Raw genomic sequence first — 115,343 nt, 5'->3', positions numbered from 1 at the left:
AAGAAGATTTAAGTGTTTTTTAACAACTTTTAAGTACTCTTAACTACTCTTATCTATTTTTTCTTACTTGACAGCCATTAACGCTTCAGCAGCATTGAGCATCTGCACTGAATAACCCCATTCGTTGTCATACCAAGCTAGTACTTTGACCAACTTGCCATCTGCAGAGACGCGAGTTTGGGAGGCATCATAAATACTTGGGCGTGGATCGTGGTTAAAGTCAATGGATACCAAGGGCAATGTATTGAAGCCCAAAATACCTTTGAGCTCCCCTTCGCTAGCAGTCTTGAGAATGGCATTCACTTCGTCAACGCTGGTGGCGCGACTAGCAGCAAAAGTGAGGTCGACAACAGAAACATTAATGACTGGTACACGCATTGCGAAGCCATCAAAGCGACCTGCCAATGCCGGCAAAACTAAACCAACTGCCTTAGCAGCACCTGTCTTCGTTGGGATCATGCTGGTAACAGCAGAACGCGCACGACGCATATCCTTGTGATACACATCTGTTAACACTTGGTCATTAGTAAATGCATGAATAGTAGTCATCAAACCAGATTCAATGCCGATCTTTTCTAAGAGCGGTTTAACTAATGGAGCCAAACAGTTTGTTGTGCAACTGGCATTAGATACAACCACATCGTTTGGCTTCAGCACATTTTGATTTACGCCGTACACAATAGTTGCGTCTACATCTTTTTCACCAGGAGCAGAAATCAATACTTTCTTTGCGCCCTGCTCAATATGAATCATGGCCTTTTCTTTTGAAGTGAACTTACCAGTACATTCCAAAACCAAATCAACGCCTAATTCACCCCATGGAGTTTCCGCAGGATTACGAGTGCAGAACATTTTGATGCGATCGCCATTAACCACCATGTAATCACCATCAACAGACACATCTGCTGGGAAGCGGCCATGCGCAGAGTCATATTTTGTAAGGTGCGCGTTAATAGCAATATCACCCATCGCATTAATTGCGACGATCTGGATATCACGACGTGGCTTGCCGTTTACTTGATCTTCATAAAGAGCACGTAATACCATGCGGCCAATACGCCCATAACCATTAATTGCGACACGAATTGTCATTTATTTCCCCTTACTAATATTGAATTTATTTCGTATTTTTATTATTTCTTTGCAATGCATTGTTTAACTGTCTTTGCAATCCGGTCAGCCGTTAATCCAAAATATTCATACAACACTGGTGCTGGCGCTGATTCGCCAAAGGTATCTACGCCATGAACTGCTGCGCAGCCATACTTCCACCAGAAATCACTCACGCCCGCTTCAACTGCAATGCGCGGAATATTCGCAGGCAATACTTTTGCTTTGTAGGCAGCATCCTGTTGATCAAAAACAGTGGTTGAAGGTACCGAAACCACGCGAATACCTAAACCTTCTTTTTCCAACTGCTGCACAGTTTGTAATGCAAGCGCAATTTCAGAACCAGTCGCAATAATGACTGCATCAATCTTGCCAGAAGGGTCACGCAAAACGTAACCGCCACGAGCAATTTCTTTAATTTGTGCAGAAGTACGAGATACAAATGGACAATTCTGACGACTAAAGATCAGGGCGCTAGGTCCATTTTTACGTTCAATGGCTGAGCCCCAGGCTACAGCACTCTCTGTGGTGTCACAAGGACGCCAAACCATGAGGTTTGGAATAAGGCGCAAGCTAGCAACATGCTCTACAGACTGATGGGTTGGACCATCTTCACCCAGGCCAATTGAGTCGTGGGTGAAGACAAAAATACTGCGCAACTTCATCAATGCAGCCATACGCAAAGCGTTACGACTGTAATCGGAGAAAGTTAAGAATGTGCCGCCAAATGGGATATATCCACCATGCAAGGCAATACCGTTCATGATGGCGCTCATGCCAAATTCACGCACGCCATAGTTGATGTGATTACCCCATTGATCAGCGCGCACAGGTTTGCATGAAGGCCAATTAGTTAGGTTGGATCCTGTTAAGTCGGCAGAGCCTCCCATGAATTCTGGTAAAGCAGGCGCCAAAGCTTCGATCGCGTTCTGACTTGCTTTACGAGTCGCAATGGTTTCAGCTTTAGTTTGGCAAGTTTTTAAGTACGCATTTAATGTAGATGAAAAATCTTTAGATAAATCACCCGCCATACGACGTTGCAATTCAGCAGCAAGTTCTGGAAATTTGTTTTTGTATTTCTGAAATTCTTTATTCCACTCGTGTTCGGCAGCCTGACCACGCTTTTTAAAATCCCATGCCGCATAAATATCTTTCGGAATTTCAAATGGAGCGTATGGCCAATTCAATGCGACACGTGTTTCAGCAATTTCAGCCGCGCCCAATGGTGAGCCGTGCACTTTATCGCTACCTGCCATATTAGGTGAGCCTTGACCAATTGCGGTCTTGCAGCAAATCAGGGTTGGCTTATCGCTCTTTTTAGCCTTTGCAATCGCAGCTGATACAGCCTCTGCATCATGCCCATCAACAGCGCGAATGACGTTCCAGCCATAAGCCTCAAATCGCTTTGGCGTATCTTCGTTAAACCAAGAAACGACTTTGCCATCAATCGAGATGCCATTGTCATCCCACAATGCAATTAACTTATTGAGTTTGAGTGTGCCAGCCAAAGAACATACTTCATGGCTAATGCCCTCCATCAAACAACCATCACCTAAAAAAACATAGGTGAAGTGATCAACAATATTAAAGCCAGGACGATTAAATTCTTCTGCCAATAATTTTTCAGCAAGCGCCATTCCTACTGCATTCGAAATTCCTTGACCCAATGGACCCGTAGTTGTTTCTACGCCGGGAGTAATTCCATACTCAGGATGTCCCGGAGTTTTGCTATGCAATTGACGGAAATTTTTCAACTCCTCAATCGGCAAGTCGTAACCAGAAAGATGCAAGAGTGAGTACAACAACATTGATCCATGGCCATTGGATAAAACGAAACGATCACGATCAATCCAATGTGGATCTGTTGGATTATGTTTTAAATGTTCATTCCAAAGACCAACAGCAATATCTGCCATACCCATTGGCATGCCAGGGTGACCTGAATTTGCCTGCTGTACTGCATCCATGGATAAGGCGCGAATGGCATTTGCCATACGAATTTGAAGATTTGACATCGTAAAAGTGGTCTCTGGAAAATTAATTGGCTATATTTCAGTAATGCCTCAATTTTATCTTCCCGGACCATGGGAATCCCAAAAGCCAACCGCCCTCCCCCCAGAGGTTGCCCACCATTTGCGCGTGAGACGTGTCCAAACCGGGGAATTTTTCCCTGTATTTGATGGAAAAGGCCAGGTAGCCAAGGGGGAACTACTCTCTTTGAACGGAAAAACAGGCCAAGTTCAGTTGACGGATATCCGTACCGACACCCATCGCGAGACACCTTATGCCATTACTTTGGCTCAAGGATTGGCTGGTGGCGACAAAATGGATTGGATTGTTGAAAAAGCAGTAGAGACTGGCGCCCAAAATATTGCCCCAATGCAATGTGAGCGCTCAATCCTCAAGCTTACCCGCTCTAGCGACCAGGAACGCGCCCAAAAGCGTCTAGCCCACTGGGAAGGGATCATTCAAGCTGCATGCGAACAATGCGACCGCACCGTCTTTGCAAGCCTGGAACCCATTCAAACGTTTGAAGCGTATTTGAAGGCGAGCCCCAAACCCGCACTTAAGTTATTACTCAGTCCAGATGCCACCAAAAGCCTGTATTCAGTGCTAATACAAAATGATCCTCAAGATATCGTCTTAATGATCGGCCCCGAAGGAGGTCATACCCCTGAAGAGGAGGCGCAAGCGCAAGCAGCAGGCTATCAATTGGTTTCACTGGGGGAGCGGGTACTCAGAACAGAAACAGCGGGTGTAGTGGCTATTACAGCCGTACACAGCATATGGAATCCTGAAATGCAAAATCGCCTCAAATAGAGGCGATTTATAGGGCTTACAAGACTTTAGCGATTAAGCAAAAGAATAGAAGACGCGGTATGGAGTGCGGCGCTCGGCCCAGAAATCAACGGCATCGCGGAAAACATCCAACAATGTTTCACGAGCTTCTTTGTCAAACTTCTGAGTGCAAGGCAGTCCTTCGAGCACCACTACAAATCCAGGCTGTGGGCCAGACTTGTCTACGGTAGTCGTCAAGGCATCTAACAAAGGATCGTAATTTTTTGCCTGCTGCTTAGTAAATTTGTAGGCAATCGCAATTGACTCCAATACTTCACCTTTAGTCATAGCATTGGCGCAATTGGCATAAATAAAGTGTTGACCCAATTCAGTTGCCGCTTCCTGCAAATCAGGAGTGCGGAAAGCGCGAATGGATTGAACGATATTAGGGCGCACACTGCGCAACATTGCCGGCGGTCCGGCATCGCGAACGGCCAAAGCGGCACGCCAAGAAGCTGTCACTTTTTTCCCCGAAACTTGATTTGCTGCATAGGTTTGTAAACGAGATAAACCGCCTTCAGCATAAATGTTGGCAGCGGATGATTCGGTTTCCAGTCGATCATTGCTATCCCAACTTTCAGCACGGCTATGTTCATCGAAGCTGGCTGTATTGCTGTTTTCAGAGCGATTATTCATGATGGGTGCTAGGTTACCCGTAACACGCCATCAAATCAAGCCCAAATACAGTGCATTTTATGTAAAGCACTGATTTATATAAAAATAACATATGTAAGTTATTGCTAACTTACATATGTTACCGATTCTTACGTAATGCCTCTGGCGTTGCTCGCTGCCTCTACAACCGCCAAAGTTGTCACATTCACAATACGGCGCACAGTTGCGGCTGGAGTGAGAATGTGAATTGGCTTAGCAACGCCTAGCAACAAGGGGCCGATTGCAATGCCATTGCCTGCTGCTGTTTTTAGCAAGTTATAAGAAATATTGGCAGCATCGATATTTGGCAGAACCAATAGGTTGGCATCGCCCTTCAGTGAAGATGAAGATACTGCACCTTCACGAATGCTTGCATCTAAAGCGCTATCGCCATGCATTTCTCCGTCAACCTCTAAAGTTGGATCTGCCTTTTGGAGCAATGCCAACACTTCACGCATCTTGACTGCAGAAGGGGCGTTGCTAGAACCAAAATTGGAATGGGAAAGTAATGCAACTTTAGGAGCTAGTCCTAGCTTTCTCATTTCACTTGCAGCCATGAGAGTGAGGTCTGCTAACTGTTCAGCAGTAGGATCAAGATTGATATGAGTATCCACTAAAAATACTTGGCGACCGGGAAGAATCAAACCTGACATCGCACCATATACATTTGCACCAGGCTCATGCCCAATCACTTCATCAATATATTTCAAGTGCGTAGCGATATTGCCGACTGTGCCAGAAATCATGCCATCGGCAAAGCCTTTTTGAATCAACAGACTTCCAATCAAGCTGTTGCGGCGACGCACTTCCAACTTAGCAAACGACTGAGTTACACCCTTACGCTCTGTGAGTGCAAGGTAGGTTTGCCAGAAATCACGGAAGCGTGAATCATTCTCTGGATTCACAATCTCAAAGTCATCTCCCGCCTTCATACGCAGGCCAAACTTCTCGATACGATGCTCGATCACTGCAGGGCGACCAATCAGAATTGGGGTAGCAAGATGCTCATCAATGATGATCTGCACTGCACGCAATACACGCTCATCTTCACCCTCAGCGAACACAATACGTTTTTGATTTGCTGGTACACGTTTAGCAATGCTAAAGAGTGGCTTCATCAAAGTACCTGAGTGGTACACGAATTGCTGCAACTGATTGCGATAGGCATCGAAATCTTTAATCGGACGTGAAGCCACGCCATCATCCATTGCCGCCTTAGCAACCGCAGGAGCAATGACTGTAATGAGACGTGGATCAAATGGTTTTGGAATTAAATACTCCGGGCCAAAGGATAAGTTATCGAGACCGTAAACAGAAGCAACCACTTCGCTCTGTTCTGCTTGAGCCAATTCCGCTACTGCCTTTACAGCTGCGACTTCCATGCCACGGGTAATCGTTGTTGCACCCACATCCAATGCGCCGCGGAAGATGAACGGGAAACACAAAACGTTATTCACTTGGTTCGGATAATCAGTACGGCCCGTTGCCATCACTGCATCTGGACGAACCGCTTTTACTTCTTCAGGCAAGATTTCTGGGGTTGGATTTGCCAAGGCATAAACCAATGGCTTCGGCGCCATCTTCTTCACCATGTCTTGCTTAAGCACACCGCCAGCAGAAAGACCTAAGAAAATATCTGCACCTTCAATCGCTTGATCAAGCGTGCGCAAATCCGTATCTTGGCAGAACGGCTCCTTTTCAGGGTCCATCAACTCTTTACGGCCTTTGTATGCAACACCAGCCAAGTCAGTAACCCAAATATTTTTACGCTGAATACCTAAATCAACCAATAGGTCTAAGCAAGCTAGCGCAGCAGCACCCGCCCCTGAGGTAACCAACTTAACTTCTTCTACTTTTTTACCAACCACCTTCAAACCATTGATGATGGCGGCTGCAACCACAATCGCTGTACCGTGTTGGTCATCATGAAAGACTGGGATCTTCATGCGTGCTTGCAACTTACGCTCAACGACAAAACAATCAGGCGCTTTAATATCTTCTAAATTAATGCCGCCAAACGTTGGCTCTAGTGCCGCAATAATTTCTACTAACTTATCGGGATCGCTTTCATTAACTTCGATATCGAAAACGTCAATGCCGGCAAACTTCTTAAAAAGAACCGCTTTACCTTCCATCACCGGCTTACTTGCCAGCGGTCCAATATTTCCCAAGCCTAAAACAGCTGTACCGTTCGTAATAACGCCAACTAAATTTCCACGGGCGGTGTACTTGAATGCATTGGCCGGATCTTTAACAATTTCTTCGCAAGGAGCTGCAACGCCAGGCGTGTATGCAAGGGCTAAGTCTCGTTGATTGGTTAATTGCTTTGTTGGTGCAATTTCAATTTTTCCCGGAGTCGGAAACTCGTGGTACTGAAGCGCTGCCTCTCTTAAGGCTGCAATTTGTTGCTCTTTATTATTTTCTTTGCTCATCCACTAACTCGCTAAGTTCTGTCTTATCTTCATTTAGTTAAGACTTATAAGACTTCAATTCTATTCCTCTCGGACATTCACCTCATAACCGCCATAAAATGGGGCATGTCTTCTCGCTCCACCCCCCTCGGTGAATTTGACCTGATTGAACGTTTTTTCAAAACGGGCGCGGATTCAACGCGCTCTAAAGCAGATCAAAGTGTTACCTTGGGTATTGGTGATGACTGCGCCCTGATCAAACCACCAGAAAATGAAGAAATAGCCATTACCAGCGATATGTTGGTGGAGGGCAGGCACTTTTTTGCTGGCGCCGATGCCGCCCTATTGGCCCGCAAAGCCCTAGCAGTTAACCTTTCAGACCTCGCAGCCATGGGGGCAAGTCCGCTGGGGTTTACTTTGGCAATCGCCCTACCAAAAGTAGATGAAGTCTGGCTAGAAGCTTTCTCTAAAGGGCTTTTTGCCATTGCTAAGGAGTATTCCTGCCCCCTTATCGGCGGCGATACCACTGCAGGCCCCCTAACCATCTCGATCACCGCCTTTGGCAGCATCCCTGCCGGCAATGCTATTCGCAGATCTGGAGCAAAGACGGGTGATGACGTTTGGGTCTCGGGTTCGGTTGGAGATGCCAGACTTACTCTTGCTGCACTGCGTCATGAAATAAATCTATCTAGCGAAGATTTACAACGAATCGAAAACCATATGCATCAACCAAAGCCGCGCATTGAATTAGGCATTCAATTAAGAAATGTGGCGAGCGCAGCTTTAGATATCTCTGATGGCTTGTTAGGTGATTTACGCCATATCTTGAAGCAATCGCAAGTGGATGCGCAAATTCATCTGGGCCAACTACCAAAATCGAACATCTTGAAAAAACAAGAATCTTCTATTCAAAATTTATTTGCTGCATGTGGTGGTGATGATTATGAGCTTTGCTTTACTGCACCATCAAGCCAGCAGAAAAAAATACAGGAGATTGGTAAGTCACTTCACTTGCCACTAACACTGATTGGAAAAATACTTCCGAAAAAAGATGATCAGGCAAGAGTATATTTACTAGATGCATCAGGAGCTCTCCTGAGTGATTCACAAGCAGCTCCTTTCCTCAACTCATTTGACCACTTCGCACGATGACCAATGTTGAGCATTCCGCAGAAGTGATACCAAACTTCAAATGGGTTTTTCAAACTGCCAGTCGCACTATTGCCTTTGGCTTTGGTAGCGGATTAAGCCCTGTAGCTCCAGGCACTGCCGGCACGCTCTGGGCCTGGGCTGCATTTCTAATAGGTGAATACTTTTTCAGTACGGCAGACTTTCTCTGGATCATTGGTGGCGGCATTTTGCTCGGCTGCTGGATCTGCGGCCATGTCAGCGAAGAGCTTGGTAAAAAAGATTTTGGCGGTATTGTTTGGGATGAGATCGTCGCGTTCTGGCTGGTGCTTATCTTCATCATGCCAGCTAATGCTTGGATGCAGTTTATTACTTTTGCGCTATTCCGATTTTTTGATGCCATCAAACCAGGACCTATTGGCATGATTGATCGTCACTTTAAAAATACAGCAAGTAATAGCACTCAGCGATCAAGCTTCTTGCAAATCATTTGGCGAGGGTTTGGAATTGTGGTGGATGATCTTGCTGCTGCATTTTGTACACTGCTCGCAGTAGCCTTGATACAGTTTCTCACTAGATAATGAACTCAATTGATCTCACCAAAACATTAGCCGAGATTTTGCTTTCTAGAAATTGGATGGTGTCGCTCGCAGAATCTTGTACTGGTGGTCTTGTATCTGCCACCCTGACTGAACTTGCAGGCTCAAGCGAGTGGTTTGAACGTGGCTATATCACTTACAGCAATGAAGCAAAAACGGAGTGCCTGGCGGTCCCAGCTCAGCTAATTGAGTCCTATGGGGCTGTCAGCGAGCCAGTGGCTAAGGCCATGGCCGAAGGTGCGCGGATCAATTCAGGAAGTGATGTAGCTATTTCTGTCACTGGGATTGCCGGCCCGTCAGGCGGGACCGCTGAGAAGCCCGTAGGCACAGTCTGTTTTGGCTGGGCGACTGAAAATCAAACCCTCACTAAAACCATGCATTTTGACGGTGATCGTCAAGCAGTAAGGCAGCAAGCAACCGAATTTGCACTGACTGAGTTAATCGCACTACTCAGAAGTTAAGCGCAAATACAGACTGCTAATTACTTCATCCAGCCTTTGCTGTGGAAATACCAGAGTGGAATGATTGCTGAAATTACCATTGCAACAATCGCCATTGGATAACCCCAAGTCGCATCTAACTCAGGCATGTGCTTGTAGTTCATACCCCAAATACTGGCAAGCAAGGTTGGTGGCATTAAGGCTACCGATACCACCGAGAAGATCTTGATGATCTTGGATTGGTTCAAGTTAATAAAACCTACGGTAGCATCCATCAAGAAGTTAATCTTATCGAATAAGAAAGCAGTATGGTTTTCCAGAGAGTCGATATCGCGCAAAATTTGACGCGCTTCCTCCTGCTGCTCATCAGAAAGTAACTTGCTGCGCATAAGGAAGGACAAGGCTCTGCGGGTATCCATCACGTTACGACGAATGCGTCCGTTGGTATCTTCCTCTTTGGCAATGGTTTCGAGGACTTGCTCGGCATCCGCATCATTAATATCATCTTGCAAGACTCGTTTACCAGCTTGCTCCAGGTTTTCATAAACCTCTTCCAAGGCATCAGCAGAATACTCAGCATCGGTTGAATACAAATCTAGCAACACATCTTTTGCATTGCTCACTGAACCAGGACGCAAACGGGCACGCAAGCGAACTAAACGGAACACTGGCAAATCTTCGTCATGAATTGAGAACAGCACTTGCTTGGTCAGAACAAACGCTACTCTAACGTTGCGAGAGGTTTCTTCTTCATCCAATAAGAAATCAGTACGGATGTGGAGGTGGCCATCATCTGCTTCAAAATAACGCGCAGACGCTTCTAAGTCACCCAAGTCATCCAACTCAGGCAAAAGTACGCCAAATGCCTCTTTAATCCAAATTAATTCCTCTTCTTCTGGATCAACCACGTCAATCCAGATAGGATTGGCATATTGCAATAATTCATTGCGATCTTCGACTTGCTCTTGGGAGAGGCGGCCATTTTGCAGGACGAACAAGTTGATCATGGTGAACTCCTAAGGAATGTGCGCTAGTTTATCCTATCGAACATAACAGTTTCACTAAAATAAGCCAAATCCAATGAACTCTCGCTTAAATACCTTTAACCAGCAACTCCAATCCGCATGGGCTTCCCAAGGCAGCATGCTGTGTGTTGGTTTTGACCCGGATCCAAAGCGCTTGCCCCTCCCCATACAAGGGAATGCCGAGGGCATCTATGAGTTCTGCCGAGAAATCGCAGATGCGACCGCGGATTTGGTCTGCGCCTTCAAACCTCAATTTGCTTACTTTGCCTCCCAAAGAGCAGAGGCTCAACTAGAAAAACTAATCAAGCACCTCAAAGATAAATACCCCCACATCCCAGTCATCCTGGATTCCAAACGTGGAGATATCGGCAGCACTGCTGACCATTACGCTCTGGAGGCCTTTGATCGATACGGCGCTGATGCTGTAACCGTGAACCCATACATGGGCTTTGACACGATCGAGCCCTACCTAAAGCACGCAGGCAAAGGAGTTATTGTCCTCTGCCGCACATCCAACCCTGGCGGGTCAGATTTGCAGTTCCTGAATGTGGCACCCAATGGCGAGCCTCTTTATCTGCATGTGGCTAAGCTGGCTGCACAACAGTGGAATAGTTCTGATCAGATCAGCCTGGTAGTCGGCGCTACTTTCCCAGAAGAAATTGCCAAGGTACGCGCCATTGTTGGTGATATGCCCTTATTGATTCCAGGGATAGGTGCTCAAGGTGGTGATATTGATGCCACTGTCAGCGCGGGAAAAATAACCGGCAAACCAGGAGCAGGGATGATCATCAATTCTTCCCGAGCGATTCTGTATGCCAGCTCAGGCGCTGATTTTGCTGAAGCGGCTAGAGTCGTTGCCATGAGTACTCGGGATGCACTTCGAGCAGCTGCAAACAAATAGTTAAATAAAACAAGAAATTATTTACCCGCACCGCTCTTTGGATAAGGCGCCAAGGCAACTCTATCCATATTTTCTAAGACAAATTCTTGGCGAGCGGAATAATTAATACTTCCTCGACGGCAATACTGCTGCTTGTCAAAACACTTTGGCGCTGGCAGCGCTGAAGCTAGAGCAGCAGCTTGGTCCCGATCTAGGGCTGCTGGACTTGTAGCAAAATAATGCTGAGAGGCGGCACCAACTCCAAAAATGCCTTCACCCCACTCTACCGAATTGAGATAAATCTCAAACAATCTCTGCTTAGAAAGTATTAATTCCAAAAGCCCGGTAATGATGAGCTCCTGGCCCTTGCGCAAATAATGTTGCTCTGAAGAAAGAAATAAATTTTTTGCTAATTGCTGGGTAATAGTAGATCCACCCCGTAACGCTATTTTGGATTTATTGCCTGTTTGGGTTTTTTGCTGATTCTGCTGTTGATTTTTCTGCCAGGCTTTTTGCATATCCTCAACTCGCACACCCTTGTGTTGAAAGAAGATATCGTCTTCACTGACTAAAACAGCGCGCTTGAGATTGTTCGAGATCTTGTCATAAGGCACCCAATGAGATTGCACTGGACAGGTCCAATGCCAAGTACATAAGCGCCAACGCTCAGCCCTCTGAAACGCAGTGCTACTGGGATCTAAGCTCATCCATAAAGCAATTTGCAGAGCAAAAAAGATTTGCATGGCAATAAACCCTGCGAGCAAACACTTCACTGGATATAGAAGCCAGCGCATCAGGGCAAATTAACTGCGTAACTCTGCTAAGACTGCGCGGGGGTAAATTGCACTCGCTAATTGCGCACCCCGCCATAGCAAGAATGCATCAGCCGCTTGCTCAACCAACATTCCAAGGCCATCACTTACGCGAGCACCTCGTTGTAAGGCCTGCTGCATGAAGGCAGTAGTTTTACCGTAGACCATGTCATAAGCGAAAGAGCTGGGCACAAAAATATTAGCTACCGCTTCGGGCGTCAATGGAGACTCGTCGGTTAAACCAGCAGCAGTAGCGTTAATGACCAAATCAAATGGATGCTGAGTTTTTGCAACATCCTCCAAATCAGCCAAAGTACGCGACTCCAGCGCTACCTCCTTAGAGCCGGCTAAATCTGCAAATAGCTTAACCAACTCATCCGCTTTTGCGCTGGAACGATTGGCAATGATGAGGGACTTAGGAGATTGCTCAAGCAAAGGACCTATTACACCCCGTGCAGCCCCACCAGCACCGATCAATAAAATACGAGCACTATGCAGTGCAATACCTTGAGCCAGTAAATCGCGCACTAGACCAGCACCGTCGGTATTGTCACCAAAAATTTTGCCTTCCGTCTTCCACAAAGTGTTAACGGCACCCGCCAATTGAGCACGCGGTGTTAATACATCAGCCAAATTTTGAGCATCTAACTTGAAAGGCACCGTTACATTCATGCCTTTGCCGCCTGCAGTAAAAAATGCTTTAGCTGCTTGAGCAAATGAACCTATTTCAGGCTGAAGACGGCCATAGTGCATCCGTTGCTTTGCTTGCTCTGCAAACCGTTGATGAATTGAGGGAGACTTGCTGTGAGAAATCGGATTACCCGCAACCGCATAGACATCCACGCCAGCAAAAAGGCTTGGATCGGTGTGTAGGGAGGCGGTATCAGTAGAGCTCATGATGACTACAGAATAAGCGAATTTGCAAATTGAGTTAGTAAACTTTTTAAATAATATTAATGGCGTAGCTCTAGGCGATCCACGCCATCGCGCGTGAACTCAAAAGTAGAGATCCAATCTAAGACATCGATTTGATTACGCATTTCTGAAGGAAAAGGACCAAATGGCGCAGAGGCTCTCACAATTGCCAGCGCTTGGCGGTCTAGCTCGGGATTGCCAGAACTACGGCCAATCGAGAGCCCATCCTTGCCTTGAGCATTTGTAGTGATTCTGCCTTGGTTATCAACGCTGACAACAATCACTAGACTACCGTACAAAGGGCGTCCATTCGCCCTTGGGAAAAAAGCACTACCGTAAGCCTCAATCTTCTGACGCATCGCATCGTAATAATGCGCAAACGTGACTGCCTTGGTATTAGCTCCAGTCAATACCTTACGTCTAGGCTCTTTACCATCAGCTTGTAAGCGTTTAGCTAACTCAGCCTCTAAAGAATTTAATTGGGGAGTAATTTTTTGCTCGTCGCCACTCTTGCGACCACCTGAACGACTGCGCTGCTCATCTAGCTTAGCGAGCATTTGTTTTTGCTGTTTTTCTAAAACCTCAAGCCTAGCCTCAGCACCCAATCTGGCACGGTGCATTGCTGTGGCATCTTGAGTTTCTGTTTTACCGCCACCCTGCAAATCAGCCTGCGCCAACTTATTTGCTTTTTGAGGTGGCGTTTTATTGCTGGCGTTTACTAAAACCACGCTCAATGGCGTATTGAGTCTGCGGTTCTGAATCTCTCCAACACCCCAACGGAAAGATAAGAAAACAATGTGGATCAGTATTGAAGCGCACAAGGCAAATCGAAAAGGGTGACGATTCCAAGCGCCTCGCAGATAATGCAAAGCCTTACCAAGCCTCTCAGGACATGGAAACTCTAACGATTTAATCTGGGCCAGCATCTTCTTCAGGGTTATCCGAAACTACTTGCTCTGGAGTCTGCTCGGCAACCTGATCGGCCGAAGGCTTTTCGGGGGATTCAATTTTTGCCTCGATCTCCAACACACGAACGCCAGCACTTAGCTGCAGAAAATCTACATCTGCGATCACCACTTCCGCACGGGTCATGCGCGGATGGGTTGCCAATTCAGGGATAGGTAGATGTAGAGGTACTAACTCCACTCTGGACATACCCTCTTTTAAATGGCGCACATGCACTGTTTTCGAATCACCGTCTTGAGTGATCCAACGTAAACACCAATACTTTTCCAAGCGATCTTGGAACTCGCCATAAGCTTGATAGCAAGATTCAAAGTCAGCAGCAATACCCATCAAGGTAGCGTCTCTCGGCGGGAATGGGGCAACCATCTTGGCAGTAACACCATGCTTTGCTAGCGCAATTAATTGCCACTGATTCACCAAATCAGAATATCGACGTAAAGGAGATGTACACCAGGCGTAATAGTCCAAGCCAAGACCCTCATGAGGTCCAGGGGTTGTTTGCATCCGAGTACGCAATGGACCCCAACCCTTTTGAGTTCTGAATAATCCAGGAAGACCATGATCTGCTAGAAGCTGTCCTGAGGCGCTATTACAGAAAATCATCCACTCCGCAACAATCGTATCCAAAATAGAACCGCGTTGACGTGGCACGATTTCTACGCGCTGAACCCCATCAACATCTTGAATCTGAAAATGAAAGTCTCTTGCCAGGGCATTTGGATCTATGACACCTAACTGCTCAGCACGCAAACCATTTGCTAGACGCTTCTCTTGACGCCCTGCATGCAGATGTTTAGCAGCTTGCCATAGAGTCGCCAGCTCTTTGCGATAGGGGTAGTTAGAACCCTCATCCAGCAGACTCTCTTCACTCACGAGATGCTCAATATTTTCCAGGCGCAAATTGGCAGCCATCGGCACCATCTCAGCACGCATCTGCAAGCTCGCTCGATTGGCAATGCCCTCAGGATCAATATCCACATAGATTGATAAGGCTGGTCTAGGCATACCCTCATCTAATGAAAATTGCTCAATTACTGAATCGGGCAGCATTGTAATTTTGTCACCCGGAAAGTACACCGTGGACATGCGATTGCGAGCGACTAGATCTAGTGGATCATCTTTTGTAATGGCCAATCCAGGAGCAGCGATGTGAATACCTACTCGATGCCCGCCCTCGATTACCGTAACGGATAGAGCATCATCAATCTCTGTAGTGCCCGAATCATCAATGGAGAATGCTTGTACCTGAGCAAGCGGCAGCTCAGCAATAGCAGCTGCATATGCTGCTTGATCAACTCCGATAGCAAGGTTGTGATCCGCTCCATTCGGAAAATGCGCCTTCAGGAACAAGCCCTGGTGATAAGCCAAAGGAGAGTCGATTGCACCACAACGAATCATCAGCTGCGCCGGAGACTCCCCGGTTTCAGTGCAGGCTGCGATCAATGCCTTATAGGCAGAGGTATTTTTATCGGGCGAGAAAAGTAATTGCTTGGCTGAAGACTTCAGTGACTCAGGGAAAGTACCAGCAACCAACTCTTGCTGCCAAATGGATTGCTGTTCGAGCTCTTTTTGTTTGCGATCTAATGCAGCCAAACCAGCCTGTAACTGCTCTAGTGGAGCCCTCTGAAACCGTCCGCGCCCCTTGCGACGGAAAAATACTGGCGCCCCTTGCAAGGCAATAGCCAGCGCAACTTGTTGTGGAATGCTCGCTTGTGAGCCAAAGTACTCATGCGCTACATCAACCAAGCCAAACTCTTCATCAGGCGCACAGTCCCAAAGGAACTGCAAATCAATATCGGCAGTGAGTGTGCTGGCTTCATCCATAGCCATTTGAGCTTCAGGCTTTTCAAAACGCAGCCACACTTCCTTGGCTTTGAGTTTGATCTTTTTTCCAGAAAGACTAGTTGCTTGCCAAGACTCTGCATCGCCAGCGCCTGAAGCAGACTGGACTGTGGCGATCTTAATATCGCCACCTTCTTCGTATAAAAGATTCATGCTTAGAGCGAGATCCCGCCGCTGGCCTCTAATGCCACTCCATTAACATAGCTTGCCTCATCGCTTGCTAAGAATAAATACACATTTGCCATTTCAGCGGGGGTACCCAGACGACCAAGCCAACTGCGTTTTTCAATGTCTTGCACAATATTTGCTGGCATAGCCATAACCATTTCAGTGGCGATAAAACCAGGGCACACCGCATTGACTCGAATGCCTTTAGGCCCTAATTCACGCGCCCATGTTTTTGTAAAACCAATCACACCAAATTTAGTAGCTGAGTAATTGGTTTGGCCAAAATTACCGTAGAGACCCACAACGCTTGATGCATTGACCACTGCGCCAGAGCCAGCTTCCAGCATGTGCGGCACGATTAACTGAGTGCAATTAAATACACCCTTCAGATTGACATCAATCACGGTATCGAACTGTGCTTCGGTCATCTTAATTAAGCGTGCATCTTGAGTAATGCCTGCGTTATTGATCAAGATATCAATCCGCCCATGCTTTTGCATTACCTGGTCTACAACTGACTGAATGCTAGCGCGATCGGTGACATTCATGACATAGCCTTCGGCATTAGGCGTTTTTTCAGCCGCGCTATTAACGGCCTCCAGGCCAATATCCGTAATGATAACTTTTGCGCCTTCTTCTGCAAAACGCTGAGCAGTAGCAAAACCAATACCCTTTGCCGCGCCGGTAATGATGGCTACTTTGTCTTTTAGTCTATTGCCCATGATTTGCTTTCTATTTTTGCTTTTGTTATCAATTCTTTTTTTACTGCGCCGAAATGGCTTTTAATATTTTCTGGTGTACGCCACCAAACCCGCCGTTGCTCATTACCAAAATGTGATCGCCAGGCTGAGCCTCATGGGCAACCGCCTTCACTAATGCCTCAAGATCATCAAAGGCATGCGCTTTACCCTGTTCTTGCATATTGAGTGGAGATAAGACATCTGCCAAATCCCAGCCCAATGATTCCTTGCCGGCATTAGCGCCATAGGCAAACACTTTGTCAGCAGCCTCTAGACTTCCAGGCAGTTGAGCTTTCATCACACCGAGCTTCATCGTATTTGAACGTGGCTCAAGTACCGCCAAGATACGTGCTTTACCAACACGGCGACGAAGACCATCAACTGTAGTCGTGATCGCGGTTGGATGGTGGGCAAAATCATCATAGATCGTGATGTCATTTGCAACACCAATCGTTTCCAAGCGACGCTTTACATTCTTAAATTCCGCCAATGCGCGTGCACCATCTGCTGGAGGGATACCAATATGATTTGCGCAAGCAATCGCTGCAAGTGCATTGAGTTGATTGTGTCTACCCATCACACCAGAATCAGGCGCCCACTTCACAGTGGCTACCTCTTTACCTGCCTTGCGCACGATGAAACCATCAGCCTCTTGAGCAATTAAAGACCATTCATTTGTGAGTTCTTGCCCGAACCGCTCTACAGGCGCCCAAGCGCCATGCGTGATCACGCTCGCCAATGCAGGCTCCTCACCATTTACAACCAGTAAACCATCGCCAGGAACAGTGCGCACTAAATGATGAAATTGTGTTTCGATTGCCGCAAGATCAGCAAAAATATCGGCGTGATCAAACTCTAAGTTATTCAATAGGGCCGTACGTGGTCGATAGTGAACAAACTTACTACGCTTATCAAAGAAAGCAGTGTCATATTCATCAGCTTCAATAACAAAATATTTACTTTCGCCTAAACGTGCAGACACTGTGAAATTCAGAGGCACACCACCAATGAGATAACCCGGTTTGTAACCGTTGAATTCCAAAATCCAAGTCAACATAGCTGAAGTAGTTGTCTTGCCATGCGTACCCGCTACAGCTAAAACATGTCGCCCATACAAAACTTGTTCGCCCAACCATTGCGGGCCTGAGATATAGGGTAGCCCTTGATTGAGAATTGCTTCCATCAATGGATTACCACGAGAAACCACATTGCCAATCACGAATAAATCAGGCATGGTCTCAAACTGAGATAATTGCTCGGGTGAGAATCCTTCAATTAGTTCGATGCCTTGAGCTTCAAGCTGCGTACTCATTGGGGGATAGACGTTGGCATCGCAACCAGTAACGCGATGCCCAGCCTGCCTCGCGATTGCGGCAATGCCGCCCATGAAAGTACCGCAAATGCCCAAGATATGTATATGCATTAGCGAATTTTAGCGAAGGAGTTGCAATGAACCGTAGACAATTGATCATCATCGTCGCAATTAGTCTTTTGGCACTCCTTGGGGGTGTACTCACCTCCCAGTGGATTTATAAAACTGGCTTGGCCAGCGATCCCGCTGTGAAAGCATTTTTTGCCAATTCTTGGCAAACGCCAGATGGAAAAACAGTTAATCCCCAAGATTGGCAAGGAAAAGTGTTGGTGGTGAACTTTTGGGCCTCCTGGTGCCCACCATGTGTCGAAGAAATGCCTGCTTTAGATAAGCTCCAGCAAGAGTTCTTGCAGCAAAATGTCTTATTTGTCGGTATTGGTATCGATTCGCCCTCTAATATTCGTGAATTTCTCTCAAAAACCCCAGTGAGCTATCCGATTGTGATTGGGGGTCTTGAAGGAAGCAATCTTTCTAAGCAGCTGGGAAATTCCCAAGGCGCCCTTCCTTTCACCATCATCATCAATGCCAAGGGTAAAGCAAGCTATAGCAAATTAGGAAAAATAAGCGAAGATGACATCAGAAGTGAAATTAAATCCGCTTTATAGGTAGTTTTAAGCTATAAATGGATTTATCGAACCATTAATTTCTGCCTAAAAATTAAGCATTTATTTTGATATCCGCTCCTTAAAGCGATGAAAATTCCTATTTTTGCAGCGAGTTTTTGGTCTTTTCCTAGCTTTAAAAAGGTATACTCCCCTTCATAAGCAATCGAGCATGAAGTTATTTAGCAATTTAAGCTTAACTGCCTCTAAAAACAGGGATCTATGTCGAAAAAAGCTTCAATTCTCGTAATTCAAGGCCCAAACCTAAATCTATTAGGCACCCGTGAACCCGATGTTTACGGAAAAACTACCCTAGAAGATATCCACCAAAGGCTCGGCGAGCTGGCAAAAGCGCAGTCCGTTGATCTCGATACCTTTCAAAGCAACCATGAAGGTGAGTTAATTGACCGCATTCAAAAGGCTAAACAAGATGGGGTTGATTTCATCATCATCAACCCAGGCGCCTTTACCCACACAAGCGTTGCATTACGCGACGTCTTGGCTGGGGTAGCTATCCCTTTTACCGAAGTCCATTTATCCAATATTCATCAGCGCGAAGAATTCCGTAAACATTCCTATTTGTCCGATATTGCGACTGGGGTGATTTGTGGTCTTGGCGCGATTGGCTATGAATTAGCCCTGCAAGCAGCTATTGCTCGCTTGCAGAAATAAAACTATTTAAAGAATGACAAGAGAGGAAGCACTCGTATGGATCTGAGAAAACTAAAAACCTTGATCGACCTAGTTTCTGAATCAGGAATTTCAGAATTAGAGGTAAATGAAGGCGAAGATCGCGTTCGCATTGTTAACGCAGGTTCTCCTGCACCAGCCGCCCAAATGGTTTACGCTAATCCAGCACCTGCGATGCAAGCCGCACCAGCAGCTAGCGCGCCTGTTGCAACAGCTCCTATCGCTGAAGCATCCGCGGCTGAAACTGGCTCTATTGCACGCTCACCAATGGTTGGCACTTTCTACCGCGCCCCAAATCCAGAGTCTCCGAACTTCGTCAACATTGGCGACACGGTAAAAGTAGGTCAAACACTTTGCATTATTGAGGCAATGAAGTTGCTCAATGAAATCGAATCCGAGCACGCTGGTGTGATCAAAGAAATTCTTTGTGAAAACGGTCAAGGTGTTGAATTTGACCAGCCGCTTTTCATCATTGCTTAATTGACTACCTTTAGTTCAATTCCAATTCACTGTTACTTAACTCAGAGCCGACATGTTCGATAAGATTCTGATTGCCAATCGGGGAGAAATTGCTCTCCGCATCCAACGCGCATGCCGCGAGTTGGGAATTAAAACTGTGGTGGTGTACTCCACAGCAGATAAAGAAGCGAAGTATGTAAAGCTTGCCGATGAAGCGGTTTGTATTGGGCCGGCGCCATCTCCGCTTAGCTATCTGAATATGCCAGCGATTATTTCTGCAGCGGAAGTTACCGACGCAGAAGCAATTCATCCTGGTTATGGCTTCCTTTCTGAAAACGCAGACTTTGCAGAGCGGGTTGAGAAATCTGGCTTTGCCTTTATTGGCCCTACAGCTGCATCTATTCGCTTGATGGGTGACAAAGTTTCTGCAAAACGCGCCATGATTAAAGCTGGTGTGCCTTGCGTACCTGGATCAGAGGGCGCACTTCCTGATAATCCAAAAGAAATTATTGCAACCGCAAAAAAAGTGGGCTATCCAGTAATCATTAAAGCTGCTGGCGGTGGTGGTGGTCGTGGCATGCGAGTAGTTCACACTGAAGCTGCGCTGATCAACGCTGTCAATATGACCCGAGAAGAAGCAGGTCGTGCCTTTGGCAACCCAGAAGTCTATATGGAGAAGTTTTTAGAAAAACCTCGCCACGTTGAGATTCAGATTCTTGCCGACACTCATGGCAATGCGATTTGGTTGGGTGAGCGCGATTGCTCTATGCAGCGTCGCCACCAAAAAGTGATTGAAGAAGCGCCGGCACCAGGCATTGATCGTCGCTTGATCGCCAAAATTGGTGAACGTTGCGCAGAAGCCTGTCGCAAGATTGGCTACCGTGGCGCAGGTACCTTTGAGTTTCTCTACGAAGATGGTGAATTCTTCTTCATTGAGATGAATACTCGTGTTCAGGTGGAGCATCCAGTGACTGAAATGATTACTGGTGTAGATATCGTTCAGGAACAAATTCGTATTGCGGCTGGCCTGAAACTCAGCTATCGCCAAAAAGACATTGTTTTCCGTGGTCATGCCATTGAGTGCCGCCTGAATGCTGAAGATCCATTCAAGTTCACCCCGAGCCCAGGCAAAATTGGTTCATTCCACATGCCTGGAGGCCCTGGCATTCGGGTTGATTCGCATGCTTACAGCGGCTATGTAGTGCCATCAAACTATGACTCCATGATTGGTAAATTGATTTCTTACGGTAATACTCGTGAGCAAGCCATTCGCCGCATGCAGATTGCGCTCTCTGAGATGGTAATTGACGGCATTACAACCAACATTCCACTCCACCGTGAGCTCATGCTAGATCCGAACTTCATTGAAGGCGGCACCAGCATTCACTACTTAGAGCATCGCTTAGAAGAGCAAGCTGCGAGTCGCGGCAAATCCTAATGATGAAAGCGCTTCATGTCTTATCGTGAACTGGTATTCACGGTAGCCGCTGAAACCGCCGAGCCTTTGGGTGACGCGCTTTTGGATTTGGGCGCCCTGTCCGTCACTGTTGAAGATGATGCTGCTGGTGGCTATGACGAAAACCCACTTTACGGTGAGCCAGGCCTCTCTCCAGAAGTGCAAGCGTGGGATAGATCAGCAGTAACCGCTCTCTTTAATCCAGAGATTGATGCTTCAGGCAGTGCAGAATTTATTCCCGAACTACTTGCATCCCTTAAAGAGACGGGCTTTCATCTAGCACCTCCTCAAGAAAAAACAGTCGAAGAACAAGACTGGGTTCGTTTAACCCAAAGTCAATTTGCACCCATTCAGATTGGTGAACGGATTTGGGTAGTGCCATCTTGGCACGATGCACCAACTGATCCCAATGCGATCTGCCTTGCGGTTGATCCAGGTCTCGCATTTGGTACTGGCAGCCACCCAACCACGCATTTATGCCTTCTTTGGCTTGAACAACAAAGTCATTTGCAAAATCAAAGTCTCTTGGATTACGGTTGTGGCTCAGGCATATTGGCAATTGCCGCCGCAAAGCTGGGCTGTAAACCAGTGATCGGTACCGATATTGATCCGCAAGCGATGGTTGCTGCTCGTAGTAATGCAGAAATCAATAACACCATCATTCGCTTTGTCTTGCCAAACGAAGGCGCACTCGAACTGGCCGCCGAAACCAAATACGACATTGTGATGGCCAATATTTTGGCAAATCCACTACAAGTTCTTGCGCCAGCCTTAGTCAACAAGATGAAGGTAGGCGGACGCATTGTTTTATCTGGTGTACTTGCCCGCCAAGCAGAAGAAGTGATTACTACTTATAGCCAATGGCTCAAGCTCTCTGTTTGGAAAGAGAGTGAGGGCTGGGTTTGCTTGCACGGCACCTTAAACAAGGACAAGCAAAGCAATTCTGAATCTACTTTTGCTGCACCTGCTCAAAAAAAAAGTCTTAAGTTAGTCCTTTTAGCTGCTTTATTTTTGCTACTCCTTATTTTTGGAGAGCATCTCTCCAGAAATTCATTGCTTCCCGCATTAGCACCACGCATTGATGGGACATCAAATTCCATTTCCGTTAGTGCGTTTCATGTTTTACAACATATCGATGCAAAACTTTGTCGTGCACTAGGATGTCTAGATCGCACTGTGAGCGATTTTTCTGCATGGAAAATAACTTTAGCCGCACTTGCGCCAGAAAACGCGCGAGAAGGCCTTAAAAACCCTGCAAATCAATCTCTGCTGCAAGTGGAGATACAGAATCGTCTAGCTATTGCCGTTTTAGCGCCGAATTTAGAAATTTCTTTAACTGATGCAGAAGAATCTGAAATCAAATCACTGCAATTCACTCCACAAGAGTGGCTACCTAAAGTTTGGCAAGAATCTCATCCTGATTTTTTAAAAAAAGGAATTCCTTCCGGCGAAATGCTGCAGCTTGAGCTGCTTATTTCTCTTCCACTGAATGCTGCGGGCTATCGTGTGCGAGTACTCTACCCCTAAATTAATTCATAAACACTACATTTACACCCAATTTTTATAAAGAAAGTAATTTATGGCTAGCTTGATCTGTGGCTCTATCGCCTACGACACCATCATGAACTTTGAAGGTAAATTTGCCGATCAAATCCTGCCTGAGCAGATTCATATTCTGAATGTAGCCTTCTTGGTACCCACTATGCGCCGTGAATTTGGCGGTTGCGCTGGCAATATTGCCTACAACCTCAATCTTTTGGGCGGCGATCCAATCATCATGGCTACAGTGGGTGGTGATGCCACGCCCTACATGAGTCGCCTTGAGCAACTCAAAATTGATGCAAGCCATATTCGCCAGATCGATCAAGCGTTTACCGCACAAGCCATGATCACTACCGATCAAGCAAACAACCAAATCACCGCCTTTCATCCAGGCGCCATGGGTGAATCCCATCTGAACCAAGTCTCGGCAGTTGTGGCTGAGCGTAGCAAGAACGCTAAGGGTCCAGCGAAATTAGGAATCGTTGCACCCGATGGTCGCCAAGGAATGTGGGAGCACTGCCATCAACTAGCCGATGCCAATATTCCCTTTATCTTTGATCCAGGCCAAGGTTTACCAATGTTTAATGGCCCCGAGCTTCTGGAATTGGTCGATATCGCCAGCTACTTGGCAGTAAATGACTACGAGGGAGAAATGCTTTCTCAAAGAACGGGCTTGAGCTTGGCCAAAGTGGCTGAGCGAGTTAAGGCGCTGATCGTTACTAAAGGCGCTGAGGGGGCTGATATTTATGTTGATGGCAAGGTGATCGCTATTCCATCGGTGCCGGCTGGAAAAGTAGTCGACCCAACAGGTTGCGGGGATGCCTTCCGAGGTGGATTGCTGTTTGGTCTAGAAAATGGCATGGACTGGGACACCACTGGCCGCCTCGCTAGTCTCATGGGCTCAATCAAGATTACCCATCAAGGGCCACAAAATCACCAACTCAGCAAAGATCAGATCGCAGAGCAATTTAAAGCAGCATTCGGCTTTAGTTTCTAAGTAAAAACAGCCTAGGGCGCCTAGGTTTACTAATTTCTCAATCTGGAAATAAAAGAAGGGGTCTCGTGAGAGACCCCTTCTAGTAACACCCGTCCGATTAAGGACGTGTGCCAGTTGGGAAGGGCCAAGCGGCGGCAGGATTCAACGCACTAGTCGCTGGTGCAGCTTTCTTAGCCGCGGGCTTTTTTACAGCGGAGCCCGCTTTCTTCGCAGCAGGCTTACTTACTTTTTTTTTGCTACGCGCTTCTTTGCAACTTTTTTAGCTACTTTTTTAGCAGCTGGCTTTTTAGCAGCAGCTTTTTTAGCAGCAGGGCGCTTCTTAGCTACTTTTTTAGCAGCTGGCTTTTTAGCAGCAGCTTTTTTAGCAGCAGGACGCTTCTTAGCTACTTTTTTAGCAGCTGGCTTTTTAGCAGCAGCTTTTTTAGCAGCAGGCTTCTTTTTAGCTACTTTTTTAGCAGCAGGCTTCTTAGCAGCTACTTTTTTCTTAGCAGCTGGTTTCTTTGCAGCAGGTTTTTTCTTGGCGATTGCCATATTAATACTCCTTCACGTGAGGATTAGTACAAACTACATTAAGAAGACCCGACCATCTAATTCCGCCTGGTTTTGCAACCTTTTGGAGCTGACGAGCGAGCCATTCATCGGCGCGCGGCTTGATGCTAGGTGCTGCACGCTAATGAATCCTGGAAAAAAAGCCGTGGTCCCAAAGGACAACGGCTTCTTAAATGTGCTGGAAAAAATGGAGAGAATAACCCAGGCACCCTTGAGCAAGGGTTTTCGGATTTGAGTCTGTTTTTGCTGACTTCTTAAACTATCCAACCGTCTAATCTCCAATTTAGCCGGCTATGCGCTTACTTACTGCTTACTACTCCCAACTTAGCGCACCGCCAGTTTGATACTCAATAACGCGTGTCTCAAAAAAGTTTCTTTCTTTCTTAAGATCAATCATTTCTGACATCCATGGAAATGGATTCTCTTCATTTGGGAACATCGCGTCAAGTCCTATTTGCAAACATCTGCGATTACAGATGTATCTTAGGTACCCTTTGAACATCGGAGCGTTCAATCCAAGTACTCCGCGAGGCATCGTATCTTCGGCATAACGGTACTCTAATTCGACCGCTTTTTCGAAGATGGATTTGATCTCGTCTTTGAACGCGGAAGTCCATAACTGCGGGTTCTCCAGCTTGATTTGGTTAATCAAATCGATACCAAAATTGCAGTGCATAGACTCATCACGAAGGATGTATTGATACTGCTCAGCAGCACCCGTCATTTTGTTTTGACGACCCATTGCAAGTATTTGCGTAAAACCAACATAAAAGAACAAGCCTTCCATCACGCAAGCAAAAACGATGAGCGAACGAAGCAACTTTTGATCGTTTTCTAATGTGCCAGTCTGAAAATTTGGGTCAGTTAATACGTCAATAAACGGAATTAAGAACTGATCTTTGGCGCGAATCGATTCAATTTCGTTATACGCATTGAAGATTTCAGCCTGATCTAAGCCCAAAGATTCCACAATATATTGGTAAGCGTGGGTATGAATTGCCTCCTCGAAAGCCTGGCGCAATAGGTATTGGCGGCATTCTGGGGCAGTAATGTGGCGATAAGTACCCAAAACAATGTTGTTTGCCGCCAAAGAATCGGCTGTTGTGAAGAAACCGAGGTTGCGCTTAATAATGCGACGCTCATCTTCTGTCAGGCCATTTGGATCTTTCCAAAGCGCGATATCGCGGTTCATATTGATCTCTTGTGGCATCCAGTGGTTTGCACAGCCAGCTAAATACTTTTCCCAAGCCCATTTATATTTAAATGGAACCAACTGATTAACGTCAGTCTTGGCATTAATGACGCGCTTATCAGCGGCATTGACACGCAAGGCAGCGCCACCAGCCGCAGCAGCTTGCACTGGGGCAGCAGAAACAACTTGAGGGGCTACCTGAGCAATCTGATCTACCTGTAGGCGTTGTGGCTCCGCTGCAACCGGCTGCGGTGCAAGACTAGCTTTCGCTAGTGCTGGAGCGACTTCTTCTTCCCAATTCAACATAACTTTCTCCTAATTCTTCTATTCCGACCAATAAGCAAATCGCTTATTGACATGCTTCACATTCTTCGAAACCAGCATCGCCTGGGCGCATTGTGCAAACTGGGCCATCAGCTTCTTGTGCAGCTGCTGCATCCGTACCATTTACGCCACCACCGCTAGAAACAGAGTTCAACTGACCACTAGCAACGGTTGATTTTTCAACGTGAGTTGCAGCCATTGTGCGGAGGTAATAAGTGGTTTTCAAGCCACGCAACCAAGCCAACTTATAGGTGTCATCCAATTTCTTACCGGAAGCGCCACCCATGTAGATGTTGAGTGATTGAGCTTGGTCGATCCATTTCTGACGACGTGAAGCAGCTTCAACCAACCAACTTGGCTCCACTTCGAAAGCAGTTGCATACAAATCACGCAAATCTTGTGGAATGCGGTCGATTTTGGATAAGGTGCCGTCAAAGTACTTCAAGTCAGCAATCATCACTTCATCCCAAAGACCACGATCTTTCAAATCGCGCACCAAGTACTCGTTTACCACTGTGAATTCGCCTGAAAGGTTGGATTTCACAAACAAGTTCTGGAATGTAGGCTCGATGCAAGCTGAAACACCAATAATATTTGAAATCGTAGCTGTTGGCGCAATTGCCACGCAATTGGAGTTGCGCATACCGTGTTGCTTGATACGTGCACGTAAACCACTCCAATCCATAGTAGAGGAGTTATCCACCTCTACATAACCACCGCGCTCGGCCGCCAACATGGCTACTGAATCCTGCGGGAGAATGCCGCGATCCCATAAGGAACCTTTGTAGGTGCTGTAAACGCCGCGCTCTTCAGCCAATTCATTGGATGCTTGGTATGCGTAGTAGCAAACTGCTTCCATTGAAGAGTCAGCAAACTTCACAGCCTCATCGCTAGCATAAGGAATACGCTGCATATGCAAGCAATCCTGGAAGCCCATGATGCCCATACCCACTGGACGGTGCTTCAAGTTGGAGTTACGCGCTTTAGCTACTGCATAGTAGTTGATATCAATCACGTTATCCAACATACGCATTGCAGTACGAACAGTTCTTTGGAGCTTCTCGTGATCCAAAATCATCTTGCCATTGGCATCTGTAGTCATGTGAGCAGTTAAGTTCACAGAGCCCAAGTTACAAACCGCAATCTCAGTCTCGTTTGTATTGAGGGTGATCTCAGTACAGAGGTTAGATGAGTGAACTACACCGACATGCTGCTGTGGGCTACGAATATTGCAAGGATCTTTGAAAGTAATCCATGGGTGACCAGTTTCAAACAACATACCGAGCATCTTGCGCCATAACTGTTGCGCTGGAATACGGCGGAATGGCTTCAATTCACCACGATCCGCTTTTTGCTCATAGGCAACATAAGCCTCTTCAAATGCTCTACCGAATTTGTCATGCAAATCTGGAGTGTTGGATGGCGAGAACAAAGTCCAATCGCCACCTTCCATTACACGCTTCATGAACAAATCAGGAATCCAGTTTGAGGTATTCATATCGTGGGTGCGACGACGGTCGTCACCAGTGTTCTTACGCAACTCCAAGAACTCTTCGATATCTAAGTGCCATGTTTCCAGGTAGGCACAAACTGCGCCCTTACGCTTACCACCTTGGTTCACAGCAACAGCAGTGTCGTTCACTACCTTCAAGAATGGCACAACACCCTGTGATTTACCGTTAGTTCCCTTGATATGGCTTCCCAACGCACGAACGTTAGTCCAGTCATTGCCCAAACCACCAGCAAACTTAGACAACAAAGCATTTTCTTTCAATGCTTCGTAAATTCCATCCAAATCATCATCTACAGTCGTCAAGTAGCAGCTAGAAAGCTGTGGACGAGTAGTTGCTGAGTTGAACAACGTTGGTGTGCTGGACATGAAATCAAATGTAGAGAGGATTTCATAGAACTCGATTGCACGACGTTCGCGATCCATCTCATTCAAAGACAAACCCATTGCGACGCGCATAAAGAAAGCCTGTGGCATTTCAATACGACGCTCTTCAATATGCAAGAAATAGCGGTCATACAAAGTTTGCAAGCCGAGATAGTTAAATTGCAAGTCACGGCTGGCATTCAAGGCTGCAGCCAAGCGTGGCAAGTCAAACTCACGCATGCGTGGGTCCAGCAACTCAGCAGAGATACCTTCATTGATGTACTTCGCAAAGTAAGTGCTGTATTCAGCTTGTGTATCGCCTTGCAATACTTCCTTGCCAAAGATTTCTTTACGAATCACGTGCATCAAGATGCGTGCTGTTACTTGGCTGTATGCCGGATCTTTTTCAATCAAAGTACGGGAAGCCAAAATAGCGGAGTCATACACCTGCGCCATTGGTACGCCGTCGTACAAGTTCTTGATAGTCTCAGTAATGATTGGAGTAGCGTCAATATGAGTACCCAAACCTTCGCAGGCCGCCTCAATCACAGTACGCAAAGCGGCCATATCAAGCCACTTCTCAACACCGTTGTCAGTTACCTTGATGCCAGACTCGCCAGCTTGATTCGCAGTTTGCGCTTCCTGGGAAACTTCTTGCTGAGCAGCACGCTCTTGATTGCGCTTTTCACGATAGAGAACGTAAGCACGAGCAACGTTGTGCTCACCACTACGCATCAAAGCCAATTCAACTTGGTCTTGAATATCTTCGATATGGAAAGTTCCGCCATTTGGGCGACTACGCAACAACGCGCGCACAACAGAGTGGGTCAACTGCTCTACTTGTTCGCGAACACGTGCTGATGCAGCACCTTGTCCACCATTGACCGCTAAAAATGCCTTCGTTACTGCAATCGCAATTTTGGATGGCTCAAATGCTACAACTGAGCCATTACGGCGAATAATTTTGTAATCAGACAATTGGGTTGCCTGCGTGCCACCAACACCACCAGCCACAAAGCTGGCAGAAGGAGCTTGGTTTACCGCCCCTGCAGGACTCATTCCTGGGTTATTCGCTCCAGCTGGTTGGCCTGCTGTCTGTGGATTAGCGTATGTCATGTTGCTCCTGCGTATATATATAGTTATTTGGACAAAATATCGTTAAAAAACAATGGGGTATTGCTGGATTCAAACACTACATCTAGTGTCTTGAAGTGCATTAGGCACTAAGTATAGGGAAATATTTGATAATTGGTAAGCCATTTATGACAAATATTTATTAGTACTTTTACTAAGTTTTCCACTTATTTTGGGGTCATTTTGGTGCGAATTTTTTGGCCCGTTTTAGACAAAGGCTAAAAAAGTAAGCGTACGCTCACATACAAAAGGAAGACTATCGAGGGCTTAGACCAAAAGGCAGTCGTTCAAGAGGAATGCTTGTCTCTTTTTGGAACTTTTTCCAGTCAAAATAAATTCCAGGATCGGTTTTGCGATCAGGCGCAATGTCGCTGTGTCCCGCAAATTGCAAATGAGGATATGTGACTGCCAATTTCGCAATGAGATTTACCAAGACTTGATACTGAGCAACTTCAAATGGCGAATCGCCATCCCCCTCCATCTCAATACCAATCGAAAAGTCATTGCACCTTTCCCTGCCAAAAAATGATGAAACACCAGCGTGCCAAGCCTTGTACTGCGTAGAGACAAACTGAATTAAATCTCCAGAGCGGGCAATCAAAAAATGGCTGGATACCTTTTGATCGGCAATCTCAGCAAAATAAGGATGCTTGTTAGGGTCCAGCTTATTTTGGAAAAAATCAACAATATGCTGACTAGACGATTGATTTCTGAATTCACCTGGCGGAAGACTAATGTGATGAATCACAACTAGATCAAGAATAACATTTTCTGGTCTAAGGTCTTGGTTAGGTGAAATTCTCCATTGCGCATCGCCAACCCAACCATCCGAATCTAGGGCATGAAGATGTGCTTTTGAGCAATAAAAACGGTCTTCACAAGTGAATGCTTCTGACTTAGGTAAGTGCACCTTACAGCACTGACACTGCACCATCACCTCCGGTACAGTCACCTTCTCAGGCTTATTTCTATTGGGTTTAGGGGAGTTTTCTGCGTTGAACTGTGCTTGCTTCTTACCCTTAATCCAAAGATAAAAAAGGCCAGCCCCTGCAAATAATAAAAGCCACTTAAACAATGGTTAAGCTCTCTGCAGAATGACTTCAACTACAAAACGACTGCCGACATATGCAAGCAACAAAGCGGTATAAGCACTTAATACCCATCGAATAGCAGCTCTGCCACGCAGCCCCACTCGCCAACGCGCTATCAAAAGACCGGCAAACAAAAACCAGGAGACCAAAGCAAAAATGGTTTTGTGATCAAACATTAAAGGTTTGCCAAACAGCGTTTGCGAAAAGAGTAGGCCTGAGAAGACCGTCAAACTCAAAAGTGCAAAACCAACATAAAGCAAATTGAACAAAAGACTCTCCATCGTCATGAGCGGAGGTAGATCCTCCAACCAATGAGCAAGGCGGCCATTCGGAATGATTGCCAACTGACGATGCAACGCGCGATCCTGAACGCTCATGAGCATGGCATGCATCGCCGCCAGACTCAGTAAGCCCACTGAAACAGTAGCCACCACGAAGTGCCCCTTAAACCAAGGATCTGAAACCGCTTTAGGTGAAAGTAAGGTTCCTGGAAAAACAGTCGGCAGAAATGCACAAATGAGCGCAAACATTAAGGACATCCAACGTAAGCTTGAGATAGGTAAAAACCAAGATTGAAACCAATAAAAGGCTAGGCCAACCCAAGCAATCAAGGATAAATCTTGCGCAAAACCAAATACAAAGCCTTGGGGAGTGAAAACTGAGTCATGCAATTGCACCCCATGAATCACCAAAATCACAAAAATAGCAGCCTGTACCAGAGCGCTAGAGAGTCCAGACTCCACGCCGCTCTTGGCTTTGAAGCTCAAAACCAGCAAAAGCACTAAATAAAGTGCAGAAGGGAGCCATCCGTAACTTGAGTAACCTAAAATATCCATCTGGAAAGTCTAATCGATAAATGCTAGAAAACCTCACCGACCGCCTATCACGCGTTGTTAAAACAATGCGGGGCCAAGCCCGCCTCACTGAAAACAATACTGCAGAAATGCTGCGGGAAATCCGTTTAGCCCTGCTAGAGGCCGACGTAGCGCTGCCAGTAGTGAAGTCACTACTTGAGCAAATCAAATTTAAAGCCCTTGGCGAGGAAGTGGTTGGAAGCCTCAGCCCTGGACAAGCTTTGGTTGGCGTAGTTCAACGTGAGCTCGCCCAAGTCATGATGGGCGACACCAATCAAAGTGGCGAACTCAATCTCGCTACCCAACCTCCCGCAGTCATCTTGATGGCCGGCTTACAAGGTGCGGGTAAAACGACATCGGTTGGCAAACTCGCCAAGTGGTTGCAAGAAAAAAAGAAAAAGAAGGTTCTGACTGTTTCTTGTGACGTCTATCGTCCAGCTGCGATTGAGCAACTAGAAACTGTTACCAAGCAGGTTGGCGCCGAGTTTTTTCCGAGCGACATTAGTCAAAAACCAAATGACATTGCTGTAGCTGCCCTAGATTGGGCACGCCGCCATTACTTTGATGTAGTGATTGTGGATACTGCAGGACGTCTTGGTATTGATGAAGCGCTCATGCAAGAAATCAAAACTTTGCATGCCAGCCTCAATCCAATCGAAACCTTGTTCGTAGTTGACGCCATGCTTGGTCAAGATGCCGTCAATACCGCTAAAGCCTTCCATGAAGCGCTCCCACTCACCGGCGTGATCCTAACTAAGCTAGATGGTGACTCTCGCGGTGGTGCGGCGCTTTCAGTACGCCAAGTAACCGGTGTTCCACTCAAATTTATCGGTGTCGCCGAGAAGATGGATGGTCTAGAGGCATTTGATGCTGAACGCATGGCCAATCGCATTCTGGGCATGGGCGATATTCTGGCTCTAGTTGAGCAAGCCCAGCAACACGTTGACGTTGCCAAAGCAGAAAAATTAGCTAGCAAGATTTCTAAAGGTGGTTTTGATCTAGAAGATTTTCGAGATCAACTGATGCAAATGCAAAAGATGGGTGGCATGGCGAGCTTGATGGACAAATTACCCAGCCAAATGGCGCAAGCTGCCTCCAAAGCAAATCTCAGCAATGCAGATAAACAAACTACGCGTATGCGCGGCATTATTGATAGCATGACTCCTCGCGAGCGCAGAAAGCCTGAATTACTTAAAGCCAGTCGTAAGCGTCGCATTGCTGCCGGCTCCGGCGTAGAAGTGCAAGAGGTCAATCGCCTGCTAGCTCAGTTCGAGCAAATGCAAACCATGATGAAGCAATTCAAGGGTGGAAAAATGGCGCGCACCATGGCCACCATGGCTGCAAAAGGAGCCGCCAAGGGTATTGGCGGGCTCTTCAAGAAATAATTAATTAACTAAGCTCTTTGCTGCTTGAACTGCAGCAATCACTTTTGCTTTGATGTCATTTAGTGGGATGTTCTGGGACTCTGCATCAGTCCTGCCCTTAAATTCTACTTGAGAGTCTGTCAAGCCACGATCGCCGATCACCACGCGGAATGGTGCTCCGATCAGTTCCCAATCAGCAAACATCGCGCCTGGGCGCTCATTCCGGTCATCCAGAATCACATCAATTCCAGCCGCTAATAGCTCGTCATGCAACTGATCGCATGCGGCTTTAACTGCTTCTGATTTCTCGTAACCCATTGGGCAAATGACCACCTCGAACGGCGCCATTGAGATTGGCCAGATAATGCCTTTCTCGTCATGACCCTGCTCAATGGCAGCACCAAGCAAACGAGTAACGCCAATCCCGTAACAACCCATCACCATTGGCTGAGCTTTGCCCTGTTGATCTAAGTAAGTGCAACCCATTGCTTCCGAATAACGAGTGCCCAATTGAAATACATGCCCGACTTCAATACCGCGGCAAATATCCACAACCCCTTTGCCATCCGGTGATGGATCGCCCATCACTGCGTTACGAATATCCAGCACCAAAGGCTCAGGCAAATCACGACCCCAGTTCACGCCAGTCAAGTGATGACCAGCATCGTTAGCGCCACAGACAAAGTCAGCCATATTGGCAACGGTGCGATCAGCAACAACAGTCACTTCAGCACTCACCCCAACAGGACCTAAATAACCTGCTGGTGCATTGCAAGCTTGTTTAATTTCTGCTTCAGTAGCAAAGCGTGATTCTGTCATGCCAGGAATCTTGCTCGCCTTCACTTCATTAAGCTCGTGGTCGCCACGCACCAGCAACATAAATAGTTTGGCCGGACCTTTTTCTTGATCAGCAGCAAACAATAATGACTTTACTGTGCTCTCAAGAGGAATATTTAAGAGCTTCGCTACATCTGCGCAATTTGTCTTGTCAGGCGTTGGCACTTTGGCCATCGCAGCAGTTGCAGCGGCACGTGTAGCAATTAAAGCTAAAGACTCAGCCGCCTCTAAATTAGCTGCGTAGTCAGAGCTAGGGCAATACACAATCGCATCTTCACCAGTATCAGCAATCACGTGAAACTCTTGACTACCAGAGCCCCCAATGGCGCCATTGTCTGCGGTTACTGCACGGAACTGCAGACCCATACGCTTAAAGATACGGGTATAAGCATCAAACATGATTTGATAGGATTTCTTGAGACCCTCAACATCACGATCAAATGAGTAAGCATCTTTCATGCTGAATTCGCGACCACGCATGATGCCAAAGCGCGGACGACGCTCATCACGGAACTTAGTCTGTATCTGATAAAAGTTCACTGGCAATTGCTTGTAACTCTTAATCTCATTGCGAGCCAAATCGGTAATCACCTCTTCAGAGGTTGGCTGAATCAAAAAATCACGATCATGGCGATCCTTGATGCGCAGCAACTCCGGACCCATCTTTTCCCAACGACCAGTTTCTTGCCACAATTCAGCAGGCTGAATCATTGGCATGAGTAATTCAATTGCGCCAGCACGATTCATTTCCTCGCGAATGATGTTTTCTACTTTACGGATAACCTTCAAACCTAGCGGCAAATAGTTGTAAATGCCTGCGCTGAGCTTACGAATTAAACCTGCACGCACCATAAGTTTGTGCGAAACCACCTCAGCGTCGGAGGGGGCTTCTTTTAGCGTGGCGAGAAATGATTGTGATGCTTTCATGTATGGATATAATCAAATCGTTGATTTTAAAGGATTTGAGGCACGATCATGCTTGACCGTGAAGGGTATCGCCCGAATGTCGGCATTGTCCTCCTCAACAGCCGTAACGAGGTTTTCTGGGGAAAACGCGTTGGGCAGCATTCGTGGCAGTTCCCGCAGGGCGGGATTCAGCATGGTGAAAGCCCTGAACAGGCTATGTACCGCGAATTGCAAGAGGAGGTTGGCTTACTGCCGGAGCATGTCCAAATTATTGGACGCACCAGGGATTGGCTTCGCTACGACGTCCCTGAGGAATACTTGCGCCGTCAACACGCCACTCGGGTCCATAGGGCAGCATACCGTGGTCAAAAACAAATTTGGTTTCTCTTGCGTCTAGTAGGTTTAGATAGCGATATCCAACTTCGCGCTTCAGAACACCCCGAATTCGATGCTTGGCGCTGGGTCCCCTTCTGGATTCAATTAGATGCCGTCATTGGCTTTAAGCGTGAAGTTTATCAACTCGCGCTTTCAGAATTAGCGCGTTACCTCTCTCGAGGCATGCGCATGCACCAGCTTGCCTGGGGATCTCCTCTTGATTTAATTCAGTCTTTTTACGATAGCTCTCACGAACATCCGAAAGACGACAACCCAAACGATCAATCCACATGACTATTTCTTTGAAGCGCTTTTACCTCTCCTGCTGTACCGCAATCCTCGGCCTTGCATTATCTTCATGCGGAGGGGATGCTCTAATTAGTGGGGAAGATCCTTTTGCACCTATGGTGTTCAAAGAGGGCACTACCGCCATGCCCCTGAATCCGCCAAACCAATCTGCCTTAGTGCCCTTTTACGCTTCTCAGCGCACTATCTTTAAATTTGCAGTGGATACTGACTCGATACTAATTGGCGCAGATGGTGTCACACGATATATTGTTGTTATTAGCAGCCCCAGCGGAAGCCAACAAACGCAATATGAGGGTATTCGCTGCGATTCTTTTCAGTGGCGTCTCTATGGCACTCTAGAGAACGGTGTTTGGAAAGAAAATCCTTTGGGTAGCTGGAAAAATATTCAAAGCGATATACCCAATCGCTATCAGGCTTCGTTAGCGCAAGGGGCTTTTTGCAACTTTAGCAATCAAGAAAAGAACATCAAAACCATTTTGCATTCTCTTAATCCGAATGGCTTTATTGGCGGGCAAAAGCCAACCAATTCAAACGGTATTCAATAAAAAGTTGAGATCTACGTACGTGGCGCTTACTTAGTACTCAAGTAGGTGCCTATTTTCTCGCCCGCCATTAAGCGAGTAAGCACATGAGGTTCGCGCCCAGAGGCAATCACGGTAGCTGCGCCGGTTTGTACGGCAATCTTTGCAGCCAACACCTTAGTCAACATACCGCCCTTACTGAGCTCACTAGCGGCACCGCCCGCCATTTTTTCTAAAGCAGGATCTCCCGCAATAGCATCCGCAAGCAAGGTGGCATTTGGATTTTGACGTGGATCTGCAGTAAACAGACCGCCTTGATCAGTCAAAATCACCAAAAGATCTGCATGAATTAAATTGGTTACTAAAGCGGCAAGGCTGTCGTTGTCACCAAACTTAATTTCATCGGTTACTACTGTGTCATTCTCGTTAATGATGGGAACTACGCCCAACTTCAACAAAGTATCGAGGGTGGCTCTAGCATTTGCATTACGTTCAGAGTCGGCCAAGTCTGCGTTGGTTAGCAAGACCTGAGCACTGCGGAGATTGAAACGCGCAAAACAGCTTTCATAAACCTGAACCAAGCCCATTTGACCAACTGCAGCAGCGGCTTGCAGTTGATGAATTTCTTGTGGACGCTTAGTCCAACCCAGACGCTGCATGCCTTCAGCAATAGCACCTGAGCTCACCATCAATACCTCATGACCAGCCTTTAATAGCCCAGCCATTTGCTCAGCCCACATTGCAATCGCAGCATGATCCAAGCCTTCACCATTATTGGTGACTAGGCTAGATCCTACTTTGACAACAATCCGTTGAGTTTTTTTAGCGTTCATGGCAAAAGGCGAATGAAATATTTAATCTGGTTTTTTATCTTCTAGCTGGCCTTGATAACGCGGATCTTGAGCGCGCTCATCCGCATCATCTCGGTCACGACGTACAGAATCCAAATAATCCTGCAAGGAATAGCAAAGCTTATCGCAACCCAAGCCTGTTAAGGCTGAGATCTCGAAGACAGGGCCTTTCCATTTAAAGCGCTTTATAAAGTCAGCAACTACCGTCTTGCGATCTTCTTCTGGAATCATGTCCACTTTATTTAAGACTAGCCAACGTGGCTTCTCAACCAAAGCTTCGTCGTACTTACGCAATTCATTCACAATCGCTACAGCATCTGCTACTGGATCAATATTCGCATCAAATGGAGCAATATCAACCAAATGCAGCAAAACCCCTGTGCGTTGCAAATGGCGCAAGAAGCGATGACCCAGACCAGCGCCTTCAGCCGCACCTTCAATCAAACCAGGAATATCAGCAATTACAAAACTGCGCTCAGCTCCCACACGCACTACACCCAAATTTGGATGCAAAGTGGTAAATGGATAATCCGCAATCTTTGGACGCGCATTCGAAACTGCAGTAATCAAAGTAGATTTACCCGCATTCGGCATACCCAATAAACCAACGTCGGCCAATACTTTTAATTCGAGCTTCAGCTTACGACGTTCACCTTCTTTGCCATTCGTCTTTTGACGTGGCGCTCTATTCGTACTGCTCTTAAAGTGAATATTGCCCCAACCACCAACACCGCCCTGCGCCAAACACAGGCGCTCACCATGAGTAGTTAAGTCAGCAATGGGTTCACCAGTTTCATAGTCGGCAATGATTGTGCCAACTGGCATCCGCAACTCGATATCGTCACCGGCTCGACCATAGCAATCGGCGCCACGACCAGGCTCACCATTTTTTGCAGTGTGTGTTTTTGCGTAGCGGTAATCAATCAGAGTGTTGATATTGCGATCGGCTATTGCCCAGACGCTGCCGCCTTTGCCGCCGTCACCACCATCAGGTCCGCCAAATTCAATGAACTTTTCGCGGCGCATAGAGGCACTCCCGGCACCACCTTGCCCAGCTATCACTTCAATACGTGCTTCGTCTATAAATTTCATGAATAAAAAAGGCCTCGCTTAGCGAGGCCTGTTCCTAAGAGTTAAATTCGGAATAAATCTGAATCAAACGTGTCTCAGTCAGGCTACCTTATGAACGAGGCAAGACTGAAACTTGGGCCTTCTTCAAAGCACCCTTAACGCCGAATTCCACTTGTCCGTCAATCAAGGCAAACAAAGTGTGATCCTTACCAATACCAACGTTAGCACCTGGATGAACACGTGTGCCACGTTGACGAATGATGATGCTGCCAGCATTAATATGCTCGCCGCCAAATACCTTAACGCCTAAGCGTTTCGATTCTGAGTCGCGGCCATTTCGTGTTGAGCCGCCGCCTTTTTTCTGTGCCATATCTTTCTCCTACCCTGAATTAGGCTTTAATCGTGTTGATCAAAATTTCAGTGAAATTCTGACGATGGCCTTGGTGCTTTTGATAATGCTTGCGACGGCGCATCTTAAAGATTGTCACTTTATCGTGACGTCCCTGGGAGACGACAGTGGCCATCACAGCTGCACCATTAACCAATGGATCACCTAATTTCAGTGAAGCGCCTTCGCCAACGGCGAGGACTTGGTCAAGAGTGATTTCGCTGCCGATTTCCGCTGGTATCTGTTCTATTTTCAATTTTTCGCCTGCAGCAACTTTATATTGTTTGCCACCGGTTTTTATGACCGCGTACATGGTTTGAAACCTCAATTAATATCTACATTCAAGCTAATCCACCCTGGACCAGCTAAGCCGATTATTATATCTTGCATGACGAGCACTGTCAAAACCAATGACTTAAGCCAAATTCTGGCCCCAATTGCCTTAGATTTCAAGGCCTTAGACGAGGTTATCCGTCAGCGTTTAGCCTCAAAAGTCGCCTTAATTGACCAAATCTCGAGCTATATCATCCAGGCTGGCGGCAAGCGGGTCAGGCCTGCCCTACTGATGTTGGTAGCCAAAGCCTTAGCCAATGGTAAAGAAACACCCCACACCCTAGAAATGTCGGCTGTAGTCGAATTCATCCATACAGCCACCCTGCTTCATGACGATGTGGTGGATGAGTCCACTCTCAGAAGAGGTCGTGAGACTGCCAATGCCGCTTTTGGCAATGCGGCCAGCGTTCTAGTGGGCGACTTCTTATATTCCCGAGCCTTCCAAATGATGGTTGGCCCAAATGACCTTCGAGTCATGCAAATTTTGTCAGACGCAACCAACACGATTGCCGAAGGCGAAGTTTTGCAACTTCTCAATATGAATGACCCAGAAGTGGATGAAGCAAGTTATTTGCAGGTCATTCGCTACAAAACAGCCAAGCTTTTTGAGGCCTCTACTGAGCTAGGCGCCATCTTAGCTAATGCCACCGATACACAACGGGAACAAGCCGCTGCATTTGGACGTCACATCGGTACGGCTTTTCAGTTAATGGATGACTTACTGGACTACACCGCTAATGCTGCACAGATGGGAAAAAATGCTGGGGATGATTTACGCGAAGGTAAGCCTACGCTGCCACTGATTTACTTACTAGAGAATGGTAGTAACGAAGAACGTCTTTTGGTACGCGCAGCAATTGAGCAAAACCAAGATTTACCAGATGATGTGTTTGCGCAAATCCTTGCCGCCGTCCAAAATTCTGGCGCTCTAGATTACACCCAAGCTGCAGCAAAACGTGAAGCAGATCTCGCTTTGGCCTGCCTAAAAGACTTCCCGTCAAACGAAGCCAGTGCTGCATTAGAAGCTCTGTGTGCCTACTCTCTTACGAGACAAACTTAAGTTCCCAAAGTATTCAATCTGAGTTCACGCGCAGTCATTCGCACCTGTTCCGCCTCTTCACGCAAACGTGCAATTTCTTGCGGTGATAACTGCTCTAGATTGGAATAATCCAATTTCCACGATGGATCTTCCGACCATACCAATGGTGATTGAACCGTTGTGCGGGCTGCAGGAGCTGACTCTAAAAGCCGCAAGGCCAACTCAAAATTTAAATCTTGTGAAGAAACGTCATTTGGTTTTGCGGCGGCATTACCCAAGGGAAAATCACTAAATAAGAACCGCGGCACTCCGCAATACTCAACGATATCTTTAGCGGCGCCCATCACGACTGTTGAAATTCCTGCAGTCTCTAAATAACGCGCTAATAAACTTTGGCTCTGATGACATATTGGACAATTCGGAATTAATACCGCCACATCCACACCATCAGCTTTCAGCATTTCTAAAATGCGAGGAGCATCAACCTCTAGTGTGTGGCGCTGACTCCGATTGGTCGGCAAACCATAGAAGTTTTCTGAAACCGCACCTATCCTTCCAGCTGTAAGCGCTCGTTTAGCAGCGTCCAGTGGGAACCAGCAATTACCGTCTTCCATATTGGCATTCTTGCGATCAACCCCCACATGGGCAATTCGTAAATCGATACTTCCTTCGCTCGACTGTTGATAGGGCTGATAAAACTTGGCTGCAGCATTGTAAGGAGCGCCCTGGCCTTGAGGTCCTTTACTGGGGTCATGAGGAACGGCGGTAGTAATGAGACCCAAGACAGATTGTGCAAGTGGCTTTTTCAGCGGAGTAAATGGCACATCAACGTAGTGAGCCCATACATAAGGATGCTCATAACCCAAACCCAAGTAGTAACTGCGGGTTCGATCTATATAGCGAATCGGCTGATCCTGTTCTGGTGCAAATATGAGCTCAGAAGCCTTAGACATCAATTCATCCCTGTAAGATATTGCATATCAAATATTTAACATCATAGGAACTCATTATGGCTCAGTGGCTTAGATTTCAGCATCAAGGAAAAGGTGGTTTAGGGCAAGTAGAGGGCGACCAAATTGCAGTGTATGAAGGTGATTTATTTAAAGCTCCTAAGCCCACTGGTGAATCGCTCAATCTTGCTGATGTAACGATTGACATCCCATGCACCCCTTCTAAGATGGTTGCCATGGTCGATAACTTCCATGCACTAGTAACGAAGCTTGAGCATGCCGTACCTACAGAGCCTTTGTACTTTCTCAAAGGTAACAACTCCTTCTTGGCAGCCAACCAAGTGATTCGAACTCCCAAGTCCTATTCCGGAAAAGTCGTTTATGAAGGGGAGCTTGGTATTGTGATCGGCAAACGCTGTCATGAAGTAGATGAGGCGGAAGCAGCTAAAGCCATCTTTGGCTACACCTGCATCAACGATGTCACCGCCATTGAAATCCTGAACCGCGACCCTGGTTATGCACAGTGGACTCGCTCTAAGAGCTTTAATACCTTTGGCGTATTCGGCCCTTACATCACTACCGATGTAGATCCGAGTAAGCTAACGATCAAAACCATTCTCAATGATCAAGAGCGTCAAAACTATCCGATTGCGGATATGATTTTCGCGCCCGAAAAATTAGTGAGTCTGATTTCCCATGATGTACCGCTTGAAGCTGGAGACATCATTGCCTGTGGCACTTCCGTTGGCGTTGGTTCCATGAAGCCTGGCAGCAATGTCAGCATCATTATTGATGGCGTTGGCCAACTAGATAATCGCTTCGAGTAATACTTCGAATAACTTCTAGCGCTAAAACAAAAACCCTTGCTATGTTCAGTAGCAAGGGTTTTTTATATGGAGAAACTTTACTTTTTTAGTAGCCCGATACCGATGGCAATGCCAAACTTCCCTTAGAAGCCTGAACGTTTTCATCCAAGTACTTAGTCAAAGCAAATACAGTATTTAAGCAAGGTGTTGGGGTTTGGGTGATCTTGCCTAACTCAATCACCGACCCTAACAAAGCATCAATCTCCAAGCTACGGCCCGCTTCCAAGTCTTGCAACATCGAGGTTTTGTGCTTACCCACTTTTTCAGCGCCAGCGATACGACGCTCGATATCTACACGGAAAGTCACGCCCAACTTCTCGGCAATCGTCTGCGCTTCGGCCATCATGTTGCGAGCCAACTCTTTGGTCAATGGGTATTGGCAGATGCCTTCCAAGGTTCCATGCGTCAGAGAGCTAATTGGATTGAAAGTCATATTGCCCCAAAGCTTGAGCCAGATCTCCGAACGAATGTCATCCAAAATTAGAGACTTAAATCCAGCTGAGCCCATCATCTCCGATATCTTCTGAATGCGCTCAGTAGTCTTGCCGTCCAACTCACCCAGTGGGAAGCGATTACCTTCAACGTGACGAATGACACCGGGAGCCTGCGTAAAGGTTGCTGGATAAACGACGCAACCAATAATGTTGTCTGGGTTTATGGCATTCTTAGCAACACCACCAGCATCTACCGTTTCTACTGCATGATCTTGATACTCGCCGCTTAACTTCTGGAAATACCACCAAGGAATTCCGTTCTGCATTGGGATCAAAATAGTTTTGGGACCCATGATGGCCGCCAAATCATCAATGATCGGCTCCACTTGATGAGCCTTCACCGCAAGAATCACAACATCAGGAGTTTCGGCATCACCAATTTTTTCCACCGCTTTAACTTGGGCAACCAAAGGCTCTGGTTGGTCATCCATAATTAAAGCCAGACCACGCTCTTTAATTGCGGCCAAAGTAGCACCGCGCGCAACAACCGTTACCTCATTGCCCGCTCGCGCCAACATGACAGCTAAGTAGCCGCCAATAGCGCCACCCCCGCCGATCACACAGATTTTCATAGGAACTCCATAAGAATAAAAAATTTTGTATTACTGTCATATTAGAGGAGAATATTTTGCGGTGCAACATTTTCTTATTTGCATTATTTTTAAGCAAATGATGCTCTAAACGGCTTTTAATGAGTCTTTTGGTACCAGGCTTCCCAAAATCATGCCGACAATGCTGGCAAATAGACCGGCTAATTGGGGCGGTAAAATGGCATTCGGAGCCAACATCTCACAACTAATCCAGATGGTTAAACCTCCAACTACAGCCAATAATCCCCCCAAGGAGTTAGCTCTAGGCCAGTACACCCCAAACGCCAATGGCACAAAGGCGGCAACCAGCGTCACTTTATAGGCGCTCTCTACCATCTTAAAAATAGAAAGCTCCGAGTTCACCGCAAAGAAAGTGACCACCACAGCAAAACACAAAACCGTAATCCGCATGACCTTTAACAAATCATGATCAGATAAATGCTTGAAAAAACCTCGCACAATATTTTCAGCAAAGGTTACCGATGGCGCCAATAAGGTAGCGCTGGCACAGCTCTTAATAGCCGAGAGGAGTGCGCCAAAGAACATCACTTGGGCAATGAGTGGGGCATGGTTGAGAATTAGCTTAGGCAAGATCATCTGTGGATCGGTGGAGAGATATTCCTTGACCAAATCCGGGCTAATTAAGGTTGCCGAGTAAGCCAAATACATCGGCACAAAAGCAAAAATAAAATAGAGCACGCCGCCCAGCAGAGCTGCTTGGACAGCAATGTTCACATTCTTAGATGAGGTAATTCGCTGAAAGACATCTTGCTGCGGAATAGATCCCAGCATCATGGTGCACAAGGCGGCAACGAAGCCCAAGATTGAGGCTAAATTCATATCCGGCCAGAAGTTACTAAATTGGCCAGCAGCGGCTGCATGCTCAATCACCACGCCTATACCGCCAGTCTGCGAAGTCATCTCACCACCGATATAGAGCATGCCGACCACAATAATGATCATCTGAATGAAGTCCGTAATAGCAACCGACCACATTCCGCCAAATAAGGTGTAGATCAATACACTAGCGGCACCAATCATCATGCCGCCCGTCTGAGAAATGCTTCCTTCAGACACAACATTAAATACCAGGCCCAGAGCTTTAATTTGCGCAGCAACCCAACCCAAGTAAGAAACAACAATACAAAGGGTTACTAAAACCTCAACTGTGCGGCCATACTTCTCGCGAAAAAAATCACCGATAGTGAGCATGCGACGGTTATAAAGATGGCGAGCAAAAAAGAGTCCCACCAAAATTAAACAAAGAGAGGAGCCAAAGGGATCTGCAACCACTCCCCCCAATCCTTCTTTTAAAAAAGTGGCCGGAATTCCTAAAACAGTTTCAGAGCCAAACCAGGTCGCAAATACGGTAGCGGTAACAATAGGCAAAGGCAGGCTATGACCAGCCGCAGCAAAGTCAGCAGTATTTTTGACTCTTAGGGCTGCCCATAAGCCAATGCCGACTGAGATAACCCAGTAAATAATGACAAACCAAATTAGCACGCCCAAATACTCCTTGTGAAATTTGATGAAATTATATGGCTATGTCACTTTTGGCAGTTAGCAAAAAGTACCAATTTGGATCACTCCAAGTTGAGCATCGGTCTGACATAATTCAAGAGTGAAAACACCCGAACAAATCCCGACATTCAGTCCATCAGCCGATCTGGCCTACCAAAAGGCTATTCTGGGTTCCGTCTCACGTACTTTTGCCCTTACCATCCCCCTTCTACCCCTAAGCATCGAAAAGGTAGTCGGCAACACCTATTTGCTGTGCCGCATTATTGACACTATTGAGGATGCCGCAGATTTAAGCCCACAGAGCAAGCAAGCTCTTTCGGCGCTATTTGTAGATGCAGTGCTTGAGAAGGCTCCAGTTGAGACATTTGTTGCGCCTTGCCTCAATGCATTAAAAAATTACAGCAATCAAGATGAGTTGGATTTAATTTCTCATACACCTACTGTTCTGCGAATTTTGCATACCTGCTCTACCCAGGATCAAGCAGCAGTCAGTCGTTGCGTTTCCATCATGTCTGAAGGAATGTCTTTTTTCCATGGAAGACAAAACCAAGCCGGCCTTCAAGATCTTGCTGAGTTTGAACAATATTGCTATGTCGTGGCAGGTGTAGTCGGCGAACTGCTAACAACTATCTTTAGCAATCATTCTCAAGCCTTCAAAGAAAAAATGGCGGGGCATGAAAATTTGGCAATCGCATTTGGTCAAGCGCTACAAATGACCAATATTCTTAAAGACTCACCAGAGGATAAGGCTCGTGGGGTCTCCTGGAAGCCAATCAATGTTAGTCATGAAGCACTTCTAAGGCTGGCCTATAAAAAGCTCCAGGAATCTCTGCATTACATTCTGTTGATTCCTAAACAGGAACAGGGCATGAGACGTTTTTGCTTCTTGGCTTTTGGCTTAGCGGTAATGACTCTGTCAAAGGTTGCAGATCGCAAAGAATTCGATAGCAAAGATGAAGTAAAACTTTCCAGAAACACCGTCATGAGTTTCTATGGCTTTACAAAGTGGGCCGTTAAAAGCGATGTGGTGATGAAGATTTTTTTCAGTCTTAGCAGCAAATCACTCGCTAGATAAGCAAACCTACAAAGCACCTTCATGCCTTAAAAGCCAAAGCTTGATTTGGCGATACAGGCCTGGGGAGTTTTCTTTCATAAAGCCACCAATACCTTGAGCAGACACCACTCGATGGCAAGGCGCTATTAGAGGGTAGGGATTAGCACCGCACGCTGTACCTACTGCACGCGCCCCACTCTTGATCTTTTTAGCTACATCACCATAGGTTCTTGTTTTACCAGCAGGTATATCTTGAATGCTAGCCCACACTTTTCTTTGATGCTCAGTACCCGCAGGTTTTGTGGGTAAGTCAAATTGCCAATGAGGGTCCTGAAAGTAAGCCTTACACTGCCGCGCAACCTCTTTAGCCAGTTGATTCTGTGGAGCGATTAAAACCGTGTTGGCTGGCAAATAATCCATTCTAGAAAGCATCAGGCTACCCTCCGCCATTTCCGTCGAAATGCCCAGACACCCGAAAGGTGCTGCAATAACACAGTAGTTAGCGCCATTTGAGCTCAAAGGGGTTGGTATGGAAGCCATATCAAGTGATTCTCACATAAATAAACAAGAGGGATGACAGACCTTTATTCCATGGCTATAGCTTGAGAAATGCCACTTTGCTATATTGACTCATCCTTACTTTTTTCAGGCAGACCTCATGGACACCTTTTTTGACGATTGGCCGCTTTACAGCCAAGTTACTCTAGTCCTATTTTTACTTGCACTCTCTGGTTTTTTCTCGATGGCAGAAACCAGCATGCTGTCCTCCAATCGTCACCGTCTACGTGCAATGGCCAATGGTGGCAATGCCGGTGCAGCGCTAGCTGAGAGACTCCTAAAGCGCATTGACTCCTTGTTGTCAGTGCTACTGATTTCGAACAACCTGATCAATACCGTTCTTCCCATCCTGGTTACGGGGATTGCTCTGCATATTTTTGGTGATAGCGGTCTCGTACTCTCAATTGCTACTTTAGTTGTCGCCCTACTCATCATTATTTTTAGCGAGATTACCCCGAAGGTCATTGGTGCCGCTTTTCCAGAAAAGATTGCCTCCAATGTTGGCTGGTTTATTTTGCCCCTCACATTTGTATTGAAACCGCTGCTTTGGTTTATCAATAACTTTGTTTCTGGTCTTATGAAGGTATCTGGCCTGCAATCCTCTTCTGATAGCAGGGCTATGAGTAAAGAAGAGTTACGCAGCCTTGTTTTGGAGTCAAATCGTTTTGTCTCCAATCATCATCGCAACATCCTGCTCAACCTGTTCAACTTGGAAAACATTACCGTTGATGATGTGATGACACCCAGGTCCAAGATTGAGATTTTGGACCTCTCAAGACCTATTGATGAAGTGGTCCAACAATTGGAGACTTGCTATCACAATAAATTACCCGTTTGCGATGGTGACTCTGAGCGTATTGTCGGAATCCTTTCTGTCAAAAAGGCCTTGTCTTTGCTGGGTGATACCGACCTTAAGCATGAAGACTTTAAGGTGCTATTGAATGAGCCCTATTTCATTCCAAGCAGTACCCCCGTATTGCAGCAAATGCAATTTTTCCAAGATAACCAACAACGCTTAAGTTTGGTTGTAAATGAATATGGTGAAGTTCTAGGGCTAGTGACTTTTGAAGATATCGTGGAAGAGCTCATTGGTGAATTTACAACCTCTTTCTCCAACCTCTCAACTGATCCTCATTGGCTCCCGAACGGAACCTATCTAGCAACAGGTGGAGCCTCACTACGAGATCTGAATCGCTTACTCAACCTTAGTCTCCCTTTAAATGGTCCACGCACCTTAAATGGACTCATTCTCGAAAAACTCGAGGCCATCCCCGATCATGATGTCAGCATTCGCATTGCTGGCATCGTTATGGAAATTGTTCAATTTGACGAGCATGGTGTTAAAACAGTGAAGCTTTATCGTCCCGCCATTCGGACTCCAGAACAAGATTGAGCATTACCACTGATGACTCACTGATCATTCGCACTTGGTATGAAATCGCTACATATGCCCTAGATGCTAGAGCGAGTGATATTCATATAGAGGCTGGGGCCCAATCCACACTCATTCGTATTCGGGTAGATGGCCTGCTACAAATACAGTCGCATTACCCGATTGAATTTCACGATCGCCTCATCACACGCATCAAAGTTCTGGCGCGCTTAGATATTGCAGAAAAACGCCTGCCGCAAGATGGACGGCTTGGCATTGGCCATAACTTTTCCAAGCCCAATATTGATTGCCGGGTTTCAATCTTGCCAACTCTTCATGGGGAAAAGGCGGTTGTTCGCATACTGCCCAGTTGTATAGAAGAGCTTGATCTTCAAGATATTGGGCTGCTCTCGGAACAACTCGAGATATTCCATCAAGCCCTTGCTCAATCCAACGGGCTGATTTTAGTGACTGGGCCGACTGGGAGCGGCAAGACTCGAACGCTCTATAGCTGCCTGCGTCAGCTCAATCAAAATCATCGCAATCTTTGCTCAATAGAAGATCCCATTGAAATTCGTCTTGCTGGAGTCAACCAAGTGGCCTATCACCCGCGGGCAGGGTTGGATTTTCCAACGATCATTCGCGCCCTTCTTCGACAAGATCCGGATGTCATCATGATTGGAGAAATCCGAGATGCCGCTACAGCTCAGCTTGCTATTCAGGCGGCACAAACTGGACATCTCGTTCTCAGCACCTTGCATACCCGCAATGCTTGTGGGGCAGTTCCTAGACTTGGCCATCTAGGAGTAGATCAACAATCTCTGGAGTCCTGTCTCTTAAGCGTCAGCTCACAGCGTCTCGTGCGCAAAACTTGCGCACAATGTCTTGGATTTAAGATCAAAAATAACGTGCCATGTTCATTCTGCAAAGGCAGTGGCTACCTTGGGCGTATTGGGGTTCATGAAGTACTAAGCAAAACCCATTTGTTTAACTCGTCTACTTCATACCTCAGCATGCGAGATGCCGGATTAATTCATATGCAATCAGGCCTTATTAATCAAGCAGTCCTAGATGCAGAAGTGGGCACATGGCATTAAGTAAGCAGAATCAACTTCATTTTGCCGAGCAACTTGTAACATTGCTAGAGGCAGGCCTAGCACTCCTCAATGCGATTGAACTTATTTATTCAACCGCCCCAAAGGCCTGGATTCCTTGGGTGACTAGCATTCACACCCAGCTCAAAAAGGGTGAAAGTTTTTCTCAATGCTTGCGCGCTCAAGAAAATCTATTTTCTATGGAATTTATTAATCTCATACGCGTCAGTGAGCGTACTGGTGACTTTCATCTGGCGCTAAAAACCATCTGCCAGCAACTTGAAGCTCAAATTGAATTGCGTCGAAAAATTCAACAGGCAATGAGTTATCCAGCCATCACTCTTACTAGCTCTTGCCTTCTAGTGATAGTGATGATGATTTGGGTCGTGCCAGTCTTTAAGGATGTTTTTGCTCATTTTCAAGCCGAGTTGCCAGCCCCGACTAAAGTGTTAATTCAGGCATCCTCATGGTTTGAAGCGTTCTACCTTGAAATAGTGATAGCCCTCATTGGCTTTGCTGCGCTCTTTAGCCTTGCTTGGTCTAGGATCCCCAAAATTCAAAAATATTGCGATCGACTGAGCTTCTCTATACCCATGATTGGCCAGCTTCTCAGATTGGCAACGCTTACTTACTGGTGTCGGACATTAGGTCATCTCCTAAAGTCTGGATTACCCCTTCCAGATGCATTGAGGGTTACCGCACAATCATCCAACCACTGGCTCAGCCATGATTTCAGCGCTGATATATTCAAACACCTCACTCGCGGCTGGTCACTCGGAGATGCCATAACAAAAGCAGATCCCAAGCACCTACTATTTGATCAGGAAACATTGCAGCTCTTACGAATAGGATCTGAAAGTGGTGCGCTCGCTGAAATGCTGCAAAAGCGCGCATCGATATTGGGCTCTCAATTAAGCAATCGCTTAAATACCCTAAGCCAAAGCTTGGAGCCCCTGTTAATCATTATCGTTGGACTCATTATTGGAAGTCTGGTCATAATCTTATATCTCCCCATCTTTAACCTAGGACAGATTGTTTAATGGGTAATTTTGTTTTGCTCGACTGGATCCGAATATCCCTGATAGCGATCTTGGTGTACTTAGCGTATTACGATTTGCGCACCTTTCGTTTGCCTGATGTCATCACCTTACCGCTCATCTTGCTGGGCCTCTTATTTAATAGCCTTTCAAATCAACGCTTTATTTCTTCTCAAGACGCAATTATTGGAGCGATCCTAGGCTACTCCTGTCTTTGGCTCCTCAACCTTCTTTATCGGACGGTCAAAAAGCAAGATGGGATTGGAATGGGTGATGCCAAACTATTGGCAGCCTTGGGTGCTTGGCTTGGCTGGTTTGCATTACCCAGTATTTTGCTAATGGCATCCCTGACTGGACTGATTGGCGGCATTATCTGGCTGCAGTGGAACAAACAAAGTCATCGCTCAGCTTTTCCGTTTGGCCCTTTTCTAGCTATTGCTGGCATTATTGAGTTGTTATGGCCACAAACCCTACAAACCCTCCTTCTGAGCAAGCTGGTCTAGGCATCCTCAAAGGGCATGTACCCTTTGTAGGTCTTACTGGTGGCATTGGCTCAGGAAAGACCGCTGTGAGCGATCAGCTCGCTCAACTGGGCGCAGGCATTGTCGACACCGATCTCATCGCCCATCAGATCACCGCCCCAAATGGAGTGGCTATCCCCTGCATTCAAAAGCAATTTGGTTCTGAGTTTGTTGATTCAAGCGGAGCGCTAGATAGAGTCAAGATGCGTACATTGGTCTTTGCCAATCCCGAAGCTAGAAAGTCTCTGGAAGCAATCACCCACCCCCTTATACGGGAAGAAACCATTCGGCAAGCCAAACAGCTCATAGAAGATAAGGCGCCTTACCTTGTTTTTGTAGTGCCCCTGTTGATTGAATCTGGCAATTGGGCATCCCTTTTGGATTACCTCGTAGTAGTGGACTGTCTAGAAGAAACTCAAATTGAACGTGTGATGCAGCGCAGCAAATTACCCCAAAACGAGGTAGAGAGAATTCTGAAGGCTCAAGCCAGCAGAGAAGAGCGTATTACCAGGGCGGATATGGTCATTGAGAATCAGGGCCCTCTTGAGAACTTAAAAACTGAAGTTTTAAAGTTGAACGAAAAAATCTTACAGATTCAGAAAGATCGAACCAGTTCGTCATAGAATATGGGCTTGTGATTGTCTACGAATACCCCTTTAACGAATTAGTTCGAAGCATGCTTCGACTGGAGTATTTGTTCGCCCGCTTCAACCACTTTGTCCGCTCTGATGACCCAGAATTGCACCACAATGCCATCTCTGTTTTATTTGATCTTGGTGACATCGGTGCACGCGGTGACATCAAGTCTTTACTACTCAAAGAATTTGAGCGTCAAAAATATGCGCTTAATGGATTGAAGTCGTCACAAAAGGTTGATCAAGAGGCGCTGACACAAACTCTTTCAGAAATTGATTCCGTGGCTAGCAGTATTAATCAATCAACCGGCAGACCCAACTCTGTGATTACTGAAAGTGAATGGTTAAATGCGATTCGCACCAGATTAAATATTCCAGGCGGTACCAGTCCAATTGATTTGCCTAGCTATCATGCCTGGAAAAATAGTCCATCATCTGAGCGACGTGAGTTGCTTGAAAAATATGTTGGGCCGCTCTTGCCATGGCATGAGGCATGCCAATTATTTTTACGACTGTTACGTCAATCAGGCGAGGCTAAAGATGTGGTTGCGCACAATGGATCTTTTCAGCAAGCTCCATCTGGCAAGGTGTATCAGTTAATGCGTATTGCCGTAGAAGATGATGCTTTGTTTTCTGAAATTAGCGCAAATAAATATTTACTCTCAGTTCGCTTCTTAAAGTCCGAACGCGATAAAAAAGCACAGTTGGTAAGTGCTGACGTGCCATTCAAACTCACCCTCTGCCAGTTTTAAGTCAAAAGGGCTCTTAGCCTTTCTAGCATGGGCCAGGCGGCCGGCAACAAGGGTTCAACACTGGGCTTTTCGGCAGCAAGCAACTCCCACGATAAGGCTTGATTCTCACAACCTTTGGGAACCCCTCTCCAATCGCGAATAATGCTCACATGTAAGCGAACATAGGCATGCGGGTAATCATGCTCCAGAATAGTAAGTTCTTCACTTGATTGAATATCAATGCCGAGCTCCTCTTGAAGTTCACGCTTCAGCGCCTCGAAAACCGTTTCCCCTTTTTCGATTTTTCCGCCTGGAACTTCCCAATAACCAGCGTAGGGTTTGCCTTCAGGTCTCTGCCCTAAAAGATAGCGGCCATCAGAATCCAGCAAGATTCCTGCTGCCACTTCAGTAACTGGGCGCTTGATTTCACTCATCAAAAAGATCTTAAGCTTTTGAACCAGCCCAATGCTTAGCGAATTGCCAAGCAACGCGACCTGAGCGTGAGCCACGCTCCAATGCCCAGACCAAAGCTTCTGAACGCGCCGCTTCAATTTGCGCAGCACTTAAACCAAAATGCTGCAACCAATGCGCCACGATCGCCAAATACTCATCTTGTTTTGGCGGGTAAAAAGACAACCAAAGACCAAAGCGCTCTGATAAAGAAATCTTTTCTTCAACCACTTCACCAGGGTGAATTTCACCATCGTCGTTATGAACGTATGTCTCGTTATCCTTCATATACTCTGGCAATAAATGACGGCGATTAGAAGTGGCGTAAATCAAAATATTGTCGACTTGCGCAGAAACAGAGCCATCTAAGGCTGATTTCATGGCCTTATAGCCGGATTCACCTTCCTCAAAGGAGAGGTCATCGCAAAAAATAATGAAGCGCTCTGGACGCTCAGCCAAAAGCTCGGTAATGTCTGCTAAATCAGCCAAATGCTCTTTCTCAACCTCAACTAGCCGCAAGCCTTGGCTGGCAAACTCATGCAAGCTCGCTTTGATCAATGAGGACTTTCCAGTTCCCCTGGCGCCAGTCAACAAAATATTATTAGCTGGCTTTTTCTGAATAAAGTTTTTGGTGTTATCGCGGATGGCGTCACGCTGCCGATCAATATTCTGCAAATCCTCAAAAGTAATATCAGCAACATGCTTTACGGGCTGCAAAAACCCAATGCTGCCAAAGATGCTATCGCGTCGACGCCATCTATATGCAGTAGAAGATTTCCACTGCTCCTCATTCAAGGACTTCGGTAAAAAAGTGTCAAGATGGTCTAAAAGACGGTCTAATTTTTCATTCATATTTCGGATAGTCTTTTATGAGCGGTAATCTGCATTAATAGATACATAGTCATGCGACAAGTCACAAGTCCACATAGTTTGTGTAGCGTTGCCGCGACCCAAGTCAATCTTGACGGTAATTTCTGGAGCCTGCATGACCCTCTGACCATCAGCCTCGAGATAGTCAGGGTTGCGTCCACCATTTTTAGCAACCCAAACATCTCCTAGCCACATTTGTACGCGATTCACATCTAAATCAGCGATACCCGCATAGCCAATCGCTGCCAGGATGCGGCCTAAATTAGGGTCGCTAGCGAAGAAAGCAGTTTTTACTAAAGGGGAATGGGCAACTGCCTTAGCAACCAAGCGGCACTCCTCAGAAGTCTTTCCACCAAGCACTTCGATCGTCATAAATTTGGTTGCCCCTTCGCCATCGCGCACAATCATTTGCGCCAGCTTTCTAGCTAGTGCAATTAATGCATCTCGTAGGATCACATAACTAGGATCGTTCGCCGATTGAATTTGCACTGATGACTGACCCGTCGCCATAATGATGAAAGAGTCATTAGTGGATGTATCACCATCAATAGTGATCGCATTAAATGAAAGATCCGCTATCTCACGAGTAAGACCACTCAATAGGCCAGGTGCAAATCCAGCATCAGTAGCAATAAATCCCAGCATGGTTGCCATATTGGGGTGAATCATGCCAGCGCCCTTACAGATACCAGTAATAGTCACCATTCCTGCAGGTGTTTGTAGAGTTGCTGAAGTGGCTTTAGGCTGAGTATCCGTGGTCATAATGGCTTCAGCCGCATCAAACCAATTGTCATCGCTAAGGTTTGCCACCGCCCTTGGCAAAGCGCTAATAATTTTCTCAATCGGGAGCGGCTCAAGAATCACGCCGGTTGAAAAAGGCAGAATCTGCTCTGGATGAATCTTCAGATCCTTAGCCAAAGCTGCGCAGGTTTCTAAGGCATGCTTCATGCCAGATGCACCAGTCCCAGCATTAGCATTGCCGGTATTCACCACCAGAGCTCGAATTTCACCATTTCGACCCTCTTGTGCCAAATGCTCGCGACAAACTTGTACTGGAGCAGCGCAAAAACGATTTAGAGTAAAAACGCCAGCAACCTGGGAACCAGGCGCTAAAGTCATTACCAATAAATCTTTACGATTTGCCTTCTTAATACCAGCTTCGGCGATGCCCATCTCAAAACCTTTAATAGGCTTTAGTTCGGCTTTTTGGGGGAGGGGTAAGTTAACAGTCATAGTCTGATAATTGTAGATGAGGCTCAAAAATAAAGCGCACCTTCTAGGCGCGCTTTATTGGTTAAACCCCATTACAGATACTATGCCTTGATTGGCAACTCCCGAATCCGCTTGCCAGTTGCTGCGGCGATTGCATTTACTAGAGCTGGGGCCACTAAAGGCACTCCAACCTCACCCAAACCACCCGGCTTCTCCTGACTTGGCACCAAATGCACCTCAACTACTGGCACTTGATTTTGTCTCAAGCTAGGGTAGTTATTGAAGTTGTTCTGCTGAACCCGGCCATTCTCAATCGTGATTTCATTGCTCAAGGCTGCGCTCAAGCCGTAGATCACGCCACCAGTGAGCTGTGCCCTTGCTTGATCAGGATGCACTGTAATTCCGCAATCAGAAACAAACGTAATTTTCTTAACCTTGGTCTCTTTAGCCGCAGAATCTAATTCAAGTATGCAAGCAGAATAGGTGTCATAACACTCCATCTGTGCAACACCAAAACGCTTACTACCAGGAATGTATCCAGACTTTTTCACTGCCAACTCAAGAACAGCCTTTGCTCGTGGGTGCTTGCCTAAAGATGCCATCCGATACGCAACAGGATCTTTGCCAGCGGCTTTAGCGGCCTCATCTACAAAACTCTCAATTGCAAAAGCATTTAACGCATTACTGACTGAGCGCCAATAACCCACTCGAAGTCCGGTATCCGTAATCACATTAGTAATTTCTAGATTAGGTATTTCATAAGTAATATTGTTGGAGCCCTCCACCATGAATGGATCAAAACCATCCTTCACAAAACCAGGAAAGGCTCGTGCTGTCACTGACTGAGAAACCATTTTGGCTTTCAAGGAAGCCAGCTGACCATTAGCACCCAAGACTCCATCCACTTTATGAATACTCATAGGACGATAGAAGTCATGAGTAATGTCATCTTCCTTGGTCCAGAGCATCTTGACTGGCATGCCAGCTGCTTTAGAAATTTCAGCGGCCTGACGAATAAAGTCCAGCTCCAATTTACGGCCAAATCCACCGCCCAGAAAGGTGGTTTCAATAGTGACATCTTCTGGCTTAACGCCGGCCGCAGCTGCAGCCACAGCCTGCCCACCTTGCTGAAACTGAATTGGCCCAATAATTCTGCACTTGCCATTAGATACATCGGCAGAACAGTTCACAGGCTCCATGGTGGAATGGGCCAAGTACGGCAAAAAGTATTGGGCGCTCAGCGGCTTGCCATTTGCAACGACAGCATTGGAATCACCCACTGTTTTAATCACAGCCCCTTTTTTAGATAAACCATCCTCCAATGACTTACGAACAACCGCATTGCTCAGGTTGGCATTAGACCCTTCGTTCCAGGCAATCTTCAGGGCATCTCTACCTTTGCGCGCGGTATAAAAGTCTTTAGCTAATACTGCAACACCATCCGAAATCTGGACAACTTTAATTACTCCAGATACCTTCATTGCAGCGGAAGCATCAAAGGATGTAGGCGTACCTCCAATAACAGGGCATTGCGCTAAGGATGCAATTGCCATACCCGGAATCTTGACGTCAATTCCATAAACTGCTTTGCCGGCAACCTTACTTGGCGTATCCAAACGGCGCATCGATTCTTTGCCAATCACCATAAAGTTCGCTGGCGATTTCAGGGCCGGCTTTTCTGGAAGGGGTAACTTAGCAGCATCAGCAGCTAGCTCACCATACGTGGCTGACTTACCACTAGCATGCGTTACTTTTCCATTCATAGCCTTACAGTCGGCAGCTGCAACATTCCAACGTTGAGCAGCGGCCTGAACTAAGACAGTACGAGTTGCGGCTCCGGCAGTTCTTAACTTATCAAAGGCTTCGCGTACTGAAGTTGAGCCGCCGGTAATTTGACCACCCAACATCGCATTGATGTAAACAGGGGCAACTCCAGCAATCTGCACCTGAATCATTGAGAGGGGTAAATTTAATTCCTCGGCTAGCAAAGCTGGTAAAGAGGTATATACGTCCTGACCCATCTCTGAGCGAGCACAAATAAGCGTAATTTGATTATCCGGGGTAATTTTTACCCAAGCGTTTGCTAAAGCAGGCTTTGCCGCATCCCCTACAGCAGCTTCACTTGCCAGCGGCAGATGCATCCCGATAACAAAGGCACCGCCAAGAACGGCACTTTGCTGAATAAATTGACGACGGCTGTTGCTTTTTAAAGATTGATTTTTCATATGATCTTTACCCTTTATGCCAATTTATCTGCAGCGCGTTTGACTGCTTTTTCGATACGAGAATAGGTACCGCAGCGACAAATATTGCCGCTCATGGCATTTTTAATATCATCACTACTAGGCTGTTTTTTCTTTGCCAATAAATCGGCTGCAGACATCATTTGCCCAGTTTGACAATATCCACACTGAGGCACATCAAACTCGATCCAAGCGTCTTGAAGTGCTTTCCCAACTTTTGCCGTTAAACCCTCGAGAGTGGTAACCGACTTACCGCCTGCAGCAGATATAGGGGTGGAGCAAGAACGGATAGCAGCACCTTCTAGATGAACTGTACAGGCACCACAAAGTCCTGCGCCACAGCCATACTTTGGACTCGTGATATCTAAATGGTCTCGTAAGACCCAGAGAATTGGCGTTTCAGGATCCCCATCGAAATTAACAGCTTCACCATTGAGAGTAAAAGACACGGTCATAACGCCCCCTTATTTAAATTTAAGATTTTGCAGACAAAGCAAATATTTTTGCGCCTACAAATCATGACAGATCTCAGGGTCTCTAGGGGTATTAAATTATTAGGGATTCTACTAAGAAAAATGGCCCAGATAAATCTGAGCCATTTAAGTAGTGTCGCGTGAAGATTAAAAATCTAAGCTAAGGCGCCGTGGCAGTTTTTATACTTCTTTCCGCTACCGCAAGTGCAGGGATCGTTGCGACCTACCTTTGGACCTGCGCGAAGAGGGGCTGGCTGAATATCCACTGCAGCGCCACGATCACCCGTTGAGCCCGCTACTTCCTTATCGGCGTCAGCATGTTGATACTGAACATCTGAAAGCTTTGCCAGGTCCTCATTCATAGATTCCGAAGCCTGATCTAACTCGCTTGAGCTCCTAATCTGAACCGTCATGATGTTTTTCACAACGTCATTTTTGATGACATTGAGCAATTCACCATACAGCTCAAATGCTTCACGACGATATTCTTGCTTAGGATCTTTTTGCGCATACCCGCGCAAATGAATACCCTGCCGCAAATGATCCAAAGCAGCCAAGTGCTCACGCCAGTGACTATCCAAGCTATACAGAAGCACGGAGCGCTCAAAGCCTGCAAAAGATTCACGCCCAGAGAGTTCGACCTTTGCATCATAAGCTTCCTTAGCGGCCTGCAATACACGATCAACGATTTCTGCATCATCTACAGTCTCGGCACCTTCAACCCAATTTCTGAGGTCAAGTTCAAGACCCCACTCACTGGCTAAAACGTTTTCCAGTCCAACTAGGTCCCACTGCTCTTCCATAGACTCCAGAGGAACATAAACTGAGGAAACGGAACGCAAAACATCTTCGCGCAAATTAGCAATTAACTCGCCAATATCAGCACTCTCAAGCACTTCATTTCTGAGGCGGTAAGTTTCTTTACGCTGATCATTGGCAACGTTGTCATATTCCAGCAATTGCTTACGAATATCGAAGTTGCGGCCTTCAACTTTGCGTTGAGCAGACTCAATAGAGCGCGTCACCATACCCGCCTCAATCGGCTCACCATCGGGCATCTTGAGACGCTCCATGACGGAACGTAAACGATCGCCTGCAAATATGCGTAGCAGCGGATCATCCAATGAAAGGTAGAAGCGGGAGGAGCCAGGATCACCCTGGCGGCCCGAACGGCCTCTTAACTGGTTATCGATACGACGACTCTCGTGTCGCTCGGTGCCAATGATATGTAAACCACCCGCAGCAAGTACTTGGTCATGAATACTTTGCCACTCATCCTGCAACTGCTTAATTTTGGCTGCTTTATCAGGATCAGCTAGTGCGCCGTCAGCCTCAATCAAAGAAGACTGCTTGCCGACGTTGCCGCCAAGCACGATATCAGTACCACGGCCTGCCATATTAGTAGCAATCGTGATCATTTTTGGGCGACCAGCTTGAGCAATAATTTCTGCTTCACGAGCATGCTGTTTTGCATTTAAAACTTGGTGCGGTAATTTGCGCTGATCTAATAGATTCGCAATCAACTCAGAGTTTTCAATCGAAGTGGTACCAACTAATACTGGCTGGCCACGTTCATAACAATCTTCGATATCTTTAATCACCGCGTCATAGCGTTCGCGAGATGACTTATAGATCTGATCTTGCTTATCTTTTCTTTGGCTAATACGATTTGGCGGAATCACAACTGTTTCTAAGTTGTAGATTTCTTTAAATTCATACGCCTCAGTATCGGCAGTACCAGTCATACCGGCTAACTTGCCATACATGCGGAAATAATTTTGGAAAGTAATCGTCGCTAAAGTTTGATTCTCATTCTGAATCTGCACACCCTCTTTAGCTTCTACAGCCTGATGCAATCCATCAGACCAACGACGACCTTGCATCAAACGACCTGTAAATTCATCTACGATGATGACTTCGCCACCCTGAACAACGTATTGTTGATCGCGGTGATAGAGCGTGTGTGCGCGCAGAGCAGCATAAACGTGATGCATCAAAGTAATATTTTGCGGCGCATAAAGAGAGTCACCATCATTGAGCGCGCCCAATTGAACCAATATAGACTCAGCCTTGTCATGACCTTGTTCGGTCAAATAAACCTGCTGAGACTTCTCATCTACCCAGTAGTCACCTGGCTTCTCAACACCCGTACCATCTGCCTTCTCTTCGCCAATTTGACGTTCTAAATATGATGGCAGAGCATTAATTTTGATATAGAGATCAGTGTGATCTTCAGCCTGACCAGAAATGATTAATGGAGTACGAGCCTCATCAATCAGAATGGAGTCGACTTCATCAACGATCGCATAAGCTAAACCACGTTGCACGCGCTGATCCAAATCCTGAACCATGTTGTCGCGTAAGTAATCGAAGCCAAATTCGTTATTGGTGCCGTAAGTAATATCAGCGGCATAAGCCTCTTGCTTAGTAGTGTGGTCCATTTGAGATAGGTTCACACCCACCTTCATGCCCAGGAAGTTATACAACTTCGACATCCATTCGGCATCACGCTGTGCTAAATAATCATTCACCGTAACAACATGAACACCTTTACCAGCCAAAGCATTCAAATAGACTGGAAGAGTAGCTGTTAGGGTTTTTCCTTCGCCTGTACCCATCTCGGCAATCTTGCCTTGATGCAAAGCCAAGCCACCCAAAATCTGCGCATCAAAGTGGCGCATCTTCATAACGCGCGTGCTAGCCTCTCGAACTACCGCAAATGCTTCCGCAGCGATGTCATCTAAGGACTCTCCAGCGGCAAGGCGTGACTTGAATTCTGCAGTTTTTGCAGCAAGTGCAGAATCATCCAAAGATTGCAGGCTCGCCTCAAAAGTGGCGACCTTAGCAACGACTTTGCGATACTGTTTTAAGAGGCGGTCGTTACGACTGCCGACCAGGGTTTTAAGAAGACCGATTACCATGGGATATTGAAGAAAATTAAGTCCTTGAGTTTATCACCCGCAACCCCATTTTTTATGAACTTTAGCCCTAAATCATCCCGCAAGCCCACAGCTCACGACTGGATGGATTACCTACGTGAATCTGATGGTCTTGGGGGAATTTTGGCTAAAACCGAAGATCTAGCCAAACTCAAGACAACCATTAACTCAGCCCTAACGAAGCTTGATTTAGACCATCTGAGCCCAAAAATTGAAGCTGGTTGGCGTTCTGGCTCGCAAGATGAGCTATTTTTACTGGTCAGTAGCGCCAGCATTGCCAGCCGCTTACAGCAAATATTACCCAGTTTAATCAATGAGTTAGGTAAATCTGGGCTACCTTGTAAGGCAATCAAAGTACGAGTTAAACCCGCTCCACCCAGCTGGGAAGTTAAACCTCGCCAAGATCAGCGTGAAAAGCCAAGAGGATTAAATGAGGTTGCCAAAAAATCCTGGGAATCGTTATTGGAGAAGTTAGGGCCAGACTCTGGTTTACGCTCCTCCATTGAGAAACTGCTGAAAAATAAACCAAAGTAGCTCAAAACTACTTCAGCGCCCTTAGAAAAAGAGGGGCTGACTTTCTTGAGAGTAGGCACCTGGAGCCTTATTTTCAGCAAAGGAGCTGATTTCATAAGAGCTAGGGTCTTCTAAAAGCTTCCGCAAAAGTGCGTTATTGAGAGCATGCCCAGATTTCTCTGCAACATAAGCTCCCACAATAGGGTGTCCGATGAGATACAGATCGCCAATCGCATCTAATATTTTGTGACGCACAAATTCGTCTTCATAACGAAGTTCTTCGTTATTCAAAATGCGGTGCTCATCTAAAACAATCGCGTTATCCAAGCTACCGCCACGCGCCAATCCCATTTCGCGCAATGCTTCAACTTCATGCGCAAATCCAAAAGTACGCGCCCGACCAATTTCACTGCGGTAGGCTTGTTCTGCAAAATCAACCACAAAACGTTGACCTGTTTTATCCACCGCAGGGTGCTTGAAGTCAATCGTGAAATCTAACTTAAACCCAAAGAATGGCTCTAAGCGCGCAAGCTTATCGCCCTCGCGAACCTCTACTGGTTTTTTAATCACTACAAATTGACGTGGCGCATCTTGCTCTGCAATGCCAGCAGATTCAATTAGGAATAAGAATGAAGCGGCGCTACCATCCATGATAGGCACTTCCTCACCGTCAAGCTCTATCAATAAATTATCAAGACCAAGACCAGCACAGGCTGAAAGCAGATGTTCCACTGTAGAAACACGCACACCATCCTTCTGAATAACAGAAGCCAATCTTGTGTCACATACAGCTAAAGCGGTTGCCGGCACAACTGACTGTTCAGATGTATCCACCCGAACAAACTGAACCCCTGAATTTACTGGCGCAGGTTTGATAGAAATCGTCACCTTGCGACCAGAGTGCAAGCCAATCCCCACGGTCTTAACCGGAGTGGCGATGGTGCGTTGCTTCATCATATTTGGGTATTTAAATTCAGGGGGTATTTGTTATATAAGGGTTTGAATTACAGCTTTTTCAAAATGGAAGCGGCATCACTTACTTCAAACTTACCTGGAGCTTCGCGGTCTAATGACTTCACCACACCATCTTCAATAATCATGGCATAACGATCTGAGCGAACACCAAAACCTCGAGCAGTTAAGTCCAACTCTAAACCAAGCTTTTTAGTGAACTCAGCACTGCCATCACCTAACATGCGAATCTTTTTGCCAACTTTTTGATCGCGTCCCCATGCGCCCATCACAAATGGGTCATTTACAGAAACACACCAAATTTCGTCAACACCTTTAGCTTTAATCGCATCATAGTGCTCAACATAACCAGGCACATGCTTTGCAGAGCAAGTGGGTGTAAACGCGCCAGGCAATGCAAACAACACAATCTTTTTTCCAGCTGCCAGCTTTTCAACTTCAAAAGCATTTGGCCCTAAGGAGCAGCCTTCTGTCTCTTCATTCATAAATTCATAAAGAGTAGCGTTCGGTAATTTTTGTCCAACAGCAATCATGACATCTCCAATAAATAATTGTTAGTAAGCATGCCAACGCAAGCGCGGGATTCGTCGTCCGGAGGGGCGCCGCGCTGGCATTTCGCAATTACCTATTGTATTAAGCAGTTAATTAATCTGCTTGTTTACGCAAAAAGGCTGGAATTTCATAGTAATCAGCCCCTTTGTCCAACATGGATTTAGCCTGAGGAGAACTATCCGCACCTAATGTAGGCGCAGGAGTCGCTTCACGAGAGCTACGAAAAACCCGTGGCAAGTCATATTGGCTATAGTCAACGCCAGTACTCGCCGGTTGAGCTGCCATTGCTGGAGCACTACCTGTTCCAGTGAGAGCCAAACCTGCACTAGTACTTAAGGCAGAATCCACACTTACTTTGCTCATTGCTGCTGATGCGCTAGCAGGGGCAAAGCTATTGAGGTCTGCCATCGTTGGCATTGCATCATGAGTACCAGTAGCTTGTCTCCAAACTACTTCAGGTTGGTTGTTTTTACGTGCTTGAGGATTATTCAAACCAGTAGCAACTACAGTTACACGTAAGGCATCGCCTAGGCTCTCGTCATAAACAGTACCAAAGATTACGGTTGCGTCATCAGCGGCATAACCACGAATCGCCGCCATGACTTCGCGAGTCTCAGACAATTTCAATGAACGGCTAGCAGTAATGTTTACCAACACGCCACGTGCACCTGATAGATCAACACCTTCGAGTAATGGTGATGCCACCGCAGCTTCAGCAGCTAAGCGTGCACGGTCCATACCAGAAACAGTTGCCGTTCCCATCATGGCTTTACCTTGCTCACCCATTACTGTTTTAACGTCTTCAAAGTCAACGTTGATCAAACCTTGAACATTGATGATTTCTGCAATACCAGAAACTGCGTTATGCAACACGTCATCAGCGCAAGCAAATGCTTTGTCAAACTCAGCGTCTTCACCCATTACTTCAAAGAGCTTTTCGTTGAGCACAACAATTAATGAATCTACATATGACTCGAGCTCTGCAGCACCATTCTCCGCAACCTTCAAGCGCTTTACACCCTCAAAGTCAAATGGCTTACTAATGACGCCAACAGTCAAAATGCCCATTTCTTTAGCTACTTGAGCCACGATTGGAGCCGCTCCAGTTCCTGTGCCGCCACCCATACCAGCAGTGATGAACACCATGTGTGCGCCTTGCAATGTATCGGCAATGCGAGCACGCGCTTCTTCAGCAGAAGCTGCGCCGATTTCTGGTTTGGCACCAGCACCTAATCCGCTAGAACCCAGTTGCAAATTCACAGATGCTTCAGAACGCTGTAATGCGCCAGCATCGGTGTTCATGCAAATGAACTCTACGCCATTAACACCGCGACGGATCATATGCTGGACAGCATTGCCACCAGCGCCACCGACTCCAACCACTTTAATAATGGTCTTGCCAGCTGTTTCTTGATCTAACATTTCAAATTCCATATACCCTCCTAGGTAAATACGTACTACATTGACGACGACGAAAAAAACTTAAAAATTTCCTGCAAACCATTCCTTCATGCGCGAGATAACACCTTGCAACGCGCCTGATTGAGAAACACGACGACCGCGCAATAGCTGCGCTTGGCCTTCCATCAGCAAACCAATGCTGGTGGCATATCTGGGACTACGTAAAACTTCATGAAGATGGCCACGGTATTCAGGGGTTCCGATACGAGCAGGCCTCAAAAAGACTTGTTCGGCCAACTCCACCATGCCTGGCATTAATGCTGTGCCGCCTGTTAAAACAATTCCAGAAGAAACCATATCTTCGTATCCGGAGTCACGAACTAGGCCTCTTACCAGCGTGAATAACTCTTCAACGCGCGGCTCAATTACTGCTGCCAAAGCTTGTTTAGACATCGGGCGTGGCTCACGGTCACCAACACCAGGAACATCAATCATCGCGGTTGGATCAGCCATCTCTTGACGAGCGATACCATGCGCAATTTTCAAATCTTCGGCATCAATCGTTGGTGTGCGCAATGCCATCGCAATGTCATTCGTAATTTGATCACCAGCAATTGGAATCACTGCTGTGTGACGAATCGAACCCTGACAATAAATTGCAATATCGGTTGTACCACCGCCAATATCAACTAACACCACACCAAGCTCTTTCTCATCTTCGGTCAATACCGCCAAGCTTGAAGCTAAAGGCTGCAAGATCAGGTCGTTAACTTCGAGGCCACAACGGCGTACACACTTCACAATATTTTGAGCAGCACTTACAGCGCCAGTAACAATGTGGACCTTCACCTCTAAGCGAAGACCGCTCATGCCAATTGGTTCGCGGACATCTTCTTGACCATCAATAATGAATTCCTGAACCAGAATATGCAGAATCTGTTGATCTGTTGGAATATTGATTGCTTTTGCCGTTTCCAGTACGCGCTCGACATCTCCAGAGCCAACTTCTTTATCGCGTATTGCAACCATACCGCTCGAGTTAAAACTCACAATGTGATTACCAGCAATTCCTGTAAAGACTTGCACAATCTGGCGATCAGCCATCACTTCAGCCTCTTCAAGTGCCTTCTGAATGGACTGAACGGTAGCTTCAATATTGACTACAACACCCTTCTTTAATCCTTTGGATGCAGTTTGGCCAACACCCACTACGTTGAATTGACCATCAGGAGCTAACTCAGCAACCAAGGCAACAACCTTGGAAGTTCCAATATCTAAACCAACCAAAATATCGCGATTGTCTTTACTCATTACCATTCCTCATTGCTTCAGCTCACTTTTTTTGCCATCTACTTCATTCTTTTTCAAACTTACAGATGCAAGATGAACTGCAAAACCATTTGCATATCGCAGATCGACTGCATCTACTCGATTCGCCCACTTCTCTTGTACTTGCGGCCAATATTTAAATAAACGCGCCACACGTTCTTCCGTTAAATTTTTATCCGAGCTTTCCTCATCGCGGCCAAACTCTACTTTCATTCCGTTTGAGAGCTTGACATGCCATGCGTAACGTTCAGTCAGAGCAAGGCTAGTGACTTCTGCGCCCCATGGCTTAAACCAATTGTTGGCTTTTTCATAAAGACTCATTACCTCTTTACCTGCATCTTCAGGGCCAGAGAAGTCGACTAAACGTACATCCTCACCCACCTCAGAAACGCGTCCAGTAAAGAGCTCGCCATGGGTATTCATTAGCGCGTGACTCTCAGCGCCTCCCCAGGTACCAAAAGGCTTCTGCTCTTCAATACTCACCACCAGACCATTTGGCCATACACGACGGACATTGGCATGTCGCACCCAAGGCATACTTTCAAAGCCTCGCTTCACATCTTCTAAGCGAACGCTGAAGAAATTACCCTGTACTGTTTCTAAAACTTGTTGCTTAACAATAGGCTTGTTAATGTGTTTCAAGGTTTGGCCAGCAACTGGTTCAATCTGGATCTGCTTCAAAGCGAACACTGGTCGCTGACTTAACCAAACCAAAATACCAATGACGAGCATCACCACAAAGCAACGCAGCAGGAAACGACTCAGCTTCTCCATGCGCTCCGCATGATTCCAAAGCGGAGACATCAACATAGAGAAAATTTCACCGAAGCGGTCCATGAAGTTACTCATGCAGCTGCACCTTCTTTTTGCTGCAACGTTTGACTAAGCAACCAAAGCACTAGATCGGCATACTCAATACCAGCAGCTTTGGCGGCCATTGGCACCAAAGAGTGGGAAGTCATACCAGGAGAAGTATTCATTTCCAACAAGTAAGGTTTGCCGGTCTTTTGATCTAACATCACATCAGCGCGACCCCATGTACGACAACCCAAGGCTTTATATGCCGCTAAGGCCAACTCCTGAACAGCGGCATTCACCTCAGGTGCAAGCCCAGTAGGGCATAAGTACTGAGTTTCATTAGAGAAATATTTATTATGAAAATCGTAATTTGCTTGCGGTGGAATAATTTTGATCACTGGTAAAGCTTCAGCCGTCTTGCCTTGACCAACTAGCGGACAAGTTAACTCATCGCCAATAATGCAAGTCTCTGCAATCACTTTTTTATCCAACCCAGCAGCAAGCTTGTATGCAGCTGGCAACTCGTCTACTGACTTCACTTTTGTTAAGCCTAAAGAGGATCCCTCATGCGCAGGCTTCACAATCAAAGGCAAGCCCAGATGTTTCACAACTGCATTCCAGTCGCTATCAGCTGTAAGCTCTTCATACTCAGGAGTGGCAAGTCCATTACTAATCCAGACTTGCTTGGTGACAATTTTGTCGATTGCTAGAGCAGAGGCCAAAACACCACTACCTGTATAAGGTAACCCTAACAACTCCAGCAATCCTTGGATGGTTCCGTCTTCACCAAAGCGGCCATGCAAGGAAATGAATACACGATCGAAGTTTTCTTTTGCTATTTCGGTAGGGCAACGCAAACCCGTATCAAAAGCATGGGCATCAACCCCTTTTACGCGCAAAGCTTCTAATACGCCATTGCCTGACATAAGAGAAATCTCCCGTTCGCCTGATTTACCGCCCAGCAAAACACCAACACGGCCTAAAGACTTAAGATCTAGGCCAGCCAAGCTGGACTTAACGCGATCACCCCAGGAAATCAAATTAGCACCTACCTTAGACATGCTTCGCCTCCGACAACGTATGTGGCAAAGCAGAAATTGATCCCGCACCCATCGTAATTAAGACATCTCCATCTTTTAGAACTTGACTTAACTTTTCTGACATCTCCGCAACATTTGCAGCATAAGCAACTGCGCTCGAATCTAATAAGGCTTTAGAATTTTTGTCTTCAGTGATAGCGGCCTTCATCAAACTCTTGCTGTCAGCCCCCGGAATTTTTGCTTCGCCCGCTGGATACACATCGGTCAGCACTAAAGCATCAAAATTTTTGAGAACTTGAACAAACTCGCCAAAGCAATCACGCGTTCTAGTGAAGCGGTGCGGCTGGAATGCCAATACCAAGCGACGATCTGGGAAGGCACCTCTTGCTGCAGCTAAGGTTGCAGCCATTTCTACTGGGTGATGGCCATAATCATCGATCAAGGTAAAGCTACCACCACCTACCAAGGGAATCTCTCCATAACGCTGGAAGCGACGACCAACACCACTAAAGTCAAACAGTGCTTTCATAATTGCTTCATCACCCACACCCAACTCTGTTGCTATGCCAATAGCAGCTAAAGCGTTGCGAACGTTATGTAAGCCCGGTAAATTCAAGGTGATATTTAATGGGCCCGGCTTATTGCCATGCCTGCGCACAGTGCGGCGATCAACCCTGAAGTGCATTTGAGTACCATCAGCGCGAACATTGCTTGCGCGAATATCTGCATCCTCCGACAAACCGTAGCGAAGTACGGGCTGAGATACGAATGGAATGATGTCGCGCACATTAGCATCATCAATACAAAGCACTGCCACACCATAAAAAGGCATACGCTGAATGAACTGAACAAATGCCTGCTTCAATCGAGCCATATCGTGCTGATAGGTATCCATATGATCAGCATCAATATTGGTTACCACTTCCATGGCCGGAAATAATTGCAAGAAAGAGGCATCTGATTCATCTGCCTCGACCACAATAAAATCTCCCTGACCTAAGCGCGCATTGGCGCCTGCGGAATTGAGTTTGCCGCCAATCACAAATGTGGGATCTAGACCACCTTCAGCTAAAACGGATGCAACCAAGCTGGTAGTAGTTGTTTTGCCGTGTGTGCCAGCAATTGCAATGCCCTGTTTCAGGCGCATCAACTCACCCAACATGACTGCGCGCTGAATCACTGGTACCTTCGCCGCGCGTGCAGCCAAAACCTCTGGATTATTGCCTGCAACAGCAGTAGAAATCACTACCGCCTCTGCCGTACCAATATTTTTAGGGTCATGCCCAATATGAATGACTGCGCCCAAATCTCTAAGGCGTTTAGTGACTGCGCCATCCGCTAAGTCTGACCCTGAAACTTGGTAACCCAAGTTCAACAGTACTTCAGCGATGCCGCTCATGCCAGCACCACCGATACCGACGAAGTGAATTTGCTGAACGATATGCTTCATATTCCTACTCCCGCACAATTTGCGCATACCTCAGCTACACGCTGGGTAGCGTGTGGTTTTGCTAAAGCATGCGCACGTAATGCCATCTCTTTTAATTCTGTGCGATTAAAGTTCTGAATCATCATTGCTAAATCTTGCGGGTTTAGTAATGGCTGCGGCAACAAAATCGCTGCATTCGCATTTGCCAAAAACTGTGCATTCGCAGTTTGGTGGTTGTCAATTGCAAATGGGAATGGAATAAGGCAAGAGGCAATGCCACAAGCGGCTATTTCAGAAACTGTCATGGCGCCTGAACGGCAAATCACCAAATCGGCCTGTGAATATGCAGCTGGCATGTCATCAATGAAGGAACGAATATCTGCTGCTACACCTAAGTCGGCATATCGCTTCTGTACATCTGCTAAATGCTTGTCGCCCGCCTGATGAATTACTTTGGGACGTGACTCTACTGGAATTAATGCCAGCGCAGTCGGAATACTTTCATTAAGAGCAGCAGCACCCAAGCTACCACCTACGACCAAGATAGATAAAGGCCCTTGGCGCTCTTCATATCGATCCGCAGGTGCCAACATATGATCAAACTCTTCGCGAATAGGATTGCCCACCCACTCTGCGTGCGCCATCGTATCTGGAAACCCAGTTAAGGTCCGCATAGCAATTTTGCTCAGCGCACGATTGGCACTTCCAGCTACCGAATTAGATTCATGCAGAACCAATGGGCGCTTCAATAATTTAGATACCAAACCACCAGGGAAAGTAATGTAACCGCCCATACCCAAAACAACATTCGGTTTTAAGCGACGCATAATTTTCCAGCTTTGATAGCAAGCGCGTATGAGGTTAATGGGTAACATCAACTTTGCTTTTAATCCCTTGCCACGCAGGCCACTAAACTGAACTGCCTCAAATGGAAAATCACAAGACTTCACGAGGCGATACTCCATGCCAGCTTGATTACCCAACCAAGAGACCTTCCAACCGCAAATCCGCAAATATTCGGCGACAGCGAGGCCTGGAAAGATATGTCCACCAGTACCGCCAGCCATCACCAAGATTGAGGGTTTAGTCAAAGCTTCCCTCCACGCATGAGGATGCGATTTTCAAAATCAATACGCAGCAACATTGCAACGGCAACTGCGTTCATCAAAATTCCAGAGCCGCCATAACTTACCAATGGCAAAGTAAGGCCTTTGGTTGGTAACAACCCAAGGTTCACACCCATATTGATGAAAGCCTGCCAACCAATCCAAATGGCAACGCCCTTAGCTGCAAGTCCTGCAAAGCTACGATCCAACTGCAAAGCAGTGCGGCCAATTAAGAAGGCGCGACGCACGATCCAATAAAACAAGAAGATCACCACCACCACACCAACAAATCCTAACTCTTCGCCAATCACAGCCATGATGAAATCGGTATGCGCTTCTGGTAAGTAGTGCAGTTTTTCTACGCTACCGCCAAGTCCTGTACCAAACCATTCGCCACGACCAAATGCCATTAATGAATGGGTTAACTGATAGCCTTTATTGGCAGCGTTATCTACTTGCCATGGATCCATAAAGGCCAACATGCGTCCCCGACGGAATGGGGAAAGCGCAATCATCGTTGCACCACTCATCAACCCAACCAGAATCAAACCGCCAAATAACTTGGCATTAATACCGCCCAAAAAGAGGATGCCAAATGCAATCAAGGCAACTACTACGAATGCACCCATATCTGGCTCAGCCATCAACAGACCACCTACCAGAGCAACTGCAATACCCATCGGTAGCATGCCCTTCACAAAGGAATGGAGATACTCCTGGCGTTGAACGGTATAACTTGCTGCAAATATCACAGCAGCAAATTTCATCAACTCAGATGGCTGAAAATTCATCAAGCCCAGAGGAATCCAACGCTTCGCACCATTCACACCCTTGCCTACACCAGGAATTAGAACGGCGATCAGTAATAAAACGGTAAACCCAAAAATGACTGGTGAATAACGATCCCATACTTTAGTAGGTATCTTAAAAGCCCAGATACCGACACCAATCGCAATCACCAAAGAAATCACGTGACGAATGAGAAAGAAGTTACTACTGTAATTTGCATACTTCGGTCCATCGGCCAAAGTAATGGAAGCCGAGTACACCATGACTAAGCCAATCAAGGTCAAGGATAAGACCGCCCACACAAGTAACTGGTCATATTCCATCATGCGCGAACGGGTTTGCTCTACACCTGAAACAGCATCTCGCAATCCAGTGCGGAAGTTATCGATTCCACCCCTTGAAAAATTCCAGAAGCGATTTAGGCCAAGTCGATTTTCAGGAAAGAATTTTTCTTTTAAGCTCATACCTGGACTCCTTCAAAGCGCATGCCTAGCTCTTCAACCTCTGCAGCAAATACTTGAGCACGCTCAACATAATCATGGAACTGATCTAAGCTTGCACAGGCTGGTGAGAGTAATACCAAGTCTCCTGATACAGCTTTTGAGGCAGCAGCCTGAACTGCAGAAATTAAATCGCCACAATTTGTACTTTGAATTTCTGAGCCAAGAGCTTCGCCAATTGCAGCGCCATCTTTACCGATTAGGAATGCGCCCTTCACAAAACGTAACGCGGGTTCACGTAGCGGACTGAAATCCTGGCCTTTGCCATCGCCACCAGCAATCAACCAAATTCGCTTGCCAGACTCGTTGCTACCCAAGCCATTCAATGCGGCGACAGTCGCACCTACATTAGTGCCCTTGCTGTCATCTACATATTCAACATCTTTAACAATCGCAATACTTTGCACACGATGTGGCTCACCATGGTAATCACGCAAGCCATGTAACAGCGCATTCATAGGTAAATTAGCAGCACGTGCTAAGGCCAGGGCTGCAAGCGCATTTAATGCATTATGTCGGCCACGTATTCTTAAGGCGTCAGCTGGAATAAGGCGCTTGAGGCGCAACGGCTCCTCTTCTTCAACTACTGCAGATTTACGACGACGCTTAGGCTTGGGCTCAACATCCTCATCTACTTCAGCCCATACCAGCCAATCTATTCCGCCCGCACGTAAGTCATGCTCAATTCCAAAAGCGCCTTGCTCATCTGGGCGATTTGAGCCAAAGGTCACAATGGCTCTCTCTGCTTTTTGCTCTTCAGACAGCAGCCCCATTACAAGAGAATCATCGCGATTCAGAATACAAACTGTATCAACACCAAATATCCGTGACTTTGCTTGTGCATAGGCTTGCATATCGCCATGCCAATCTAAATGGTCTTGAGTAATATTCAATACCGTTGCTGCTGTAGCATTCAAGGTATGGGTGTAAACCAACTGAAAGCTGGATAACTCTAAGACCCAAACATCTGGCATATCCACGATTTGATCGGCAATATCCAAGCAACTCATCAACTTTTCTAAGGCAGCAGGGCTAATATTTCCTGCAACAGCAACCTTCTTGCCAGCACGCTCACAGAGTTGTCCGGTTAATGCGGTGGTAGTTGTTTTACCGTTGGTGCCAGTGACAGCCAATACTGCAGCTGCATAACTCATCTCTTGCGCTTGTGCCAAACGACTTAAAGCAGAAATTGCGCGAGCAAAAAATTCAATCTCACTCCACACATCGATTTCAGCCTGTTCGGCTTTAACCAAGAAAGCATAGGTTGGGTCTTGCACCGGAGAAAGTCCCGGGCTAATACCAATCACGTCAATATTCTTAAGTAAGCTTTCATCCAGGGGACCAAAACAAACATCTTTGAGGCCAGCAATCCGAAGCTCTTCCAGCCAAGCATTTTGACGCACAGTAAAAGAGGATTGCTCACGCGTATCAGCTAAGCGGACTTCGGCACCATTTCGCAGGCACCACTTCGCCATAGCTACTCCAGACTCACCCAATCCCAAGATAAGGAATCGGTTCGGAGCTTGGTAACCTTCATCACTCATGAAGGCTGCATTTGCAAAGGTATTTTCTAAAATCAACATATTTACTTTTGGTTCACCGTAACTTCAAGCTAGATAAGCCAATTAAGACTAGGAGGATGGTAATAATCCAGAAACGCACAACCACTTGCGTCTCCTTCCAACCACCCAATTCAAAATGGTGATGCAATGGCGCCATCCGGAAAATGCGACGACCCTCTCCAAAATGCTTTTTAGTGAGCTTGAACCAAAATACTTGCATCATTACCGAAACAGTCTCAGCAACAAAGATGCCGCCCATCACAAACAACACGATTTCTTGACGAACAATCACAGCGATAGTGCCAAGGGCTCCGCCCAAAGCGAGCGCGCCCACATCACCCATAAATACTTGTGCTGGGTGTGTGTTAAACCAAAGGAAGGCTAAGCCAGCACCGCCCATAGCTCCACAGAAAATCATGAGTTCACCAGCGCCTGGTATGTAAGGGAAGAGGAGATACTTTGCATAAATCGCATTACCCATCACATAAGCAAAAGCACCCAAAGCAGCCCCTACCAAGATCACTGGCATGATGACAAGGCCATCTAGACCATCGGTTAAGTTCACTGCATTACTACTGCCTACGATTACTAAGTAACTCAAAATAATGAAGCCCATCACACCCAATGGATAGCTCACTTCTTTCATAAAGGGCAACAGCAAGTTGGTTTTTGCAGGCAGATCTAAAGCAAATCCACTTCTTAACCATTCATAAAATAATTGCAATACTTTTAGGTTATTTACTTCAGAAACGGAGAATGCAAGATAGATAGCGGCAAATAAACCAATTAGTGTTTGCCAGAAGAACTTCTCTCTTGAAGCCATTCCTTTAGGATCTTTGTAGACTACTTTGCGATAGTCATCTACCCAGCCAACTAAACCAAAACCAAAAGTCACAATCATCACAATCCAAATAAATCGATTGCTGAGATCGGCCCACAACATGCATGAGATAAAGATACCGATCAAAATCAAAACACCACCCATAGTTGGGGTGCCTGATTTCACTAAATGGGTTTGTGGCCCATCAGTGCGGACTGCTTGACCCATTTTCAGGGCGCTTAATTTACGAATCACCCAAGGTCCCGCAGCTAAACCAATCAATAATGCAGTAACCGTTGCCATCACCGCTCTAAAAGTGATGTAGTTAAATACCCGGAAGAATCCGAAATCATCTTGCAACCATTGCGCCAACATTAAGAGCATGTTTTAGCCTCCTCTAACAAGGCCTGCACTACACGCTCCATGCGCATAAACCGTGAACCTTTAACCAAAATATTTAAGTGCTGATTGCTGCCGCTAGACTGGGCATGCAAAGCATCTCTTAATTGCATAATGAGACTATCCATATCAGCAAAATGAGTTGCACTAGATACAGTCGCACTATTACCAACAACCTCGTTAAATCCCTGAAGAGCAAATTGGCATTGCTCCCCCAAAGCAAATAGTTTTGAGATTCCTTGTTCAGCAGCATAGGCACCAACTTCACGATGAAACTCGGGGCCCTGATTGCCAACCTCACCCATATCACCCAAAATCAACCAAGATAAATTACCCGATTGCTTTAAAGCATCGATGGCAGCTCTTACGGAATCCGGGTTAGCGTTATAGCTATCGTCAATTAAGGTGTGATTTGAATCAATCACTTTTGCCTGCATACGCCCATTTACTGGTGAGAATGATTCAAGACCCTGCTTAATCTTTTCAAGACTTATACCTGCTGCGATACCAACCGCACTCGCAGCCAAGGCATTGCGAACATTGTGACTACCCAATGTATTTAATTGAACTTCGGTAGCCCCTTGTTCAGTTTTAATCTGTACATGCCCATTGCTTAGCAAACTTCCGGTCACAGCAGCCGAAACCTTAGACTGAGCAGACAACAAAACAAAATCAATGACTTTTCGACCAGCAGCAGCCTGGCGCCAAACATTTGAAAATTCTGAGTCTGCTGGGAATACAGCAATACCATCAGTTGGTAAAGCACGAATAGCATCTGAATGCTCTTCTGCTACCGCCGCTACTGTGGCCATGAACTCTTGATGCTCGCGCTGGGCATTATTAATTAATGCGATATTTGCTTGCGCAATCGCAGCTAACTGCGCTGTTTCACCAGGATGATTCATACCAAGCTCAACCACAGCAAGACGATCCGTTGTGCGCAATTTCAACAGTGTCAGTGGCAAACCAATATCGTTATTCAGATTTCCCTTGGTAACCAAAGTATTTTGTTCGCCCACTGCGGCTTTAAAAATTGAAGCAATCATCTCTTTAACGGTAGTCTTACCATTGCTGCCAGTAACCAATGCCAAAGGAATGGGGTGATTAGCCCGCCATGCTTTTGCTAAATTTCCTAAACCAATACGCGTGTTTGAAACGCAAATAGCAGGTAAGTCCGGCGGGCATTTATCTTGCGAACTAACTAAGGCAGCACTGGCGCCTGCCTTAGTCACATCGGATAAAAAGTCATGTGCATCAAAGCGCTCACCAAATAAAGCGACAAATAATTCATTGCGATCGATCTGGCGACTGTCAGTACCCACTCGAGAAACAGAGATTTCCTGGGCAGCTTGTGCAGAAGTATTCAGTAATTTACTTCCAGGCAACATTGCCTGTACTTGTGCAAGGGTGGTCATAATAGACATCAGGCTCCACCTCCAGCGGCTAAGCGAATATGCTCTTGATCAGAAAAATCAAATTTCTTACCATTAGTTTCTTGAGTAGTTTCATGACCCTTGCCAGCAACCAAGACAATATCGCAAGCATCCGCATGACGAATTGCTGCCATGATGGCAGATGCACGATCGGCTATAACTTGAACGTTCTGTGCATCCTTGCTAATACCACCGCGCACCATCTCCATAATGGCTTGTGGATTTTCAGAACGAGGGTTGTCGCTTGTAATTAGAATATGGTCGGCATTGCGCTCTGCAACAGCACCCATTAGCGAACGCTTACCAGCATCACGATCACCGCCACAACCAAAGACACACCAAATTTTTCCACCGCGCTGCTCAGCAATAGGACGTAATGCTTGTAAGGTTTTCTCCAAAGCATCTGGGGTATGCGCGTAATCCACAACTGCTAACAAGCCCTCTTTCTTTTGAGATTTACCCAAAGGAATTAATTCCATACGGCCAATCACTGGATTTAATTGGCTCACTTTTTGAGCGGCTACTTCCAAGCTCATACCCTGTGAAAGTAATACCGTCCACACCGCAAGCGCATTACTTAAATTAAACTCACCTAGCAAAGGAATATGCAATTGAGCACTTCCCACTCCATTAAAAATGAAGCTTGCGTTGTAACCCGCTCCACTCAGTAGGATATCTTTTGCATAGATACGGAATAAACGATCACCAAATTTTTCAAATCCTTGGAACGCGGATTGAGACAATGCATATGCCCAGACCTTCAAGCCCTCTTTTGCCAACAAGTTCATGGCAAGCTCACGACCAAAAGCATCATCCAAGTTAATCACTGCGTGCTCAAGGCCGGTTTGCTGAAATAACTTAGCCTTTGCCTCGGCGTAATCAGCCATGCTGCCGTGGTAATCCAAATGATCCTGCGTCAGATTCGTAAAGACTGCACAGTGAATATCTGTTCCAGCGATTCTCTCTTGATGCAAAGCATGCGAAGATACTTCCATCGCGACTTGTTTAGCTCCAGCGCTGCGCAACTCTGCTAACTGCGTTTGTAATTTAGGTGCGTCTGGAGTGGTATAACCAGTTTGCACCAATGCACCAGGGAACCCAGTGCCCAAGGTGCCCAAAACTGCAGTGTGATGACTGTTAGTATCTAAAGCCTGGGCTAACCATTGCGTGATGCTAGTTTTGCCATTAGTACCAGTGACACCAATGATTTTTAATGCTTTACTCGGATGGCCATACCATTGCGCACATAGCTCACCCGCTTTTGTAGCAAGATGTTCAACAGCAAAACATTGTGGATGATCTAAATATTGCTTACCCGTACCCGCTGGATCGAAGACTACAGCGGCTGCACCACTCTCTAATGCCGCCTCAATAAATTGACGACCATCACGCAAAGCATTGCCATGACCTACAGGGTAGGCAAAAAAGATATCGCCAGACTGAATCTGGCGACTATCCGCACATACTTTTGCGGAGAAGTTCGCTAAAGTATGTAAGTGGTCAATCAAATGATTGGTGTCTATTTTCAAATCCACCCTCATCGCTTCAAAACCACATGTTGAGCGTGTGCAGCTGCTGGCCGAATTTCTTCTGGGGCTTTATCTTCCAACACCATTTGCTTAACTTTGTTGTCTGGCAAGACGTTTAATGAACGCAGCGTCTCCCCAACAATTGTCGAGAATACGGGTGCTGCAACATCACCTCCGTAGTAGCTCCCCCCAGTAGGCTCATCGATCATAACCGCCACCGAGATACGTGGCTCACTAATAGGCGCGATACCAGCAAAATACGCTAAGTATTTATTTCCATAACCTTTTCCTACAATCTTGTGTGCAGTGCCCGTTTTACCACCTACGCGATATCCATCCGCCTGAGCTTTGACAGCCGTTCCACCAGGCTGAGTGACCGTCTCCAACATTTGACGCATTTCAGTTGCAGTTTTGGCTGAGATCACTCTGGTTCCAGGCTTAAATTCGGGGCTGCGCTCAATCGTGATGGGCACCAACTCCCCATCACGGGCAAAGATCGTATAAGCGCGAGCCACTTGAAATAATGAACCTGATAAGCCGTATCCAAATGCAATGCGCGCTTGATCGCTTGCCACCCATTTTGAATAAGGATGAAGAGTGCCAGCCACTGCGCCACGAAACCCAATTTTTGGAGTCTGGCCAAAGCCAACGGCGCTATACATATCCCACATCTCTTCAGGCGTGAGGTAATTCATTGCAATCTTGGCGGCGCCAATATTGCTGGATTTTTGAATCACTTGCGCTATAGTTAAATTGCCGTTGGGATGTGTGTCAGTAATTGGCTTTTTGCCAACTAAATAACTCGCACCAATTACCATGTTCGTGGTGGGTGTGATTGCACCCTTCTCTAAAGCAGCTGAAACTGTAAATGGCTTAATCGTAGAACCAGGCTCAAACATATCTGTCAATGCCCGATTGCGCAGTTGCTCTCCCGTGAGATATCTGCGGTCATTTGGGTTGTAGCTTGGGTAATTTGCAAGAGCTAAGATTTCGCCAGACTGAGTATCAATCACAACAGCACTGCCTGCTTTTGCGTGATGTTCCTCGACCGCACTCTTTACTGCGTTATAGGCAATATATTGAATCTTACTGTCAACTGATAACTGCAAATCCTTACCGTTTTGAGGCAAGCGATCAATGCCCACTTCCTCAACTACACGCCCCAGCCGATCAACGACCACACGACGTTGCCCAGTGTGACCAGCTAGCTGCTCTTCTCTTGAATACTCTATTCCTTCTTGGCCAAGATCATTCACATTTGTAAAGCCAACCACGTGCGCCATCGCCTCACCTTCTGGGTAGAAGCGACGATATTCATTATTTAAACCAATGCCAGGGATCTCTAGCTGTTTAATTTGCTGCGCTACAACTGGATCAACTTGACGCTTTAAGAAAACCTGCTTGCGCTCTTCTTTCAACTTTTTGCGCAGATCAGATTCGCTCATTTGCAAAAGACTTGCCAATTTCTGCACTTTGTCTGCGGCTAAATCATCTGGAACGGTATCGTTATAAGCAATCACCGACTTAGCTTCTAAGCTCGTTGCAATCACCTGACCATTACGATCCAAAATTTTTCCGCGACTAGCGGGTAGCTCTAATTCGCGCTGAGTGCCACGCACGCCCTTGGCTTCATAGAATGCATTTCCTGGGCCCTGAATCCAAAACGCACGTAACAACAGCATCATGAACACAAAAAACAAAAGGAATAGCATCAAGCGCGACCGCCACATTGGCAGACGCAATACTAAATTTGGCGTAGTAGAGAATCCAACCGGCCTCATTTAGCCTCCTTCAAGTACAAAGTACGCTCAGGAGAAATAGGCGCCATATGCAATTGGTTACGGGCAACATCACGAATACGTGCAGACTTCGAAAGATTACGCTGCTCATACTCTAAGCGCAACCAGTCTTGGTTTAACTTACGCTCTTCTATCTGTGCGCGCTCCTGAAGAATGAATAATTTTCGCGCACGTTGCTGAGCCGCAACCAGCGATAGGGCGCAAATCAATAGCAATGCGAGCAGAGTCAAGGTAGCGCGATTCATGCGGATACTCCCATGCGCTTTTCAGCCACACGCATGATTGCAGAGCGGGCACGAGGATTCTCAGATACCTCAGCATCGCTTGGCTTAACTCGACCAATAATTTCTAGGGCGCTTTGTGGCAAGTCTTTTTCGCGTACCGGTAACCCACGGGGCACTTCGACTTTTGCATGCGCTTGCATAAACTGCTTCACGATGCGGTCTTCTAACGAATGAAAACTAATCACTGCAAGTCTTGCGCCGGGCTTTAATAATTTCAAAGCCGCCTTCAAACCGAGTTCCAAATCTTCTAACTCGCGATTAATAAAAATACGCAATGCCTGGAAGGTTCTTGTTGCGGGATCTTGACCAGCCTCGCGCGTACGCACTACGCCCGCAACTAGACTTGCCAACTGAGTAGTTGTTTTGGGGGAAAGCCCTTCTTCTCGCTTAGCCACAATGGCTTTTGCGATCTGAAATGCAAAGCGCTCTTCTCCGTAAGTCTTAATCACGTGAGTGATTTCCTCCGGTGGGGCCTGCTCCAACCACTCTGCTGCAGTTAAACCATGGTCGGTATTCATGCGCATATCGAGCGGGCCTTCTCGGCGAAAAGAAAATCCCCGATGCGCTTCGTCCACTTGGGGTGAACTGATCCCCAAATCCAACAAAATTCCATCGACCGATTCCGCTTCCGCGTACTGGTCCATCTGCGCAAAACTGTCGTGCACAATTTTTAAACGTGGATCGTTGATTTTTTGCGCCACTGCAATCGCATCCAAATCTTTGTCGAAAGAAATCATTCGCGCCGAAGGATTCAACTCCTTGAGCAAGGCTTGTGTATGACCGCCGCGCCCGAAGGTTCCATCGATTACCAAAATTTTGTTTGCTGCACTTTGATTTTGAATCAGCGGACCGCCAACCAGCGCTGTCACCGCCTCGGCCAGCAACACTGGGCGATGAGTTATGTTCATGGCACCCTGTCATCAAAAATTAAATTGCTTGAGTGCTTCAGGCATGCCTTGTGCAATCGCAGCCTGTTCTTTTGCAGCGTATGTAGCTGCGTCCCACAACTCCAAGTGACTTCCCATGCCAAGCAAAATCACTTCTTTTTCAATCCCGGCAGCAGCGCGCAACTCTGGACTCACCAGTACGCGACCAGCACCATCCAAATCTATCTCTGCTGCGTTACCTAAAAAAATACGGCGCCACCAATGGGCATCCATCGGAAGTTGCGCAACTCTTGCTCTGAAGGTTTCCCACTCTGGTCTTGGGAAAAGAAGTAAGCACCCATCGGGGTGTTTTGTAAGCGTGATTCGGCCCTCACCCTGCACCAACAAGGCGTCACGATGCTTAGCCGGCACAGACATGCGGCCTTTTGCATCCAAATTGAGAGCTGACGCACCTTGAAACACCATTTACCCCACTTTTTCACACTTCCTCCCACTTTAGAGGATCACACTAAGAGGGTCAAGTGTTTTTAGGAGTTTTTTTAGGAATTTCTCTAGTGTTTACAAACACTTAGCGTCATGTGTTGAGAAAATGGTGATAATAAAATAGCTACTTGAAACAATGGCTTGGAAAATATACTTAAGAATAGATCTTAGCTATTGCACTAGATAATGCCTAAATATACTGTATTTAAAAACAGTAATACGTAAAAAAATATCTCAAAAATTAATCAGAGATGAGTTTTGAGAATTAAAACCTATTTCCGTATTAAATTTTGTAAGCAGTGGTGGTCATTATCTTAGACATCGCCTGCATTATTTTTTGAATGGGTTCTGGCAAATTTGCACCGCCAGCATTTTTTGCAGCTTGTCCGTGAGCAATTTCATCAATGCGCATTTGATCCACAATTGCACGAGATCGTTGATCTTCTTTTGGCAATTTTTCGAGATGACTTTCCAAGTGATTCTCGACTTGTTTTTCTGTTTCAGCAACAAAACCTAAACTCCACTTATCGCCCGCTAAGCCTGCTGCCAAGCCAATTGCAAAGGATCCCGCATACCAAAGTGGATTGAGATAACTAGTGTGTGACCCGAGCTCTTGAAGACGATTTTCACACCATGCCAGATGATCCATTTCTTCTTGCCCAGAGTGATCTAACATCTCCTGAATTTCAGGATTTCGAGCAACTAATTTTTGCGATTGATACAGCGCTTGTGCACAAACTTCACCCACATGATTGACTCGCATGAGTCCTGCTGCATGTTTGCGCTCGACAGTATCCAAACCGGAATTACCTCGAAAATCAGATCCTGGAGTCGGTCTATGGGCATGAGCACCTCCGACCACCGACCGAAGGGCGGTATCAAACTCCAGAATGAGGCGATCTATTGGAGACATCCGCGTGGAAAACTAAACCAAAACCTCTGCTTTACAGCTTTGTTTAGTTTTTAACCCCAACTCTGCCAAGAGCTCACGGTCTTGTTCTGCCTCGGGATTACCGGTAGTAAGTAGTTGCTCACCATAGAAAATAGAGTTAGCTCCCGCCATAAAGCACATGGCCTGAACTGCCCTGCCAAGCTCCTGACGACCGGCAGATAAACGTACGCGGGCTTTAGGCATTGTGATCCTAGCAACCGCAATCGTTCTCACAAACTCCAGTGGGTCCAAAGGCTTTTGCTCAGCTAAGGGCGTACCGGCTACTGGCACTAGATGATTGATAGGAACGGATTCTGGGTAGGGGCTCAAATTGGCTAAGCGAGCCAAAAATGCGGCGCGCTGCTGTCTAGACTCGCCCATGCCGACAATACCGCCACAACAAACCGACATGCCAGCGGCGCGGACATTGGAAATCGTATCCAAACGGTCTTGGTAGCCTCTGGTTGAGATCACAGAACGGTAGAAATCTTCGCTGGTATCTAAGTTATGGTTATAAAAGTCTAGGCCAGCCTCTTGCAGTGCCTGGGCTTGATCCGCCTCCAGCATGCCTAAGGTGGCGCAGGTCTCCAGACCCAAGGCTTTTACGCCCTTGATCATGGCAGTCACTTTTTCAATATCGCGGTCTTTGGGTTCGCGCCATGCGGCACCCATACAGAAACGGTTAGAACCGGCGGCTTTAGCAGCTTTGGCAGCCTCTAAGACCTCTTCTAAGCCCATTAACTTCTCAGCCTTAACGTCGGTGTCATAACGAGCAGCTTGAGGGCAATAACCACAATCCTCAGGACAACCGCCCGTCTTAATTGACAACAAAGTGGCTAATTCAACATCACCCTCTGGGAAATAGGCTTTATGAGTCTCTTGAGCCTTCAACATCAATTCATTCAAAGGAAGTGCAAATAAGGCTTGAATTTGAGCCACTGACCACTCGCCAGTTGCCTCTCCCCCTGCGCTTACGCCCTGATGCAAATCCGCTTTAGATTTGAATTGGGTTAAGGGTTTTTCAACGGTTTGAGTGTCCTGCATGGGTAAATTCCAGAAAATGAGGGGATTCAAGGCATAAACATAACAGATACAGGCCTGAATTTGGAAAAACTAGTGGTCAAATATCAAACATGAAGGTTATTTCTGATTTAAATCAAGCCCCCCTCGTTAATCGCAGCCTTGCAGCCGTCTGGCATCCATGCACGCAGATGAAACAGCATGAGTCCTTTCCACTGGTTGCCATTACAAAAGGTAAGGGTGCCTGGCTCTATGACGAAAACGGAAAAGCCTTACTCGACTCCATTAGTTCTTGGTGGACCAATTTATTTGGCCACTCCAACCCACGCATCAATCAAGCCATTACCACGCAACTCGAAAAAATTGAGCATGTAATGCTCGCCGGATTTACGCATGCGCCCGTAGTAGAGCTATCTGAAAAACTGTCTGCACTCACCAATCACCATTTAGGCCATGTCTTTTATGCCTCCGATGGTGCGTCTGCAGTAGAAATAGCGCTCAAGATGAGTCACCACTACTGGCAACTCAACGGCAAACCACAAAAGAAGAAATTTGTTTGCTTGGAAAATGGTTATCACGGGGAAACACTTGGTGCATTAGCAGTAACGGATGTTGCTATTTTTCGGGACGCCTATGGATCGTTATTGCAAGATGTCTTTACCATTACATCACCTGATGCACGCAAAGCAAAAGCTGGTGAGAGCGCAGAAGATGTAGCAAGATATGCAGCAAAACAACTCGAAGAATTATTTGTAAAAGAACATGGCAATATTGCTGCCATTATTGTCGAGCCTTTGGTGCAGTGCGCAGGGCAAATGGCCATGCACTCTTCCGAGTATCTACGTTTAGTCAGGGATTTATGTGATCGCTACGAAGTACATCTGATTGCAGATGAGATTGCGGTGGGCTGTGGGCGGAGTGGCAAGTTCTTTGCCTGTGAGCATGCTGGTATCTGGCCAGACTTCTTAACCCTGTCCAAAGGAATTAGCGGCGGCTATCTTCCACTGTCACTCTGCCTTACGACAGACCAGATATATCAAGCTTTTTATGGCGATCAAATCCAGCAAGGGTTTTTACATTCTCATTCTTATACCGGTAACCCACTAGCGTGTGCTGCCGCACTGGCTTGTTTAGAGATTTTCGAAACTGACAAAGTATTAGAAAAAAATATTGAGCGCTCAAAGGATTTAGTAAATGCATTTGCGTGGGCAAAAACGGATTCCCGCATTGAGCATTGGCGCCAGCAAGGAATGATCTTGGCATTCGATATTAAAAATGAGTTTCTGAAAAAGCCTAAGATGTTTGCGCGAACGATGTTCTCAAACTGTTTGAGCGAAGGTGTATTGATTAGACCAATCGGCAATACTATCTACGTCATGCCACCGTATATTTTGTCTGCAGCAGAAACCATTCAACTAGGTCATGCCGTGCAAGCTGCCCTTGAGAAAACCTTGGCATGACGAACGCATACCAGGCCTTAAAGTTAGCGCAAGAGCAAATTGCAGAACTTGAGTCGCAATTACTCAAACGCAAACTCAGAGCAACAGAATCTCCATGCGATACCAAAGCTTTAGTTGATGGACGCGAGCTCAAAGCATTTTGTAGCAATGACTATTTAGGACTAGCAAACCATCCTGCGTTAATTCAAGCGCTTACTGAAGGCGCTCAGAAGTATGGGGTAGGCAGTGGCGCCTCCCATCTCATTAGCGGCCACAGCAGGGCTCATGAGCTGCTTGAAAACCAATTGGCCTCTTTTCAAAAGCAACACATTCCGAATGCGCGCGCCCTATTTTTTAGTACCGGCTATCTCGCCAACCTTACCGCCATCACAGGTCTAGCGAGACTTGCGCCACAAAAATCCACCAGCATTTATTCTGCAAAGCTCAATCATGCCTCTTTAATTGATGGCATTCGTTTAGCGGCTGCTCAGACTCAAGCAAATGTCGCCCTGTTTGATCACACACAACTTGATTCATTAGAAGAATTACTGAAAGCAGATCAACATCCACTGAAGATCATTGTTACTGATGGTGTCTTTAGTATGGATGGTGACCTTGCTCCAGTTGAGGAATTATTAAAACTTGCTGAGCAATACGATGCACTGTTACTCGTAGATGATGCTCACGGTTTCGGAGTGTTAGGTAAACAAGGTCATGGCATTTTGGAGCAGGAAAATATATGCTCTGATCGCATTATTTATATTGGCACACTTGGAAAGGCTGCGGGCGTCAGCGGCGCCTTTGTTTGTGCACAAGCCACTTTTATTGAGTGGCTCATTCAAAAGGGTCGCCCTTTCATTTACAGCACCGCAACGCCACCTGCGATAGCACATACGCTTTCAAAAAGTTTGCAGATCATCGAGGGGGATGAGGGCAGCAATCGCCGCATTCATCTCAACAAACTAATTGGTATATGGCAAGGTGAAATGCAATTTACTCAATGGGAAAAAGTGTCCTCTTGTACTGCCATTCAGCCTGTCATATTGGGCAGCAATGCCAACGCCCTGCTCGCTGCTAAGTTACTTGATGATGCTGGCTATTGGATTCCTGCTATTCGCCCTCCTACCGTACCCAATGGCAGTGCAAGATTACGCATTACGTTCTCTGCTAACCATGGCGAAGCAGATGTGCGTCAACTCATTGATACCTTAAAGACCATCGAGCAAACAGTCCTTCAAAAGGGCTCTCATGAGTAAGGCCACAGGCTTCTTTGTCGCCGGTACAGACACCGAGGTTGGAAAAACGCTGGTGAGCGGCGCTCTCATTCTGAAACTACGCGAACAGGGAATGAAAGCGATTGGCTTTAAACCGGTTGTTGCTGGAACTTATCAAGATGCACAAGGCCACACTCTGAATGAAGATTTAGAAACACTGCGCATCGCCTCAAACCTCAGCTCCACTGAATTGAGTTTGTGTCCTTATGTATTGAATCGACCGGCTGCTCCACATTTGGTAGCGGCCCACCAAGGGCTGCAACTTGAAATGAGCCTGATCTTACAGAGCTTTCAAAATGTTCAAGACCGGGCAGATTGCGTTGTGGTTGAGGGCGCCGGCGGCTTACTTATCCCCCTAAATGAGCGGGAAGATTTGGGGACTTTCGCCCAAGAAATTAAATTTCCCATCATCCTGGTGGTGGGCATGAAATTAGGCTGCATTAATCACGCCCTCCTAACTTGTGAGGCAATCAAAGCGCGTAACTTAAATATTGCGGGATGGGTAGCGAATACCCTATCCACAGAAATGCCTCTGCTTGAAGAAAATATTCAGACTCTACAAGCCAGAATAGATACCCCATTTTTGGGCCTCATTCCAGAGCTTCCAAAAGAACTCCAAAAAGCCGATAACAGCCCATATTCAATTGAAGCCTTGGGTTTTGCTGCAAAGCACATTCAATTACCCGACAATTAATTTGCGGTAATTTAGCCCAAAAGGCATATCCAAAGACTTTCGGATAAGATGAAGGGATGCATTTATCCCCAGAAATTATTGACTCCGCGGAAGCCATTCAAGAAATTCGACGCAATATTCATGCGCATCCTGAATTGCGTTTCGAAGAAAATCGCACTGCCGATCTAGTTGCGGAAGCGCTTTCTAGCTGGGGAATTGCCGTCTACCGCGGCATGGGAAAAACAGGTGTCGTAGGTCGTTTAGATGGTGACTTAGGCCCCGGAAAAATGATTGGTTTGCGCGCTGATATGGATGCGCTTCCATTGCAGGAGCACAACAACTTTGCTCATGCATCAACAAACCCCGGAAAAATGCATGCTTGTGGACATGATGGTCACACTGCAATGCTGCTTGGCGCCGCACAATATTTATCCAATCACCGCGACTTTAAAGGCACGGTGATTTTTATTTTCCAGCCAGCAGAAGAAGGTGGCGCTGGTGCGAATGAAATGATTAAGGATGGACTTTTCAAAGAATTTCCATGCGACGCAGTATTTGGCTTGCATAACTGGCCCGGCTTGGCAGAAGGTCACTTTGGAGTGACCTCCGGCCCAATGATGGCTTCAAGCAATACTTTTGAAATTACCATTACCGGTAAAGGCGGTCACGCCGCCCTACCCCACAATAGTGCAGATCCAGTATTTACTGGCGCCCAAGTAGTGCTTGCATTACAGAGCATCATTACACGTAATAAGCGTCCTGTAGATGCTGCTGTTTTATCGATTACGCAATTTCATGCGGGTGAAACGAGCAATGTCATTCCGGATAGCGCCTTCATTGGCGGTACGGTACGTACATTTACTTTGGACGTCTTAGATTTAATCGAGCAACGTTTACGAGAAATCGCTCATAGCGTTGCAGGGGCGTTTGATTGCCAAGCAGAAATTACGTTTTCTAGAAATTACCCGCCTCTTATTAATCATGCCAACGAAGTGGAATTTGCAACCGAAGTCATGAGTGAATTGGTTGGCAAGCAGAATGTCAATGCTTCAATCGATCCCACAATGGGCGCGGAAGACTTTGCGTTTATGTTGCTAGAGAAGCCGGGCTGTTACGTATTCTTAGGCAATGGCGATGGCGATCATCGCTCGGTAGGTCATGGCATGGGACCATGCCATTTGCACAATCCTTCTTACGATTTCAATGATTCCTTGATTCCAATCGGCGTGAGCTATTGGGTCAAACTAGCTCAACGCTTCCTAGAAAAAAACTGAGTTCTTTCAAACTTTCTCTTCAGCTATTGAATTAAGAATTGGTAAATTTAGCTGGGCGCTTTTCCATGAACGCAGCCATGCCTTCTTTTTGATCACTCGTTCCAAAGCAAGCATGAAAGAGGCGGCGCTCAAAATGAATACCTTCAGACAAGGTAGTTTCATAAGCAGTGTTGATACTTTCCTTCACCATCATTGCAGTTAACAAAGGCATATCTGCAATTCCTTTGGCAATTGCTTTAACTTCTTTCAGCAAATCTGCTTGTGGGAAGATCCTGGCAACCAAACCGGAGCGCTCAGCTTCAGCGGCATCCATCATGCGGCCCGTCAAAGCTAGATCCATCGCTTTTGCTTTGGATACCGCGCGAGGTAAGCGCTGTGTACCGCCAGCGCCTGGGATAATGCCCAGCTTTACTTCGGGCTGAGCAAACTTAGCATTATCCGCCGCCATGATCGTGTCGCACATCATGGCCAACTCACAGCCACCACCAAGGGCATAGCCAGAGACAGCAGCGATTACAGGCTTACGTACTTTTTTGATCTCTTCCCAGTTACGGGTAATAAAGTCACCGCGATAAACATCTTTTAAACCGTACTTGGCCATTGAAGCAATATCCGCTCCAGCAGCAAATGCCTTTTCACTGCCAGTAACGATCATGCAACCAATATTGTCATCCGCGTCAAATGCCATTAATGCAGCACCAAGCTCTTCCATGAGCTGATCGTTCAAGGCATTTAACACTTCAGGGCGATTCAAAGTAATGGTGGCAACCTTACCATCCACTTCAGTCAAAATAGTTTTGTAGCTCATGAATTTCTTTCGGTGAAAAGTATTAATTAACGTGGCAACAACAACCACATCCTGCCATTTTGTTTCATACGACCTGCCATCTCTCCAGCAGCATCTCCGGATCCCCAATAGTAGTCGGCTCTGACGCCACCCACAATTGCTTTACCCGTATCCTGTGCCATCACCAGCTTTTGCAAAGGCTGACTACTTAATGGTTTGGTGGCTGCTAAAAAGACAGGCGCGCCCAGTGGCAAGGCTTGTAAATCTACTGCAATACTGCGCTCAGCTGTGAGCGGAACACCGAGGGCGCCATTTGGGCCTAAATCAGCAGAGAGATTGCCAGGTAACTCTTTAAAGAAAACAAAACGGGGATTGGCGTTCAGCATTTCATTTACTTGGCCGGGATTTCTTTTAGCCCATTGTGAAATGCCTTGCATCGTCGCTTCACTACGTGTGATTTCTTTGCGATCTAACAACCACTGAGCAAAGGATTTAAAAGGCTGATCATTGGTGCCCGCAAAACCCAGACGCAGGATGCGTCCATCCTCAAGACGAATTTTTCCAGAACCTTGAATTTGCATGAACGCTGCTGCTACTGGATCCTGCACCCAAGCAATTTCAGAGCCCTGCAACACACCAGAACTCATTAGCTCGGCACGGCTTGGGCCTGGGTTGGGCTTAGATTTGCGCCAAGCATTAGGGTAGCCGTAGAGCGGCACGTTATAAGCACTCGTACGAGTTTGTGAGCCATTCATTACTGGTTCGTAATAACCCGTGATCAAGCCCGTGTCACTACCGGAGCTATTGCGAATTTCATAAGCTTGAAAATTATTTTCAAAATATTTACGAATAGCCTGCGTGTCACGGCTTGATACATTGGCGGCCTGGGCACACACTGAGCGCCAGTTCACATCAGCACTTTTCTTACGCAAAGCATCGCAACTTTTTAACCAAGCAGGCCAAGCCTGAGACAAGTCGTCTTCCTGCCATCCAGGCAAGGCTTGCCAAGAGACAGCACTAAAGCTTGCAATCGAGGAGCTATAGCTTGATGGCGAAGCGCCAGAACCACTAGAGCGATATCCCGCCCCCCGAGTGGGAGGCGTAGAGCATCCAACAATCAAGCTAGTTATGAGGATAGCGAATACACTTAACGGAACTAATTTAAATTTAGAAATCATGATTGCCAATTTACTCGATGAATACCCAATGCTACTGTTTGTTTTTGAAGGCGCTGTTGCCTTAGGACTTTTGTTATTTATTGTTCTTTGGACAGGCAAGGGCAAAAAATAGCATTCTCACCACCCTACGTTAATGCAGAGTACGTGGCATCACCAGGGCAAACTCTGGGATAGGGGCCTGAAAGAACTGGGCATCCTCAGTGACACAAAAATACTCCCCACGCATTGTTCCGGCCGGAGTGGGCAAGGTTGCCCAGCTGGTGTACTCAAAGTGCTCTCCAGAGCGTAATAGCGGTTGCTGCCCAACAACGCCCAGACCTCTGACCTCCTGGACATCGTTATCCCCGTCTGTAATGAACCAATGGCGGGCAATTACCTGAATACTGGCAGTCCCCGTATTGCGGATAGTTACCGTATAAGCAAAGGCAAATTGGCGGTTATCGGGGTCAGATTGCTCAGGAAGGTACTGGGCTTTGACCGTAATGCTCATTTCGTGGGGATTCATGGACGAATTCTGCTCCATCCTAAGGCCAACTGCAAGCTAGAATCTAGGGATGGAAAGCCAAAAATCATCCTCAAATAGTCAATTTGTTATTGCCCCATCCATTTTGTCGGCTGACTTCGCCTGTCTTGGTAAGGAAGTTCAAGACGTTTTAGTGGCGGGCGCCGACTGGATTCACTTTGACGTGATGGATAACCACTATGTGCCCAACCTGACTATTGGCCCCTTGGTTTGCGAGGCTATTCGTCCTTATGCAAATAAAGATGGCAAACCTGCGGTGATCGATGTGCATTTAATGATCGAGCCGGTAGATCGCATCGTCCCTGACTTTGCCAAAGCAGGCGCCAATTTAATTAGCTTTCATCCCGAAGCAAGTCCTCATGTCAATCGCACATTGAACTTGATTCGTGATCAGGGCTGTCAAGCAGGTCTCGTATTCAATCCAGCAACACCACTAACTCATCTCGATCACACTTTGGAATTGTTGGATCTTGTTTTGCTGATGTCAGTAAACCCAGGATTTGGCGGTCAATCATTCATCCCAAGTACTCTGAATAAGATTGCTCAAGTACGCGCACGCCTCGATCGTTACCAGGCTGAGACTGGTCGACATATTCGCCTTGAAGTGGATGGCGGAATTAAAGTCGACAACATTGCAGAAGTGGCTCGAGCAGGTGCTGATACTTTTGTTGCAGGCTCAGCAATTTACGCACAAGAAAATTATGCTCAAGTCATTCAAGCGATGCGCACTGAATTAGGAAAGTCAGGAAAAGCGTAATGCAGCGCGAAGAATTTAACGCCCTAGCAATGCAGGGTTTCAATCGCATTCCTCTGATCAAAGAGGTTTTGGCGGATCTAGAGACTCCACTGTCTCTTTACGTTAAGCTGACTCAAGCGTTCGGTAAAACCAACACATACTTATTGGAGTCTGTTTTGGGTGGCGAGCGTTTCGGCCGCTTCTCCTTTATTGGCCTGCCTGCCAAGACTATCGTGAGAACTGTCGGCACCCCTTCAGCACCAGTCAACGAAGTAGTGACTGATGGAAAAGTGGTTGAAATGAATACCGATAATCCACTCGACTTTGTGGATGCTTACTTCAAGCGTTTTAAGGTAGCTTTACAAGCTGATATGCCCCGCTTTTGCGGTGGCCTTGCCGGCTACTTTGGTTATGACACTGTTCGCTATATCGAGTCACGTTTAGCCAAGCATCAACTACCGGATGAATTAGGCGTTCCTGATATTCAACTAATGCTGACTGAAGAGTTAGCAGTGATTGATAACGTTGCTGGCAAAATTTATTTGATTGTCTATGCGGATCCGAGCATTGCTGATGGTTTTGTAAAAGCGCAAGATCGCCTAAAAGAATTACTCGCTTGTCTTAGTAAGCCAGTAAATATGCCGGCATCTTTACCAAGCACTAAAACCGATCTCATCCGCAAATTCAAAGCAGCTGATTTTGAAAAAGCAGTACTTAAGACCAAAGAATATATTTTGGCTGGCGATTGTATGCAGGTAGTCATTGGTCAGCGTATTAGTAAACCATTTACAGACTCACCATTAGCCCTCTACAGAGCGTTGCGCTCGCTTAATCCATCGCCATACATGTACTTCTATGACTTTGGCGATTTGCAAATTGTTGGCTCATCCCCTGAGATTTTGGTGCGCCAAGAAAAACGGGCTGCCGAGAAGATTGTGACCATCAGACCACTGGCTGGCACCCGCCCTCGCGGAGTCAATCCACAGGAAGACGAACGTTTAGCCAAGGAACTCTTGGCCGACCCCAAAGAAATTGCTGAGCATGTGATGTTGATTGATTTAGCCCGTAATGACGTGGGCCGCATTGCCAAAACAGGCTCAGTCAAAGTCACCGACTCCATGTCTATTGAGAAATACTCCCACGTTCAGCACATCGTGAGTTCAGTAGAGGGCCATCTTTTGGACAATATGAGCAATATGGATGTATTGCGAGCGACCTTCCCAGCGGGCACCTTATCAGGTGCGCCAAAAATTCGGGCAATGGAAATCATTGATGAGATGGAAATTGTGAAGCGTGGTGTTTATGGTGGCGCAGTGGGTTACCTGTCTTTCTCAGGCGATATGGATGTGGCCATTGCCATTCGTACCGGCGTGATCCGTGACGGCATGCTGCACTCTCAGGCTGGAGCTGGCGTTGTTGCTGACTCTGATCCGACTGCCGAATGGAAAGAAACCGAAGCAAAGGCACGCGCGGTATTGACTGCAGCAGATTTAGTACAAGGAGGACTTGATGCTCCTAATGATTGATAACTACGATTCATTTACTTACAACCTCGTTCAGTACTTTGCAGAGCTTGGTGAGGAGGTAAAAGTCTTTCGCAATGATGAAATTGCTGTGGAAGATATTGCCAAACTGCATCCAGCGCGCATTTGCATCTCACCTGGGCCATGCAGCCCTTCTGAGGCAGGTATTTCAGTCGACACCATCAAGCGCTATGCGGGACAAATTCCGATCCTAGGCGTGTGCTTAGGGCACCAAGCTATTGGTGAAGCATTTGGCGGAAAAGTCATTCGCGCCCAAAAAGTCATGCATGGCAAGACCGATAGCATTCATCACACTGGTGTGGGTGTATTTAAGAATTTGCCTGATCCATTTAAGGTCACTCGTTATCACTCACTAGCCATTGAGAAAAGCTCTTTGCCAGCAATGCTAGAAGTAACTGCCACTTCTTCTGACGGTGAGATCATGGGCGTACGCCATAAAGAACTCGCAGTTGAGGGCGTGCAATTCCATCCAGAATCTATTCTTTCCGAGCATGGCCACGCCTTACTCAAGAATTTTTTACAAAACAAATAAACAGTCTGCCAACAGCGCCATGTCAATCACTCCGCAAGAAGCCCTCCAACGCTGCATTGAACATCGAGAACTATTTCATGATGAAATGACAGCAATGATGCGACTCATCATGAGCGGTGAAATGGCGCCAGAGTTGGTGGCTGGATTATTGGTTGCCCTGCGCACCAAAAAAGAAACTGTTGGTGAAATCGCTGCTGCCGCACAAGTGATGCGCGAGTTTGCTACCTCAGTAAAGGTGGATGACCGTAGTCATTTGGTAGATGTGGTGGGCACAGGTGGTGATGGTGCCCATACATTCAATATCTCTACTGCAGCGATGTTTGTGGCTGCGGGAGCGGGTGCAAAGATAGCCAAGCACGGCAATCGCAGCGTGAGCAGCAAATCAGGTAGCGCAGATGTATTAGAAGCGCTTGGCGTAAATCTGGCTTTATCCGCTGATCAAGTCGCCACGTGCATCACTACTGTTGGTGCTGGCTTTATGTTTGCGCCGAACCATCATCCGGCGATGAAGAATATAGTTCCCATTCGCAAACAACTCGGTGTCCGGACTATTTTCAACATCCTTGGCCCTCTTACCAACCCCGCTGACGCTAAACGGATTTTGATGGGTGTATTTCATGCTGACCTAGTCGGCATTCAGGCGCGTGTATTACAAGCTTTGGGCATGGAGCATGCGCTCGTTGTGTACGGGCGAGATGGTCTGGATGAAATTTCCTTAGAGGGCCCAACCTTAGTTGGCGAACTTAAAGATGGCATAGTGCGTGAATATGAAATTCATCCAAAAGATTTTGGATTAAATGCCGCGCCCACCAACAGCTTTAAAGTGGCTAATGCTGAAGAGTCCAAGCAGATTGTCTTGGATGTGCTCGATGGCAAACCCGGGCCTGCAAGCGATATCGTCTGCCTTAATGCCGGCGCCACACTATATGTAGCTGGAGTAGCAAAAGACATTGCTAGCGGTATTACCCTGGCTAGAGCAGCCATCACCTCAGGAGCGGCACGTCAAAAGTTAGATACTTTTGTTGTAGCAACCCAATCTCAATAATTGATTATTCATGAGCGATATCCTCGATAAAATTGTTGCCACTAAAAAGATTGAAGTAGCTAGCTGCCTGCAGAAAATATCGCTTGCCAATCAACGTGGGCAAGCTGAAGCTAATAACCGTGATGCCCTTTTAAAGCCAAGAGGCTTTATTCAGGCTATTGAGAACAAGATTTCCGCTGGTAAGGCAGGAGTCATTACTGAAATCAAAAAGGCAAGCCCAAGCAAAGGCATTTTGCGCAATAACTTCGTTCCAGCAGACATTGCCCAGTCCTACGAAAATCATGGTGCAGCTTGTTTATCAGTACTGACTGATATGGATTATTTCCAAGGATGCAATGCCTATCTGCAAGAAGCTCGTGCCGCCTGCAATATTCCCGTTTTGCGTAAAGACTTCACCATTGATCCGTATCAAGTCTATGAAGCTCGTGCGATTGGCGCCGATGCAATCTTGCTGATCGTGGCTTGCCTAGAATTAAATCAAATGAAAGAGCTTGAAGCCTGTGCACATGAGCTCGGTTTAGATGTGTTGGTCGAAGTTCACAATGCCCCAGAATTAGAGCAAGCGCTAGAACTCAGAACACCTTTACTTGGTATTAACAATCGAAACCTTAAAACCTTTGAGGTGACACTGCAAACCACCCTCTCTCTAATGTCCATGGTTCCGGACAACAAAACCTTAGTAACAGAGTCTGGCATCTTGAGTCACGCTGATGTAGAGCTCATGCGCAACAATCAAATCAACGCGTTCCTGGTTGGGGAGGCATTCATGCGGGCCACAGATCCAGGGACAGCGCTTAGTGAGCTGTTTTTCTAGTCTTTCGCAATAGATCTAAGCAGTATTTGATCAAAGAGATCAGTAGCAACGAACCCAGCACATCACCAATAAACATCACCAAGAAGTGATTTACAGTGCCTGTATTTTCTAAAGCCATCACTGAAAACCACCACTGATGTAAGCCTGCAGAGAGCAAGGCATAAATCAAAATACAAGCAATGAGTTTAGGGAAATTGAGATTACTTAAGTCTGACTCAAGGCGAAGATTGCTAAAAACAAAAAATCTAGCCAAATAAGGCGCAAATCCCGAAATTAATCCAACGCCAATACACAGCGTCAAGTCGTGCGGGAAATCGCCGTAATAGCTAATTAAAAATGAGGCTATAGCAATTCCGATGGCGCCAGGTAAACCAAAAATCAAAGTCAGAAATAAGCGGAGACCAGCAGGCAGATAAATCCAACTTACTCCCAAGCCAAAAGTAATGCTATTGGTAAGCCAGCTATTGCAATAAAAGAGAAGTGTGTACGCCATCGCACTAATGACGCACCCAAAAAGCCATTCCGAATAAATTGCGAATAATTTAGACATTGTTATTAGTATGGATTAATTTTTATTGATGCGCATCAATTGCTAAAATCAGACCAAGGGAATACACTAGTACTAGCCTTAGAGTTAATACAAATAAATACTAAATATGTCATCTACTAAACCGTCACCCTACATCAAGTTCCTTAACTTGATTGATGCCCTCGATCGAATCAACCCAGGCAAGAAGCTGGATTGCATCGAAGAGAGTTTGCTCGATAGGATTGTTTCTTGCGCCCATGCCAAGCAAGCAATTTTGGTTGGTGATTTGATTTCCATTTCAGACCTAGGCTCACAAGCTACATTGCATGGTCGCCTCAAAAATCTCAGCGCCTTGGGCTATATCAAAATGGCTGCCAATGCCGATGGTCGCAAAAAAGAAGTATTGCCCACCAAGATTGCTCTAAAGCGCTATGAAGAAATTTCTAAATGCTTAGAGAAGGCAGCAAAAGCCTCTTAATCGTTAGAGCACCACTGCATAAGCAAAAAAGCCCTGAAAAGGGCTTTTTTTATTGGGCAGAAATAAGATCACTTTAGACGTTAAACAAGAAATTCAATACATCTCCATCTTTAACAACATACTCTTTACCTTCCGCGCGCATCTTTCCGGCTTCCTTGGCGCCAGACTCTCCTTTGAACTGCACAAAATCTTCGTAGGAGATTGTCTGAGCACGAATAAAGCCCCGCTCAAAGTCTGTATGAATCACGCCAGCCGCTTGAGGTGCTGTATCACCAACATGGATGGTCCAAGCGCGAACCTCTTTAACTCCAGCGGTGAAATAGGTTTGTAAACCAAGCAATGAATAGCCCGCACGAATCACACGATCCAAGCCTGGCTCTTCCATGCCTAGGTCAGCCAAGAATTCAATCTTGTCTGCTTCTTCTAAGTCGGCGATCTCTGCCTCAATCGCAGCGCATACAGCAACAACTGGAGCATTTTCTTTTGCCGCATGTTGCTTCACAGCCTCAAGGTGTGGATTATTTGAGAAGCCATCTTCTTTGACGTTTGCAACATACATCGCAGGCTTAGCAGTGATCAAACACAACGGTTTAATCAATAATTTTTCATCGTCATTGAGATTCAAACTGCGCACTGGCAGAGCAGAATCTAGGTGAGTCTGTACTTTAGTCAGAACGGCAACCAAAGCAGCAGCCTCTTTATCATTGCCAGACTTAGCGGCCTTGCTTGAGCGATTCAGGGTTTTCTCAACTGTTGCCAGGTCCGATAAAGCCAATTCGGTGTCAATCACACCAATGTCAGCAATGGGATCAATTTTCCCGGCAACGTGGATGACGTTGGGATCCTCAAAACACCGGACGACATGGGTAATAGCATCAGTTTCACGAATATTCGCCAAAAACTGATTGCCAAGACCTTCTCCTTTTGAAGCGCCAGCTACCAAACCAGCAATATCGACAAATTCGACTGCTGCAGGCAGGATGCGCTCAGGCTTCACGATCTCAGCCAAGGCAGCTAGACGGGGGTCAGGAACCTCAACAACGCCCACATTAGGCTCAATCGTGCAGAAAGGATAGTTTTCCGCTGCGATCCCAGCCTTGGTAAGCGCATTAAAGAGGGTAGATTTGCCGACGTTAGGCAGGCCGACGATGCCACATTTCAAAGACATAGCATTATTGTAAAGGGGCTGGTTTCGATATCATCGAGTTATGTCAGAAGTTCACCCAAATCACGTGCCCAAGTCCCCCGCCCATTCCACCCAAATCCGCACAGTAGACGTTGTTGTGGTCGGCGGAGGCATTACTGGCAAGGCTTGCGCCCTAGGTCTAGCCCAGCTTGGCTTACAAACCATTGAAATTGCCCCTGATTTAGGGCAAAACGTCCCAAGTCCACAAGGCGCTCAATGGGGCCAAAGAATCTACGCCTTCTCCCCCAGCACCCAAAAATTACTGGCTCATTTGCATATTTGGGATGCAATTGATCGCAGCCGCCTGCAAGCAGTCCGAGATATGCGGATTTACGGTGATCGAGGCGAAAAGAATGACCATCTCCACCTTTCTGCATTTGAAGCGGGCACTCCACAACTTGCGTGGATTGGAGAAGCTAATTTAATTGAGCACACCATCGATCAAGCTTCGCGTTTTCAGAATAAGCTAGAGCGCATCAATGATGTTGTAGAAAAAATTCAGGTAGATGCTGATGGAAGCACCCTACATTTAAAAAATGGTGGGAGCATTCGCGCACAACTCGTGATTGCAGCGGATGGCGCCAACTCACCGATTCGCAATGAATTGGGTATTAGCGCGAGTGAAGAAAGTTATTCACAAAGTGCAGTGGTTGCCAATTGGCTCTGTGACTACCCCCATCTAGAGACTGCCTTTCAGTGGTTTTTGCCAGGTGGCGATATTGTGGCTATGCTGCCCCTGCCAGGAAAACAAGTGTCAATGGTTTGGTCTACCTCCCCAGAACATGCAGCTGATTTATTAAAACTAGATCAAGCGCAATGGTTGGATCAATTCTCCTCCATTGCTAATGGCGCAATTGGAAAGCAACTAGGTGAGCTGACTCTGAACTCAGTGCCAGCAACCTTCCCTTTAAGAAAGATTCGAGCCAAACGATTTATCGGGCCAGACGCCTCTCCGAAGGTTGTGCTCATTGGCGATGCCGCCCATGTGATGCACCCACTCGCTGGGCAAGGCCTGAATCTAGGGCTGCGAGATGTTGCGGTACTTCTAAATATTTTGGGTAAGCGTGAATCGTTCCGCGCACCTAGTGACTTGGTATTGCTTCGACGTTATGAACGACAACGTCAAGGCGACACGAGCGCACTCTTATGGGTGACCGATAAACTCAAGAAATTATTTTCTGCAAGCAGCAGCACTGAACGCCAGCTCCGTAACTGGGGCTTAGGTCTTGTAAACAAAAGCCACTTTATAAAACAGCGCTTAATTGAACGCGCTTTAGGAGAAATTGATTTTGAATAAATTGTTATCTGCGATTGCATTCATTGGCGCCGCCCTGCTCTGCACTACCCCACTTCACGCACAACAAGAGCAGCAATTAAAGACTGAGATCCAAAAGAAGTTAGGCGCTAATGCGAAAGTGAAAAGTGTTTCACCGGCCCCAGTTTCCGGCCTTTATGAAGTACTAGTTGGCAATGATATTTTTTATACTGATACCTCTGGGAAGTATCTGATTCAAGGGGAAATCATTGAGCTCGCATCCGGTAAAAATATTACCGAGCAAAGACAGGCAGACTTAAACCGCATTAAATGGAGTGAATTGACGCCTGCCAACGCAATTAAAAATGTTCGTGGCAATGGTAGTCGCCAGCTGGCAGTCTTCTCCGATCCAAACTGTGGCTATTGCAAGCGCCTAGAGAAATCTCTACAGCAGCTTGATAACGTAACGATCTATACCTACTTAATACCCATTCTGTCGGCAGACTCCACCCAAAAAGCAAAGCAAATTTGGTGCTCTTCTGATCCCTATAAGACGTATATTGACTGGATGGTGAATGGCATCGCCCCTAGCGGTAAGGGAGAGTGCAGTACGCCACTGGATAAAAATGTGGCTTTCGCAAAGACCTATGGAATCACGGGCACGCCGACTTTATTCTTTACTGATGGCAGCCGTTTCCCTGGCGCGGTACAAATTACCGATATCGAAAAGAAATTTAGCTCCCTGAAATAAATATCATGAACCATGCCGACTTACCCGCAATTCAATATACGGTCTGGCCGGCAGACCTGCATGGCCATCGCTATCGCATCAAGCTGCATATTGCCAACCCTGATTCTGATGGTCAGGTACTTCAAATGCCGGCCTGGATTCCAGGTAGCTATTTAATTCGTGATTTCAGTAAACATGTCGAATCACTTGAAGCGTTTTCAGTAGAGGGTGTCAAGAGACAAATAATCCTCGAACGGATTGATAACGACCATTGGCGCTTACCGCCATGCAATGGTCCAATAGAGGTACTCAGCACTGTTTATGCGTTTGATTCTTCAGTGCGTGCAGCCTATCTGGATACTGAACGCGCATTCTTTAACGCCACTAGCTTATGTCTAGCCGTCAAAGGGCAGGAGCATTTACCTTGCTCACTCGCTATCACCCCGCCGGAACTTGCCTTTGCGGATCACTGGACAGTTCAAACTTCCTTGAGGGCTGCCAAGACGGATGAGCGTGGATTTGGCTTCTATTTGGCACAAAATTATGATGATTTATTGGATCATCCTGTAGCCTTGGGCGAGTTCCAGCTCGTGCACTGGAAATCAAATGGTGTAGCTCATCGCATGGCAATACAAGGCTGCAATCACATTATTGACGCCAAACGCCTTGCACAAGATTTACAAGCAATCTGCACCAGCACTATTGATCTCTTTGAGCCAAAATCTAAGCGTGCTCCTTTTGATGAATATCTTTTCTTAGTCAATGCGGTATTAAATGGCTATGGTGGCCTTGAGCATCGTAATAGCACTGCGCTACTCTGCAGGCGCGATCAAATCCCCCAAGAAAATATTCTCTTTGAAGAATCTGCGTATAGAGAATTCTTAGGCTTGTGTAGTCACGAGTATTTTCACGCATGGCTGGTTAAGCGTATTCAGCCAAAAGCCTTTCAACCGTATGATCTGGCCAAGCGTAATCACACTCGCTTACTGTGGGTGTTTGAGGGCTTCACCAGTTACTACGATGATCTCCAACTACTGCGTAGTAAACGAATTGATCTCAAGACTTACCTAAAACTCGTTGCAGATAACTGGAATGGGATCTTGCGTGGCCCTGGGCGCCATAAGCAAAGCCTAGCTGACAGCTCTTTTGATGCCTGGACCAAGTATTACCAAGCAGATGAGAACACCCCAAACACGGTCGTCAGCTACTACGGTAAAGGCGCCTTAGTTGCGCTTGGTCTTGATTTACAGATTCGGGCATTCACTAAAAATAAACAGTCTCTAGATGACCTCATGCGCCTACTTTGGAATAAGCATGGCGTCACCTTGGACGGCATTACAGAAGACGGACTAGATGATTTGATTTTTGAATTACTGGGTAATGGCTTTAGCAAAATCTGGAATGAGATTAAGGCCCGTTATATTTTTGGTATAGAAGATATTCCTCTGCAAAAATGGATTGGCTCAAATCTCATTTCTGTAAAAACAAAACCTCAATCTACACTGGAAAAACTCAAGCTACAGTTTGGGATGCGCCATTCAGATGCCAATGGCTGGCTTAAGGTTACCCATGTGCTTGATGGCGGGATTGCTCAAGCAGCAGGCCTATCAGCCGGTGATTTACTAGCCAGTATTGATGGGCAGCGGGTTACCGGCGCCCACTGGGACAGAGTCTTAGGCAGCCTTTCTGAAAACTCCCATGCCCGCATTACTTTCTATCGCGATGATCTAGAGCATGAGCGCATGGTTTCAATGCAATCTACCCAGATACCTATGCAATATGAACTGACACCTAAAAAAGATGTCTGATCGAAATTGAAAGCACTATTTTCAAAAGACGATATCCCAAAGGATTGGCAAAAATTACTGGGGAATTATTTCGAGTCAGTAGATTGGCGCTCACTAGAAAAAAATTTGCAGACTGCTCTTGATACTGAAGTTGTTCGACCCGAGCCTCAGAACTTTTTTAAAGCCCTCAAACTTTGCCCCGTTGATTCAGTAAAGGTAGTGATCTTGGGCCAAGATCCTTATCACTCACCAGGGCTAGCGCAAGGGCTAGCCTTTTCGATACCTGCTGAGATTGCAGTCAATTCACGAGAATTTCCCAGCTCACTACGCAACATCAGTAAAGCATTGGCATTAGAAGGTTTTGGGTCTTTACCGAATGGTGATCTTCACAATTGGGCCGAGCAAGGAGTGCTACTTCTCAATACTGCTTTGAGTGTCAAATTGGGCGAGGCCGGCAGTCATACGGGGCTGGGATGGAAAAGCTTCATTGATCATTTGATCGGCGGTTTATCAAAAGCTAGGCCGCATTTAGTTTGGATGCTATGGGGTGGTCATGCCCAATCTAAGCTGTCACTCATTGAAGGAGGTCAGAATCCTTTGATCTTGCAATCCTCCCACCCATCTGGACTTGGCGTATACAAGACGAATAAGCCTTTTTTGGAGCCTGGAGGTAAGGCCAGTTGCAATCACTTTATTAAAGCCAATCAATGGCTGATTGAACAAAAGAGTGCGCCTATTCAGTGGGTGGCGAACAATTGCGCCGACTTATTTAGCTAAAGCAGTAAAAACACACCCCACCGCACAGGCAGCAAAAATAGCGCTGGCCCACTCTAAGATTTGCCCGGATTGAAAAAGATCCCAGTATTGCCCTGCATACGAGCTAGCAGCCGCTGCAATAGACCCCAGTAAGAAGGCCATCAGAATCCTGCCGGGCTTAACCCCATCAGAAGCTCCGGGGTAAAAAATCCAGGCTGACACCCCAGAAACACCCCCAATCACCAGAAAAGCCAAAAACCCCATTGATACCCCCATTAATGCTGCCATCAAATCTATAATTGCCATTATGAAGTTGTTGACACTCGGCATCAATCATCACACAGCGCCGGTCGCCATTCGGGAAAAGGTCGCCTTTGACCCTGAATTTCTTCAAGAAGCGTTGCACGATCTTCGCCAACATTTAGTTGGCGCGAATCAGGCCGGGCTTCCCGAAGCTACGATTTTGTCAACCTGCAACCGCACTGAGGTCTACTGCGCCGCAAATGATGCCAGCGCCGCAGGTCTTTTGCATGAAGCTACTTTCGATTGGTTAGCCAAAACTCAACAGCTTGCACCAAGCAGTCTTGAGCCTCACATTTACTCATTACCGCAATCAGATGCAGTGCGACATGCCTTCAGAGTTGCGTGTGGCTTAGATTCCATGGTAATTGGTGAGACACAAATCTTAGGCCAAATGAAAGATGCGGTTCGCACTGCAAATGATGCTGGTGTATTGGGAACCTATCTCAATCAACTTTTCCAGAAAACGTTTGCAGTCGCTAAAGAAGTACGTGGCTCTACTGAAATCGGTGCGCACTCTATTTCAATGGCTGCAGCCTCTGTTCGCCTCTCAGAACGTATCTTTGAAAAAATTGCAGATCAAAAGATTTTGTTCATTGGTGCCGGTGAGATGATTACTTTATGCGCAACGCATTTTGTTGCGCGCAAACCGAAGAATGTGGCGATTGCTAACCGCACGATAGAGCGCGGTCAAGAGCTTGCAGATTCCATTTCCTCGCAAGGCGTTGAAGCTGAATCCTTCAAGCTCTCCGAGCTCCCAGGGCGCCTACATGAGTTCGACATTATCGTTTCTAGTACTGCCTCATCCTTACCCATCATTGGTCTGGGCATGGTGGAGAGTGCCTTGAAGCAACGTCGCCATAAGCCGATGGTGATGGTTGATTTAGCAGTGCCGCGGGATTTTGAACCTGAAATCTCCAGATTGGATGATATCTATCTTTACACCGTTGATGATTTAGGAACGATGATTCAGACTGGTGCCAACTTACGTCAAGCGGCTGTAAGCCAGGCTGAAGCGATCATCGAAGATCGTGTTGGTAACTTTATGCATTGGATGCAAGGTCGTAATGCGGTTCCGCTAATTCAGGATATTCAGCAGCAAGGTGAACGTTTACGTCAACTTGAACTTGAGCGTGCAATGAAACGCTTGATGCGTGGCGATGATCCACAAGAAGTTCTCAATGCCATGGCACAAGGCCTAACCAATAAATTTCTGCATGGCTCACTCCATGCACTGCAACACTCTAATGGCGCTGAGCGTGACGCCTTGATTAAGTTGTTACCCAAACTATTCGCCTCGCATTCCAAGCCAGAAGACCATTAGATGAAGCCCAGCATGCGGGCTAAGCTAGACCACCTAGATACGCGCTTAGCCGAACTTAATTCCTTATTGACCTCCGAAGAAGCAACCAAAGACATGGATGCTTATCGGAAGCTCACGCGTGAACATTCCGATATTGCTACCGTAGTAGAGCAGTTTGGGCTCTACAAGCAAGCAGAGGCGGATGCCCAAGCGGCAGAGGAAATGCGTAAAGATCCCGAGATGAAGGACTTTGCCGATGATGAGCAGAAACAGGCTTTGGCTACGATGGAAGCGCTTGAGGGCGCATTACAAAAGCTCTTGCTTCCTAAAGATGAAAATGATGATCGCAACGTTTTCTTAGAGATTCGTGCGGGCACTGGTGGTGACGAGAGCGCACTCTTTGCTGGTGATCTGCTACGCATGTATAGCCGCTTTGCTGAACGCCAAGGCTGGAAAGTAGAGATGGTCAGTGCTGCTGAATCTGACTTAGGTGGATATAAAGAAGTGGTCCTTCGTCTTGTTGGACAGTCTGTTTACTCACGACTCAAGTTTGAATCTGGTGGTCATCGTGTGCAACGTGTTCCACAAACCGAAACACAGGGTCGCATTCATACATCAGCCTGTACTGTGGCAGTCATGCCAGAAGCAGATGAACTGGAGGCGGTCAAAATTAATCCCGCAGAGTTGCGAATTGATACCTTCCGCGCTTCAGGTGCTGGTGGTCAGCATATTAATAAAACGGATTCTGCAGTCCGTATCACTCACCTGCCAACAGGCACCGTTGTTGAGTGCCAAGACGATCGCAGCCAACACCGCAATCGTGAACAGGCCATGAAGGTATTGGTTTCTCGCATCATGGATGCTAGAGAGCGCGAGAAACATCAACTTGAGGCACAGACTAGGAAGTCGCTGGTTGGATCGGGCGATCGCAGCGATCGCATTCGCACCTACAACTTCCCACAAGGCCGCATCACCGACCACCGCATCAATCTCACGCTTTATAAAATTGACGCCATGATGGATGGCGATATAGATGATCTTTGTAATGCTCTTGCATCTGAACATCAAGCAGAGTTACTTGCTGCCCTTGGTGATAGTTAAGCGATAACGAAACCTGTGAACAAGGATTTGAGCCTGCGCTCTCTATTGAGCGATTCAGCACTAGCCCCTGCTGAGGCAAAAATTCTGATGGCCTACATCCTTGAAAAGCATTACCAACTTCCACGCTCTGCCTTGCTGTCGCGTGATGATCTAGAGCTCAATGCCAAAGCGTTTGATGAGTGGAAATCGCTTGAATCCAAGAGAATTCAAGGTGAGCCAATTGCATACCTGATCGGAAAAAGAGGCTTTCACAATATTGAGCTTTATGTTGCTCCTGGAGTACTGATACCGCGCCCCGAGACTGAGCTCTTAGTAGAAATTGGTTTGCGTGAAATCAAACGTTTAAATGCTCTGACCAAAATTCTGGATTTAGGAACAGGCTCGGGTGCCATTGCTTTGGCGATTGCGCATGATGCCCCAAATGCGCAACTTACCGCAACCGATCAATCCACAGAAGCACTAGAAATTGCCAAAATAAATGCCAAGCTATTGAATATTGAGACTCGAGTACAGTTTTTTCAGGGGAGCTGGTATGAGGCTATAGAAGCTAGTGCTTCTTTTGATATTATTCTCAGTAATCCGCCATACATCACATCCCAAGACTCACATCTAAGTCAAGGTGACCTACGCTTTGAGCCAATTTCCGCACTAACAGATCATGGCAACGGACTGACCTGCTTAGAAAACATTATTTCAGGCGCCCAACAACACCTCAGTCCCAATGGCCTGCTTGCCGTTGAGCATGGATTTGACCAATCAGAAGCGGTTGTAGCCCTCATGCAGCAAGCAGGTTTTCAGGATGTCCAAACACATTTGGATTTAGGCGGCCATTATCGTGTCGCCTCAGGCAGAAAATAGGTTGAAATAACCTTTTTTCACATTAAGTCTTAAAATCAATAAAACCTTATTTTCAAACTGTCCTTGCAATAAGACTGTCTCAGTAAAAACTTAGTAGAAAGAATATATGGACTCACAAGCTCAAATTAAAGAAATCGTCACTAGCCACCCAGTTGTACTATTTATGAAGGGAACTGCGCAGTTTCCACAATGTGGCTTTTCTGGAAACGCCATCAATATCTTGCGCGCTAGCGGTGTTGAAAATCTCCATACCGTGAACGTGTTGGAAGATGCTGGTATTCGTCAAGGCATTAAAGAGTTCGCAAATTGGCCAACGATTCCCCAGCTCTATATCAATGGTGAATTTATTGGTGGCTCTGACATCATGACTGAAATGTTCCAGTCTGGTGAACTTCAAAAACTCGTCAAAGCTTAATCAAGTTTTTCGCTGAGACTTTGAAGCTGTGACCTTTGATTTAAGCTCTCTTCTACTATTTGGCCTGCCATTTGGAGTTTGTGCAGGCCTTTTAGTTTATGCCTTAAACCTACGCTCCACCCTTGCTCGTGTTGAGCTACAAGCCCAAACAGATCTTGCTCTAGCGCTCAGCTTGCGTACCGAACGTGACCAAGCATTACAAAACGCGATTCGCCTAGAGGCAGAGTTGGATTCTGAACGCAAACAAGGTCTAGGCAAAATTGAATCACTTAATGAAGCTAAAGAGGCTTTGACAAATCAGTTCAAAAATTTAGCCAACGAAATTCTAGAAGACAAGTCAAAGCGTTTTACCGAACAAAATGCTGCTAGTCTAGATGCTCTATTAAAACCTCTGCAAACTAAGCTTACGGAATTTAAAGAGCAAGTTAGCACCTCTTATGGCAATGAAGCTCGTGAGCGTCATGCTCTCAAAAGTGAAATCGAGCGCTTGGCTAATCTCAATCTGCGCATGTCAGATGAAACGCGCTCCTTAACTCAGGCATTAAAAGGAGACTCTAAGGTTCAGGGTAACTGGGGTGAGCTGGTATTGGAATCCATCCTTGAGTCCTCCGGCTTACGCAAGGGTGAAGAGTATCTTGTGCAAGACACCCAAACGCAAGTTGATGGCTCACGCCTACAGCCTGACGTTGTAATTAAGCTGCCAGAAGGCAGAAGCTTGGTTGTTGACAGCAAAGTCTCCATAACGGCCTATGCCCGACATGCTGAAACTACTGACCCTGCAGTTGCTGAGCAAGAGTTGGCTGCACATATTCAGTCCTTGCGACAACATATCCAAGGCTTATCTGGAAAGAACTATAGCTCGCTTTATGGAGTGGGTTCAGTAGACTTTGTTTTAATGTTTGTGCCGATAGAGCCTGCATTCTTACTGGCATTAAAGACCGTACCCAACTTATATCAAGAAGCTCTGGCAAAAAATATTGTGTTGGTATGTCCAAGCACTCTTATGGCCACTCTGCGAACAGTTGCCCATCTATGGCGACAGGATCATCAAAATCGCAATGCATTAGAAATCGCAAAACAGTGTGGCAACCTTTACGATAAGTTTGTTGGCTTTGTAGATGATCTTGAGAAGCTTGGCCAACGTCTCGATCAAGCGCAAACGAGCTACCACGATGCATTCAATAAATTAAAAACCGGCAAAGGCAATCTCATCCGCTCAGCCGAAAAGGTTCGTGAACTAGGCGTGAAGCCCAGTAAGAATCTATCTCCGCCCCTGATTGAGTCTTCGTCTGATTTCGAATAATGTAGACAAACAAAAACCCCGCTTAGTTTGCACCAAACGGGGTTTTTTAATACCGACTACTTAATCAATAATCTGAGTCAGTAAGCAATTAAGCTGATTTACGGCTACGTGATGCAGGTGTAGCAACTTTCTTAACTTGAGCGATTTGACCTTGTACAGTTTCCATTGCTTGATCAGCAGTTTTTTCTGCAGTAGCAAAAGCTTCTTTGCTAGCAGCGCGGAACTGTTCAAAACCTTGCAATGCGCTACCGTATACAGTCTTGAATGAAGACAAGAAAGTTTCTGAACCAGCAGGTGCATTAGCAGCAACAGTGTTGATCCAATCTTGGAAGCCATCTTGCAACTGGTCGATGCTGGCATCAACTACGTTTACAAATTCTTTATTGCTATCGCGCATTACTTTGCTAACTTTCTTTTGGTAAGCAACAGCTTGGTTACCAGCAGACTGCAAAGTTTCAGTATTTAACATCTCAGCAACTTGCTTAGGATCTTTCGCTGTCAAAACTTGTTGAATACCGTCTTGAGCATTAACCAAAACATCTTTGGAAGCAGCGTAGTTCAGTTCAGCTAATTTTTGAGCATTTTCCAAAGCAGCTTCGCTCAAAGAAAATGTAGCCTCAAGGCCTTTGCTATTAATTTGGGACAATTTAGAGGTGATTTGATCTTGGTTCATGTATTTCTCCAGAAATTAAGTGGTACAACTAGTCAATTAAGCGCACGATTTAAGAGATGAAAAACTGTAGATACCTTAAATATTGCACTGCACCATCAAACTGTAACTGAAGGAATATGACAAATCAAGAAGTTTTTGCTGCTATGCAACAAATATATTCCAAGACAAAAATAAACTTAATATAATCAATAACTTAATGTCATATCCGAATTCCCATTCCTATCGAAAAGTTGCTATTGCAGCCTGTTTTGGAACCTTTTTAGAGTGGTATGACTTCCTGACATTTGCAACCTTGGCAGTGGTTTTTGCACCGCTCTTCTTTCCCTCAACAGACCCCAATACAGCCCTTTTAGCGAGCCTGGCGACTTTTGGCGTTGGAATGGTAGTAAGACCCATTGGAGCTGCCCTATTTGGCTCTATGGGCGATCGGATCGGCCGTAAACCGGTTTTCATGATCACCATTGCATTGATGGGGATAGCAACTGTGAGCGTTGGCTTTTTACCTACTTATGTCCAAGTAGGTATTTGGGCACCCATTCTGTTGGTTGCTCTGCGCCTACTTCAAGGACTCTCTGCTGGCGGTGAAATCGGCGGCAGTGCTGTCTACCTCACCGAACATGCTGGTGATGAGTACAGGGGATTTAAGACTAGCTTCCTCCAACTCATGGGTCCTCTTGGCATCTTGTTTTCCACCTTGCAAATTGCATTCCTCAGAAGCCAGTTATCACCAGAAGAATTTCAATCTTGGGGCTGGCGTGTGCCATTTTGGATTTCAATTGCGCTATTACTCGTAGCGTTCAAAGCGCGCATGGCTTTAGAAGAAACGCCTGTGTTTTTAGAACTGAGCAAATCCCATCAACAATCTACAAGCCCACTACTCAATAACTTTCGCGACCCGCAAACACGTAAACGCATGTTTTTGCTGTTTTTCTGCATCTCTGCGGGAGGGGCAGTGCTTTTCTTTTGCGTGCAAGTCTATACAACGATTTTTCTAAAAACTTCTGTGAAGCTAGCGCCCGAGTTAGTAGACCAATTCAGTATTTATGCGACCTTAGCGTTATTTCCGCTCACTATTTTTGCCGGATGGTTATCGGACAAAATTGGTCGTAAACCAGTAGTCATTTGCGGACTCTTCATGGGTGCTGCTTTTATTCTGCCGGCATTTCATCTGCTCAAGAACATTGGCACGGAATATCTCAACAACCCAGCAATTTCTCTAAATCTTATTTTGATTGGAATGCTACTAATTGGCCTATCTCTAGCACTTGCTTTAGTGGTTGGTCCTCAGACCGCCATGCTGACCGAACTCTTTCCAGCAAAAACCAGAAACAGTGCAGCAACCCTTCCCCATAATCTTGCTGCTGGATGGATTGGTGGCCTACTTCCCTTAATCGTGACCTGGTTAAATCAACGCTGGCAAAGTGATAGTGCCGGCCTGTGGTATCCCACTGTATTTTTAGCAAGCGCTGCTATTGTGGCCCTTCTCTATTTACCAGAGACAAGAAAAATAGATCTACGCCAATAATTAAGGATGCATTTTGCCTAACAACAAACTATACGGCCTTGAAATCATCAGGTTTTTCTCGGCATTAGCTATTTTAATTTTTCACTTCCAACATTTTTCCTTTGTAGGCCAAGCGCCAAATAATTTTGCATTAATGCAGCTACCTTTTTACGACTGGCTAAAACCGGTTTATCTCAATGGTGGCCTTGGCGTACAAATATTTTGGGGCATCAGTGGATTTATATTTTTTTGGAAATACGCCAAAGTGATTGAGCAGAAAGCACTTAATGCAAAGCATTTTTTTGTTCTTCGCTTCTCGCGACTTTATCCTCTACATCTACTAACCCTCTTACTGGTTGCGGGATTACAAATCCTCTACCTACAATCCCACGAATCTAGTTTTGTCTATGGCAATACTGATTGGCGTCATTTTATTCCGCAACTTTTTTTAGCAAGCAATTGGGGTGGTCAAGGCTTCAGCTTTAATGGACCCATATGGTCCATATCAGTTGAGGTATTAATCTACTTATTTTTCTTCTTAGTCGCTCGTTATTTTGGGGCAAGTCTTTTTATAAGTATTGCAGTCCTATTAATATGTACCTTCATTAAGCATTACAACCTGACCGAGTCCTTTATTGTTGATTGCCTTCTTTATTTCTATGTGGGCGGCATGACCGCGGCGCTTTATAGCCGCCTTGAGAGAACAACTTATCGAAAGATATCCCTGCTTATTGCGTTTGTAGTGACTACATGCGCGCCTTTTATATTCCACCTTAGCAATACAAGCTTTTCAAAAATTCTGTTGTTTTGCTATGTCCCCTTTTTAATTTATGCGGGGACAATCAATATTTCCGCCCCTAAAAAATATCATGGAATGATTGCAGCATTCGGCAATATGACCTATTCGAGCTATTTACTGCACTTTCCATTGCAACTACTGATGGTGCTCATTTTCGAGTTCTTCGGCATAGCAATCCCCATCTATGACTCACTCTTCTTTGGAGCATTCCTCCTAGGCATTCTTTTGCTGTCTTACGTTACCTATCGATTTTTTGAGAGGCCTATGCAAGACATCATTAGAAGTTGATGGGATTAGGTTACCCGAAAAAGAAAAAAGCTTCTAAGCGATTAACTTAGAAGCTTTCAAATACTTGGTGCCCCTTGTCCGACTCGAACAGACCACCTACTGATTACAAAGCAGTTTAACAGCTTTGCCAGTAAGGCCTCCCCTATACAGTCATTGGGCTTGGTTGATATTAAACAACATTGGATCACGTTTTTATCAGCTTAGGTTGACACTTTGTTGACGAATTTTCAATGAGGGGTCTTGTTGAGCACTTACGCCATACAGAATTAGTATGCCTCAATTTTAATGCGTTGCTTAATTCAAATTAAACGTTCAACTTCACTTCAGGGGCTTAACAATTCTCCGGTTACCCGTATCATCAACCGCAATCTTATCGGCAACGGCTGATGGAAACACCTTGATATCCTCAAAGCTATATTGCGGCAAATGACTGTTAATCAAATCAACCACAATACGGGCCTGACTAGCATCACGGATGCGCTTGCCCGGATCTCTATCGGGTTGATCAGCCATCCACAGCTTGAATAAAGCAAAAGCACGTGGATCAACTGTATTCATACGGGCCATCTTGCCATTAACGCCAACGATAACCTCACTAAATTTGGGTGCACTGAGTAACCAATCTGCATTACGCGCTTTTACTACCCAAAAATCATCAACCAGAGTACTAAAGCGACCAGGCTCAGCATCACTGCCCTGACCCATACGGCGCAAAATATCAACCTCATAGCCATCTTTATTAACAGCGGTATACAGCTGGTCATCACGCAGCGTGAAGGTTGAATCAATGCTCTGAAGAAAGCCCAGCATACCGCCAGCAAGGGTATTTTCTTGAGTAAACAAGCTTAATTTTTTACGGTTATCCCATAGCAAGTCAACATCCCGAGTTGCCAGATGAGCCTCATTAAGGCGGACCCCAGCGGCAGTCTCATAGGCATATAGCGCGTTAGTGCCAATAATGGTGAACTTGTCAGACATGCCAGCATCGCTCAACCCAACCAGGATATCAATAATGATGTTGGGTGTTCTGCCCACCCTTAGCGCACGATTTAGTCGCTGATGCTTTACAGCGGCTTGCTTTAACCCTGACGAGAGTTCTGCCGCACGCGCTTTACCAGCAGTAAATTTGTTGTAGATGGCTTCTGTTTCAGCGCTTTTAGCACCAAGGCCGGTTTGGTCGCCCCTAGTAGTCGTGCGCACCAGATATTCCTTACCTTTAACGGTTTTCCAAACCATTCCTCCACGAAACTCTGCCGACCGTAATTTAGCCTGCTCTAAAGCGGTAAATGCGCTTTTAGCGTCAATATATTGCCGGATGGAATCTTCGGGAAGATCTATTATTTCCAAGTTATTTTGCATTTTAATAAATTACTTGGAAATATAGGCGTTGTCAATCAAAACCCCTGTATAGCCCCACTAATTACGTAAAACTTTGGACCTTATACATAGCAGGCATTCAAAAACTAATTTTTATGACTTCAAATAAAGGTGTAAATTGTTACTTAACATTAATAATAATTAAGTAACTTTTAAAAGGTCCATATGTCAAACGGAAAAACGCTGGTGCAAATTGCCTTAGAGATATTGAAATGCAATCAAACAGAATTAGCTATAGAGATGGGTGTCTCAAAAGTCCAGATCAGCAAGTGGAAGAATGGGGAGTCAATGTCGGCAGTTATGGAAAAGAAACTGCGCGATATAACCCAGGCTGGAGACCTTGATCCCGATTTTGTAATCTCTTGCGGATCGGTGGACGACGCTAAAAAATGGGCCAAATTGATCACTTACCAAATGTATAACAATGAGGCCGAACTAGATTATGGGATTGAGGATGAAGCGGTTTGTGCCGAGCTAATGAGAATCTTAGCCCTCATTGGGGTCAACATCCCAAAACCTTTTCCGCAAGAGTTCATTTTGCAATGGGAATATGAGGAAATGTATGACCACTATGGCGAGGGCAATGATAAGGTTGATGCGACGATAGATGCATTTGAAGAGCAGCCCCTCATTCATTTAATCAGATCAATTTTTGATAATTACGCCTGCATTGATCATTTCATTGGAATGTATGTATCCAACCTGGGATTAAATCATCCAAACTTTCAAAATCTGGAAGCCAAGCAAGAGATCTTGCATCGTAAGCTTGAGCTTGCTACAGCAAAGGCCAATGTGAATAAAGAAATCGCGCCTTTATTTGGAAAGTTTCAGTTCATCACGATGAGTGATTTCAGCAATTTAATTGGTGAAGTTAAGGCGAAGGCATATGAATTAGGCCTTCCGCTTGAAGCCGAATTGAATGACCTAATAACCGAGAATCCTGAGAACATTAGGGATGACACTAGTGACCGGGATATGTGGATATTTCAAAGTCAGCGCAGCCATCCAGATATCTATATGAACGAATTGCTGGAAGGAATGAGGGCGATCCATGCAGTACTACCTTTGATTCTTAAAAAACTGGATATTAGCCCAGAGGAGATAAATGCTGCACTTACTGAGGCGCCCTGACTGAGGGGCGGCGAGAGTATGACTTTTCTCTGATGGGATCTGTGGCTGCTTTTAAGGCTCATTTGGACGCCGATAACTCACTAGGTTGCAATCTTAAATGTCTCAATTCGGCCCAGAAGCGGTCGGTAGAGCAGATGATTGAAGACTTTGTATTGACGGAGTAATTCTCCCCGGGGAGTAAAGAAAATAGCCCATCAATTGAATTGGGCTATTTTCTTTTAGGCCTAATATCAATCTATCTTTTTAAACGACGCCGATGGAGTTACTCTTCCAATAAACTTCTTAGCATCCAAGCAGTTTTCTCGTGAATATCTTGTCGTTGAGTTAGTAGATCCGCTGTAGGTTGATCATTCGCTTTTTCTACTAAAGGGAAAAGTTTGCGAGCAGTTTTCGCAGTAGCCTCTTGAGCCTTCACAAGATACTTGACCATATCCATTGCTTTAGGTACCCCATCCACTTCTTTGATGGAGGTAAGCTTTGAGAATTCCTTATAAGTACCCGGTGCTGGTTCCCCAAGCGCCCTGATTCGTTCTGCTATTAAATCAAGCGCTGCCCATTGCTCAGTGTATTGAGTCATAAACATAGTGTGAAGGGTGTTAAACATTGGACCTTTCACATTCCAATGAAAGTTATGAGTCATCAAATAGAGAGAGTAGCTGTCCGCCAAAAGCTCTGATAATCCTTTAGCAATGGCCTTGCGATCTTTTTCACTAATGCCAATATCTATTATGGTTTTAGTTAATTTGTTACTCATAAGTTCCCCTTCATTGGAAATAATGATTTATATGACGGAAATATCAACTGCAATATTGCCACGAGTAGCGTTGGAATAGGGGCAAACCTGATGAGCCGCATCGACTAAGTCTTTAGCAGCCTTTTTTTCTAAGCCTGGTAAGGCTATGGCCAACTTAACAGCGATACCAAATCCTTGTGGGATTGGACCGATATCAACACTGGCGTCAATTGAAGCATCATCAGGCACCTTTACTTTTTTCAATCCTGCTACGTGCTTAAGCGCTCCCATAAAACAAGCTGAGTAACCAGCTGCAAATAATTGCTCTGGATTAGTGGCTGTACCAGCGCCACCCATAGCTTTAGGTGCTGATAGAGTTACATTCAGCAGGCCATCATCGCTAACTGCCTTGCCATCTCGGCCACCAGTAGTGTGGGTGTGGGCTGTGTACATTATTTTATCCAGCGTATTCATGATACTTTTCTCTCTAATTAAATATTTTTAACGAATAAAGTGCTTGGCGATATCAAAGACAGTTAATCCAGCTCCAAGAGCATTGATGCAAACTCCTGCGTATAACTTCATTGGATTCTTTGATTGGATAAAAGTTGACATATCTTTCTCCTATTTTCTGGTGCAAAAGAAGGTAGCTAAATCCTTTTCAAACTCGTGATTGAGAAAGTACAGGCCTTCAGATAAGTGGTGATGATTCTTCATTTCTCGCTCCTTTAGTTTTTTAATGGCGATGAAGTGATTCTGGGGGATATTAAGATATCGGTCCAATGAATTAAATTGAATTTAATGATCGATAATATCGATAACAAGATTTGGATATGATCATACTAATCATTCCGATCTCAACGCACCCCTTAAGACTTTGAATGACAATGTAAAAAATGTTTATGGAACTGAGGATGTGGCCAATCATTGAGAAGATACGCTTTAAATACGACTGCATTATGGTTTTGTATTGGTATACCCTTATTAGCCGTTTCAACGCAGCCAATGAGGCGAACCCTCGATAGTTCTCTCGAAGTTCTGGCAGTAATTAGCTCCACCTCTGGGGTAGGTTCAATTATGGTTATTTAGGATAGAGCAGTAATCCTATCAAGAGGCGTACTTTAATGGGACAACTCGCGAAGCTTTTTTTGTGCTGGTCAAGCATCGATTTAAGCGACGCTTACTAAGTCAGTATTGAGGATTACGTATTCATCTTGGGGTCAACCATAACGCAAGCCTTCATTCCCTTTAACTCCATGGCCTTGAGCCACTCAGGTTTTATTTTTGGATTCATTATTAATTCATTCACTTGTCGATTAGAGGCATTTTTAGCGACGAATTCAGCTTGACATCCACAGTAAGCCGTGAAGTCTTCTTCAGTAAGGGTCTTACCCTTAAGATCTTTATGCTCAGCCACTTGTTCACTTATGCAATTTTTTTGATAATCCTTAGAAATTGCCTGAGCAAAAGATGGGTTGGCTACTACTAACAAAAAAGCTAACGATAAAGCGGTTCGAAATATTGGCATTGTGCGTTTCCTTTTCATGCAATTTATATGGTGGAAATTCTTCCATAAACATCAAGGTCGGACTCATCAACCTCCAAAAAGTCATCTTCGATCACAGAAGCTCCTTCTAAGTTTTCGATATATTCCCGGATAGCGTAGTAAGGAGGCATCTGTGCTTCATTGTCATCCTGGGGATCCCAGACTTTGTAACGAAAAACGGTTAATTTCATGTGATTTTTGGTTAAACGTAACTCATGAGCCTAAAAGATGATTCATATGGCGCCTCAAGTAAGCCTTGCGAGCCTCGACTAAAACTATGACCAAATTACTCAGAAACTGTTTGAACTGTCTCATTTAAAGCTCCTTTGGTTAAAAATACTAGGGTTACTACTTAATTAGTATGCGCTTTAAGTGCCTAGATTGCAGGGCAGCAAAAACCCCTCTATTAGTAGTTTTATACGTAATAACCCTAATAGGTTCAGAATTAAATTGTCTCCCGACCCGTATTTAAGGTCCTTAAGTCGCCCTCGGGCGACTTCTTTTTAAGTCATTTCTACCGTGTCGTTAATAAAAGGAAAGTGTCATGTTGAAGTACATCAATAGGTCGCTTGAACAAACTATCAATACCTTGATTGATATCACCGCCTATTCACGATTTGGCGTTCCGGTTAGAGCAATTGACATCGCTAAACGTCAGCACCTTTCTTTAAGTCGTATGGAAATAGTGCTCTCCGCGCTCAAGTCTGCTTATTTAATACGAGCTGCCAAAGGACGAAGGGGCGGATACTACTTAGCTAAAGACCCACAAAGTATGACGATGAAAGATGTGTTTTTAGCAGTCAATCACTTTAGATCCAGAAAAGTAGTTATCGCAGACTTTGCTAAAGAGATCGTAGAATCTTTTGAATCCTATATGCGTGATTGTCTATCTAAGATTGCAGTAGCATCATCTTCGAAAGATGCGAGAACAAGGTCCTTTCAAATTGAGATCATTCCAGCCTGGGACTCGCAAAAGTATCAGTTACAAGAAATCTCCAAAAAGGGTAAATGGGATTCTCAAAGCGTTCTGATTACAAAAGCCGAATTACAAAAAGCAGAAAAGCTCGGGCCCAACTCTATATTTGATTTTAGTAACTACCTTCAATAATAAAATGAGATTGATGAAAAAGATGCGACAGTTTTATGATGAAGTTATAAGTTATATCCGGGCTTATCTCAGATGAGCGGTGTAATCGAGCGTAGTCATGCTTCTTATTCCGTCTATTTAGAGCGTGAGTTACGCTCAGATCATGCCGGCGAAACGGGTGCTATCTATATCTACAAAGGTATTATTGTCATTGCAAAATTACGTAAAGATCAGAAGCTCATCAGTTTTGCCAAGCATCATGGAGCCACTGAGGCTGAGCATTTACAGTTAATAGAGTCTATTTTCGAGGCCAAGCATCGAAGTCGTTTGCTTGTTCCTTGGCGCATTGCGGGATGGTTAACTGGGGCAATACCAGCGCTATTTGGAAGAAAAGCAGTTTATGCAACGATTGATGCTGTTGAGACATTTGTAGAGCAACATTACCAGCAACAGATTGAATATCTGCAAAAAAATGGTAGTCATGATGATTTGCTTAAGCTCCTCATGCGTTGCCAAGCCGACGAAATAAATCATAAAAATGAAGCAAGATCAAAAGTTGTGAGCCCTAGGCCCTTAACTCTAAGGCTTTGGTGTGCTTTAGTAAGGAGTGGATCGGCAGTAGCTGTTTTATTAGCCAGGCAGATTTAAAGAATATGATGTTGGTAGTTAATTAAACGAGGTGGAGAAGTAATGATTCAGATTCAGATCTGGGCTGACTTTGAATGTCCATATAGTTACTTTCAGACTATCGTTCTTGAAAAGCTCGAAACAAAGTATCAAGACAGACTAGAGATAGTATGGAGAGCATTTGAATTAACCCCAGTTGAGGGCAATATATCTCCCTCACAATCCTACATGGATAATCTTGAGGCCGCTAAGTCTGAGCCCATTGTTATGCAAGAGAATCTTAAGCTTTTAACGCCAAAATTTCTAACCTATACATGGCTTGCGCAAGAGAGTGTTTACTTTGCTAATTCTCAAGGGAAATCATTAAAACTTGCTAGAGCCTTATTTGACGCATTCTTTTTGCAAGGAATGGATATTGGTAGCGAAGCGGCGGTAATGCAGATTGCTTCTCAAGAAGGTATTGATATTGAACGCCTAAAACAAGCTGTTGATAACGGCGAATTGACCAAACACGTTATGGCCGATGAGCAAGAGTTCAAGACTTACGGGTTTCAAGGGCTTCCAGCAATGCTTATCGGTGAAAAGAATTTTTCTCCTCGTAGTTTCATGCCTGTAAATGGATATCAAACGTTTGATGAGCTATCTGAAATCATTCAGGGCCTTGTTATGTAATGATGCTCTTAGTCATTAAAGATCAGATTGGTCCAATTTAAGGCTTTTCCTCAAAAATTTAATCTGCCAACATATCTCATTAAGCTAGTTGTGATAGTCTAAACCCAGGACTAAACCAATAGGAGATACAAATGAAGATAACTCATGTTTTAGCAAAAGTTGTTTTGGGATTGTGTGTTGGCGTCGCTTCATTAGGTGCTTTTGCACAGTCAATGAAAGTAACTCTTACTGGCTCTCAAGAGGTGCCACCAGTAATGACCTCAGCTTCTGGGGTAGGCGCAATCATGGTTGCTCCAGACGGAGCGGTGTCGGGAACCATCACAACGACAGGTATCGAGGCAACCATGGCACATATTCATGAGGCGCCGATGGGCCAAAATGGCCCAGTTATTGTTCCATTTACCAAGACTTCAGATAATGTTTGGACTGCCCCCGCTGGTGCCAAGTTAACGGATGCCCAGCTCCAAAGCTTGAAGAGCGGCAATCTTTATCTCAATGTTCATAGTGCCACCAATAAACCTGGTGAAATAAGAGCCCAACTTAAGCCTTAGATTAAATATTCTTAGCTAAGGCCACTAAGAATGATTGAAGAACTACTTTTTCCAAACGCTTGCCAGCCATGGCTGTTGTTCAATTGGTAGTCCACTTGGCCTATAGTAATGTTCAATTTCAGTAAATTTTGCATCGGTCATAAAAGATCTCCAGCTCTCTAAATCATGATATGAGCCAAATCGGTCTCCGTACCAAACTTCTTCGTTATTACCCCGAGGGTTTGAGCTAAAAAGAATACCGTTGGGTTTTAAGCATGCCCATAAATTACTTAGTACTTTGGGTAATAGCTTATTGGGAATATGAAATAGTGAAGCGTTCGCAAAAATACCGTCAAACGTGTTATCTGGCAAAGATAAGTTAAAAAAATTCTGAACTAGGATTTCGCAACCGCTTTTCGTTTTAGCTATTTGAGCCGCTTCTTTGCTACCTTCAAGCCCAACAGCAACATGACCAAGCTTAGCAAAGGTTTGTAGATCTCTTCCCGGACCACATCCAAAATCCAGAATATGAAACGGTGGCTCAGTCTTGATTGTGCTTAATAGGGCATCAATATTTTGACTGACATCATGATCTTTTGTGCCCTCATAATAAGTAACAGCATGTTGATCATAATGCGCGATAGTCGTTTGTGAGATTAAAGCGGATTCACTTATGAGATTTTTAAATGTAGACATAATGAGTTTGAAAC

Annotated in this window: 112 protein-coding genes, 1 tRNA gene and 2 pseudogenes; 51 read left to right on the top strand and 64 right to left on the bottom strand. The window is 45.9% G+C overall.

From position 1 onward, the window contains the following. Nucleotides 1–63: 63 nt before the first annotated feature. Nucleotides 64–1,092 (bottom strand): type I glyceraldehyde-3-phosphate dehydrogenase, encoded by a 1,029-nt coding sequence (gap, locus tag ICN34_RS06870; protein ID WP_072583341.1) that lies wholly within the window; start codon nt 1,090–1,092, stop codon nt 64–66. Between the two features lie 41 nt (nt 1,093–1,133). After that, nucleotides 1,134–3,125, bottom strand: a complete 1,992-nt coding sequence (tkt, locus tag ICN34_RS06865) for a transketolase (RefSeq protein WP_223146619.1) — start codon at nt 3,123–3,125, stop codon at nt 1,134–1,136. Between the two features lie 43 nt (nt 3,126–3,168). On the opposite strand from tkt, the gene ICN34_RS06860 reads away from it, so the two are divergent. Beyond that, nucleotides 3,169–3,930, top strand: coding sequence for a 16S rRNA (uracil(1498)-N(3))-methyltransferase (locus ICN34_RS06860; RefSeq protein ID WP_216121588.1), 762 nt, complete (start codon nt 3,169–3,171; stop codon nt 3,928–3,930). 33 nt (nt 3,931–3,963) lie between these two features. Here ICN34_RS06860 and ICN34_RS06855 read toward each other — a convergent pair whose 3' ends face one another. Then, nucleotides 3,964–4,584, bottom strand: a complete 621-nt coding sequence (locus ICN34_RS06855; protein WP_072583343.1) for a barstar family protein — start codon at nt 4,582–4,584, stop codon at nt 3,964–3,966. Nucleotides 4,585–4,712: 128 nt separating this feature from the next. Further along, nucleotides 4,713–7,034 carry an NADP-dependent malic enzyme gene (locus tag ICN34_RS06850; RefSeq protein ID WP_072583344.1) on the bottom strand — a complete coding sequence of 774 codons (2,322 nt, stop codon included), beginning with the start codon at nt 7,032–7,034 and terminating at the stop codon, nt 4,713–4,715. A 105-nt stretch (nt 7,035–7,139) separates the two neighbouring features. Here ICN34_RS06850 and thiL point away from each other — a divergent pair, with 105 nt between their 5' ends. Genes thiL through ICN34_RS06835 form a run of 3 tightly spaced genes read left to right on the top strand, consistent with a single transcriptional unit; the run spans nt 7,140 to nt 9,201 of the window. Continuing rightward, entirely contained in the window at nt 7,140–8,165 is a 1,026-nt protein-coding gene (gene thiL / locus ICN34_RS06845) for a thiamine-phosphate kinase (RefSeq protein WP_072583345.1), read from the top strand. Then, a complete protein-coding gene (locus tag ICN34_RS06840; protein ID WP_216121586.1) occupies nt 8,162–8,722 on the top strand; it encodes a phosphatidylglycerophosphatase A in 561 nt (186 codons plus the stop codon). Before thiL ends, ICN34_RS06840 begins: the two co-directional genes overlap by 4 nt. After that, on the top strand, nt 8,722–9,201 hold the full coding sequence (locus ICN34_RS06835; RefSeq protein WP_072583347.1) for a CinA family protein: 480 nt from the start codon (nt 8,722–8,724) through the stop codon (nt 9,199–9,201). Before ICN34_RS06840 ends, ICN34_RS06835 begins: the two co-directional genes overlap by 1 nt. 20 nt (nt 9,202–9,221) lie before the next feature. Here ICN34_RS06835 and corA read toward each other — a convergent pair whose 3' ends face one another. Next, nucleotides 9,222–10,187, bottom strand: coding sequence for a magnesium/cobalt transporter CorA (corA, locus tag ICN34_RS06830; protein ID WP_072583348.1), 966 nt, complete (start codon nt 10,185–10,187; stop codon nt 9,222–9,224). A gap of 73 nt (nt 10,188–10,260) precedes the next feature. On the opposite strand from corA, the gene pyrF reads away from it, so the two are divergent. Further along, nucleotides 10,261–11,106 (top strand): orotidine-5'-phosphate decarboxylase, encoded by an 846-nt coding sequence (pyrF, locus tag ICN34_RS06825; protein ID WP_072583349.1) that lies wholly within the window; start codon nt 10,261–10,263, stop codon nt 11,104–11,106. A gap of 17 nt (nt 11,107–11,123) precedes the next feature. Here the strand turns inward: pyrF and mtgA are convergent, their stop codons facing one another. Genes mtgA through mpl form a run of 6 tightly spaced genes read right to left on the bottom strand, consistent with a single transcriptional unit; the run spans nt 11,124 to nt 17,951 of the window. Then, nucleotides 11,124–11,879 (bottom strand): monofunctional biosynthetic peptidoglycan transglycosylase, encoded by a 756-nt coding sequence (gene mtgA / locus ICN34_RS06820; protein ID WP_216121584.1) that lies wholly within the window; start codon nt 11,877–11,879, stop codon nt 11,124–11,126. Nucleotides 11,880–11,888: 9 nt separating this feature from the next. Continuing rightward, entirely contained in the window at nt 11,889–12,794 is a 906-nt protein-coding gene (gene aroE / locus ICN34_RS06815) for a shikimate dehydrogenase (protein ID WP_072583351.1), read from the bottom strand. 56 nt (nt 12,795–12,850) lie between these two features. Continuing rightward, nucleotides 12,851–13,738 (bottom strand): energy transducer TonB, encoded by an 888-nt coding sequence (locus tag ICN34_RS06810; RefSeq protein ID WP_083564264.1) that lies wholly within the window; start codon nt 13,736–13,738, stop codon nt 12,851–12,853. Further along, nucleotides 13,722–15,773: a ribonuclease catalytic domain-containing protein gene (locus ICN34_RS06805; protein ID WP_216121582.1), complete on the bottom strand. Its 2,052-nt coding sequence runs from the start codon at nt 15,771–15,773 to the stop codon at nt 13,722–13,724. The genes ICN34_RS06810 and ICN34_RS06805 overlap by 17 nt, the downstream gene beginning before the upstream one ends. Nucleotides 15,774–15,775: 2 nt before the next feature. Further along, complete coding sequence (locus ICN34_RS06800) at nt 15,776–16,510, bottom strand: beta-ketoacyl-ACP reductase (protein WP_072583353.1); 735 nt, start codon at nt 16,508–16,510, stop codon at nt 15,776–15,778. A gap of 40 nt (nt 16,511–16,550) precedes the next feature. Next, complete coding sequence (mpl, locus tag ICN34_RS06795) at nt 16,551–17,951, bottom strand: UDP-N-acetylmuramate:L-alanyl-gamma-D-glutamyl-meso-diaminopimelate ligase (protein ID WP_072583354.1); 1,401 nt, start codon at nt 17,949–17,951, stop codon at nt 16,551–16,553. Nucleotides 17,952–17,977: 26 nt separating this feature from the next. Between mpl and ICN34_RS06790 the strand changes: the two genes are divergently transcribed. From ICN34_RS06790 to ICN34_RS06765, 7 genes and pseudogenes are all read left to right on the top strand, one after another. Then, nucleotides 17,978–18,505 (top strand): TlpA disulfide reductase family protein, encoded by a 528-nt coding sequence (locus ICN34_RS06790; RefSeq protein ID WP_216121580.1) that lies wholly within the window; start codon nt 17,978–17,980, stop codon nt 18,503–18,505. A gap of 219 nt (nt 18,506–18,724) precedes the next feature. Next, nucleotides 18,725–19,174: a type II 3-dehydroquinate dehydratase gene (gene aroQ, locus ICN34_RS06785; protein WP_083564265.1), complete on the top strand. Its 450-nt coding sequence runs from the start codon at nt 18,725–18,727 to the stop codon at nt 19,172–19,174. Between the two features lie 36 nt (nt 19,175–19,210). Next, nucleotides 19,211–19,672, top strand: a complete 462-nt coding sequence (gene accB, locus ICN34_RS06780; protein ID WP_216121578.1) for an acetyl-CoA carboxylase biotin carboxyl carrier protein — start codon at nt 19,211–19,213, stop codon at nt 19,670–19,672. A gap of 52 nt (nt 19,673–19,724) precedes the next feature. Further along, the gene (gene accC, locus ICN34_RS06775; RefSeq protein ID WP_072583357.1) at nt 19,725–21,089 is read left to right on the top strand and encodes an acetyl-CoA carboxylase biotin carboxylase subunit; all 1,365 of its coding nucleotides are present in this window, start codon (nt 19,725–19,727) and stop codon (nt 21,087–21,089) included. A 15-nt stretch (nt 21,090–21,104) separates the two neighbouring features. Continuing rightward, nucleotides 21,105–22,025, top strand: a pseudogene (gene prmA, locus ICN34_RS11515) (50S ribosomal protein L11 methyltransferase); the annotation flags it as partial. Further along, on the top strand, nt 22,014–22,634 hold the full coding sequence (locus ICN34_RS11510) for a DUF3426 domain-containing protein (protein WP_255538603.1): 621 nt from the start codon (nt 22,014–22,016) through the stop codon (nt 22,632–22,634). The pseudogene prmA and the gene ICN34_RS11510, both read left to right, overlap by 12 nt. A 52-nt stretch (nt 22,635–22,686) precedes the next feature. Continuing rightward, on the top strand, nt 22,687–23,646 hold the full coding sequence (locus ICN34_RS06765; protein ID WP_072583359.1) for a carbohydrate kinase family protein: 960 nt from the start codon (nt 22,687–22,689) through the stop codon (nt 23,644–23,646). 222 nt (nt 23,647–23,868) lie between these two features. On the opposite strand, the gene ICN34_RS06760 is transcribed toward ICN34_RS06765, so the two are convergent. The 5 genes from ICN34_RS06760 to ICN34_RS06740 form a co-directional block, all read right to left on the bottom strand. After that, a complete protein-coding gene (locus tag ICN34_RS06760) occupies nt 23,869–24,177 on the bottom strand; it encodes a hypothetical protein (protein ID WP_216121574.1) in 309 nt (102 codons plus the stop codon). Between the two features lie 331 nt (nt 24,178–24,508). Next, entirely contained in the window at nt 24,509–25,693 is a 1,185-nt protein-coding gene (locus ICN34_RS06755; protein WP_072583361.1) for a ribonucleotide-diphosphate reductase subunit beta, read from the bottom strand. Between the two features lie 43 nt (nt 25,694–25,736). Then, nucleotides 25,737–28,646, bottom strand: a complete 2,910-nt coding sequence (locus tag ICN34_RS06750; RefSeq protein WP_370623985.1) for a ribonucleoside-diphosphate reductase subunit alpha — start codon at nt 28,644–28,646, stop codon at nt 25,737–25,739. Nucleotides 28,647–28,977: 331 nt separating this feature from the next. Then, nucleotides 28,978–29,796, bottom strand: coding sequence for a 1,6-anhydro-N-acetylmuramyl-L-alanine amidase AmpD (gene ampD, locus ICN34_RS06745; protein ID WP_255407138.1), 819 nt, complete (start codon nt 29,794–29,796; stop codon nt 28,978–28,980). Between the two features lie 3 nt (nt 29,797–29,799). Continuing rightward, nucleotides 29,800–30,648: an inner membrane protein YpjD gene (locus ICN34_RS06740; protein WP_216121572.1), complete on the bottom strand. Its 849-nt coding sequence runs from the start codon at nt 30,646–30,648 to the stop codon at nt 29,800–29,802. Between the two features lie 20 nt (nt 30,649–30,668). Between ICN34_RS06740 and ffh the strand changes: the two genes are divergently transcribed. Further along, the gene (ffh, locus tag ICN34_RS06735; RefSeq protein WP_216121570.1) at nt 30,669–32,051 is read left to right on the top strand and encodes a signal recognition particle protein; all 1,383 of its coding nucleotides are present in this window, start codon (nt 30,669–30,671) and stop codon (nt 32,049–32,051) included. On the opposite strand, the gene ICN34_RS06730 is transcribed toward ffh, so the two are convergent. Continuing rightward, nucleotides 32,052–33,794 (bottom strand): proline--tRNA ligase, encoded by a 1,743-nt coding sequence (locus ICN34_RS06730; protein WP_216121568.1) that lies wholly within the window; start codon nt 33,792–33,794, stop codon nt 32,052–32,054. A 48-nt stretch (nt 33,795–33,842) separates the two neighbouring features. On the opposite strand from ICN34_RS06730, the gene ICN34_RS06725 reads away from it, so the two are divergent. Both ICN34_RS06725 and ICN34_RS06720 read left to right on the top strand, forming a co-directional pair. Beyond that, complete coding sequence (locus tag ICN34_RS06725; RefSeq protein ID WP_072583366.1) at nt 33,843–34,442, top strand: RNA pyrophosphohydrolase; 600 nt, start codon at nt 33,843–33,845, stop codon at nt 34,440–34,442. After that, nucleotides 34,439–35,002 (top strand): CNP1-like family protein, encoded by a 564-nt coding sequence (locus ICN34_RS06720; RefSeq protein ID WP_216121566.1) that lies wholly within the window; start codon nt 34,439–34,441, stop codon nt 35,000–35,002. Before ICN34_RS06725 ends, ICN34_RS06720 begins: the two co-directional genes overlap by 4 nt. A gap of 38 nt (nt 35,003–35,040) precedes the next feature. Here ICN34_RS06720 and proB read toward each other — a convergent pair. The 4 genes and pseudogenes from proB to rplU form a co-directional block, all read right to left on the bottom strand. Continuing rightward, a pseudogene (gene proB, locus ICN34_RS06715) lies at nt 35,041–35,811 on the bottom strand (glutamate 5-kinase); the annotation flags it as partial. Between the two features lie 21 nt (nt 35,812–35,832). Beyond that, entirely contained in the window at nt 35,833–36,921 is a 1,089-nt protein-coding gene (gene obgE / locus ICN34_RS06710) for a GTPase ObgE (protein ID WP_072583369.1), read from the bottom strand. 88 nt (nt 36,922–37,009) lie between these two features. Further along, nucleotides 37,010–37,270 carry a 50S ribosomal protein L27 gene (gene rpmA / locus ICN34_RS06705; RefSeq protein WP_011902041.1) on the bottom strand — a complete coding sequence of 87 codons (261 nt, stop codon included), beginning with the start codon at nt 37,268–37,270 and terminating at the stop codon, nt 37,010–37,012. Nucleotides 37,271–37,289: 19 nt separating this feature from the next. Then, entirely contained in the window at nt 37,290–37,601 is a 312-nt protein-coding gene (gene rplU, locus ICN34_RS06700; RefSeq protein ID WP_011902040.1) for a 50S ribosomal protein L21, read from the bottom strand. Between the two features lie 75 nt (nt 37,602–37,676). On the opposite strand from rplU, the gene ICN34_RS06695 reads away from it, so the two are divergent. After that, the gene (locus ICN34_RS06695; protein ID WP_072583370.1) at nt 37,677–38,681 is read left to right on the top strand and encodes a polyprenyl synthetase family protein; all 1,005 of its coding nucleotides are present in this window, start codon (nt 37,677–37,679) and stop codon (nt 38,679–38,681) included. On the opposite strand, the gene ICN34_RS06690 is transcribed toward ICN34_RS06695, so the two are convergent. Further along, complete coding sequence (locus ICN34_RS06690) at nt 38,678–39,613, bottom strand: glycine/sarcosine/betaine reductase selenoprotein B family protein (RefSeq protein WP_072583371.1); 936 nt, start codon at nt 39,611–39,613, stop codon at nt 38,678–38,680. The two genes, ICN34_RS06695 and ICN34_RS06690, sit on opposite strands and share 4 nt — an antisense overlap. A gap of 56 nt (nt 39,614–39,669) precedes the next feature. Between ICN34_RS06690 and ICN34_RS06685 the strand changes: the two genes are divergently transcribed. Next, nucleotides 39,670–40,437, top strand: a complete 768-nt coding sequence (locus ICN34_RS06685; protein WP_072583372.1) for a fumarylacetoacetate hydrolase family protein — start codon at nt 39,670–39,672, stop codon at nt 40,435–40,437. A gap of 85 nt (nt 40,438–40,522) precedes the next feature. Here the strand turns inward: ICN34_RS06685 and ICN34_RS06680 are convergent, their stop codons facing one another. Together ICN34_RS06680 and ICN34_RS06675 are read right to left on the bottom strand one after the other, a co-directional pair. Beyond that, entirely contained in the window at nt 40,523–41,542 is a 1,020-nt protein-coding gene (locus tag ICN34_RS06680; protein ID WP_216121564.1) for a 2-dehydropantoate 2-reductase, read from the bottom strand. A gap of 105 nt (nt 41,543–41,647) precedes the next feature. Continuing rightward, on the bottom strand, nt 41,648–43,063 hold the full coding sequence (locus tag ICN34_RS06675) for a sodium:solute symporter family protein (protein ID WP_072583444.1): 1,416 nt from the start codon (nt 43,061–43,063) through the stop codon (nt 41,648–41,650). A 118-nt stretch (nt 43,064–43,181) separates the two neighbouring features. On the opposite strand from ICN34_RS06675, the gene ICN34_RS06670 reads away from it, so the two are divergent. Next, a complete protein-coding gene (locus ICN34_RS06670) occupies nt 43,182–44,156 on the top strand; it encodes a squalene/phytoene synthase family protein (RefSeq protein ID WP_202816838.1) in 975 nt (324 codons plus the stop codon). 6 nt (nt 44,157–44,162) lie between these two features. On the opposite strand, the gene ICN34_RS06665 is transcribed toward ICN34_RS06670, so the two are convergent. Then, nucleotides 44,163–44,675: a methylated-DNA--[protein]-cysteine S-methyltransferase gene (locus ICN34_RS06665; RefSeq protein ID WP_216121562.1), complete on the bottom strand. Its 513-nt coding sequence runs from the start codon at nt 44,673–44,675 to the stop codon at nt 44,163–44,165. 118 nt (nt 44,676–44,793) lie between these two features. Between ICN34_RS06665 and ICN34_RS06660 the strand changes: the two genes are divergently transcribed. Genes ICN34_RS06660 through zapD form a run of 6 tightly spaced genes read left to right on the top strand, consistent with a single transcriptional unit; the run spans nt 44,794 to nt 50,104 of the window. Next, on the top strand, nt 44,794–46,086 hold the full coding sequence (locus tag ICN34_RS06660) for an HlyC/CorC family transporter (protein WP_072583375.1): 1,293 nt from the start codon (nt 44,794–44,796) through the stop codon (nt 46,084–46,086). Further along, nucleotides 46,083–47,162 (top strand): GspE/PulE family protein, encoded by a 1,080-nt coding sequence (locus ICN34_RS06655; protein ID WP_216121560.1) that lies wholly within the window; start codon nt 46,083–46,085, stop codon nt 47,160–47,162. Before ICN34_RS06660 ends, ICN34_RS06655 begins: the two co-directional genes overlap by 4 nt. Continuing rightward, nucleotides 47,153–48,199, top strand: a complete 1,047-nt coding sequence (locus tag ICN34_RS06650) for a type II secretion system F family protein (RefSeq protein WP_216121558.1) — start codon at nt 47,153–47,155, stop codon at nt 48,197–48,199. The genes ICN34_RS06655 and ICN34_RS06650 overlap by 10 nt, the downstream gene beginning before the upstream one ends. Then, nucleotides 48,199–48,699, top strand: a complete 501-nt coding sequence (locus tag ICN34_RS06645) for an A24 family peptidase (RefSeq protein WP_072583378.1) — start codon at nt 48,199–48,201, stop codon at nt 48,697–48,699. The genes ICN34_RS06650 and ICN34_RS06645 overlap by 1 nt, the downstream gene beginning before the upstream one ends. Then, the gene (gene coaE / locus ICN34_RS06640; RefSeq protein WP_216121556.1) at nt 48,654–49,340 is read left to right on the top strand and encodes a dephospho-CoA kinase; all 687 of its coding nucleotides are present in this window, start codon (nt 48,654–48,656) and stop codon (nt 49,338–49,340) included. The genes ICN34_RS06645 and coaE overlap by 46 nt, the downstream gene beginning before the upstream one ends. An 11-nt stretch (nt 49,341–49,351) precedes the next feature. Beyond that, nucleotides 49,352–50,104 carry a cell division protein ZapD gene (zapD, locus tag ICN34_RS06635; RefSeq protein WP_072583379.1) on the top strand — a complete coding sequence of 251 codons (753 nt, stop codon included), beginning with the start codon at nt 49,352–49,354 and terminating at the stop codon, nt 50,102–50,104. Here zapD and ICN34_RS06630 read toward each other — a convergent pair. The 6 genes from ICN34_RS06630 to secA form a co-directional block, all read right to left on the bottom strand. Continuing rightward, a complete protein-coding gene (locus ICN34_RS06630) occupies nt 50,101–50,517 on the bottom strand; it encodes an NUDIX domain-containing protein (protein WP_072583380.1) in 417 nt (138 codons plus the stop codon). The genes zapD and ICN34_RS06630 overlap by 4 nt on opposite strands. 10 nt (nt 50,518–50,527) lie before the next feature. After that, complete coding sequence (locus ICN34_RS06625) at nt 50,528–51,385, bottom strand: ATP-binding protein (RefSeq protein WP_083564267.1); 858 nt, start codon at nt 51,383–51,385, stop codon at nt 50,528–50,530. Between the two features lie 15 nt (nt 51,386–51,400). Continuing rightward, complete coding sequence (gene argJ, locus ICN34_RS06620; protein WP_216121554.1) at nt 51,401–52,636, bottom strand: bifunctional glutamate N-acetyltransferase/amino-acid acetyltransferase ArgJ; 1,236 nt, start codon at nt 52,634–52,636, stop codon at nt 51,401–51,403. Nucleotides 52,637–52,716: 80 nt separating this feature from the next. Further along, nucleotides 52,717–54,840 carry a molybdopterin cofactor-binding domain-containing protein gene (locus ICN34_RS06615; protein WP_216121552.1) on the bottom strand — a complete coding sequence of 708 codons (2,124 nt, stop codon included), beginning with the start codon at nt 54,838–54,840 and terminating at the stop codon, nt 52,717–52,719. Nucleotides 54,841–54,854: 14 nt separating this feature from the next. Continuing rightward, nucleotides 54,855–55,313, bottom strand: a complete 459-nt coding sequence (locus tag ICN34_RS06610; RefSeq protein WP_216121550.1) for a (2Fe-2S)-binding protein — start codon at nt 55,311–55,313, stop codon at nt 54,855–54,857. A gap of 173 nt (nt 55,314–55,486) precedes the next feature. Beyond that, a complete protein-coding gene (secA, locus tag ICN34_RS06605) occupies nt 55,487–58,252 on the bottom strand; it encodes a preprotein translocase subunit SecA (protein WP_216121548.1) in 2,766 nt (921 codons plus the stop codon). Nucleotides 58,253–58,306: 54 nt separating this feature from the next. Here secA and ICN34_RS06600 point away from each other — a divergent pair, with 54 nt between their 5' ends. Beyond that, entirely contained in the window at nt 58,307–58,804 is a 498-nt protein-coding gene (locus ICN34_RS06600; protein WP_072583447.1) for a hypothetical protein, read from the top strand. Between the two features lie 21 nt (nt 58,805–58,825). On the opposite strand, the gene lpxC is transcribed toward ICN34_RS06600, so the two are convergent. The 19 genes from lpxC to bioB all read right to left on the bottom strand — a co-directional run bounded on the left by lpxC (nt 58,826) and on the right by bioB (nt 79,870). Continuing rightward, nucleotides 58,826–59,740, bottom strand: coding sequence for a UDP-3-O-acyl-N-acetylglucosamine deacetylase (gene lpxC, locus ICN34_RS06595; RefSeq protein WP_216121546.1), 915 nt, complete (start codon nt 59,738–59,740; stop codon nt 58,826–58,828). Between the two features lie 47 nt (nt 59,741–59,787). After that, nucleotides 59,788–60,288 (bottom strand): peroxiredoxin, encoded by a 501-nt coding sequence (locus tag ICN34_RS06590; protein ID WP_072583387.1) that lies wholly within the window; start codon nt 60,286–60,288, stop codon nt 59,788–59,790. A 112-nt stretch (nt 60,289–60,400) separates the two neighbouring features. Continuing rightward, nucleotides 60,401–61,741, bottom strand: a complete 1,341-nt coding sequence (ftsZ, locus tag ICN34_RS06585; protein ID WP_072583388.1) for a cell division protein FtsZ — start codon at nt 61,739–61,741, stop codon at nt 60,401–60,403. 48 nt (nt 61,742–61,789) lie between these two features. Further along, complete coding sequence (gene ftsA / locus ICN34_RS06580) at nt 61,790–63,019, bottom strand: cell division protein FtsA (RefSeq protein WP_072583389.1); 1,230 nt, start codon at nt 63,017–63,019, stop codon at nt 61,790–61,792. A gap of 9 nt (nt 63,020–63,028) precedes the next feature. After that, nucleotides 63,029–63,886, bottom strand: coding sequence for a cell division protein FtsQ/DivIB (locus ICN34_RS06575; protein ID WP_216121545.1), 858 nt, complete (start codon nt 63,884–63,886; stop codon nt 63,029–63,031). Beyond that, nucleotides 63,883–64,896, bottom strand: a complete 1,014-nt coding sequence (locus tag ICN34_RS06570; protein ID WP_255538595.1) for a D-alanine--D-alanine ligase — start codon at nt 64,894–64,896, stop codon at nt 63,883–63,885. The genes ICN34_RS06575 and ICN34_RS06570 overlap by 4 nt, the downstream gene beginning before the upstream one ends. Beyond that, a complete protein-coding gene (gene murC, locus ICN34_RS06565) occupies nt 64,889–66,325 on the bottom strand; it encodes a UDP-N-acetylmuramate--L-alanine ligase (RefSeq protein WP_072583392.1) in 1,437 nt (478 codons plus the stop codon). The genes ICN34_RS06570 and murC overlap by 8 nt, the downstream gene beginning before the upstream one ends. Next, the gene (murG, locus tag ICN34_RS06560; protein ID WP_216121543.1) at nt 66,322–67,395 is read right to left on the bottom strand and encodes an undecaprenyldiphospho-muramoylpentapeptide beta-N-acetylglucosaminyltransferase; all 1,074 of its coding nucleotides are present in this window, start codon (nt 67,393–67,395) and stop codon (nt 66,322–66,324) included. Before murG ends, murC begins: the two co-directional genes overlap by 4 nt. Then, nucleotides 67,392–68,663 (bottom strand): putative lipid II flippase FtsW, encoded by a 1,272-nt coding sequence (ftsW, locus tag ICN34_RS06555; protein WP_072583394.1) that lies wholly within the window; start codon nt 68,661–68,663, stop codon nt 67,392–67,394. The genes murG and ftsW overlap by 4 nt, the downstream gene beginning before the upstream one ends. Beyond that, complete coding sequence (murD, locus tag ICN34_RS06550; RefSeq protein ID WP_216121757.1) at nt 68,660–70,243, bottom strand: UDP-N-acetylmuramoyl-L-alanine--D-glutamate ligase; 1,584 nt, start codon at nt 70,241–70,243, stop codon at nt 68,660–68,662. Before murD ends, ftsW begins: the two co-directional genes overlap by 4 nt. Before the next feature lie 52 nt (nt 70,244–70,295). Next, nucleotides 70,296–71,465, bottom strand: coding sequence for a phospho-N-acetylmuramoyl-pentapeptide-transferase (mraY, locus tag ICN34_RS06545; RefSeq protein WP_072583395.1), 1,170 nt, complete (start codon nt 71,463–71,465; stop codon nt 70,296–70,298). Beyond that, nucleotides 71,456–72,904, bottom strand: a complete 1,449-nt coding sequence (murF, locus tag ICN34_RS06540) for a UDP-N-acetylmuramoyl-tripeptide--D-alanyl-D-alanine ligase (protein WP_216121541.1) — start codon at nt 72,902–72,904, stop codon at nt 71,456–71,458. The genes mraY and murF overlap by 10 nt, the downstream gene beginning before the upstream one ends. Beyond that, nucleotides 72,904–74,454, bottom strand: a complete 1,551-nt coding sequence (locus ICN34_RS06535) for a UDP-N-acetylmuramoyl-L-alanyl-D-glutamate--2,6-diaminopimelate ligase (RefSeq protein ID WP_216121539.1) — start codon at nt 74,452–74,454, stop codon at nt 72,904–72,906. Before ICN34_RS06535 ends, murF begins: the two co-directional genes overlap by 1 nt. Continuing rightward, complete coding sequence (locus ICN34_RS06530) at nt 74,451–76,223, bottom strand: penicillin-binding protein 2 (protein ID WP_072583398.1); 1,773 nt, start codon at nt 76,221–76,223, stop codon at nt 74,451–74,453. Before ICN34_RS06530 ends, ICN34_RS06535 begins: the two co-directional genes overlap by 4 nt. Continuing rightward, on the bottom strand, nt 76,220–76,486 hold the full coding sequence (ftsL, locus tag ICN34_RS06525) for a cell division protein FtsL (RefSeq protein ID WP_216121536.1): 267 nt from the start codon (nt 76,484–76,486) through the stop codon (nt 76,220–76,222). Before ftsL ends, ICN34_RS06530 begins: the two co-directional genes overlap by 4 nt. Then, nucleotides 76,483–77,433 carry a 16S rRNA (cytosine(1402)-N(4))-methyltransferase RsmH gene (rsmH, locus tag ICN34_RS06520; RefSeq protein WP_072583400.1) on the bottom strand — a complete coding sequence of 317 codons (951 nt, stop codon included), beginning with the start codon at nt 77,431–77,433 and terminating at the stop codon, nt 76,483–76,485. Before rsmH ends, ftsL begins: the two co-directional genes overlap by 4 nt. 12 nt (nt 77,434–77,445) lie before the next feature. After that, entirely contained in the window at nt 77,446–77,874 is a 429-nt protein-coding gene (mraZ, locus tag ICN34_RS06515) for a division/cell wall cluster transcriptional repressor MraZ (protein WP_216121756.1), read from the bottom strand. 304 nt (nt 77,875–78,178) lie between these two features. Further along, nucleotides 78,179–78,808, bottom strand: a complete 630-nt coding sequence (gene coq7, locus ICN34_RS06510; RefSeq protein ID WP_072583401.1) for a 2-polyprenyl-3-methyl-6-methoxy-1,4-benzoquinone monooxygenase — start codon at nt 78,806–78,808, stop codon at nt 78,179–78,181. A gap of 12 nt (nt 78,809–78,820) precedes the next feature. Continuing rightward, on the bottom strand, nt 78,821–79,870 hold the full coding sequence (gene bioB / locus ICN34_RS06505; RefSeq protein WP_072583402.1) for a biotin synthase BioB: 1,050 nt from the start codon (nt 79,868–79,870) through the stop codon (nt 78,821–78,823). 89 nt (nt 79,871–79,959) lie between these two features. Here bioB and bioA point away from each other — a divergent pair, with 89 nt between their 5' ends. The 4 genes from bioA to ICN34_RS06485 are packed head-to-tail and all read left to right on the top strand — an operon-like array spanning nt 79,960 to nt 84,506. Continuing rightward, nucleotides 79,960–81,306 carry an adenosylmethionine--8-amino-7-oxononanoate transaminase gene (gene bioA / locus ICN34_RS06500; RefSeq protein WP_216121534.1) on the top strand — a complete coding sequence of 449 codons (1,347 nt, stop codon included), beginning with the start codon at nt 79,960–79,962 and terminating at the stop codon, nt 81,304–81,306. Then, nucleotides 81,303–82,541: an 8-amino-7-oxononanoate synthase gene (gene bioF, locus ICN34_RS06495; RefSeq protein WP_216121532.1), complete on the top strand. Its 1,239-nt coding sequence runs from the start codon at nt 81,303–81,305 to the stop codon at nt 82,539–82,541. The genes bioA and bioF overlap by 4 nt, the downstream gene beginning before the upstream one ends. Next, entirely contained in the window at nt 82,534–83,253 is a 720-nt protein-coding gene (gene bioD / locus ICN34_RS06490; protein WP_216121530.1) for a dethiobiotin synthase, read from the top strand. Before bioF ends, bioD begins: the two co-directional genes overlap by 8 nt. A gap of 56 nt (nt 83,254–83,309) precedes the next feature. Then, nucleotides 83,310–84,506: a M20 aminoacylase family protein gene (locus tag ICN34_RS06485; RefSeq protein ID WP_216121529.1), complete on the top strand. Its 1,197-nt coding sequence runs from the start codon at nt 83,310–83,312 to the stop codon at nt 84,504–84,506. A 31-nt stretch (nt 84,507–84,537) separates the two neighbouring features. Here ICN34_RS06485 and ICN34_RS06480 read toward each other — a convergent pair whose 3' ends face one another. The 3 genes from ICN34_RS06480 to apaG all read right to left on the bottom strand — a co-directional run bounded on the left by ICN34_RS06480 (nt 84,538) and on the right by apaG (nt 86,976). Further along, nucleotides 84,538–85,314 carry an enoyl-CoA hydratase gene (locus tag ICN34_RS06480; protein WP_216121527.1) on the bottom strand — a complete coding sequence of 259 codons (777 nt, stop codon included), beginning with the start codon at nt 85,312–85,314 and terminating at the stop codon, nt 84,538–84,540. A gap of 26 nt (nt 85,315–85,340) precedes the next feature. Further along, entirely contained in the window at nt 85,341–86,471 is a 1,131-nt protein-coding gene (locus tag ICN34_RS06475) for a murein transglycosylase A (protein WP_216121525.1), read from the bottom strand. 130 nt (nt 86,472–86,601) lie between these two features. Next, complete coding sequence (apaG, locus tag ICN34_RS06470) at nt 86,602–86,976, bottom strand: Co2+/Mg2+ efflux protein ApaG (RefSeq protein WP_072583449.1); 375 nt, start codon at nt 86,974–86,976, stop codon at nt 86,602–86,604. A gap of 49 nt (nt 86,977–87,025) precedes the next feature. On the opposite strand from apaG, the gene rpe reads away from it, so the two are divergent. The 5 genes from rpe to trpC are packed head-to-tail and all read left to right on the top strand — an operon-like array spanning nt 87,026 to nt 91,665. Then, entirely contained in the window at nt 87,026–87,751 is a 726-nt protein-coding gene (gene rpe / locus ICN34_RS06465; RefSeq protein WP_216121523.1) for a ribulose-phosphate 3-epimerase, read from the top strand. Next, nucleotides 87,751–89,256, top strand: coding sequence for an anthranilate synthase component I (gene trpE / locus ICN34_RS06460; RefSeq protein ID WP_216121521.1), 1,506 nt, complete (start codon nt 87,751–87,753; stop codon nt 89,254–89,256). Before rpe ends, trpE begins: the two co-directional genes overlap by 1 nt. Further along, entirely contained in the window at nt 89,240–89,806 is a 567-nt protein-coding gene (locus ICN34_RS06455; RefSeq protein ID WP_216121519.1) for an aminodeoxychorismate/anthranilate synthase component II, read from the top strand. The genes trpE and ICN34_RS06455 overlap by 17 nt, the downstream gene beginning before the upstream one ends. A 19-nt stretch (nt 89,807–89,825) precedes the next feature. After that, a complete protein-coding gene (gene trpD, locus ICN34_RS06450; protein WP_216121517.1) occupies nt 89,826–90,851 on the top strand; it encodes an anthranilate phosphoribosyltransferase in 1,026 nt (341 codons plus the stop codon). A 10-nt stretch (nt 90,852–90,861) separates the two neighbouring features. Further along, nucleotides 90,862–91,665, top strand: coding sequence for an indole-3-glycerol phosphate synthase TrpC (trpC, locus tag ICN34_RS06445; protein ID WP_072583413.1), 804 nt, complete (start codon nt 90,862–90,864; stop codon nt 91,663–91,665). Here trpC and ICN34_RS06440 read toward each other — a convergent pair. Next, the gene (locus tag ICN34_RS06440) at nt 91,646–92,215 is read right to left on the bottom strand and encodes a hypothetical protein (RefSeq protein ID WP_216121515.1); all 570 of its coding nucleotides are present in this window, start codon (nt 92,213–92,215) and stop codon (nt 91,646–91,648) included. The two genes, trpC and ICN34_RS06440, sit on opposite strands and share 20 nt — an antisense overlap. Nucleotides 92,216–92,321: 106 nt before the next feature. On the opposite strand from ICN34_RS06440, the gene ICN34_RS06435 reads away from it, so the two are divergent. Continuing rightward, nucleotides 92,322–92,672 (top strand): hypothetical protein, encoded by a 351-nt coding sequence (locus tag ICN34_RS06435; protein WP_072583415.1) that lies wholly within the window; start codon nt 92,322–92,324, stop codon nt 92,670–92,672. A gap of 73 nt (nt 92,673–92,745) precedes the next feature. On the opposite strand, the gene ychF is transcribed toward ICN34_RS06435, so the two are convergent. Continuing rightward, nucleotides 92,746–93,840: a redox-regulated ATPase YchF gene (gene ychF / locus ICN34_RS06430; protein WP_216121513.1), complete on the bottom strand. Its 1,095-nt coding sequence runs from the start codon at nt 93,838–93,840 to the stop codon at nt 92,746–92,748. A 40-nt stretch (nt 93,841–93,880) separates the two neighbouring features. On the opposite strand from ychF, the gene ICN34_RS06425 reads away from it, so the two are divergent. Genes ICN34_RS06425 through ICN34_RS06410 form a run of 4 tightly spaced genes read left to right on the top strand, consistent with a single transcriptional unit; the run spans nt 93,881 to nt 98,407 of the window. Further along, entirely contained in the window at nt 93,881–95,155 is a 1,275-nt protein-coding gene (locus ICN34_RS06425; RefSeq protein ID WP_216121511.1) for an FAD-dependent monooxygenase, read from the top strand. After that, nucleotides 95,148–95,864 carry a DsbC family protein gene (locus ICN34_RS06420; protein ID WP_216121509.1) on the top strand — a complete coding sequence of 239 codons (717 nt, stop codon included), beginning with the start codon at nt 95,148–95,150 and terminating at the stop codon, nt 95,862–95,864. The genes ICN34_RS06425 and ICN34_RS06420 overlap by 8 nt, the downstream gene beginning before the upstream one ends. A gap of 5 nt (nt 95,865–95,869) precedes the next feature. Continuing rightward, nucleotides 95,870–97,651 (top strand): M61 family metallopeptidase, encoded by a 1,782-nt coding sequence (locus ICN34_RS06415; RefSeq protein WP_216121507.1) that lies wholly within the window; start codon nt 95,870–95,872, stop codon nt 97,649–97,651. Between the two features lie 6 nt (nt 97,652–97,657). Further along, entirely contained in the window at nt 97,658–98,407 is a 750-nt protein-coding gene (locus ICN34_RS06410) for a uracil-DNA glycosylase (protein WP_083564269.1), read from the top strand. Here the strand turns inward: ICN34_RS06410 and ICN34_RS06405 are convergent. Further along, nucleotides 98,396–98,692, bottom strand: coding sequence for a hypothetical protein (locus tag ICN34_RS06405; protein ID WP_237767769.1), 297 nt, complete (start codon nt 98,690–98,692; stop codon nt 98,396–98,398). The two genes, ICN34_RS06410 and ICN34_RS06405, sit on opposite strands and share 12 nt — an antisense overlap. Before the next feature lies 1 nt (nt 98,693). On the opposite strand from ICN34_RS06405, the gene hemA reads away from it, so the two are divergent. The 5 genes from hemA (at nt 98,694) to rmuC (ending at nt 103,666) form a co-directional block, all read left to right on the top strand. Then, the gene (hemA, locus tag ICN34_RS06400) at nt 98,694–100,010 is read left to right on the top strand and encodes a glutamyl-tRNA reductase (RefSeq protein WP_216121505.1); all 1,317 of its coding nucleotides are present in this window, start codon (nt 98,694–98,696) and stop codon (nt 100,008–100,010) included. Continuing rightward, nucleotides 100,011–101,090, top strand: coding sequence for a peptide chain release factor 1 (gene prfA / locus ICN34_RS06395; RefSeq protein WP_072583419.1), 1,080 nt, complete (start codon nt 100,011–100,013; stop codon nt 101,088–101,090). A gap of 15 nt (nt 101,091–101,105) precedes the next feature. Then, complete coding sequence (gene prmC, locus ICN34_RS06390) at nt 101,106–101,948, top strand: peptide chain release factor N(5)-glutamine methyltransferase (protein ID WP_072583420.1); 843 nt, start codon at nt 101,106–101,108, stop codon at nt 101,946–101,948. 106 nt (nt 101,949–102,054) lie between these two features. After that, nucleotides 102,055–102,363 carry a Grx4 family monothiol glutaredoxin gene (gene grxD, locus ICN34_RS06385; protein WP_072583421.1) on the top strand — a complete coding sequence of 103 codons (309 nt, stop codon included), beginning with the start codon at nt 102,055–102,057 and terminating at the stop codon, nt 102,361–102,363. Between the two features lie 28 nt (nt 102,364–102,391). Beyond that, complete coding sequence (gene rmuC, locus ICN34_RS06380; RefSeq protein WP_216121504.1) at nt 102,392–103,666, top strand: DNA recombination protein RmuC; 1,275 nt, start codon at nt 102,392–102,394, stop codon at nt 103,664–103,666. Between the two features lie 88 nt (nt 103,667–103,754). Here rmuC and ICN34_RS06375 read toward each other — a convergent pair whose 3' ends face one another. Then, on the bottom strand, nt 103,755–104,339 hold the full coding sequence (locus ICN34_RS06375; RefSeq protein ID WP_072583423.1) for a phasin family protein: 585 nt from the start codon (nt 104,337–104,339) through the stop codon (nt 103,755–103,757). A gap of 196 nt (nt 104,340–104,535) precedes the next feature. On the opposite strand from ICN34_RS06375, the gene ICN34_RS06370 reads away from it, so the two are divergent. Beyond that, nucleotides 104,536–105,864: an MFS transporter gene (locus tag ICN34_RS06370; protein ID WP_216121501.1), complete on the top strand. Its 1,329-nt coding sequence runs from the start codon at nt 104,536–104,538 to the stop codon at nt 105,862–105,864. A 13-nt stretch (nt 105,865–105,877) separates the two neighbouring features. Further along, complete coding sequence (locus ICN34_RS06365) at nt 105,878–106,930, top strand: acyltransferase (RefSeq protein WP_216121499.1); 1,053 nt, start codon at nt 105,878–105,880, stop codon at nt 106,928–106,930. 65 nt (nt 106,931–106,995) lie between these two features. Here ICN34_RS06365 and ICN34_RS06360 read toward each other — a convergent pair. Both ICN34_RS06360 and ICN34_RS06355 read right to left on the bottom strand, forming a co-directional pair. Beyond that, nucleotides 106,996–107,067, bottom strand: a tRNA-Ser gene (locus ICN34_RS06360). A gap of 181 nt (nt 107,068–107,248) precedes the next feature. Next, nucleotides 107,249–108,289: a nucleotidyltransferase domain-containing protein gene (locus ICN34_RS06355; protein WP_216121498.1), complete on the bottom strand. Its 1,041-nt coding sequence runs from the start codon at nt 108,287–108,289 to the stop codon at nt 107,249–107,251. Nucleotides 108,290–108,472: 183 nt separating this feature from the next. Here ICN34_RS06355 and ICN34_RS06350 point away from each other — a divergent pair, with 183 nt between their 5' ends. After that, nucleotides 108,473–109,438 carry a helix-turn-helix transcriptional regulator gene (locus ICN34_RS06350; protein WP_216121496.1) on the top strand — a complete coding sequence of 322 codons (966 nt, stop codon included), beginning with the start codon at nt 108,473–108,475 and terminating at the stop codon, nt 109,436–109,438. A 262-nt stretch (nt 109,439–109,700) separates the two neighbouring features. On the opposite strand, the gene ICN34_RS06345 is transcribed toward ICN34_RS06350, so the two are convergent. From ICN34_RS06345 to ICN34_RS06330, 4 genes are all read right to left on the bottom strand, one after another. Beyond that, nucleotides 109,701–110,192 (bottom strand): Dps family protein, encoded by a 492-nt coding sequence (locus ICN34_RS06345; protein ID WP_088527746.1) that lies wholly within the window; start codon nt 110,190–110,192, stop codon nt 109,701–109,703. 27 nt (nt 110,193–110,219) lie between these two features. Then, complete coding sequence (locus tag ICN34_RS06340; RefSeq protein ID WP_088527747.1) at nt 110,220–110,645, bottom strand: organic hydroperoxide resistance protein; 426 nt, start codon at nt 110,643–110,645, stop codon at nt 110,220–110,222. Nucleotides 110,646–111,372: 727 nt separating this feature from the next. Further along, entirely contained in the window at nt 111,373–111,699 is a 327-nt protein-coding gene (locus tag ICN34_RS06335) for a hypothetical protein (RefSeq protein ID WP_072584036.1), read from the bottom strand. Nucleotides 111,700–111,722: 23 nt separating this feature from the next. Then, nucleotides 111,723–111,908 carry a hypothetical protein gene (locus ICN34_RS06330; protein ID WP_072584037.1) on the bottom strand — a complete coding sequence of 62 codons (186 nt, stop codon included), beginning with the start codon at nt 111,906–111,908 and terminating at the stop codon, nt 111,723–111,725. A 353-nt stretch (nt 111,909–112,261) separates the two neighbouring features. Between ICN34_RS06330 and ICN34_RS06325 the strand changes: the two genes are divergently transcribed. The 4 genes from ICN34_RS06325 to ICN34_RS06310 all read left to right on the top strand — a co-directional run bounded on the left by ICN34_RS06325 (nt 112,262) and on the right by ICN34_RS06310 (nt 114,654). Then, nucleotides 112,262–112,825: an Rrf2 family transcriptional regulator gene (locus ICN34_RS06325; RefSeq protein WP_216121494.1), complete on the top strand. Its 564-nt coding sequence runs from the start codon at nt 112,262–112,264 to the stop codon at nt 112,823–112,825. A gap of 72 nt (nt 112,826–112,897) precedes the next feature. Beyond that, a complete protein-coding gene (locus ICN34_RS06320) occupies nt 112,898–113,452 on the top strand; it encodes a demethoxyubiquinone hydroxylase family protein (RefSeq protein WP_216121492.1) in 555 nt (184 codons plus the stop codon). A gap of 42 nt (nt 113,453–113,494) precedes the next feature. Further along, nucleotides 113,495–114,103, top strand: coding sequence for a DsbA family protein (locus ICN34_RS06315; protein WP_088527750.1), 609 nt, complete (start codon nt 113,495–113,497; stop codon nt 114,101–114,103). A 131-nt stretch (nt 114,104–114,234) separates the two neighbouring features. Further along, nucleotides 114,235–114,654, top strand: coding sequence for a CHRD domain-containing protein (locus ICN34_RS06310; RefSeq protein WP_072584040.1), 420 nt, complete (start codon nt 114,235–114,237; stop codon nt 114,652–114,654). A 42-nt stretch (nt 114,655–114,696) separates the two neighbouring features. On the opposite strand, the gene ICN34_RS06305 is transcribed toward ICN34_RS06310, so the two are convergent. Continuing rightward, nucleotides 114,697–115,329, bottom strand: coding sequence for a bifunctional 2-polyprenyl-6-hydroxyphenol methylase/3-demethylubiquinol 3-O-methyltransferase UbiG (locus tag ICN34_RS06305; protein WP_216121753.1), 633 nt, complete (start codon nt 115,327–115,329; stop codon nt 114,697–114,699). Nucleotides 115,330–115,343 lie beyond the last annotated feature (14 nt).

Origin of the sequence: Polynucleobacter sp. Tro8-14-1, assembly GCF_018881655.1 — a bacterium.
In the GTDB taxonomy this organism is placed as follows: Bacteria; Pseudomonadota; Gammaproteobacteria; order Burkholderiales; family Burkholderiaceae; genus Polynucleobacter.
This window is presented reverse-complemented; position numbering and strand designations above follow the sequence as displayed.

Excerpts from the sequence above, each read along its gene's own strand:
- gap (WP_072583341.1), bottom strand. The coding sequence starts at position 1,092 with ATGACAATTCGTGTCGCAATTAATGGTTATGGGCGTATTGGCCGCATG.
- tkt (WP_223146619.1), bottom strand. The coding sequence starts at position 3,125 with ATGTCAAATCTTCAAATTCGTATGGCAAATGCCATTCGCGCCTTATCC.
- ICN34_RS06860 (WP_216121588.1), top strand. The coding sequence starts at position 3,169 with ATGCCTCAATTTTATCTTCCCGGACCATGGGAATCCCAAAAGCCAACC.
- ICN34_RS06855 (WP_072583343.1), bottom strand. The coding sequence starts at position 4,584 with ATGAATAATCGCTCTGAAAACAGCAATACAGCCAGCTTCGATGAACAT.
- ICN34_RS06850 (WP_072583344.1), bottom strand. The coding sequence starts at position 7,034 with ATGAGCAAAGAAAATAATAAAGAGCAACAAATTGCAGCCTTAAGAGAG.
- thiL (WP_072583345.1), top strand. The coding sequence starts at position 7,140 with ATGTCTTCTCGCTCCACCCCCCTCGGTGAATTTGACCTGATTGAACGT.
- ICN34_RS06840 (WP_216121586.1), top strand. The coding sequence starts at position 8,162 with ATGACCAATGTTGAGCATTCCGCAGAAGTGATACCAAACTTCAAATGG.
- ICN34_RS06835 (WP_072583347.1), top strand. The coding sequence starts at position 8,722 with ATGAACTCAATTGATCTCACCAAAACATTAGCCGAGATTTTGCTTTCT.
- corA (WP_072583348.1), bottom strand. The coding sequence starts at position 10,187 with ATGATCAACTTGTTCGTCCTGCAAAATGGCCGCCTCTCCCAAGAGCAA.
- pyrF (WP_072583349.1), top strand. The coding sequence starts at position 10,261 with ATGAACTCTCGCTTAAATACCTTTAACCAGCAACTCCAATCCGCATGG.
- mtgA (WP_216121584.1), bottom strand. The coding sequence starts at position 11,879 with ATGCGCTGGCTTCTATATCCAGTGAAGTGTTTGCTCGCAGGGTTTATT.
- aroE (WP_072583351.1), bottom strand. The coding sequence starts at position 12,794 with ATGAGCTCTACTGATACCGCCTCCCTACACACCGATCCAAGCCTTTTT.
- ICN34_RS06810 (WP_083564264.1), bottom strand. The coding sequence starts at position 13,738 with ATGCTGGCCCAGATTAAATCGTTAGAGTTTCCATGTCCTGAGAGGCTT.
- ICN34_RS06805 (WP_216121582.1), bottom strand. The coding sequence starts at position 15,773 with ATGAATCTTTTATACGAAGAAGGTGGCGATATTAAGATCGCCACAGTC.
- ICN34_RS06800 (WP_072583353.1), bottom strand. The coding sequence starts at position 16,510 with ATGGGCAATAGACTAAAAGACAAAGTAGCCATCATTACCGGCGCGGCA.
- mpl (WP_072583354.1), bottom strand. The coding sequence starts at position 17,951 with ATGCATATACATATCTTGGGCATTTGCGGTACTTTCATGGGCGGCATT.
- ICN34_RS06790 (WP_216121580.1), top strand. The coding sequence starts at position 17,978 with ATGAACCGTAGACAATTGATCATCATCGTCGCAATTAGTCTTTTGGCA.
- aroQ (WP_083564265.1), top strand. The coding sequence starts at position 18,725 with ATGTCGAAAAAAGCTTCAATTCTCGTAATTCAAGGCCCAAACCTAAAT.
- accB (WP_216121578.1), top strand. The coding sequence starts at position 19,211 with ATGGATCTGAGAAAACTAAAAACCTTGATCGACCTAGTTTCTGAATCA.
- accC (WP_072583357.1), top strand. The coding sequence starts at position 19,725 with ATGTTCGATAAGATTCTGATTGCCAATCGGGGAGAAATTGCTCTCCGC.
- ICN34_RS06765 (WP_072583359.1), top strand. The coding sequence starts at position 22,687 with ATGGCTAGCTTGATCTGTGGCTCTATCGCCTACGACACCATCATGAAC.
- ICN34_RS06760 (WP_216121574.1), bottom strand. The coding sequence starts at position 24,177 with ATGGCAATCGCCAAGAAAAAACCTGCTGCAAAGAAACCAGCTGCTAAG.
- ICN34_RS06755 (WP_072583361.1), bottom strand. The coding sequence starts at position 25,693 with ATGTTGAATTGGGAAGAAGAAGTCGCTCCAGCACTAGCGAAAGCTAGT.
- ICN34_RS06750 (WP_370623985.1), bottom strand. The coding sequence starts at position 28,646 with ATGAGTCCTGCAGGGGCGGTAAACCAAGCTCCTTCTGCCAGCTTTGTG.
- ICN34_RS06740 (WP_216121572.1), bottom strand. The coding sequence starts at position 30,648 with ATGGATATTTTAGGTTACTCAAGTTACGGATGGCTCCCTTCTGCACTT.
- ffh (WP_216121570.1), top strand. The coding sequence starts at position 30,669 with ATGCTAGAAAACCTCACCGACCGCCTATCACGCGTTGTTAAAACAATG.
- ICN34_RS06730 (WP_216121568.1), bottom strand. The coding sequence starts at position 33,794 with ATGAAAGCATCACAATCATTTCTCGCCACGCTAAAAGAAGCCCCCTCC.
- ICN34_RS06725 (WP_072583366.1), top strand. The coding sequence starts at position 33,843 with ATGCTTGACCGTGAAGGGTATCGCCCGAATGTCGGCATTGTCCTCCTC.
- ICN34_RS06720 (WP_216121566.1), top strand. The coding sequence starts at position 34,439 with ATGACTATTTCTTTGAAGCGCTTTTACCTCTCCTGCTGTACCGCAATC.
- obgE (WP_072583369.1), bottom strand. The coding sequence starts at position 36,921 with ATGAAATTTATAGACGAAGCACGTATTGAAGTGATAGCTGGGCAAGGT.
- rpmA (WP_011902041.1), bottom strand. The coding sequence starts at position 37,270 with ATGGCACAGAAAAAAGGCGGCGGCTCAACACGAAATGGCCGCGACTCA.
- rplU (WP_011902040.1), bottom strand. The coding sequence starts at position 37,601 with ATGTACGCGGTCATAAAAACCGGTGGCAAACAATATAAAGTTGCTGCA.
- ICN34_RS06695 (WP_072583370.1), top strand. The coding sequence starts at position 37,677 with ATGACGAGCACTGTCAAAACCAATGACTTAAGCCAAATTCTGGCCCCA.
- ICN34_RS06690 (WP_072583371.1), bottom strand. The coding sequence starts at position 39,613 with ATGTCTAAGGCTTCTGAGCTCATATTTGCACCAGAACAGGATCAGCCG.
- ICN34_RS06685 (WP_072583372.1), top strand. The coding sequence starts at position 39,670 with ATGGCTCAGTGGCTTAGATTTCAGCATCAAGGAAAAGGTGGTTTAGGG.
- ICN34_RS06680 (WP_216121564.1), bottom strand. The coding sequence starts at position 41,542 with ATGAAAATCTGTGTGATCGGCGGGGGTGGCGCTATTGGCGGCTACTTA.
- ICN34_RS06665 (WP_216121562.1), bottom strand. The coding sequence starts at position 44,675 with ATGGCTTCCATACCAACCCCTTTGAGCTCAAATGGCGCTAACTACTGT.
- ICN34_RS06660 (WP_072583375.1), top strand. The coding sequence starts at position 44,794 with ATGGACACCTTTTTTGACGATTGGCCGCTTTACAGCCAAGTTACTCTA.
- ICN34_RS06650 (WP_216121558.1), top strand. The coding sequence starts at position 47,153 with ATGGCATTAAGTAAGCAGAATCAACTTCATTTTGCCGAGCAACTTGTA.
- ICN34_RS06645 (WP_072583378.1), top strand. The coding sequence starts at position 48,199 with ATGGGTAATTTTGTTTTGCTCGACTGGATCCGAATATCCCTGATAGCG.
- coaE (WP_216121556.1), top strand. The coding sequence starts at position 48,654 with ATGGCCACAAACCCTACAAACCCTCCTTCTGAGCAAGCTGGTCTAGGC.
- ICN34_RS06630 (WP_072583380.1), bottom strand. The coding sequence starts at position 50,517 with ATGAGTGAAATCAAGCGCCCAGTTACTGAAGTGGCAGCAGGAATCTTG.
- ICN34_RS06625 (WP_083564267.1), bottom strand. The coding sequence starts at position 51,385 with ATGAATGAAAAATTAGACCGTCTTTTAGACCATCTTGACACTTTTTTA.
- argJ (WP_216121554.1), bottom strand. The coding sequence starts at position 52,636 with ATGACTGTTAACTTACCCCTCCCCCAAAAAGCCGAACTAAAGCCTATT.
- ICN34_RS06615 (WP_216121552.1), bottom strand. The coding sequence starts at position 54,840 with ATGAAAAATCAATCTTTAAAAAGCAACAGCCGTCGTCAATTTATTCAG.
- ICN34_RS06610 (WP_216121550.1), bottom strand. The coding sequence starts at position 55,313 with ATGACCGTGTCTTTTACTCTCAATGGTGAAGCTGTTAATTTCGATGGG.
- secA (WP_216121548.1), bottom strand. The coding sequence starts at position 58,252 with ATGGTAATCGGTCTTCTTAAAACCCTGGTCGGCAGTCGTAACGACCGC.
- ICN34_RS06600 (WP_072583447.1), top strand. The coding sequence starts at position 58,307 with ATGAACTTTAGCCCTAAATCATCCCGCAAGCCCACAGCTCACGACTGG.
- lpxC (WP_216121546.1), bottom strand. The coding sequence starts at position 59,740 with ATGATGAAGCAACGCACCATCGCCACTCCGGTTAAGACCGTGGGGATT.
- ICN34_RS06590 (WP_072583387.1), bottom strand. The coding sequence starts at position 60,288 with ATGATTGCTGTTGGACAAAAATTACCGAACGCTACTCTTTATGAATTT.
- ftsZ (WP_072583388.1), bottom strand. The coding sequence starts at position 61,741 with ATGGAATTTGAAATGTTAGATCAAGAAACAGCTGGCAAGACCATTATT.
- ftsA (WP_072583389.1), bottom strand. The coding sequence starts at position 63,019 with ATGAGTAAAGACAATCGCGATATTTTGGTTGGTTTAGATATTGGAACT.
- ICN34_RS06575 (WP_216121545.1), bottom strand. The coding sequence starts at position 63,886 with ATGAGTAACTTCATGGACCGCTTCGGTGAAATTTTCTCTATGTTGATG.
- ICN34_RS06570 (WP_255538595.1), bottom strand. The coding sequence starts at position 64,896 with ATGTCTAAGGTAGGTGCTAATTTGATTTCCTGGGGTGATCGCGTTAAG.
- murC (WP_072583392.1), bottom strand. The coding sequence starts at position 66,325 with ATGAAGCATATCGTTCAGCAAATTCACTTCGTCGGTATCGGTGGTGCT.
- ftsW (WP_072583394.1), bottom strand. The coding sequence starts at position 68,663 with ATGAGCTTAAAAGAAAAATTCTTTCCTGAAAATCGACTTGGCCTAAAT.
- murD (WP_216121757.1), bottom strand. The coding sequence starts at position 70,243 with ATGAGTGATGAAGGTTACCAAGCTCCGAACCGATTCCTTATCTTGGGA.
- mraY (WP_072583395.1), bottom strand. The coding sequence starts at position 71,465 with ATGCTCTTAATGTTGGCGCAATGGTTGCAAGATGATTTCGGATTCTTC.
- murF (WP_216121541.1), bottom strand. The coding sequence starts at position 72,904 with ATGTCTATTATGACCACCCTTGCACAAGTACAGGCAATGTTGCCTGGA.
- ICN34_RS06535 (WP_216121539.1), bottom strand. The coding sequence starts at position 74,454 with ATGAGGGTGGATTTGAAAATAGACACCAATCATTTGATTGACCACTTA.
- ICN34_RS06530 (WP_072583398.1), bottom strand. The coding sequence starts at position 76,223 with ATGAGGCCGGTTGGATTCTCTACTACGCCAAATTTAGTATTGCGTCTG.
- ftsL (WP_216121536.1), bottom strand. The coding sequence starts at position 76,486 with ATGAATCGCGCTACCTTGACTCTGCTCGCATTGCTATTGATTTGCGCC.
- rsmH (WP_072583400.1), bottom strand. The coding sequence starts at position 77,433 with ATGAACATAACTCATCGCCCAGTGTTGCTGGCCGAGGCGGTGACAGCG.
- coq7 (WP_072583401.1), bottom strand. The coding sequence starts at position 78,808 with ATGTCTCCAATAGATCGCCTCATTCTGGAGTTTGATACCGCCCTTCGG.
- bioB (WP_072583402.1), bottom strand. The coding sequence starts at position 79,870 with ATGCAGGACACTCAAACCGTTGAAAAACCCTTAACCCAATTCAAATCT.
- bioA (WP_216121534.1), top strand. The coding sequence starts at position 79,960 with ATGAAGGTTATTTCTGATTTAAATCAAGCCCCCCTCGTTAATCGCAGC.
- bioF (WP_216121532.1), top strand. The coding sequence starts at position 81,303 with ATGACGAACGCATACCAGGCCTTAAAGTTAGCGCAAGAGCAAATTGCA.
- bioD (WP_216121530.1), top strand. The coding sequence starts at position 82,534 with ATGAGTAAGGCCACAGGCTTCTTTGTCGCCGGTACAGACACCGAGGTT.
- ICN34_RS06485 (WP_216121529.1), top strand. The coding sequence starts at position 83,310 with ATGCATTTATCCCCAGAAATTATTGACTCCGCGGAAGCCATTCAAGAA.
- ICN34_RS06480 (WP_216121527.1), bottom strand. The coding sequence starts at position 85,314 with ATGAGCTACAAAACTATTTTGACTGAAGTGGATGGTAAGGTTGCCACC.
- ICN34_RS06475 (WP_216121525.1), bottom strand. The coding sequence starts at position 86,471 with ATGATTTCTAAATTTAAATTAGTTCCGTTAAGTGTATTCGCTATCCTC.
- apaG (WP_072583449.1), bottom strand. The coding sequence starts at position 86,976 with ATGAATCCCCACGAAATGAGCATTACGGTCAAAGCCCAGTACCTTCCT.
- rpe (WP_216121523.1), top strand. The coding sequence starts at position 87,026 with ATGGAAAGCCAAAAATCATCCTCAAATAGTCAATTTGTTATTGCCCCA.
- trpE (WP_216121521.1), top strand. The coding sequence starts at position 87,751 with ATGCAGCGCGAAGAATTTAACGCCCTAGCAATGCAGGGTTTCAATCGC.
- ICN34_RS06455 (WP_216121519.1), top strand. The coding sequence starts at position 89,240 with ATGCTCCTAATGATTGATAACTACGATTCATTTACTTACAACCTCGTT.
- trpD (WP_216121517.1), top strand. The coding sequence starts at position 89,826 with ATGTCAATCACTCCGCAAGAAGCCCTCCAACGCTGCATTGAACATCGA.
- trpC (WP_072583413.1), top strand. The coding sequence starts at position 90,862 with ATGAGCGATATCCTCGATAAAATTGTTGCCACTAAAAAGATTGAAGTA.
- ICN34_RS06440 (WP_216121515.1), bottom strand. The coding sequence starts at position 92,215 with ATGTCTAAATTATTCGCAATTTATTCGGAATGGCTTTTTGGGTGCGTC.
- ICN34_RS06435 (WP_072583415.1), top strand. The coding sequence starts at position 92,322 with ATGTCATCTACTAAACCGTCACCCTACATCAAGTTCCTTAACTTGATT.
- ychF (WP_216121513.1), bottom strand. The coding sequence starts at position 93,840 with ATGTCTTTGAAATGTGGCATCGTCGGCCTGCCTAACGTCGGCAAATCT.
- ICN34_RS06425 (WP_216121511.1), top strand. The coding sequence starts at position 93,881 with ATGTCAGAAGTTCACCCAAATCACGTGCCCAAGTCCCCCGCCCATTCC.
- ICN34_RS06415 (WP_216121507.1), top strand. The coding sequence starts at position 95,870 with ATGAACCATGCCGACTTACCCGCAATTCAATATACGGTCTGGCCGGCA.
- ICN34_RS06405 (WP_237767769.1), bottom strand. The coding sequence starts at position 98,692 with ATGGCAATTATAGATTTGATGGCAGCATTAATGGGGGTATCAATGGGG.
- hemA (WP_216121505.1), top strand. The coding sequence starts at position 98,694 with ATGAAGTTGTTGACACTCGGCATCAATCATCACACAGCGCCGGTCGCC.
- prfA (WP_072583419.1), top strand. The coding sequence starts at position 100,011 with ATGAAGCCCAGCATGCGGGCTAAGCTAGACCACCTAGATACGCGCTTA.
- grxD (WP_072583421.1), top strand. The coding sequence starts at position 102,055 with ATGGACTCACAAGCTCAAATTAAAGAAATCGTCACTAGCCACCCAGTT.
- ICN34_RS06375 (WP_072583423.1), bottom strand. The coding sequence starts at position 104,339 with ATGAACCAAGATCAAATCACCTCTAAATTGTCCCAAATTAATAGCAAA.
- ICN34_RS06370 (WP_216121501.1), top strand. The coding sequence starts at position 104,536 with ATGTCATATCCGAATTCCCATTCCTATCGAAAAGTTGCTATTGCAGCC.
- ICN34_RS06355 (WP_216121498.1), bottom strand. The coding sequence starts at position 108,289 with ATGCAAAATAACTTGGAAATAATAGATCTTCCCGAAGATTCCATCCGG.
- ICN34_RS06350 (WP_216121496.1), top strand. The coding sequence starts at position 108,473 with ATGTCAAACGGAAAAACGCTGGTGCAAATTGCCTTAGAGATATTGAAA.
- ICN34_RS06345 (WP_088527746.1), bottom strand. The coding sequence starts at position 110,192 with ATGAGTAACAAATTAACTAAAACCATAATAGATATTGGCATTAGTGAA.
- ICN34_RS06340 (WP_088527747.1), bottom strand. The coding sequence starts at position 110,645 with ATGAATACGCTGGATAAAATAATGTACACAGCCCACACCCACACTACT.
- ICN34_RS06335 (WP_072584036.1), bottom strand. The coding sequence starts at position 111,699 with ATGCCAATATTTCGAACCGCTTTATCGTTAGCTTTTTTGTTAGTAGTA.
- ICN34_RS06330 (WP_072584037.1), bottom strand. The coding sequence starts at position 111,908 with ATGAAATTAACCGTTTTTCGTTACAAAGTCTGGGATCCCCAGGATGAC.
- ICN34_RS06325 (WP_216121494.1), top strand. The coding sequence starts at position 112,262 with ATGTTGAAGTACATCAATAGGTCGCTTGAACAAACTATCAATACCTTG.
- ICN34_RS06320 (WP_216121492.1), top strand. The coding sequence starts at position 112,898 with ATGAGCGGTGTAATCGAGCGTAGTCATGCTTCTTATTCCGTCTATTTA.
- ICN34_RS06315 (WP_088527750.1), top strand. The coding sequence starts at position 113,495 with ATGATTCAGATTCAGATCTGGGCTGACTTTGAATGTCCATATAGTTAC.
- ICN34_RS06310 (WP_072584040.1), top strand. The coding sequence starts at position 114,235 with ATGAAGATAACTCATGTTTTAGCAAAAGTTGTTTTGGGATTGTGTGTT.
- ICN34_RS06305 (WP_216121753.1), bottom strand. The coding sequence starts at position 115,329 with ATGTCTACATTTAAAAATCTCATAAGTGAATCCGCTTTAATCTCACAA.